At 67.1% G+C, this 108367-nt stretch carries 113 protein-coding genes (1 of these 113 cut by a window edge); 56 read left to right on the top strand and 57 right to left on the bottom strand.

The genetic code is table 11. From position 1 onward, the window contains the following. Window positions 1-95: 95 nt before the first annotated feature. Together dxs and AC1DS0_RS10685 are read left to right on the top strand one after the other, a co-directional pair. The gene (dxs, locus tag AC1DS0_RS10690; protein WP_476814322.1) at window positions 96-2006 is read left to right on the top strand and encodes a 1-deoxy-D-xylulose-5-phosphate synthase; all 1911 of its coding nucleotides are present in this window, start codon (window positions 96-98) and stop codon (window positions 2004-2006) included. Between the two features lie 3 nt (window positions 2007-2009). Continuing rightward, window positions 2010-2756, top strand: a complete 747-nt coding sequence (locus AC1DS0_RS10685) for a TlyA family RNA methyltransferase (protein ID WP_476814321.1) — start codon at window positions 2010-2012, stop codon at window positions 2754-2756. Here AC1DS0_RS10685 and AC1DS0_RS10680 read toward each other — a convergent pair. Beyond that, complete coding sequence (locus tag AC1DS0_RS10680) at window positions 2753-3238, bottom strand: hypothetical protein (protein WP_476814320.1); 486 nt, start codon at window positions 3236-3238, stop codon at window positions 2753-2755. The genes AC1DS0_RS10685 and AC1DS0_RS10680 overlap by 4 nt on opposite strands. 86 nt (window positions 3239-3324) lie before the next feature. On the opposite strand from AC1DS0_RS10680, the gene AC1DS0_RS10675 reads away from it, so the two are divergent. From AC1DS0_RS10675 to AC1DS0_RS10665, 3 genes are all read left to right on the top strand, one after another. Continuing rightward, window positions 3325-4083, top strand: coding sequence for an SOS response-associated peptidase (locus AC1DS0_RS10675; protein WP_476814319.1), 759 nt, complete (start codon window positions 3325-3327; stop codon window positions 4081-4083). 83 nt (window positions 4084-4166) lie between these two features. Continuing rightward, entirely contained in the window at window positions 4167-5753 is a 1587-nt protein-coding gene (locus AC1DS0_RS10670) for a gamma-glutamyltransferase family protein (protein WP_476814318.1), read from the top strand. Window positions 5754-5810: 57 nt separating this feature from the next. Then, window positions 5811-6953, top strand: coding sequence for an AGE family epimerase/isomerase (locus AC1DS0_RS10665; protein ID WP_476814317.1), 1143 nt, complete (start codon window positions 5811-5813; stop codon window positions 6951-6953). Here the strand turns inward: AC1DS0_RS10665 and AC1DS0_RS10660 are convergent. From AC1DS0_RS10660 to AC1DS0_RS10650, 3 genes are read right to left on the bottom strand one after another with little or no spacing between them, the layout of a single operon-like run. Beyond that, window positions 6950-7582 carry a DUF4166 domain-containing protein gene (locus AC1DS0_RS10660; protein WP_476814316.1) on the bottom strand — a complete coding sequence of 211 codons (633 nt, stop codon included), beginning with the start codon at window positions 7580-7582 and terminating at the stop codon, window positions 6950-6952. The two genes, AC1DS0_RS10665 and AC1DS0_RS10660, sit on opposite strands and share 4 nt — an antisense overlap. Window positions 7583-7585: 3 nt before the next feature. After that, window positions 7586-8992: an FAD-binding oxidoreductase gene (locus AC1DS0_RS10655; RefSeq protein WP_476814315.1), complete on the bottom strand. Its 1407-nt coding sequence runs from the start codon at window positions 8990-8992 to the stop codon at window positions 7586-7588. Between the two features lie 19 nt (window positions 8993-9011). Then, the gene (locus AC1DS0_RS10650) at window positions 9012-10253 is read right to left on the bottom strand and encodes a class I SAM-dependent RNA methyltransferase (protein WP_476814314.1); all 1242 of its coding nucleotides are present in this window, start codon (window positions 10251-10253) and stop codon (window positions 9012-9014) included. A gap of 96 nt (window positions 10254-10349) precedes the next feature. On the opposite strand from AC1DS0_RS10650, the gene AC1DS0_RS10645 reads away from it, so the two are divergent. Beyond that, entirely contained in the window at window positions 10350-11393 is a 1044-nt protein-coding gene (locus AC1DS0_RS10645) for a cysteine synthase A (RefSeq protein WP_476814313.1), read from the top strand. Between the two features lie 4 nt (window positions 11394-11397). Then, window positions 11398-11970, top strand: coding sequence for an ASCH domain-containing protein (locus tag AC1DS0_RS10640; RefSeq protein ID WP_476814312.1), 573 nt, complete (start codon window positions 11398-11400; stop codon window positions 11968-11970). A gap of 4 nt (window positions 11971-11974) precedes the next feature. Here the strand turns inward: AC1DS0_RS10640 and AC1DS0_RS10635 are convergent, their stop codons facing one another. From AC1DS0_RS10635 to AC1DS0_RS10610, 6 genes are all read right to left on the bottom strand, one after another. Then, window positions 11975-13342 (bottom strand): dicarboxylate/amino acid:cation symporter, encoded by a 1368-nt coding sequence (locus tag AC1DS0_RS10635; protein ID WP_476814311.1) that lies wholly within the window; start codon window positions 13340-13342, stop codon window positions 11975-11977. A gap of 186 nt (window positions 13343-13528) precedes the next feature. Continuing rightward, entirely contained in the window at window positions 13529-15307 is a 1779-nt protein-coding gene (locus tag AC1DS0_RS10630) for an SLC13 family permease (protein WP_476814310.1), read from the bottom strand. Window positions 15308-15346: 39 nt separating this feature from the next. Continuing rightward, window positions 15347-16336: a magnesium transporter CorA family protein gene (locus tag AC1DS0_RS10625; protein ID WP_476814309.1), complete on the bottom strand. Its 990-nt coding sequence runs from the start codon at window positions 16334-16336 to the stop codon at window positions 15347-15349. Window positions 16337-16439: 103 nt separating this feature from the next. Beyond that, window positions 16440-17378 (bottom strand): hypothetical protein, encoded by a 939-nt coding sequence (locus AC1DS0_RS10620; protein WP_476814308.1) that lies wholly within the window; start codon window positions 17376-17378, stop codon window positions 16440-16442. A gap of 158 nt (window positions 17379-17536) precedes the next feature. Continuing rightward, the gene (locus tag AC1DS0_RS10615) at window positions 17537-18397 is read right to left on the bottom strand and encodes an SDR family oxidoreductase (protein ID WP_476814307.1); all 861 of its coding nucleotides are present in this window, start codon (window positions 18395-18397) and stop codon (window positions 17537-17539) included. 14 nt (window positions 18398-18411) lie between these two features. After that, on the bottom strand, window positions 18412-19272 hold the full coding sequence (locus AC1DS0_RS10610) for an SDR family NAD(P)-dependent oxidoreductase (RefSeq protein ID WP_476814306.1): 861 nt from the start codon (window positions 19270-19272) through the stop codon (window positions 18412-18414). Between the two features lie 67 nt (window positions 19273-19339). On the opposite strand from AC1DS0_RS10610, the gene AC1DS0_RS10605 reads away from it, so the two are divergent. Continuing rightward, window positions 19340-20131 (top strand): class I SAM-dependent methyltransferase, encoded by a 792-nt coding sequence (locus tag AC1DS0_RS10605; RefSeq protein ID WP_476814305.1) that lies wholly within the window; start codon window positions 19340-19342, stop codon window positions 20129-20131. Between the two features lie 20 nt (window positions 20132-20151). Here the strand turns inward: AC1DS0_RS10605 and AC1DS0_RS10600 are convergent, their stop codons facing one another. Next, window positions 20152-21927: an acyl-CoA dehydrogenase gene (locus AC1DS0_RS10600; protein WP_476814304.1), complete on the bottom strand. Its 1776-nt coding sequence runs from the start codon at window positions 21925-21927 to the stop codon at window positions 20152-20154. A 167-nt stretch (window positions 21928-22094) separates the two neighbouring features. Between AC1DS0_RS10600 and AC1DS0_RS10595 the strand changes: the two genes are divergently transcribed. After that, window positions 22095-23069, top strand: a complete 975-nt coding sequence (locus tag AC1DS0_RS10595; RefSeq protein WP_476814303.1) for an L-threonylcarbamoyladenylate synthase — start codon at window positions 22095-22097, stop codon at window positions 23067-23069. Window positions 23070-23156: 87 nt separating this feature from the next. Then, window positions 23157-24059: a LysR family transcriptional regulator gene (locus tag AC1DS0_RS10590; protein WP_476814443.1), complete on the top strand. Its 903-nt coding sequence runs from the start codon at window positions 23157-23159 to the stop codon at window positions 24057-24059. Window positions 24060-24071: 12 nt separating this feature from the next. Here the strand turns inward: AC1DS0_RS10590 and AC1DS0_RS10585 are convergent, their stop codons facing one another. The 3 genes from AC1DS0_RS10585 to AC1DS0_RS10575 form a co-directional block, all read right to left on the bottom strand. Beyond that, window positions 24072-24725, bottom strand: a complete 654-nt coding sequence (locus tag AC1DS0_RS10585) for a hypothetical protein (RefSeq protein WP_476814302.1) — start codon at window positions 24723-24725, stop codon at window positions 24072-24074. Between the two features lie 77 nt (window positions 24726-24802). Further along, on the bottom strand, window positions 24803-25789 hold the full coding sequence (gene acuI, locus AC1DS0_RS10580; protein WP_476814301.1) for an acrylyl-CoA reductase (NADPH): 987 nt from the start codon (window positions 25787-25789) through the stop codon (window positions 24803-24805). A 223-nt stretch (window positions 25790-26012) separates the two neighbouring features. Next, window positions 26013-27248, bottom strand: coding sequence for an MFS transporter (locus AC1DS0_RS10575; protein WP_476814300.1), 1236 nt, complete (start codon window positions 27246-27248; stop codon window positions 26013-26015). Between the two features lie 183 nt (window positions 27249-27431). Between AC1DS0_RS10575 and AC1DS0_RS10570 the strand changes: the two genes are divergently transcribed. Together AC1DS0_RS10570 and AC1DS0_RS10565 are read left to right on the top strand one after the other, a co-directional pair. Then, on the top strand, window positions 27432-27785 hold the full coding sequence (locus AC1DS0_RS10570) for a VOC family protein (RefSeq protein ID WP_476814299.1): 354 nt from the start codon (window positions 27432-27434) through the stop codon (window positions 27783-27785). Between the two features lie 69 nt (window positions 27786-27854). After that, a complete protein-coding gene (locus AC1DS0_RS10565; protein ID WP_257791809.1) occupies window positions 27855-27989 on the top strand; it encodes a hypothetical protein in 135 nt (44 codons plus the stop codon). Between the two features lie 44 nt (window positions 27990-28033). Here the strand turns inward: AC1DS0_RS10565 and AC1DS0_RS10560 are convergent, their stop codons facing one another. The 6 genes from AC1DS0_RS10560 to AC1DS0_RS10535 all read right to left on the bottom strand — a co-directional run bounded on the left by AC1DS0_RS10560 (window position 28034) and on the right by AC1DS0_RS10535 (window position 33879). Further along, window positions 28034-28951: a dihydrodipicolinate synthase family protein gene (locus AC1DS0_RS10560; protein ID WP_476814298.1), complete on the bottom strand. Its 918-nt coding sequence runs from the start codon at window positions 28949-28951 to the stop codon at window positions 28034-28036. Between the two features lie 40 nt (window positions 28952-28991). Beyond that, window positions 28992-29525 (bottom strand): O-acetyl-ADP-ribose deacetylase, encoded by a 534-nt coding sequence (locus AC1DS0_RS10555; RefSeq protein WP_476814297.1) that lies wholly within the window; start codon window positions 29523-29525, stop codon window positions 28992-28994. Window positions 29526-29600: 75 nt separating this feature from the next. Next, window positions 29601-31118, bottom strand: a complete 1518-nt coding sequence (locus AC1DS0_RS10550; RefSeq protein ID WP_476814296.1) for a tripartite tricarboxylate transporter permease — start codon at window positions 31116-31118, stop codon at window positions 29601-29603. 22 nt (window positions 31119-31140) lie between these two features. Beyond that, window positions 31141-31629 carry a tripartite tricarboxylate transporter TctB family protein gene (locus tag AC1DS0_RS10545; RefSeq protein ID WP_476814295.1) on the bottom strand — a complete coding sequence of 163 codons (489 nt, stop codon included), beginning with the start codon at window positions 31627-31629 and terminating at the stop codon, window positions 31141-31143. Window positions 31630-31787: 158 nt separating this feature from the next. Further along, the gene (locus AC1DS0_RS10540; protein WP_476814294.1) at window positions 31788-32783 is read right to left on the bottom strand and encodes a Bug family tripartite tricarboxylate transporter substrate binding protein; all 996 of its coding nucleotides are present in this window, start codon (window positions 32781-32783) and stop codon (window positions 31788-31790) included. Window positions 32784-32844: 61 nt separating this feature from the next. Further along, window positions 32845-33879: a 4-hydroxythreonine-4-phosphate dehydrogenase PdxA gene (locus tag AC1DS0_RS10535; RefSeq protein ID WP_476814293.1), complete on the bottom strand. Its 1035-nt coding sequence runs from the start codon at window positions 33877-33879 to the stop codon at window positions 32845-32847. Window positions 33880-34122: 243 nt separating this feature from the next. Between AC1DS0_RS10535 and AC1DS0_RS10530 the strand changes: the two genes are divergently transcribed. Continuing rightward, window positions 34123-34809 carry a GntR family transcriptional regulator gene (locus AC1DS0_RS10530; protein ID WP_476814292.1) on the top strand — a complete coding sequence of 229 codons (687 nt, stop codon included), beginning with the start codon at window positions 34123-34125 and terminating at the stop codon, window positions 34807-34809. A gap of 24 nt (window positions 34810-34833) precedes the next feature. On the opposite strand, the gene AC1DS0_RS10525 is transcribed toward AC1DS0_RS10530, so the two are convergent. Both AC1DS0_RS10525 and AC1DS0_RS10520 read right to left on the bottom strand, forming a co-directional pair. Further along, window positions 34834-36066 carry an HlyD family secretion protein gene (locus tag AC1DS0_RS10525; RefSeq protein ID WP_476814291.1) on the bottom strand — a complete coding sequence of 411 codons (1233 nt, stop codon included), beginning with the start codon at window positions 36064-36066 and terminating at the stop codon, window positions 34834-34836. A 10-nt stretch (window positions 36067-36076) separates the two neighbouring features. Next, window positions 36077-36532 carry a hypothetical protein gene (locus AC1DS0_RS10520; protein ID WP_476814290.1) on the bottom strand — a complete coding sequence of 152 codons (456 nt, stop codon included), beginning with the start codon at window positions 36530-36532 and terminating at the stop codon, window positions 36077-36079. A gap of 152 nt (window positions 36533-36684) precedes the next feature. Between AC1DS0_RS10520 and AC1DS0_RS10515 the strand changes: the two genes are divergently transcribed. The 7 genes from AC1DS0_RS10515 to AC1DS0_RS10485 all read left to right on the top strand — a co-directional run bounded on the left by AC1DS0_RS10515 (window position 36685) and on the right by AC1DS0_RS10485 (window position 43281). Then, window positions 36685-37599 (top strand): LysR family transcriptional regulator, encoded by a 915-nt coding sequence (locus AC1DS0_RS10515; protein WP_476814289.1) that lies wholly within the window; start codon window positions 36685-36687, stop codon window positions 37597-37599. A 117-nt stretch (window positions 37600-37716) separates the two neighbouring features. Next, on the top strand, window positions 37717-38592 hold the full coding sequence (locus AC1DS0_RS10510; protein ID WP_476814288.1) for a shikimate dehydrogenase: 876 nt from the start codon (window positions 37717-37719) through the stop codon (window positions 38590-38592). 64 nt (window positions 38593-38656) lie between these two features. After that, complete coding sequence (locus AC1DS0_RS10505) at window positions 38657-39793, top strand: ABC transporter substrate-binding protein (protein ID WP_476814287.1); 1137 nt, start codon at window positions 38657-38659, stop codon at window positions 39791-39793. A 110-nt stretch (window positions 39794-39903) separates the two neighbouring features. Next, the gene (locus tag AC1DS0_RS10500; RefSeq protein WP_476814286.1) at window positions 39904-40782 is read left to right on the top strand and encodes a branched-chain amino acid ABC transporter permease; all 879 of its coding nucleotides are present in this window, start codon (window positions 39904-39906) and stop codon (window positions 40780-40782) included. After that, the gene (locus AC1DS0_RS10495; protein ID WP_476814285.1) at window positions 40779-41792 is read left to right on the top strand and encodes a branched-chain amino acid ABC transporter permease; all 1014 of its coding nucleotides are present in this window, start codon (window positions 40779-40781) and stop codon (window positions 41790-41792) included. The genes AC1DS0_RS10500 and AC1DS0_RS10495 overlap by 4 nt, the downstream gene beginning before the upstream one ends. Then, window positions 41789-42532, top strand: coding sequence for an ABC transporter ATP-binding protein (locus AC1DS0_RS10490; protein WP_476814284.1), 744 nt, complete (start codon window positions 41789-41791; stop codon window positions 42530-42532). Before AC1DS0_RS10495 ends, AC1DS0_RS10490 begins: the two co-directional genes overlap by 4 nt. Before the next feature lie 11 nt (window positions 42533-42543). Then, window positions 42544-43281, top strand: coding sequence for an ABC transporter ATP-binding protein (locus AC1DS0_RS10485; RefSeq protein WP_476814283.1), 738 nt, complete (start codon window positions 42544-42546; stop codon window positions 43279-43281). A gap of 76 nt (window positions 43282-43357) precedes the next feature. Here AC1DS0_RS10485 and AC1DS0_RS10480 read toward each other — a convergent pair whose 3' ends face one another. Next, window positions 43358-44347: an NADPH:quinone reductase gene (locus tag AC1DS0_RS10480; protein ID WP_476814282.1), complete on the bottom strand. Its 990-nt coding sequence runs from the start codon at window positions 44345-44347 to the stop codon at window positions 43358-43360. A gap of 89 nt (window positions 44348-44436) precedes the next feature. On the opposite strand from AC1DS0_RS10480, the gene AC1DS0_RS10475 reads away from it, so the two are divergent. After that, window positions 44437-44874: a winged helix-turn-helix transcriptional regulator gene (locus tag AC1DS0_RS10475; RefSeq protein ID WP_476814281.1), complete on the top strand. Its 438-nt coding sequence runs from the start codon at window positions 44437-44439 to the stop codon at window positions 44872-44874. Here the strand turns inward: AC1DS0_RS10475 and AC1DS0_RS10470 are convergent. Further along, on the bottom strand, window positions 44841-45827 hold the full coding sequence (locus AC1DS0_RS10470; protein WP_476814280.1) for an MBL fold metallo-hydrolase: 987 nt from the start codon (window positions 45825-45827) through the stop codon (window positions 44841-44843). The genes AC1DS0_RS10475 and AC1DS0_RS10470 overlap by 34 nt on opposite strands. Before the next feature lie 189 nt (window positions 45828-46016). Here AC1DS0_RS10470 and AC1DS0_RS10465 point away from each other — a divergent pair, with 189 nt between their 5' ends. Further along, entirely contained in the window at window positions 46017-46979 is a 963-nt protein-coding gene (locus AC1DS0_RS10465) for a LysR family transcriptional regulator (RefSeq protein ID WP_476814279.1), read from the top strand. A 72-nt stretch (window positions 46980-47051) separates the two neighbouring features. Next, window positions 47052-48176 carry a zinc-dependent alcohol dehydrogenase family protein gene (locus AC1DS0_RS10460; RefSeq protein ID WP_476814278.1) on the top strand — a complete coding sequence of 375 codons (1125 nt, stop codon included), beginning with the start codon at window positions 47052-47054 and terminating at the stop codon, window positions 48174-48176. A 12-nt stretch (window positions 48177-48188) separates the two neighbouring features. Here AC1DS0_RS10460 and AC1DS0_RS10455 read toward each other — a convergent pair whose 3' ends face one another. The 4 genes from AC1DS0_RS10455 to AC1DS0_RS10440 form a co-directional block, all read right to left on the bottom strand. Next, window positions 48189-49781 carry an L-aspartate oxidase gene (locus AC1DS0_RS10455; RefSeq protein ID WP_476814277.1) on the bottom strand — a complete coding sequence of 531 codons (1593 nt, stop codon included), beginning with the start codon at window positions 49779-49781 and terminating at the stop codon, window positions 48189-48191. Continuing rightward, window positions 49778-50761, bottom strand: a complete 984-nt coding sequence (gene nadA, locus AC1DS0_RS10450; RefSeq protein ID WP_476814276.1) for a quinolinate synthase NadA — start codon at window positions 50759-50761, stop codon at window positions 49778-49780. Before nadA ends, AC1DS0_RS10455 begins: the two co-directional genes overlap by 4 nt. Window positions 50762-50821: 60 nt before the next feature. Beyond that, window positions 50822-51760: an NUDIX hydrolase gene (locus AC1DS0_RS10445; protein WP_476814275.1), complete on the bottom strand. Its 939-nt coding sequence runs from the start codon at window positions 51758-51760 to the stop codon at window positions 50822-50824. 82 nt (window positions 51761-51842) lie between these two features. Further along, window positions 51843-53042 (bottom strand): MFS transporter, encoded by a 1200-nt coding sequence (locus tag AC1DS0_RS10440; protein ID WP_476814274.1) that lies wholly within the window; start codon window positions 53040-53042, stop codon window positions 51843-51845. A 48-nt stretch (window positions 53043-53090) separates the two neighbouring features. Here AC1DS0_RS10440 and AC1DS0_RS10435 point away from each other — a divergent pair, with 48 nt between their 5' ends. Continuing rightward, complete coding sequence (locus tag AC1DS0_RS10435) at window positions 53091-53636, top strand: Lrp/AsnC family transcriptional regulator (protein ID WP_476814273.1); 546 nt, start codon at window positions 53091-53093, stop codon at window positions 53634-53636. A gap of 3 nt (window positions 53637-53639) precedes the next feature. On the opposite strand, the gene AC1DS0_RS10430 is transcribed toward AC1DS0_RS10435, so the two are convergent. From AC1DS0_RS10430 to AC1DS0_RS10400, 7 genes are all read right to left on the bottom strand, one after another. Next, complete coding sequence (locus AC1DS0_RS10430; protein ID WP_476814272.1) at window positions 53640-54368, bottom strand: class I SAM-dependent methyltransferase; 729 nt, start codon at window positions 54366-54368, stop codon at window positions 53640-53642. A 107-nt stretch (window positions 54369-54475) separates the two neighbouring features. Continuing rightward, window positions 54476-55909 carry an aldehyde dehydrogenase family protein gene (locus AC1DS0_RS10425; RefSeq protein ID WP_476814271.1) on the bottom strand — a complete coding sequence of 478 codons (1434 nt, stop codon included), beginning with the start codon at window positions 55907-55909 and terminating at the stop codon, window positions 54476-54478. Window positions 55910-56107: 198 nt separating this feature from the next. Beyond that, the gene (locus AC1DS0_RS10420; RefSeq protein WP_476814270.1) at window positions 56108-56803 is read right to left on the bottom strand and encodes an ABC transporter ATP-binding protein; all 696 of its coding nucleotides are present in this window, start codon (window positions 56801-56803) and stop codon (window positions 56108-56110) included. Between the two features lie 3 nt (window positions 56804-56806). Then, window positions 56807-57556 (bottom strand): ABC transporter ATP-binding protein, encoded by a 750-nt coding sequence (locus AC1DS0_RS10415; RefSeq protein ID WP_476814269.1) that lies wholly within the window; start codon window positions 57554-57556, stop codon window positions 56807-56809. After that, complete coding sequence (locus AC1DS0_RS10410) at window positions 57553-58506, bottom strand: branched-chain amino acid ABC transporter permease (RefSeq protein WP_476814268.1); 954 nt, start codon at window positions 58504-58506, stop codon at window positions 57553-57555. Before AC1DS0_RS10410 ends, AC1DS0_RS10415 begins: the two co-directional genes overlap by 4 nt. Next, entirely contained in the window at window positions 58506-59411 is a 906-nt protein-coding gene (locus AC1DS0_RS10405) for a branched-chain amino acid ABC transporter permease (RefSeq protein ID WP_476814267.1), read from the bottom strand. The genes AC1DS0_RS10410 and AC1DS0_RS10405 overlap by 1 nt, the downstream gene beginning before the upstream one ends. A gap of 163 nt (window positions 59412-59574) precedes the next feature. Then, a complete protein-coding gene (locus AC1DS0_RS10400; RefSeq protein WP_476814266.1) occupies window positions 59575-60870 on the bottom strand; it encodes an ABC transporter substrate-binding protein in 1296 nt (431 codons plus the stop codon). A 224-nt stretch (window positions 60871-61094) separates the two neighbouring features. Here AC1DS0_RS10400 and AC1DS0_RS10395 point away from each other — a divergent pair, with 224 nt between their 5' ends. The 4 genes from AC1DS0_RS10395 to AC1DS0_RS10380 all read left to right on the top strand — a co-directional run bounded on the left by AC1DS0_RS10395 (window position 61095) and on the right by AC1DS0_RS10380 (window position 66391). Next, window positions 61095-62237 (top strand): CaiB/BaiF CoA transferase family protein, encoded by a 1143-nt coding sequence (locus AC1DS0_RS10395; RefSeq protein WP_476814265.1) that lies wholly within the window; start codon window positions 61095-61097, stop codon window positions 62235-62237. A gap of 7 nt (window positions 62238-62244) precedes the next feature. Next, a complete protein-coding gene (locus AC1DS0_RS10390) occupies window positions 62245-63402 on the top strand; it encodes an acyl-CoA dehydrogenase family protein (protein WP_476814264.1) in 1158 nt (385 codons plus the stop codon). 4 nt (window positions 63403-63406) lie between these two features. Next, entirely contained in the window at window positions 63407-64240 is an 834-nt protein-coding gene (locus AC1DS0_RS10385; protein WP_476814263.1) for an HTD2 family dehydratase, read from the top strand. Between the two features lie 195 nt (window positions 64241-64435). Next, complete coding sequence (locus tag AC1DS0_RS10380; RefSeq protein WP_476814262.1) at window positions 64436-66391, top strand: bifunctional 2',3'-cyclic-nucleotide 2'-phosphodiesterase/3'-nucleotidase; 1956 nt, start codon at window positions 64436-64438, stop codon at window positions 66389-66391. 228 nt (window positions 66392-66619) lie between these two features. Here AC1DS0_RS10380 and AC1DS0_RS10375 read toward each other — a convergent pair whose 3' ends face one another. Then, the gene (locus tag AC1DS0_RS10375) at window positions 66620-67384 is read right to left on the bottom strand and encodes an SH3 domain-containing protein (RefSeq protein ID WP_476814261.1); all 765 of its coding nucleotides are present in this window, start codon (window positions 67382-67384) and stop codon (window positions 66620-66622) included. Between the two features lie 241 nt (window positions 67385-67625). On the opposite strand from AC1DS0_RS10375, the gene AC1DS0_RS10370 reads away from it, so the two are divergent. The 3 genes from AC1DS0_RS10370 to AC1DS0_RS10360 all read left to right on the top strand — a co-directional run bounded on the left by AC1DS0_RS10370 (window position 67626) and on the right by AC1DS0_RS10360 (window position 70987). Then, window positions 67626-68546 (top strand): helix-turn-helix domain-containing protein, encoded by a 921-nt coding sequence (locus AC1DS0_RS10370; protein ID WP_476814260.1) that lies wholly within the window; start codon window positions 67626-67628, stop codon window positions 68544-68546. 87 nt (window positions 68547-68633) lie between these two features. Next, window positions 68634-70379: an ABC transporter ATP-binding protein gene (locus tag AC1DS0_RS10365; protein ID WP_476814259.1), complete on the top strand. Its 1746-nt coding sequence runs from the start codon at window positions 68634-68636 to the stop codon at window positions 70377-70379. Between the two features lie 59 nt (window positions 70380-70438). Next, entirely contained in the window at window positions 70439-70987 is a 549-nt protein-coding gene (locus AC1DS0_RS10360; protein WP_476814258.1) for a cytochrome b, read from the top strand. Window positions 70988-71062: 75 nt separating this feature from the next. Here the strand turns inward: AC1DS0_RS10360 and leuB are convergent, their stop codons facing one another. The 3 genes from leuB to AC1DS0_RS10345 form a co-directional block, all read right to left on the bottom strand. Beyond that, on the bottom strand, window positions 71063-72172 hold the full coding sequence (gene leuB, locus AC1DS0_RS10355) for a 3-isopropylmalate dehydrogenase (protein ID WP_476814257.1): 1110 nt from the start codon (window positions 72170-72172) through the stop codon (window positions 71063-71065). 99 nt (window positions 72173-72271) lie between these two features. After that, complete coding sequence (locus AC1DS0_RS10350; protein ID WP_476814256.1) at window positions 72272-72658, bottom strand: RidA family protein; 387 nt, start codon at window positions 72656-72658, stop codon at window positions 72272-72274. A gap of 186 nt (window positions 72659-72844) precedes the next feature. Further along, complete coding sequence (locus tag AC1DS0_RS10345) at window positions 72845-74026, bottom strand: lytic murein transglycosylase (RefSeq protein ID WP_476814255.1); 1182 nt, start codon at window positions 74024-74026, stop codon at window positions 72845-72847. A 145-nt stretch (window positions 74027-74171) separates the two neighbouring features. On the opposite strand from AC1DS0_RS10345, the gene AC1DS0_RS10340 reads away from it, so the two are divergent. Genes AC1DS0_RS10340 through AC1DS0_RS10325 form a run of 4 tightly spaced genes read left to right on the top strand, consistent with a single transcriptional unit; the run spans window position 74172 to window position 75928 of the window. Next, entirely contained in the window at window positions 74172-74432 is a 261-nt protein-coding gene (locus AC1DS0_RS10340; RefSeq protein WP_476814254.1) for a SemiSWEET family sugar transporter, read from the top strand. Window positions 74433-74470: 38 nt separating this feature from the next. Continuing rightward, entirely contained in the window at window positions 74471-74827 is a 357-nt protein-coding gene (locus AC1DS0_RS10335) for a DMT family protein (RefSeq protein WP_476814253.1), read from the top strand. A gap of 4 nt (window positions 74828-74831) precedes the next feature. Next, a complete protein-coding gene (locus tag AC1DS0_RS10330) occupies window positions 74832-75593 on the top strand; it encodes a class I SAM-dependent methyltransferase (RefSeq protein WP_476814252.1) in 762 nt (253 codons plus the stop codon). A gap of 32 nt (window positions 75594-75625) precedes the next feature. After that, window positions 75626-75928: a hypothetical protein gene (locus AC1DS0_RS10325; RefSeq protein WP_476814251.1), complete on the top strand. Its 303-nt coding sequence runs from the start codon at window positions 75626-75628 to the stop codon at window positions 75926-75928. 3 nt (window positions 75929-75931) lie between these two features. On the opposite strand, the gene AC1DS0_RS10320 is transcribed toward AC1DS0_RS10325, so the two are convergent. The 3 genes from AC1DS0_RS10320 to AC1DS0_RS10310 form a co-directional block, all read right to left on the bottom strand. Further along, window positions 75932-77050 (bottom strand): PQQ-dependent sugar dehydrogenase, encoded by a 1119-nt coding sequence (locus AC1DS0_RS10320; RefSeq protein WP_476814250.1) that lies wholly within the window; start codon window positions 77048-77050, stop codon window positions 75932-75934. Between the two features lie 85 nt (window positions 77051-77135). After that, the gene (locus AC1DS0_RS10315) at window positions 77136-78440 is read right to left on the bottom strand and encodes an NAD(P)H-dependent oxidoreductase (protein WP_476814249.1); all 1305 of its coding nucleotides are present in this window, start codon (window positions 78438-78440) and stop codon (window positions 77136-77138) included. Window positions 78441-78571: 131 nt separating this feature from the next. Beyond that, window positions 78572-79546 (bottom strand): Bug family tripartite tricarboxylate transporter substrate binding protein, encoded by a 975-nt coding sequence (locus tag AC1DS0_RS10310; RefSeq protein ID WP_476814248.1) that lies wholly within the window; start codon window positions 79544-79546, stop codon window positions 78572-78574. Between the two features lie 201 nt (window positions 79547-79747). On the opposite strand from AC1DS0_RS10310, the gene AC1DS0_RS10305 reads away from it, so the two are divergent. Beyond that, complete coding sequence (locus tag AC1DS0_RS10305) at window positions 79748-80728, top strand: hypothetical protein (protein WP_476814247.1); 981 nt, start codon at window positions 79748-79750, stop codon at window positions 80726-80728. A gap of 5 nt (window positions 80729-80733) precedes the next feature. Here the strand turns inward: AC1DS0_RS10305 and AC1DS0_RS10300 are convergent, their stop codons facing one another. Then, entirely contained in the window at window positions 80734-81213 is a 480-nt protein-coding gene (locus tag AC1DS0_RS10300) for a YaiI/YqxD family protein (RefSeq protein ID WP_476814246.1), read from the bottom strand. 126 nt (window positions 81214-81339) lie between these two features. On the opposite strand from AC1DS0_RS10300, the gene AC1DS0_RS10295 reads away from it, so the two are divergent. The 4 genes from AC1DS0_RS10295 to AC1DS0_RS10280 all read left to right on the top strand — a co-directional run bounded on the left by AC1DS0_RS10295 (window position 81340) and on the right by AC1DS0_RS10280 (window position 82358). Continuing rightward, window positions 81340-81525: a hypothetical protein gene (locus AC1DS0_RS10295; RefSeq protein WP_152017057.1), complete on the top strand. Its 186-nt coding sequence runs from the start codon at window positions 81340-81342 to the stop codon at window positions 81523-81525. A 10-nt stretch (window positions 81526-81535) separates the two neighbouring features. Continuing rightward, window positions 81536-81766 (top strand): hypothetical protein, encoded by a 231-nt coding sequence (locus AC1DS0_RS10290; RefSeq protein WP_476814245.1) that lies wholly within the window; start codon window positions 81536-81538, stop codon window positions 81764-81766. 4 nt (window positions 81767-81770) lie between these two features. Next, window positions 81771-82076 carry a hypothetical protein gene (locus AC1DS0_RS10285; RefSeq protein WP_476814244.1) on the top strand — a complete coding sequence of 102 codons (306 nt, stop codon included), beginning with the start codon at window positions 81771-81773 and terminating at the stop codon, window positions 82074-82076. Between the two features lie 147 nt (window positions 82077-82223). Continuing rightward, window positions 82224-82358 carry a hypothetical protein gene (locus AC1DS0_RS10280; protein WP_280179063.1) on the top strand — a complete coding sequence of 45 codons (135 nt, stop codon included), beginning with the start codon at window positions 82224-82226 and terminating at the stop codon, window positions 82356-82358. A gap of 208 nt (window positions 82359-82566) precedes the next feature. On the opposite strand, the gene AC1DS0_RS10275 is transcribed toward AC1DS0_RS10280, so the two are convergent. After that, complete coding sequence (locus AC1DS0_RS10275; protein ID WP_476814243.1) at window positions 82567-83382, bottom strand: transglutaminase-like domain-containing protein; 816 nt, start codon at window positions 83380-83382, stop codon at window positions 82567-82569. Between the two features lie 264 nt (window positions 83383-83646). On the opposite strand from AC1DS0_RS10275, the gene AC1DS0_RS10270 reads away from it, so the two are divergent. From AC1DS0_RS10270 to AC1DS0_RS10260, 3 genes are all read left to right on the top strand, one after another. Then, window positions 83647-84849, top strand: a complete 1203-nt coding sequence (locus tag AC1DS0_RS10270) for a pyridoxal phosphate-dependent aminotransferase (protein WP_476814242.1) — start codon at window positions 83647-83649, stop codon at window positions 84847-84849. 17 nt (window positions 84850-84866) lie between these two features. After that, window positions 84867-85466 (top strand): sugar O-acetyltransferase, encoded by a 600-nt coding sequence (locus AC1DS0_RS10265; RefSeq protein WP_476814241.1) that lies wholly within the window; start codon window positions 84867-84869, stop codon window positions 85464-85466. A gap of 65 nt (window positions 85467-85531) precedes the next feature. Further along, window positions 85532-85954, top strand: coding sequence for a rhodanese-like domain-containing protein (locus AC1DS0_RS10260; protein ID WP_476814240.1), 423 nt, complete (start codon window positions 85532-85534; stop codon window positions 85952-85954). A gap of 105 nt (window positions 85955-86059) precedes the next feature. Here the strand turns inward: AC1DS0_RS10260 and trmD are convergent, their stop codons facing one another. From trmD to ffh, 6 genes are all read right to left on the bottom strand, one after another. Then, the gene (gene trmD / locus AC1DS0_RS10255; protein WP_476814239.1) at window positions 86060-86779 is read right to left on the bottom strand and encodes a tRNA (guanosine(37)-N1)-methyltransferase TrmD; all 720 of its coding nucleotides are present in this window, start codon (window positions 86777-86779) and stop codon (window positions 86060-86062) included. 62 nt (window positions 86780-86841) lie between these two features. Next, the gene (gene catB / locus AC1DS0_RS10250; RefSeq protein WP_476814238.1) at window positions 86842-87477 is read right to left on the bottom strand and encodes a type B chloramphenicol O-acetyltransferase; all 636 of its coding nucleotides are present in this window, start codon (window positions 87475-87477) and stop codon (window positions 86842-86844) included. A 201-nt stretch (window positions 87478-87678) separates the two neighbouring features. Continuing rightward, window positions 87679-88350 (bottom strand): HAD family hydrolase, encoded by a 672-nt coding sequence (locus AC1DS0_RS10245; RefSeq protein ID WP_476814237.1) that lies wholly within the window; start codon window positions 88348-88350, stop codon window positions 87679-87681. Next, window positions 88340-88861 carry a ribosome maturation factor RimM gene (gene rimM / locus AC1DS0_RS10240; protein ID WP_476814236.1) on the bottom strand — a complete coding sequence of 174 codons (522 nt, stop codon included), beginning with the start codon at window positions 88859-88861 and terminating at the stop codon, window positions 88340-88342. Before rimM ends, AC1DS0_RS10245 begins: the two co-directional genes overlap by 11 nt. A gap of 166 nt (window positions 88862-89027) precedes the next feature. Then, the gene (gene rpsP, locus AC1DS0_RS10235) at window positions 89028-89381 is read right to left on the bottom strand and encodes a 30S ribosomal protein S16 (RefSeq protein WP_152017045.1); all 354 of its coding nucleotides are present in this window, start codon (window positions 89379-89381) and stop codon (window positions 89028-89030) included. Window positions 89382-89412: 31 nt separating this feature from the next. Next, complete coding sequence (gene ffh / locus AC1DS0_RS10230) at window positions 89413-90981, bottom strand: signal recognition particle protein (protein ID WP_476814235.1); 1569 nt, start codon at window positions 90979-90981, stop codon at window positions 89413-89415. A 270-nt stretch (window positions 90982-91251) separates the two neighbouring features. Here ffh and AC1DS0_RS10225 point away from each other — a divergent pair, with 270 nt between their 5' ends. Continuing rightward, window positions 91252-91665 carry a hypothetical protein gene (locus AC1DS0_RS10225; RefSeq protein WP_476814234.1) on the top strand — a complete coding sequence of 138 codons (414 nt, stop codon included), beginning with the start codon at window positions 91252-91254 and terminating at the stop codon, window positions 91663-91665. On the opposite strand, the gene AC1DS0_RS10220 is transcribed toward AC1DS0_RS10225, so the two are convergent. Continuing rightward, on the bottom strand, window positions 91662-92045 hold the full coding sequence (locus tag AC1DS0_RS10220) for a YybH family protein (protein ID WP_476814233.1): 384 nt from the start codon (window positions 92043-92045) through the stop codon (window positions 91662-91664). The genes AC1DS0_RS10225 and AC1DS0_RS10220 overlap by 4 nt on opposite strands. A 101-nt stretch (window positions 92046-92146) precedes the next feature. On the opposite strand from AC1DS0_RS10220, the gene AC1DS0_RS10215 reads away from it, so the two are divergent. The 5 genes from AC1DS0_RS10215 (at window position 92147) to AC1DS0_RS10195 (ending at window position 95676) form a co-directional block, all read left to right on the top strand. Beyond that, window positions 92147-92734, top strand: a complete 588-nt coding sequence (locus AC1DS0_RS10215) for a CAP domain-containing protein (RefSeq protein ID WP_476814232.1) — start codon at window positions 92147-92149, stop codon at window positions 92732-92734. 67 nt (window positions 92735-92801) lie between these two features. Beyond that, window positions 92802-93227: a hypothetical protein gene (locus AC1DS0_RS10210; RefSeq protein WP_476814231.1), complete on the top strand. Its 426-nt coding sequence runs from the start codon at window positions 92802-92804 to the stop codon at window positions 93225-93227. A 100-nt stretch (window positions 93228-93327) separates the two neighbouring features. Next, window positions 93328-93954: a LysE family translocator gene (locus AC1DS0_RS10205; RefSeq protein ID WP_476814230.1), complete on the top strand. Its 627-nt coding sequence runs from the start codon at window positions 93328-93330 to the stop codon at window positions 93952-93954. A 10-nt stretch (window positions 93955-93964) separates the two neighbouring features. After that, entirely contained in the window at window positions 93965-94564 is a 600-nt protein-coding gene (locus AC1DS0_RS10200) for a class I SAM-dependent methyltransferase (RefSeq protein ID WP_476814229.1), read from the top strand. Window positions 94565-94617: 53 nt separating this feature from the next. Continuing rightward, window positions 94618-95676, top strand: a complete 1059-nt coding sequence (locus tag AC1DS0_RS10195; RefSeq protein WP_476814228.1) for an MBL fold metallo-hydrolase — start codon at window positions 94618-94620, stop codon at window positions 95674-95676. A gap of 153 nt (window positions 95677-95829) precedes the next feature. On the opposite strand, the gene AC1DS0_RS10190 is transcribed toward AC1DS0_RS10195, so the two are convergent. Further along, window positions 95830-96696 carry a GyrI-like domain-containing protein gene (locus AC1DS0_RS10190; RefSeq protein WP_476814227.1) on the bottom strand — a complete coding sequence of 289 codons (867 nt, stop codon included), beginning with the start codon at window positions 96694-96696 and terminating at the stop codon, window positions 95830-95832. A 141-nt stretch (window positions 96697-96837) separates the two neighbouring features. Between AC1DS0_RS10190 and dapF the strand changes: the two genes are divergently transcribed. The 3 genes from dapF to AC1DS0_RS10175 all read left to right on the top strand — a co-directional run bounded on the left by dapF (window position 96838) and on the right by AC1DS0_RS10175 (window position 99639). Further along, the gene (dapF, locus tag AC1DS0_RS10185) at window positions 96838-97722 is read left to right on the top strand and encodes a diaminopimelate epimerase (RefSeq protein WP_476814226.1); all 885 of its coding nucleotides are present in this window, start codon (window positions 96838-96840) and stop codon (window positions 97720-97722) included. Continuing rightward, entirely contained in the window at window positions 97722-98996 is a 1275-nt protein-coding gene (gene mtaB, locus AC1DS0_RS10180; RefSeq protein WP_476814225.1) for a tRNA (N(6)-L-threonylcarbamoyladenosine(37)-C(2))-methylthiotransferase MtaB, read from the top strand. Before dapF ends, mtaB begins: the two co-directional genes overlap by 1 nt. 73 nt (window positions 98997-99069) lie before the next feature. Continuing rightward, a complete protein-coding gene (locus AC1DS0_RS10175; protein ID WP_476814224.1) occupies window positions 99070-99639 on the top strand; it encodes a hypothetical protein in 570 nt (189 codons plus the stop codon). Between the two features lie 87 nt (window positions 99640-99726). On the opposite strand, the gene AC1DS0_RS10170 is transcribed toward AC1DS0_RS10175, so the two are convergent. From AC1DS0_RS10170 to AC1DS0_RS10160, 3 genes are all read right to left on the bottom strand, one after another. Continuing rightward, window positions 99727-101445 (bottom strand): AMP-binding protein, encoded by a 1719-nt coding sequence (locus AC1DS0_RS10170; RefSeq protein ID WP_476814223.1) that lies wholly within the window; start codon window positions 101443-101445, stop codon window positions 99727-99729. Between the two features lie 360 nt (window positions 101446-101805). Continuing rightward, a complete protein-coding gene (locus AC1DS0_RS10165; protein ID WP_476814222.1) occupies window positions 101806-103884 on the bottom strand; it encodes an elongation factor G in 2079 nt (692 codons plus the stop codon). Between the two features lie 217 nt (window positions 103885-104101). Beyond that, window positions 104102-104446: a winged helix-turn-helix transcriptional regulator gene (locus AC1DS0_RS10160; RefSeq protein ID WP_476814221.1), complete on the bottom strand. Its 345-nt coding sequence runs from the start codon at window positions 104444-104446 to the stop codon at window positions 104102-104104. A gap of 90 nt (window positions 104447-104536) precedes the next feature. On the opposite strand from AC1DS0_RS10160, the gene AC1DS0_RS10155 reads away from it, so the two are divergent. Then, a complete protein-coding gene (locus AC1DS0_RS10155) occupies window positions 104537-105400 on the top strand; it encodes an NmrA family NAD(P)-binding protein (RefSeq protein ID WP_476814220.1) in 864 nt (287 codons plus the stop codon). Here AC1DS0_RS10155 and AC1DS0_RS10150 read toward each other — a convergent pair. Continuing rightward, window positions 105397-106185 (bottom strand): SDR family NAD(P)-dependent oxidoreductase, encoded by a 789-nt coding sequence (locus AC1DS0_RS10150; RefSeq protein ID WP_476814219.1) that lies wholly within the window; start codon window positions 106183-106185, stop codon window positions 105397-105399. The genes AC1DS0_RS10155 and AC1DS0_RS10150 overlap by 4 nt on opposite strands. 65 nt (window positions 106186-106250) lie before the next feature. Then, window positions 106251-106994 carry a sulfite exporter TauE/SafE family protein gene (locus AC1DS0_RS10145; RefSeq protein WP_476814218.1) on the bottom strand — a complete coding sequence of 248 codons (744 nt, stop codon included), beginning with the start codon at window positions 106992-106994 and terminating at the stop codon, window positions 106251-106253. 173 nt (window positions 106995-107167) lie between these two features. On the opposite strand from AC1DS0_RS10145, the gene rplS reads away from it, so the two are divergent. The 3 genes from rplS to AC1DS0_RS10130 all read left to right on the top strand — a co-directional run. Further along, window positions 107168-107560, top strand: a complete 393-nt coding sequence (gene rplS, locus AC1DS0_RS10140) for a 50S ribosomal protein L19 (RefSeq protein ID WP_110487983.1) — start codon at window positions 107168-107170, stop codon at window positions 107558-107560. A 177-nt stretch (window positions 107561-107737) separates the two neighbouring features. Then, a complete protein-coding gene (locus AC1DS0_RS10135; RefSeq protein ID WP_476814217.1) occupies window positions 107738-108196 on the top strand; it encodes a MarR family winged helix-turn-helix transcriptional regulator in 459 nt (152 codons plus the stop codon). Between the two features lie 59 nt (window positions 108197-108255). After that, window positions 108256-108367, top strand: partial view of an efflux MFS transporter permease gene (locus AC1DS0_RS10130; protein WP_476814216.1) — the 5' end (the start) only. Its footprint extends 1469 nt past the window's final position; 112 of the gene's 1581 nt are visible here — the first part of the coding sequence; its start codon is at window positions 108256-108258; its stop codon lies beyond the right edge, outside the window.

The raw sequence follows: 108367 nt of genomic DNA, 5'->3' as shown, positions 1-108367 counted from the left end.
CGCGGTGATCACGGGTGGAACTTCCAACTCTGGTTTGCCAGCGCGCCACGCAGGCTCTATTTCCAGATCGTCCCAGCGAAGGATCAGACAGCTTCGTGCCCCGTCCTGCTACGCCGCTCCTCGATACGGTTCACAATCCCGCCGACATGCGGGCTCTTGACGACGCCCAGTTGCGCCAGCTCGCCGACGAGCTTCGGGCCGAGACGATCGACGCCGTCTCGGTCACCGGCGGCCATCTCGGCGCCGGCCTCGGCGTGGTCGAGCTCACAGTCGCGCTGCACCATGTCTTCGATACGCCGCGCGACCGGTTGATCTGGGATGTCGGCCACCAGGCCTATCCGCACAAGATCCTGACCGGCCGCCGCGCCGAGATCCGCACCTTGCGCCAGCCGGGCGGGCTCTCCGGCTTCACCAAGCGCGCGGAGAGCGAATACGACCCGTTCGGCGCCGCCCATTCCTCGACCTCGATCTCGGCCGGGCTCGGCATGGCGGTCGGCCGCGATCTCGCGGGCGGGCGCAACAACGTCATCGCCGTGATCGGCGACGGCGCCATGTCGGCCGGCATGGCCTATGAGGCGATGAACAATGCAGGCGCCACCGGTTCGCGGCTGATCGTCATCCTCAACGACAACGACATGTCGATCGCCCCGCCGGTCGGGGCGATGTCGGCCTATCTCGCCCGTCTCGTCTCCGGCCGGACCTATCGCTCGCTGCGCGAGGTCGCCAAGTACCTGGCCGAGAGGCTGCCGCGCTTCTTCCACGAAAAGGCAAAGCGCACCGAAGAATATGCCCGTGGCTTCTGGACCGGCGGCACCCTCTTCGAGGAGCTCGGCTTCTACTATGTCGGCCCGATCGACGGGCACAATCTCGACCACCTCCTGCCCGTGCTGCGCAATGTCCGCGATGCGCAGACGGGGCCGATCCTCGTCCATGTCGTGACGCAGAAGGGCAAGGGCTATGCCCCGGCCGAGGCCAGCGCCGACAAATACCATGGCGTCGTCAAGTTCGATCCGGTCACCGGCCAGCAGGCCAAGGCGCCCGCGAACGCGCCGAGCTACACCAATGTCTTCGCCAATGCCCTGATCAAGGCCGCGCGCGAGGACGAGAAGATCGTCGCAGTGACCGCCGCCATGCCGTCGGGTACCGGGCTCGACGCCTTCGGCAAGGAATTCCCGGGCCGCACCTTCGATGTCGGCATTGCCGAGCAGCATGCGGTGACTTTCGCCGCGGGCCTCGCCACCGAGGGCTTCAAGCCGTTCTGCGCGATCTATTCCACCTTCCTGCAGCGCGCCTACGACCAGGTCGTGCACGACGTCGCCATCCAGAAGTTGCCGGTGCGCTTCGCGCTCGACCGAGCCGGGCTGGTCGGCGCCGATGGAGCCACTCATGCGGGAGCCTTCGACGTCGCCTATCTCGCCTGCCTGCCCGACATGGTGGTGATGGCAGCCGCCGACGAGGCCGAGCTCACCCATATGGTCGCGACCGCGGCCGCCTATGACGACGGGCCAATCGCCTTCCGCTATCCGCGCGGCGAAGGCGTCGGGGTCGAGATGCCGCAGCATGGCGTTCCGCTCGAGATCGGCAAGGGCCGGATCGTCAAACAGGGGACGCAGGTCGCCCTGCTCTCACTCGGCACGCGCCTCGCCGAATGCCTTTCCGCCGCCGAGCAGCTCGGCCAGCGCGGGCTTTCGACCACGGTCGCCGATGCCCGCTTCGCCAAGCCGCTCGACGAGGAGATGATCCTGCGTCTGGCCCGCGAGCACGAGGTGCTGGTCACGGTCGAGGAAGGCTCGGTCGGCGGCTTCGGCAGCCATGTCCTGCAATTGCTGGCGCGCGAGGGTGCACTCGACCGCGGCCTGAAGATCCGCAGCCTGGTGCTGCCCGACATCTTCCAGGACCACAACAAGCCCGAGGTGATGTACGCGCAGGCCGGGCTCGACGCCGCCGGGATCGTGCGCACCGTCGAAAAAGCGCTAGGTCCCGCCAGCGCCATCCGCCGCGCCTGACGCATGACCGCCGGCCTGCCGCGCCGGGTCCGCGCCGACCTGCTGCTGGTCGAGCGCGGCCTGTTCGAGAGCCGGGCGCGGGCGCAGGCCGCCATTGCCGCGAGCCTCGTCAGCGCCGACGGCGTCGTGCTGCGAAAAGCCTCGGAGACGGTTCCGGATACCGCGTCGATCGAGGCGCAGGCGGCGCATCCTTACGTCTCACGCGGCGGGGTGAAGCTCGCCGCGGCACTCGACGCCTTCGGCTTCGATCCGGCCGGGCTGACCTGCCTCGATGTCGGCGCCTCGACCGGCGGCTTCAGCGACGTGCTGCTCCGGCGCGGAGCAGCACATGTCTACGCCGTCGATGTCGGCCAGGCGCAATTGCACGAGAGCCTGCACGGCCATCCGCGCCTGACCAGCCTGGAGAGCCAGGATATCCGCACGCTCGATCCCGGCCTGTTCGCTGAGGCGCCGGCGCTCGCTGTGATCGATGTCAGCTTCATCTCGCTGAAGCTGGTGCTGCCGGCCGCGGCGACACTGCTCGCTCCGAAAGCGCGGCTAGTCGCGCTGGTGAAGCCGCAATTCGAGACAAAGCGTTCGGCGCTGAAGAAGGGCGTTTTGCGCGACGAAGCGCTGCAGCAGCTGATCTGCACGGAGATCGCGGACATGGCTGCTGGCCTTGGTTTCGCCATCGCGGGACTCATCCCCTCCCCGATCGAGGGCGGCGACGGCAACCGCGAATTCCTGCTCGGCGGCGAGCGAACGGCCTAGCTCGCCATCACGGCGTCGACATCGGCCTGCACCGCATTTGGATCGATATAGGCCGCCTCGCCCCGGCCATTGGCGTTGATGAAGGCGGTGGCGCGCGCGATCAGGCGGCGCAGCGACAGGCTGGCGACGTCGACGATCAGCCCCGGATCCTCCTCCACCGGCATCTCGTCGAGCAGCGCCGTCGCGGTATAGATCAGGCGGTCCATGGCGGTGCAGAGTGCGTCGAAGCTCTGGGCCTCACGCGGCTCAAGCCCGCGATAGGCCGCCATCGCCTCGCCGGCACAACGCAGCGGCGAGGTGGCGAAATGCTCGACATAGCCGACGGCGCGCCAGGCCTTGAGATCGCCGACGATCTCGCGGTCGACGGGCACCATCTCCAGCAGCATCAGCGCCTCGCTGTGCCGGTTGAGGTAGTCGGTCGAAAGCTGCGGAGCTGTCCAGTCCGCCGCGGTCGGTGATGTCTCGGTCGCGGAAGCAGACATGAAAGGCCCCGAAGCGCCGCGACTATGCTGTGCCAACCGCAAACAAAGTCTTGATCCGGTCACGATAAGACGGAAGACATCCGACGATGTGTGGTCGCTATGCCATTACCTTGCCGCCAGAGGCGATGCGCGAGGCCTTCGCCTATCGCGAGCAGCCGAACTTCCCGCCGCGCTACAATATCGCGCCGACGCAACCCGTGCCGGTGGTGCGTCTCGACGAGGGCCGGCGCCAGTTCATCCTGATGCGCTGGGGCTTCATCCCGGGCTGGGTCAAGGATCCCAAGGACTATCCTTTGGTCATCAATGTCCGCAGCGAGAGCGCCAGCGAGAAGCCGTCCTTCCGCGCCGCCCTCACCCGCAGGCGCTGCCTGATGCCGGCGGATGGATTCTACGAATGGCATCGTCTCGGCGAGGGCCGCCAGCAGGAGAACCGGCCCTATCTCTTCCGCAAGCCGGATCAGGGCTTCTTCGCCTTCGCGGCGCTGTGGGAGACCTGGCACAGCCCCGATGGCTCCGAAATCGACACAGTTGCGATCGTCACCGGCCCGGCGAACGGGCAGATGGCAGCGATCCACCACCGCTCACCGGTCGTTGTGCCGCCCGAGGCGTTTGATGCCTGGCTCGATCCCTCGGCGGAGCCTGCGACCGTGCAGACGCTGATGCGGCCGCCGCCGGACGACCTCTTCGAGATGTTTCGGCTCGGCGCAGGCGTGAACAAGGTCGCCAATGATGGCCCGGAGATCCAGGAGCCGTTCGATCCGGCTTTGGAACCGGCACCGCCGGCCAAGCCCGCCATGCGTTCCCGTCGGGGCGGCCCCGACGATGCACAGGGCAGCCTGTTCTAGCGCAGTCGACCGCGGCGCGCTTACTCTGGTCCCAAACGAGACCAACAGAGGGAACGCACGAGATGGATGGCCGCCGCCCGACAATGAGCTCTCTGCACGGCATGGTCGCCGCTGCCCACCCGCTGGCGGCGCAGGCCGGCGCGCGCATCCTCAGCCAGGGCGGCAACGTCTTCGACGCAGTCGGCGCCGTCGCGGCGGCGCTCAACGTGGTCGAGCCGTTCATGTCGAGCCTCGCCGGCATGGGTTCGGCGATCATGTGGGTCGCGGCCGAGAAGCGCGTACGGGTGCTCGATTTCGTGCCGCCCGTGCCGGAGAGCTTCCCGATCGAACGCTTCACGCAGCGTTCCGATCTCGAGCGCGGGGCGCTCGCCGTTGCACCGCCGGGCAACCTCGCCGGCTGGTGCGAGCTCAACCGCGCCTATGGACGGCTGTCGCTGGAGCAGATTTTCGCGCCGGCGATCGCACTCGCGCAGGACGGCTTCCCGGTCGCCGAGTTCGGCGTGATCGAGTTCAACGAGCAGGCGCCGCTGCTGCGCGAACGACCCGATCTCTACGAGAATTGGGCGCGCAATTACCTGCGCGACGGCGGGACGAGCGTCACGCTCGGGCAGATCCTGCGCCAGCCGGAGCTGGCGGCGACCCTGCGCGACATCGCCGCCAAGGGGCCGGACCATCTCTACCAGGGCGCACTTGGCGAGACGATCACCAACCATCTCAAGGCGCAGGGCGGCACGCTGACCATGGCCGATCTCGCCAAGGTCGCCCCACGATGGCGCGAGCCGCTCGCCGCCGCCTATCGCGGCCGGCAGGTGCATGTGCCGCCGCCGGCTTGCGAAGGCTTCCAGCTCCTTTTGACCCTGCGCATCCTCGACGGCTTCGACCTCGGCAAGCTCGAACGCAATGGCGCCGAGCATCTCGACATCGTCTACCGCGCCATCCGCCTCGCCGCTGGTGTCCGGATCGCCCACAACAATCCGAGACCCGAGAAGCTCGCCGAGATTCTATCCGACGCCTTCGTCGAGCGGCTGCAGGCTCGGGTCCGGGACGGCAAGCCGATCGATGGCCCGACCGAGCAATGGATGCCGCAGGCGCCGGCGGGCGAAGACCCCGGCCACACCACCTCGTTCTCGATCGCCGATCGCGAGGGCAATCTGATCTGCGTGACGCAGAGCATCGGCAGCCCTTTCGGCAGCGGCGTCGTGGTGCCGGGTACCGGGCTCTGCCTCAACAATTTCCTCTATTGGGCCGACGTCCAGCCCGGCAGCCCGAACCGCTCGCTGCCCGGCTCGGAACTGCCGATGTGCATGTCGCCGACGCTCTCGACCAAGGACGGTGCGCCAGTGCTCGCGCTCGGCACGCCCGGCAGCTACGGCATCATGCAGACGCAGGTTCAGGCCATGGTCCAGCATGTCGATTTCGGACTGCCGCTGCAGCATGCGATCGAGGCGCCGCGCGCCCGGCTCTGGGATGGCCGCGAAGTCGAGATTGAAGACCGCGTTCCCGCCGGGACGATCGCGGCACTGGCCGAACGCGGGCACGGCATTTTCGCAGCCGAAAGCAGCTGGACGATGCGCGTCGGCGGCATGCAGGCGGTGTCGCGCGATCCGGCGACAGGCCGGCTCACTGGCGCCTGCGATCCGCGCCGCGACGGCTATGTCACGACGCCCTGAACTGCCACAGCGCTGGATCGAGCACGCTTGGTTGGGGGCGCCAAGGATGGAAGCATTTTGAGCACAGCCGTAGATGATCTGCATGCCTGGCTTACGGGCACATTGCTGCCGGGCTGGATCGCCCGCGCCTTCGACCCGGCACGGCCCGGTTTCGTCGAATATCTCGGGCCGGATGGAACGCCCGAGGCCAGTGATCTGCGCACGACGCTGGTCACGGCCCGGCTGACCTATGTCTTCAGCCATGCGCACCTGCTGGGGGTCTCAGGGGCGCTTGCCGCCACGCGCCACGGCCTCGCCTTCCTGACCAGCGCCTGCCGGGGCGCCGATGGGCGTTTCGTCCATTCCTGCACAGAGCGTGGCGAGGTCGTCGACGGCAAGACCGACTTCTACGATCTCGCCTTCGTCCTGTTCGCGCTCGGCTGGTTCGCGAAGGCGACCGGCGAGATGGATGTGCTCGCAATCGCCGGCGAGGTGATGGATGTCCTCGATGGCGAGCTGGCCCATCCGGCCGGCGGCTTTCACGAGGATACGCTGGGCACCCGGCCGCGGCGGCAGAACCCGCATATGCATCTGCTCGAGGCCTGCCATGCCCTCGCGGCGGTGTCGCACGCCCCGCGCTGGCTGGCGACGGCCGACCGGCTCGTGCAGCTGATGCGGCAGCGGATGCTGGACAGCAATGGCACGCTCGGCGAATTCTTCAGCGAGGACTGGGCGGCCTTCCCGGGCCCGCGCGGGCTGATCCGGGAGCCCGGCCATCACTTCGAATGGACCTGGCTGCTCTATCACCACGAGCGGCTGACCGGTTCGAGCGAGGCTCGCGAGACGGCCCGCAAGCTCCATGCGTTCGGGCAACGTCAGGTCGACGCCCCCGCCAATTCATCGCGGCTCGTCCTGAACGAGGTAGACCCGACAGGGCGTGTGCTGAACGGCGCTGCGCTGCTCTGGCCGCAGACCGAATACCTTAAGGCGCTGGTCGCGCGGATCGAATTCGAGGGCGATGCCGATGCCGCAGCACGGCTCGACCGGCATCTACACCTGATGTTCCGGCACTTCGTCGATCGCGAGAGCGGGATCTGGGTCAACCAGCTCGACGACCAAGGGCGGCCGATCAGCGAGCGGGTGCCGGTCCGCGTGCTCTATCACCTCGTGCTGGCGCTCGCCGAAGTCTGCCGCGTCACCAAACGCGGCTCTACCTCCTAGGCGCTCCCGCCCACGCTCAGGTCCTCGTCCGGCAGCGCAAAGACACCGCTATAGCGAAACAGCTCGCCGAACAGCGGATGCTTCAGCGTCATCCGCATGCTGAACCTGCGCTCGTCGATCGGCCGCTCCTCGATATAGCCGGTGCCGAGAAGAAGACCGACGGACAGCGGTAGATCATAGCCGAAGAGCCGCCAGACATAGCCTTCGTCGCGGAAGACCAGCGCCCCCTCCTCAGCCGTCACCCTGAGGCGCATGCCGACGCCGAAGCGGACGAATTCGATGACCTGGCCCGGCCCCACCTGCTGCATATGCGAGCGGAAATGGAACGGCTTGCGTTCGGCGAAATGGAACACCCGGTTCCAGTGCAATGTCCCGTCGCCCGGCCGAGCGGTGTAGTGGACTTCGATCGGCACATCGCGGCCACGATAGGGTACCAGCGCCCCGACGATCCGGGCAAAGGGCAACAACACCTTGGCGAAGGCACTGTGCTCGACCTCGTGCATCGTCCCTTTGACGCAGATGTAATCGTCACTGAACGGGCGCAGGAAGTAGTGACGCCGAATGACCTCGCCGAGCCGGTGCCAATCGTCGCCGAGCACCTCCTGGAAGACCGGCCGGCGCTCGCTCATGCGCTACAGCACCGAGCCGGGATTGAGCATGCCCTTGGGGTCGAGCGCCGCCTTCACCGTCCGCATCAGGTCGAGCTCGACCGGATCCTTGACGCCCGGCAGCAGCGAGCGCTTGAGGCGGCCGATGCCATGCTCGGCCGAGATCGAGCCCTTGAGCTCGGTGACGATGGCGTGCACCGCCTCATTCATCGCGCCCCAGCCGGCGAGATAGGCGGCCTTGTCGGCGCCGACCGGCTGGCTAACGTTGAAATGGATGTTGCCGTCGCCGAGATGGCCGAAGGGCACCGGCCGGCAGCCCGGCACCAGCGCCTCGACCGCGGCGATGGCGCGCTTCAGAAATTCCGGCGTCGCCTGGATCGGCACGGAAACGTCGTGCTTGATCGAGCCGCCCTCATGGGTCTGCACCTCCGAGAGCATCTCGCGCAGCTTCCAGAGATCGGCGCGCTGGCCGAGCGAACCGGCGAGCACGGCATCGGTGACGAGCCCCTCCTCCAGCGCCTCGCCAAGGAAAGCTTCGACAGCGTCGGTGAGCCCAGTTTCGACCTGGGCCGAGACCTCCATCAGCACGTACCAGGGCGACGGCTCGGAGAGCGGATCACGGGCGCCGCTGGCATGGCGGACGACGAAATCGAGGCCGATGCGCGGCATGATCTCGAAGGTGGTGAGCGTGCCGCCGGCGCTGGCCTTGGCCTTGTTCAGCAAAGCGAGCGCGGCTTCCGGATCGGGCACGGCAAGGAAGGCGGTGGCGCGCGCCGCCGGCAGCGGGAAGAGCTTCAGCACGGCGGCGGTGATGATGCCGAGCGTACCCTCCGAGCCGATGAAGAGGTTCTTGAGGTCGTAGCCGGTGTTGTCCTTGCGGAGCTGGCGCAAGCCGTTCCAGACGCGGCCATCGGCGAGGACGACCTCGAGGCCAAGGCAGAGCTCGCGGGCATTGCCATAGGCGATCACAGCCGTGCCGCCGGCATTGGACGAGAGATTGCCGCCGACCGTGCAGGAGCCTTCCGAGGCGAGCGAGAGCGGGAAGAGCCGCCCAGCCGCCTCGGCCGCCTCCTGCGCCTTCTGCAGGATGACGCCGGCCTCGACGGTCATGGTGTCGCCGGCGGCGTCGACCGAACGGATCTTGTCGAGCCGCTGCAGCGACAGGATGATCTCCCTGCCCTCTCCGACCGGGACCTGGCCGCCGACCATGCCGGTATTGCCGCCTTGCGCCACCACCGTTGCGCCGGTCTCGCTCGCCCACTTCATCACGGCCGAAACCTCGGCAACGGAGCCCGGCCGCACCACGGCCTGCGCCTTGCCGTGGAAGAGGCCACGCGGCTCTTTGAGATAAGGCACCATCGCGTCGGCCTCGGTGATGACGTTCTTGGCGCCGACGATGCCGGCCAGAGCTTCGATAACGGACGCGCTCATCCTGCCTCCGGAAACCTGATCATTTGCGGCCGGCGCTCTTTCGGAAGACGCCGACGAGTTCGATATGGGCGGAATAGCGGAACTGATCGACCGGCGTCACGCGCTCAAGCGCATAGCCGCCTGCGACCAAAAGCGCCGCATCGCGGGCGAAGCTGCCGACATCGCAGGAGACGTAAGCCACCAGCGGTACCTTCGACGCCGCAAGCCGCTTGACCTGCGCCTCCGCGCCGGCACGCGGCGGATCGAGCACGACGGCGTCGAACGCGTTGAGTTCGTGCTCCAGCAGCGGGCGGCGGAAGAGGTCGCGCTGCTCGACCGCGACCGGCTTCAGCCCTTGCGTATGGTTGGCGGCCCGGCTCAGCGCCTGGATCGCGGCCTTGTCGCTCTCGAAGGCGCAAACCTGCGCCTTCTCGGCGAGCCGGACGCTGAACGGGCCGCAGCCGGCGAAGAGATCGGCGATGCGTTTCGCCTTCGGGATCGCTTCCAGCACCAGGCGTGACAGGGTCGCCTCCCCCTCCGCGGTCGCCTGCAGGAAGCCGCCGGGTCCCGGCGTCACTGCCGCCTTGCCCATCAACTGGAAGGGCGCGCGGCGCTCGACGATGACCTCGCCATGCATGGCGAGGCGCGCTAGATCGAGCCGCTCGGCCGCTTCGGTGAGTTGTCGGCGCAAGCTGTCACCGGCCGGGCCGTGGCCGCGAATGTCGACATCGAGCCCGGCCTGCGAGGCGGTGAGCTGGATATCGAGCGGCTTGTTCGAGGAGCGCAGGCGGTTGGCCAGGAGCTGCGCCACGGCGGGCGCCCGCGCCAGGCCAGGGGCCAGGACCGGGCAAGCCTCGACCTCGATCAGATCATGGGTGCGTGCCGCCATGAAGCCGACCCGCATGCCATCGTCCTCGCGGCGGGCATGGAAGGTGACGCGCCTGCGGCCGGCGCCATGGGCATCGACCATAGCAGCGACCTCGGTTTCGAGCCCGGCACGAGACAGCGCCGTCACCACCTGCTGGCGCTTCCATTCGGCATAGAGCCCATCGCCCATATGCTGTGCGGCGCAGCCACCACAGCGGGTGAAGAGCGGGCAGATTGCGGCGATGCGCGAGGCCGAAGGCGTCAGGATCTCGACCACCTGCGCACGGTCGCCATCGCGCACGGCCCGCACACTCTCGCCCGGCAAGGCGAAAGGCACGAAGACCGGGTCGCCCGCCGTCTCGGCGACGCCGTCGCCGCGCTGGCCGAGCCGCGCGATCGTGAGCGTTTCATTCATGGCGAGGGCGGACATTGGGATGCTGTACTCGTGACCTTGTTGCGGGTTTGGCCTATCAGGTGGCGAGCGACAGGGAAATGGCTGGAGTTGCCTGACATGACTATCCGCAACGGCGTCGTCGAAGCGATCGGCAACACACCCCTGATCAAATTGAAGCGCGCCTCGCAGGAAACCGGCTGCGAGATCCTCGGCAAGGCCGAGTTCATGAACCCCGGCCAGTCGGTCAAGGACCGCGCCGCGCTCGCCATCATCCGCGATGCCGAGAAGAGCGGCGCACTCCGGCCCGGCGGCGTCATCGTCGAGGGCACGGCCGGCAATACCGGCATCGGCCTGGCGCTGGTCGGCAATGCGCTGGGCTACCGCTCGGTGATCGTCATCCCGGAGACGCAGAGCCAGGAAAAGAAGGACATGCTGCGGCTCGCCGGCGCGACGCTGGTCGAGGTGCCGGCCGTTGGCTACGTCAATCCGAACAATTATGTGAAGGTCTCCGGCCGCCTCGCCGAGGAGCTGGCCAGAACCGAGCCGAACGGCGCGATCTGGGCGAACCAGTTCGACAATGTCGCCAATCGCCAGGGCCATATCGAGACCACCGGCCCGGAGATCTGGCAGCAGACCGATGGCAAGGTCGACGGCTTCGTCAGCGCCGTCGGCACCGGCGGGACGCTCGCCGGCGTCGCCATCGCGCTCAAGGGCTTCAATCCCAAGATCCGCATCGCTCTCGCCGACCCGATGGGCGCAGCGCTCTACGCCTATTACACCACCGGCGAGCTCAAGGCCGAGGGCTCCTCGATCACCGAGGGCATCGGCCAGGGTCGGATCACCGCGAACATCGAAGGCGCTCCGATCGACGTCGCCTTCCAGATCCCGGACGAGGAGGCGATCCCGCTCTGCTTCCAGCTGCTGGAGGAAGAGGGCCTCTGCCTCGGCGGTTCCTCCGGCATCAACGTCGCCGGCGCGATCCGGCTGGCGAAGGAGATGGGCCCCGGCCACACCATCGTGACCATCCTCTGCGACTACGGCACGCGCTATCAGTCGAAGCTGTTCAACCCGGAGTTCCTGCGCTCGAAGAACCTGCCGGTGCCCGGCTGGCTCGAACGCGATGGCGGGCTGAAGGACGTGCTGGCCAAGGTGATGGCCTGATCTCGTGCTACTCGACCGGCGCACGCTTCAGGGCATCGCCGAGGGCAGCATCACCATCGTACTGCGGCGCTGGCGCCGACCGAGCGTCAGGATCGGCGGCAGGCTGCTGACGGCGATCGGCCAGCTCGCCATCGACGCGGTCGAGCCCGTTTCCGAGGCTGAGATCGACGACGACGTAGCGAAGGCGGCCGGCTTTGGCTCACGCGAGGACGCGCTCGCTGCGTTGGCCGGCCGCGACGGCAACCTCTACCTCATCCGCCTTCGTCTCGCCGGCCCCGATCCGCGCGAAGCCTTGCGCGAAGCCGATGACCTGACGGACGCCGAAGCGGAACAGTTGGTCCAGCGCCTCGACCGGCTTGATGCGCACAAGGTCTGGACGCGCGCCACGCTGGAGCTGATCGCGGCGCATCCCGGGCGACGCGCCGCCGAACTCGCGACCCTGCTCGGGCGCGAGATGCTGCCGTTCAAGCAGGATGTGCGCAAGCTAGGGGCACTCGGCCTGACCGAGAGTCTCGAGGTGGGCTACAGGCTGTCGCCGCGTGGCGAAGCCCTGCTGGCGAAGCTTCTGCCGCGCTGACGCCTCAAGCCGTCTGCGCGCCGGCGTCGATCGCCTCGATATCACCGGCGCGATCGTACTGCGCCTGATCGAGCATGCCCTGCCGCTTGGCGACGATGGTCGGCACCAGCGCCTGGCCGGCGACGTTCACCGCGGTGCGGCCCATGTCGAGGATCGGATCGATCGCCAGAAGCAGGCCCACACCAGCGAGCGGCAGGCCAAGCGTCGACAATGTCAGCGTCAGCATCACCGTCGCGCCGGTGAGGCCGGCAGTCGCGGCCGAGCCGATCACCGAGACGAAGGCGATCAGCACATATTCCTGGATGCCGAGCGGGACGCCATAGAACTGCGCGACGAAGATTGCCGAGATCGCCGGATAGATCGCGGCGCAGCCATCCATCTTGGTGGTCGCGCCGAGCGGCACGGCGAAGGCCGCGTATTCGCGGGGCACGCCGAGGCTCTTTTCGGTCACCGCCTCGGTCACCGGCAAGGTGCCGACCGAGGAACGCGAGACGAAGGCGAGCTGGATCGCCGGCCAGGCGCCCGCGAAGAAGCGCAGCGGCGAGAGCCCGTGAATGATCAGCAGCACCGGGTAGACGATCAGCAGCACGATCGCGAGGCCGAGATAAATCGCGAAGGCGTACCAGGAGAGCTGCTGCAGGGTCTGCCAGCCATATTGCGCCACGGCGTTGCCGAGCAGACCGATGGTGCCGATCGGCGTCAGGCGGATCACCCACCACAGGATCTTGCGCGTGATCGCAAGCAGCGACTCGTTGAAGGCAAGGAAGCTGTTGGCGCGCTCGCCGACCTTCAGCGCCGCGACGCCGACGACGATCGAGATCACCAGCAGCTGCAGCACGTTGAAGCCGAGCCGGGTGGTGGCCGCGCCGCCTTCGATCCGGGTCGAAGCCTGCAAGCCGAGCACGTTGGCGGGGACGAGGCCCTTCAGGAAGTCGAGCCAGGAGCCGACCGAGCCAGGCGCCTTGGCGCTGGCGGCGAGCACGCCGGAATTGATGCCAGGCTGGATGATCAGGCCGAGCGCGATGCCGATCAGCACGGCGATGAAAGCGGTCAGCGCGAACCAGAGCAGGGTCTGCCAGACCAAAGCAGCCGCATTCGAAAGCTGCCTGAGATTGCTGATCGAGGCGACGATCGCCGTGAAGATCAGCGGCGGCACCAGCGCCTGCAGCAGCTGCACGAAGATCGAGCCGGTCGTCGCCAGCGTGGTGGTCAGCCCGTTCGGCTGCCCGGCCGCGTCAGGTCCGATATTGCGGGCGATCCAGCCGAGCACGAGGCCGATCACCATGGCCGCCAGGACCTGGAAACCGAAGCTGGCATAAAATGGCTTGGGGCCGGCGGTCGCCGCGCCGGCTCGGGACGTCACTGTGGTCATGGCAGGAACTCGTCAATCGCCGCAGCGCGGCTGAAGATATCTGCCCGTTTTATAGGCGCTGTCGCAGCTTGCGGGAAGCTGAAGACTGCCATTTTGAGCCGGCGCGGCAGCGTAAATATTCTACACTATAGGGCATGCCAGGAATTTTCTTCTCTTAAGCAGGTCAATCGCATGCGGGCACCCAAGTCAGCGCAGCGGCCAGACCCAGAGGATCAACGGCACGGCGAGCAGGATCACCAGCGCCGAGAGCGGTGCGCCCAACCTGGCATAGTCGCCGAAACGATAGCCGCCCGGCCCCATCACCAGCGTGTTGCACTGGTGGCCGATCGGGGTGAGGAAGTCGCAGGCTGCGCCAATGGCGACCGCCATCAGGAAGGCGTCGGGATTGTAGCCGAGCGTCTTGGCGAAGCCGGCGCCGATCGGCGCCATCACCAGCACCGTCGCGGCATTGTTGAGGAAGGGCGTCACCGCCATGGCCGCGACCAGCATCAGCCCGACCGCGCCCCAGCCGGGCAGACCAGCGCCGATTTGCGCCAGCAGGCCCGCGAAGACATCGGTCGCGCCGGTGACGCGCAGGCTGTCGCTGACCGGGATCAGCGCCGCCAGCATCACCAGGATCGGCGCTTCGACCGACTCATAGGCATCGCGCAGGGTCAAGGCGCGGGTCACCAGCAGGAGCACCGCGGCAGCGAAGAAGGCTATCGCCACCGGCAGCAGACCGAGCGCAACGACTGTCACCGTCGCAGCGACGATCGATCCGGTGACGAAGCGGCGCCGCGTGCTGCCGAGCGCGAGGCTGCGCGCCGCCAGCGGCAGCAGGCCGAGCTCGCGCAGGCGCTCGGGCAAAAGGTCCTCGTCACCCTGCAGCAGCACGACGTCGCCGGCACGCAGGCGGATGTCGCGCAGGCGCTCGGTGAAGCGCTCGCCGGCACGGCTGATGCCGAGCAGGTTGATGTGGAAGCGCGCATGCAGGTCGATCTCGGCGGCGCTGATGCCTTCGAGCAGCGAGCCCTGCGTGACGATCGCCTCGCCGGTGCGGGCCGGGTCGAGCGAGCCTTCGCGCTGCGTCGAGCGATGTTGGCCGACGAGCTCAAGCCCGCCTTCGGCGACGACGCGCTCCAGTGCCTTGGGCTCGCCGCGCAGCAGCAGGATGTCGCCGGCGCGCAGACTGGCATCGGGCAGCGGCGCACGGCGACGCTCGCCATCGCGCAGGATCGCGACGACCTCGACCTCGCCATCGCCCGGCTTCCTGAGATCGGCGATCGTCTTGCCGACGAGCGGCCCCTTCTCTGGCAGGCGCGCCTCGGTGACGTAGTCCTTGATATCAAGCGCCTGGTCGAGCGAGCGCGAGCCCTGACGATCCTTCGGCAGTAACCGATAGGCAACGCTGAGGAAGGCGCAGCCGGCGAGCGCGATGCCGATGCCGACCGGGGTGAAATCGAACATGGCAAAGGGCTCGCCGCCGAGCTCCTGCCTGACCCGCGCGACAATGACATTGGGCGAGGTGCCGACCAGCGTGACGATGCCGCCAAGCAGCGAGGCGAAGGCCATCGGCATCAGGAAGACCGAGGGCGATTTCCCGTCCTTGCGCGCGAGCTGATAGGCGATCGGCAGCATCATCGCGAGCGCGCCGATGTTCTTGATGATCGCCGACATGGCGGCGACGACGAAGACGAGGACAGCGACCTGCGCCTGCGTCGAGCGCAGTGAGGGGGAGATGCGGGCGAGCGCGGTCTCGACCAGCCCGGAGCGCGCCACCGCGGCGCTGACGATCAGGGCGCTGGCGACGATGATGACGATGTCGTCGGAGAAGCCCTTGAAGGCCTCCCTGGCCGGCACGACGCCGAGCGCGACGCCCGCCAGCAGGGCCAGGAGCGCGACCACATCATAGCGCAGCTTGCCCCAGACGAAGGCCACCATCATCGCAGCGACCAGGGAGCAAGACAGAATCTGCGGCAGCGTCATGATAGGCAAGCTATCCGAAGGTGCGCCGCCCCGGCACGGTCAAAGCCATTTTTTCCAGCGGAAGAACATGTAGGGCAGCACGGCGAAGAGAACCATCAGGCCGACTGCCATGGGATAGCCGAGCTGCCATTCCAACTCCGGCATGGTCTTGAAGTTCATGCCGTAGATCGAGGCGATCAGGGTCGGCGGCATCAGCGCCACCGAGACGACCGAGAACAGCTTGATGATCTTGTTCTGCTCGATGCTGACCAGGCCCAGCGTCGCGTCGAGCATGAATTGCAGCTTGTTCGACAGGGAGGTGGCGTGCTCCTCGATCGCCTGGACGTCGCGCAAGGCTGAGCGCCACTCCGGATTGAAGCCGCCTGCCGTCTTCTTGGTGCGCTTGAAGTTGGCCGAGAGGTAGAGCAGCACACGCTCGACCGAGACCATGCTCTCGCGCACATTCGAGATGATGTGCTCGTACTGGCCGATCTTGCGCACGACCGCCTGATAGGCGCGCCCATGTTCGACATGGGCGCTGTCGCCGTCGAATATCTGACGCGAACGCAGATCGATGCGGTCACCGACGCCGCGCAGCACCTCGGCGGCGCGGTCGACGATAGCCTCGATCAGCCCCTCGATCACGCCGGCCGGCTCGAGTTCGCAGCCGCCGGGCTTGGTGACACGGTTCAGGAAGATGTTGAAGGCGCCCGGCTCGTCATAGCGCACCGTCACGAGCGCCTTCTCGGTCAGGATGAAGGTGATGTCCGCGAGCTTGGGAACATTGGTCTCGGACTGGCAGATGACCCGGGCCGTCATGTAGTGCGCCCCGTCCTCGGCATAGATGATCTCGGACGGTTCGAGATCGTGCATCTCCTCCTTGGTCGGGATCGAGATACCGAGATGCTGCTCGACCCTGGCATCCTCGGCCGGAGTCGGATTGAGCAGATCGATCCAGATCGAGCCGGGTGGAATCTCCTCATCGGCGGCGAGGGTCCCATGCGCGAGCTTGTCACCGCTCGTCTGGCAGATGCCGTGGATCAGGAGCATGGCCGGTCATCCGGAATCAGGCGCAGCGACGCTGCGGATTTGTGCGCACCAACTCCAAACGCCCTGCAGTGTCAAACCGATGACGGGACCATCCGTCCCCGCTTCAGGCCGTCTCCTGGGAGCCAAGCCCCCAGCCGCGGCTGTCGATGGCCGTCGGAGGCCGAGCGAACACGTAGCGAAAATTCTTGCCGGCCTGCCAGCCGATTCCGTAGTTGCTCTTGGGTCCCGTGGTGAACTTCTTTTCGCCCGTGCTGTAGTGATGGGTCTCCGGGCCATCCTGCCCCCATTCGCACAATGTGACGATGGCGGTTCCAGCTGCGGGCCCACCCGGCACGAAGCCTTTTATGTCGTGGATCAGCGCAACGTGCTTGTGCTTGCCTTCCGGCTTCACGGTGACGACGACATCGCCCTGCCGAATCTGTTCGATCCGCATCCGGCGCGTCGGCTTGGTGGCATAGTAGTCGAGATCGAACGACGGATTGAGGCCGTAATAGTTGCCGACATAGGCATTGCAGTCGATCGTCATGAACCGCGTGACGTATTGGGCCACCGTGCTGCACGCGGCCGGGCGGCCTGCGAGATCCTTGCCGGTTCCGATCCGTCCCGCCACGATCGCCAGGCGGATCGTATCGACGATCTCATCGGGACTGCCCTTGCCGCAGAAGGCCCGGACCGTGCTCATCTTGTAGAAGCCTTCATAAGCCGAAAGCTTCTTGTAGTCGGCCTGCAGGAAAAACCGGGACGGCAACCGGGCCTTGCGCTTGCCGTCGATCGCCATGTGCACCGCCGGCGTGAAGAAGGCGTTGTGCTCGGTCTGGCATTCGACTCCGTTGTTCCGGTTCTCGTTCGTCCAGTTCGAGCCCCAGCGCGTGAGCGGGGCCTTCTCCGGCAGGCCGGAGAGCGGGTTCGTCACGCTGAAATAGGTGTAGCGATCGAGATAAGCCTTGGGATCCATGCGACCCTCCCCAAGGGATCGCGCTCGGAAAGCACGCCCCGAAACGGATCGAGCTGCCGGAGCAAGCCTGCCGTTCGCCGGCAGCATAACCCCACGGGGCTCCTGAGCGAAGCGGATTTGACCTTACGTCATGGCGGCTCGCAAAGCCATGATGCCGCCCGACCTCACCATTCCGGCCACAGCGAAGCGGAGCGCCGGCATGACGGGAAAGCAAGTGACAATCCGGTCAGGTTACCGGCAGCCTGCTAGACGCCGCCCTTCACACCCTGCGGCGGCTTGATCTCCTCGGGCACGAAGAAGTCCGGCATCAGCGGCACCGACGGATCGACCCGGTAGGGCGTGAAGTCGGTGACGCCCTCGCCCGCCATAAAGTTGTCGTCGATCAGGAAGTTGCCCGAGAAGCTGCGCGAGGGCTTGTTGAAGACCATGTAGGCGGCATCGGCCAGCATCTCCGGCGTGCGGCTCGCCTGCACCATCTTGTCGCCACCGAGCAGGTTCTTCACCGCCGCGGTCGCGACCGTGGTGCGCGGCCAGAGCGCGTTGACGGCGATGCCCTTCGGCGCGAGCTCGCCGGCAAGGCCGAGCACGCACATGCTCATGCCGTATTTCGCCATGGTGTAGGCGAGGTGAGGCGCAAACCAGTGCATCTTCATGTCGAGCGGCGGCGACAGCATCAGGATGTGCGGGTTCTCCGCCTTCTCCAGATGCGGGATCGCGTATTTCGAGACCATGAAGGTGCCGCGCGTGTTGATCTGGTGCATCAGATCGTAGCGCTTCATGTCGGTCATCTGGGTGTTGGTCAGCGAGATCGCGCTGGCATTGTTCACGACGATGTCGAGGCCGCCGAAGGTCTCGGCGGTCTTGGCGATCGCCTCGGCGACGCTCTGCTCGTCGCGAACGTCGACCATCAGCGGCAGGCACTTTCCGCCTGCCGCCTCGATCTCGGCGGCAGCGGTGTAGATCGTGCCCTCCAGCTTGGGATGCGGCTCGGCCGTCTTGGCGGCGATGGTGACATTGGCGCCGTCGCGGGCCGCCTTGATGGCGATGGCAAGCCCGATGCCGCGCGATCCGCCGGTGATGAAGAGCGTCTTGCCCTTGAGCGACATGCTGGTCTCCTCCCTCATTCGTTCTGCAAAATGAACCGGCCCGGCTGGCTGCCGTCCGCATCGGTGAAGCCATAGGCGCGCGCCAGATCGGCGACATGCAGCACCTGGCCGGCATGGCGGCCGACATCCGGATCGGCCATCAGCGCCGCGACCGCACGCCCGGCATAGAGCGGCGTCTCGGTGGTCTCGTCGGCCATGCCGGCGTCGCGCACCCGCTCGGTCAGGACATGGCCGGGCGACAGGCCGAACGCGGTGACGCCGTAGGGCTTCAGCTCCTGCGCCATCGCCAGCGTCAGCCGGTTCATCGCCGCCTTGGACAAGTCGTAGAAGACATCGCCGAGATAGCCGCCGGCAGTGTCGAAGCTCACCGTGACGATCAGCCCCTGCCGCATCTGCACCATGGCGGGTGCGACGGCACGCGCCAGCAGCAATTGCGCATAGACGCCACTCTCGAAGCTCTGGCCCAGCCGGGCGACCGGGCGGCGCCAGAATGGCGCGCCGAAGGCGGAGCCATCCGAATAGCGCTCGCCGTCATAGCCTTCATTGCCGCCCCAGACCGCATCGACGACGCAATCGAGCCGGCCGAAACGGCGTAAGCACCAGGCGACGAGCTGATCGACCTCGCGCTCATTGGTGTGGTCGCAGCGATAGGGCTCGCCGCGGCCGCCGGCAGCCTCGACCTCGCGGGCGGTGTCCTCGAAGGTTTCCGAGCGCTGGTCGGTGCGTGGCCCCGCCTCGCTGGAGCGGCCGGTGACGATCACGCTGGCGCCGGCCTGGCCGAGTGCCCGGGCGATGCCGCGCCCGAGCCCGCGCGAGGCGCCGGCGACGAGGCAGACCTTGCCAGCGAGCGGCTTCAACGGGCTGTCATCGGCCATGGCGATACCGCTGGCGTAATGCGAGCGGCTCCGCTAGAAGCCCCTCCCCCGAACGGCGAGGACGATCATGGAAGCGAGCGAAGTCGCGGCCTGCTGGGAGGCCAATGCCGAAACCTGGACCCGGCATGCGCGCGCCGGCTACGACCTCTACCGGGACGCCCAGAACACCCCGGCCTTCTTCGCCAACCTGCCCGACATCGACGGCCTCGATGGCCTCGACATCGGCTGCGGCGAAGGTTCGAACACCCGCAAGCTCGCTGAGGCCGGTGCGAGCATCACCGCGATCGACATCGCCCCGACCTTCATCCGCCACGCGCAGGAAGCCGAAGCTGCGAGCCCGCTCGGGATCGACTACCGCGTCGCCGACGGCATGGCCCTGCCCTTCGCCGACGCCTCCTTCGATTTCGCCACCGCCTTCATGTCGTTGATGGACATGCCGCACCAAGACCGCGTGCTCGCCGAGGCCAAGCGGGTGCTGAAGCCCAGCGGCTTCCTGCAGTTCTCGATCCTGCATCCCTGCTTCGCCGCGCCCGGCCGCAAGGTCATGCGCGACGAGGCCGGCACCGTGCTCGGCATCGAGGTCCGCGAGTATTTCCGCGTCAGCGACGGCGAGATCGAGAGCTGGCGCTTCGGCGCCGCGCCGGCCGAGGAGAAGGCCAAGGTCGAGCCGTTCCGGGTGCCGCGCTTCCACCGTACGCTGAGCGACTGGATCAACCTCCTGGTCGCCACCGGCTTCCGGATCGAGCACATGCACGAGCCGGGAGTGGATGCGCAGACGGCCAAGGCCGTGCCCTATCTCGCCGACACCTACATCGCACCGCTCTTCCTGCACATGCGCGTGAGGAAGCCGGTTCGATAGATGAGGCGCGGCGGATAGCATCACGCCGCGAAGACCGCAGCCGAATCCTCGACCGCGCCGGCGCCCTCGGTCACCGCGAGCTCCAGCGCGGTGGCTTCACCGACATGGTGCTCGGCATAGAAGCGGGCGGTGGCGAGCGCCGCGGCGCCCTGGTCTTCGCCCTGCAGTGCCAGCGCCTTCTTCGCCAGGCCGGTACCGCCCTGGGCGAGCGCGAACAGCTTGAGATAGGGCGTCGCGCCAGCAAGCGCGCTCGCCTGGTCGATGCCCATCGTCGCCAGCATCCACTCGGTCGCGCGCTCGAGCGAGTCGACGGCGGCGCCCAGCCGCGCCGCGCTGTGGCCGAAGCCCGGCGTATTGGCCTCGCGCACAGCAGCGACCACGCCACGCATCTCGCCGATCAGCGCCTTGACCGCATCGCCATTGGAGAGCGGCAGCTTGCGCAGAACCAGATCGATCGCCTGGATGCCGTTGGTGCCCTCGTAGATCGTGGCGATCCGGGCATCGCGCAGATGTTGGGCGGCGCCGGTCTCCTCGACATAGCCCATGCCGCCATGGATCTGGACGCCGGTCGATGCGACCTCGACGCCGATATCGGTGGCGTAGGCCTTGGCGATCGGTGTGATGATCGCCGCCCGCTCGGCTGCCGCCTTGCGCTTGGCCTCGTCGGGCTCGCGATGCGAGCGGTCGAGCAAGGCGGCCAGCAGCAGCGAGAGCGTGCGCGCAGCCTGCGTCTTGGCGCGCATCTCCATCAGCATGCGGCGGATATCGGGATGGACGATGATCGGGCTCATCGGCGCACCCTTGGGTGCATCGAGCGCGGTGCCCTGCTTGCGCTCCTGCGCGAAGGCGAGCGCCTGCTGATAGGCGCGCTCGGCAATGGCGACGCCCTGCACCGCGACGTTGAGGCGGGCATTGTTCATCATCGTGAACATGCAGGCGAGGCCGCGATTCTCCTCGCCGATCAGCCAGCCGATCGCGCCGCCCTCGTCGCCATAGCTCATCGCGCAGGTCGGCGAGGCATGGATGCCGAGCTTGTGCTCGACGCCGGTGCAGCGGACATCATTGCGCTTGCCGAGCGAGCCGTCGGCATTGACCAGGAATTTCGGCACGAGGAAGAGCGAGATGCCGCGCGTGCCGGGAGGGGCATCGGGCAGGCGGGCGAGGACGAGATGGACGATATTGTCCGTCATCTCGTGATCGCCATAGGTGATGAAGATCTTCTGGCCGCTGATGCGATAAGTGCCGTCGCCGGCGCGCTCGGCCTTGGAGCGCAGTGCGTTGAGGTCCGAGCCCGCCTGCGGCTCCGTCAGGTTCATCGTGCCCATCCACTCGCCGGAAACGAGCTTGGCGAGATAGGTCTCCTTCAGATAATCGGAGCCATGGGCGTGCAGCGCCTCGATCGCGCCGACGGTCAGTAGCGGGCCGAGCGCGAAGGCGAAGGCAGCCGAATTCCACATCTCCGTGCAAGCGGATTGAATCAGCGTTGGCAAAGCCTGACCGCCATAGGCCTCCGGCCCCGGCAGCGCATTCCAGCCGCCTTGCGCCCAGGCGTGATAGGCTTCCTTCCAGCCCGGCGGCGTGACGACGACGCCATCCTTGAGCCTGGAGCCATGCCGGTCGCCGATGATGTTCAGGGGAGCGAGGATATCGCCGGCGAACTTCGCGGCTTCCTCAAGCACCGCCTCGGTGACGCCATCCGCGAGTTCCGGTGCCAGCCCCTCGTCGATCAGGGCGTCGAGCCCGGCGACATGGCGCATCGTCGCCAGGATATCCTCGACCGGAGCACGGTACGACATCGCTTACCTCCCTCGGCGCCCGCGGATTCCAGTCGGGCATTCTGCTCGTTGCGTTTGACGGCGATGTTAGCGACGAACTATGCCCGCCGCCACGCGCAAGCCGGCGCAGGTTCACGCATGCCACGTCGGCATTGTTATAGTTTACATATGAACTTTCAAGAGCGACCGTGACAGGACCTCGCCAGACCCAACGCCTTTCCGCCGACGAGGCCGGCATCGCCGCCGCCGCAGAGCTGCTGCGCGCCGGCAAGCTGGTCGCGCTGCCGACCGAGACGGTCTATGGGCTCGCCGCCGACGCCAGCGACGACCGCGCCGTCGCCTCGATCTATGCCGCCAAGGAGCGCCCGAGCTTCAACCCGTTGATCTCGCATCTGCCGGATGTCGAGGCGGCCCGTCGGCAGGGCCTGTTCGATGCGCCGGCATTGGCGCTGGCGAAGGCATTCTGGCCGGGGCCGCTGACACTGGTTGTGCCCGCCTCCAGCGGCTGCACGATCTGCAGCCTCGCCCGTGCCGGGCTCGACAGCGTGGCGCTCCGGGTGCCGTCGCATCCGGTGGCGCGCGCCGTGCTGCAGGCGGCGGGCCGGCCGATCGCCGCGCCCTCGGCCAATCGCTCCGGCCGGGTCAGCCCGACGCAGGCCGAGCATGTCCTCGCCGATCTCGACGGCCGCATCGACGCCGTGCTCGACGCCGGGCCGACGGCGGTCGGGGTCGAGTCCAGCATCGTCGCCTGCCTTGGCGGCGCCCCGCGGCTGCTGCGTCCAGGCGGCGTGCCGCGCGCGGCGCTGGAAGCAGCGATCGGGCAAGCCCTCGTCATCGTCGAGGAAGGCGGCGCAGCGCCGACCGCTCCCGGGCTGCTCGCCTCGCATTATGCGCCCCGCGCCGCCGTCAGGCTGAATGCGGAGGCGCCACGACCGGGCGAAGCCTGGCTCGGCTTCGGACAGGAACCGAACGCCGCACTGCCTGCGCTCACCTTCAACCTGAGCCCAACCGGCGACCTGACCGAGGCCGCCGCCAATCTCTTCGCCGCGATGCGCCGGCTCGACGATCAGCGCCCGGCGACGATCGCCGTGGCTCCGATCCCGATGCACGGCCTCGGCGAAGCGATCAACGACCGGCTGCGCCGCGCCGCCGCTCCGCGCTGAGATCCGGCCGTACCGCCTGCAACCGCTTGCAATTCCGCAAGATCTGGCAATGCTGCGCGCGGAGTTGCCGGAGAGTGACCATTGTCGATGTCGAAGCTCGCCTGGGATGATTTCCGCCTGATCAAGGCGATCGCCGATGCCGGGGGGCTGACCGGAGCGGCCGCAGCGCTCAACGTCAATCATTCCACGGTGTTCCGCCGGCTCGGCCAGATCGAGGAGCAACTCGGCCACGCCCTCTTCGAGCGGCGCAAGACCGGCTATGTCGCGACCTCGGCGGGCGAGGAGATGACGACGCTGGCCTCGCGCATCGATGACGACGTCACCGCTTTCGGGCGCAGGCTGGCGGGGCGCGACCTCGCTCCTTCCGGCGACTTGCGGGTCACCACCACCGATACACTCTATCTGCATGTGCTGCTGCCGATCTTCGCAGCGTTCCGGGCGGCGCATCCGCTGATCCGGCTCGACGTCGTCATGGCCAGCCAGACGCTCAACCTCTCGCGTCGCGATGCCGACGTCGCCATCCGCGCCAGCGATTCACCGGGCGAGACGCTGGTCGGCCGCCGCCTCGCCAATCTGAACTGGGCCGTCTACGCCCACGCCGGCGCGCCGGCGACCGAGGCCGAGGCGCATGAGCCGAAGCTGCTGTTCCGGCGAGACTGGGTCGCGCTCGGCGACCCGCTCGGCTATGTCAAGGCCGCCCGCTACGTCCGCGACCATGTCCCGGCCGAGCGCATCGCGCTGCGTTCCTCGGCCGTTCTCGGGCTGACGGAAGCGGTCGAGCAGGGGATGGGCATCGGGCCCCTGCCCTGCTTCATCGCCGACCAGCGGCCGGGACTCGTGCGCCTGCTGCCACCGGACCCGGACTTTTCCACCGGGCTGTGGATCCTGACCCATCCCGACATCAGGCACGCGCCGCGCGTGCGCGCCTTCATGGATTTCGTTGGGGGAGAGCTGGCAAAGCGCAAGGCGCAGCTAGAGGGAGCGGGATAAGTAAGCCTCAGGCTATTTCTGAGCCAAGCCGCCTGTTACCTGCCGCTTAGGTTCGCCGGCGGCATTTTCTTGAGCGGATCCCCGGCCGATACTGCCTATATTAGAGAAAAACTGCGACGCCTGATTGCGAGCAAGTTTGATCCGTTCATCCTCAAAGCGTTTCAAAATCTCACGCATCTTCACCTCATCATCCGCTGTTACCAGTCGGGCCTCGGCGATAATTTCGCGCATCCGGAATCGCCCCATCTCGCGAAGCTCCCAGAGTTCTCGGATTTGGAACTGCGCCATCAAAGTCGTTACCAGCGCGGCAATCGCTGGCAGACTAGCTAAAAAAATCTTGTTACGGCCGCCTTCCCCATAGCCAATGGCGATAAGAAACGATGTCAACGCGGTCAAAATTAGTGCGGTAATCGAACCACCGATCCAAAGGTAATTCAGCATACTTTTTTGCCGATCGTACCAGCGCTCATCCTCTTTAAATTCTTGAATTAATTCGTATTTCCTACAATAGGCGTGCTCATATGGTGTCTTTGCGACGTCAGGTTTGCAGCCGGATTCCGGATTGAACGCAACCGTACGCTGCGGTTCCTGAGCAATAACAGCCTTGCTTTCCAACATCAGGCCAAGCAGCAACATCAGCAGCAGCCCGATTGCCGTCTTTCGCATTGTTACACCGAAAGGTATCGCCGCGCCTCATACGTGTATGACATATGTATAGCACCTGTGAAGCAAGAAACTCTGCGTCACCCCACCTCGACGACCACCCGGCCGCGGACCTTGCCGTCGAGCAGAGCGCGGCCGGTCTCGACGACGTCCTCCAGCGGGATGGTCGTCGTCATGGCCGCCAGCTTGCCGCGGTCGAGATCGCGCGCGAGACGGGCCCAGGCTTCGAGCCGGCGCGGCTTCGGGCACATCACCGAATCGATGCCGAGCAGGGCGACGCCGCGCAGGATGAAGGGCGCGACCGAGGCCGGCAGGTCCATGCCCTGCGCCAGGCCGCAGGCGGCGACCGCGCCGCCGTACTTGGTCATCGACAGCACATTGGCGAGCGTATGCGAGCCGACGGCGTCGACGCCGGCGATCCAGCGCTCCTTGCCGAGCGGGCGGCCGGAAGCGGAGAGTTCGTTCCGGTCGATGATCTCGGCGGCACCGAGGCCCTTGAGGTAATCCGCCTCCTCCGGCCGACCGGTCGAGGCGATCACATGCCAGCCGGCCTTGGCGAGCAGCGCGGTCGCGACCGAGCCGACGCCGCCGGCCGCGCCGGTGACGACGACGGGACCATCGGCGGGCTTCACGCCGTGGCGTTCCAGCGCAAGCAGGCTGAGCATGGCGGTGTAGCCGGCGGTGCCGATCGCCATCGCCTCGGCGGGGGTCATGCCGTCGGGCAGCGGCACCAGCCAGTCGCCCTTGACCCGGCTCTTCTGAGCATAGGCACCCAGATGCGTCTCGCCCGTGCCCCAGCCATTGAGGATGACGAGGTCGCCGGACTTGAAGTCGGGATGGCCGGAGGTCTCGACCCTCCCGGCGAAATCGATGCCGGGGATCATCGGCCAGCGGCGCACCACGGGGGCGCGGCCGGTGATGGCGAGGCCGTCCTTGTAGTTCAGCGTCGAATGGGTGACGCGGACGGTGACGTCGCCTTCCATCAGGTCCGCTTCGGCGAACTCGCCGAAGGCGATGCTGGTGCCGGCTTCGCCCTTATTGGCGATCAGGGCCTTGAAGGTCGACATGAACTCACTCCCGGGAAGGCAGCCCCTCAGCCCTCATCCTGAGGAGCGATCGTAGATCGCGTCTCGAAGGATGGTCCAGCTGGTTCCGGAACCTCCTGGAGCATCCTTCGAGACGCCGCTGCGCGGCTCCTCAGGATGAGGGCTGAGGATGGTTTCCGGCGAGCGGGCTCAGTTGAGCCCGCCCAGCCGCCGCCCGCAAGCGCGGCAACCGTGCAATCTTTGGTCAGGCCGGCTGCGGCACGGCGCGCGCCACCGGTTTCTCGACGATCGGCAGGTTGATCACGGCCGAGGCGAGACCGAGCGCGACCGAGAGCCACCAGACGATGGTGTAGGAGCCGAACTGCTCGTAGAGGATGCCGCCGAGCAACACGCCAAGGAAGCCGCCGACCTGATGCGAGAAGAAGGCAAAGCCGTAGAGCATCGCCATGTATTTGGTGCCGAACATCAGCATGACCAGCGCCGAGGTCGGCGGCACGGTCGAGAGCCAGAACACGCCGATGACGATGCCGAAAGCGATCGCGGTCATCGGGCTCGGCGGCAAGAGGATGAAGGCGGCGATCGCGACGGCGCGGCCGAGATAGATCCAGGCGAGCAGATGGCGCTTGGGCATGCGCGCCGTCAGCCAGCCGGATCCGAGCGAGCCGACCGCATTGGCGAGGCCGATCGCGGCCAGCGTCCAGCCGCCGACCCAGGCCGGCAGGCCGGTGTCCTTGAGATAGGCCGGCATGTGCACGGTGATGAAGGCGAGCTGGAAGCCGCAGGTGAAGAACCCCAGCACGAGCAGGACGTAAGAGCGGTGTTTGAAGGCCTCGGCCAGCGCCTGCGAAATGCTCTGGTTGGGGGCGGCGACGGCGCCGGGCGCTGCAGCAGGCTGCTTCGATCCCCGCATCGCCAGCATCACCGAGAGCGGCAGCACGGGCAGCAGGGTGAAGGCGAAGACGATCAGCGCCTGCTGCCAGCCCAGCGTCTCGATCAGGATGTTGCCGATCGGCGGAAAGAGGAACTGGCCGAAGGAACCGGCGGCGGTGCCGGCGCCGAAGGCGAGCGGCCGCCATTGCTCGGGCAGGAGCTTGCCGAAGGCGGCGAGGATCAGGTTGAACGAACAGGCTGAGAGACCGAAGCCGATCAGCACGCCGGCGCCGAGGTGCAGCTGCAGCGGCGTCGAGGCATAGGACATCGTCACCAGACCGGCGGCATAGAGCAACGCGCCGGCGCAGAGCACCCGCACCATGCCGAAGCGATCGGCGATCGCGCCGGCGAAGGGCGCGCCGAGGCCCCAGAGCAGGTTCTGGATCGCCAGCGCGAGGCTGAACGTGTCGCGCCCCCAGCCGTACTGGGAGATCATCGGGAGCTGGAACAGGCCGGCGCTGGCGCGCGGGCCGAAGCTGATCAGCGCGATCAGACAGCCGGCGGCGACAATGATCTCCGGCGCGTAGCCGCGCTTGGCGGTTGCGGTCATGACGGGCTCCGGAGCGAGAATCGTGTGTCTGCACGATAGGGTGTGCAGCCTGAGCATACCAACGCGATTCCGTTACGTTGCGCATCACAGGATTGCATGGAGATACGCCTCCGCTGCTGCCACGGGCTGGCCGCGTCCATGCGCCATAGGAGACCGAAACCGCCGATTGCAAGGAACCAGGCCATGACCGCAGCGAGCAACGACCGCCGTATCGACTATGTCGAATTCGTCGTCGCCGACATCCCGCGCGCCCGCGCCTTCTACGAGAAGGCCTTCGGCTGGACGATGACCGACTACGGCCCGGAATACTGCGCCTTCGCCGACGGCCGGCTGGAGGGCGGCTTCACCACCATCGGCACAGTGAAGCCCGGTGGCCCGCTTGTGATCCTCTACGCCGACGACCTCTCCATCGTGCAGAAGGGCATCGAGGCTGCGGGCGGCCGGATCGTCAAGCCGGCCTTCGATTTCCCCGGCGGCCGGCGCTTCCACTTCGCCGACCCGGATGGCTACGAGCTCGCGGTCTGGAGCAAGACCTGAACCACAGAATTCGCCGGCAAACAGCCGGTTTTCGTGCTAGGATCGCCTCCGCAATCGTGGAGGCGTCTTATGCGTGCCGTCATAGAGTTGCTGTCCGCCTACTCTTCCTGGCTGTCCCGGATGCTTCTGGTGACGCCGGAGTTCATCACCAAAGACCGCAGAGGCAACCTGCCGCCGCCATCCGGCGGCATCGGCGCCTATTGACGGTCGCTGCCCGCTTTTGACGGCGGGCAGCAAGAGCAGCTGGGCTATTTGCCCCAGCGCAAGGCGAGCGGATCGAGTTCGCGCGCGAGCTCGAGCAGACCTTCGCGCGTCTGCGGATGCAGCGGCGTCAGCGGGTGGCGCACGGCGTCCGACTTGATCACGCCGCCTTCCTTCATCACCGCCTTGGCCGAGCGCAGACCGCATTGGCGGTTCTCGTAGTTGATGATCGGCAGAACGCGGGCATAGAGCGCCGCCGCCTGCTTGCGATCGCCTGCCGCATGAGCCGCGAGGATCGGCTTGATCAGGTCGGGGATCATCGCCGAGGTCATCGTGCCGGTGGCGCCGGCATCCAGATCGGCCATCAGCGTGATCGCCTCCTCGCCGTCGAACGGGCCGACGATGGCGTCGCCGCCCGCCTCGATCAGCGAGCGCAGCTTGCCCGCCGTGCCCGGCACCTCGATCTTGAAGTAGCGGACGAGCGGCACCTCCTTGTTGAGCCTGATCATGAAAGGCACGGTCATGGTCACGCCCGAGAGCGGCGCGTCCTGCAGGATGATCGGGATGCCACAGGCGTCGGCCACGATCTTGAAGTGCTCGATCATGCCCTGCTCGTCGGCCTTGAGCAGCGCGCCGTGATAGGGCGGCATCATCATCAGCATCTTGGCGCCGGCGTCAGCCGCCGCCTTGGCGCGCTGCGCCGCGATGCGGGTCGAGAAATGCGAGGTGGTGACGCAGACCGGTACCCGGCCCGCGACCTGCTCGATCGAGAGCCGCATGACCTCGTCGCGCTCGGCGTCGGTCAGGAGGAACTGCTCGGAGAAATTGGCGAGGATGCAGATGCCGTCGACGCCCTGGTCGACCATCAGGTCCATGACCCGGCGATTGCCGTCATGGTCGAGATCGCCGTTCTCGTGGAAGATCGTCGGCGCGATCGGGATGATGCCCTTGTAGGGTTCGCTCATGGCTTGGCCTCGGCTGTTCGTGGCTGGAAGAGGGTGGGAGCTACTGCGCCTGCGGATGGCCGGCCTCGGCGAGTTCGTGTCGGTAGATCGCCAGATCCTCGGGCGAGAAGCAGCAGAAGATGACCTCGTCGAAGCCGGGCTTGGCCTTCTGTATCGCGGCCACCGTCGCCACGGCGATCTTCGCGGCGGCTGCGATCGGAAAGCTGTAGACGCCGGTGCTGATGCTCGGAAACGCGATGCTGCGCGCGCCTGCTGCAGCCGCGACCGCCAGAGAGCGGCGATAGCAGGAGGCGAGCAGTTCCGCCTCGCTCTGGCCGCCGCCCTGCCAGACTGGCCCAACCGTGTGGATGACGAAGCGCGCCGGCAGGCGATAGCCCTTCGTCAGCTTGGCATCGCCGGTCTGGCAGCCGCCCAGCCTGCGGCATTCCTGCAGGAGTTCCGGCCCCGCCGCACGATGGATCGCGCCGTCGACGCCACCACCGCCCAGCAACGCGTTGTTCGCAGCGTTGACGATCGCGTCGAGGGGAAGCGTCGTGATGTCGGCCTGGATGGCGCGCAGCCTTGCATCCGTCATCGGCGATCCGCCCTTGGCTCGGTTCTGGACGGGTCACCATAGCGTCGGCATCCGGGCTCCGGCAGTGCGTCTGGTTCAGGCCTTGGCCGCCCGCGCGGTCACGAGCTTGCGGATACCGCGCCTTGTCGAGCCGATGAGCGGGAAGAGCAGGAGCGCGAGGCCGATCGCCATCAGGCTCGCCACCAGGGCGTTCGACCAGAAGATCGAGAGCGAGCCCTGGCTGAAGATCATCGACTGGCGGAAGGCGTCCTCGGCCTTGTCGCCGATGACCATGGCCAGCACCAGGGGCGCGATCGGATAGTCGAGCTTCTTGAAGAGATAGCCGACGATGCCGAAGGCGAGCGCCAGCCAGATGTCGAACTCCTTGTTGCCGACGGTATAGGCGCCGATGAAGCAGACCACGACGATCACCGGGCCGATGATCGAGAACGGGATGCGCAGGATCGAGGCGAAGAGCGGGACGGTTGCTAGTACGACAATGACCGCGACGACGTTGCCGAGATACATCGAGGCGATCAGGCCCCAGACGAAGTCGGGCCGCTCGACGAAGAGCATCGGGCCGGGGTTGAGGCCCCAGATCATCAGCCCGCCCATCATCACCGCCGCGGTCGCGGAACCGGGAATGCCGAGCGCCAGCATCGGCAGCATGGCAGCGGAACCGGCGGCATGGTCGGCCGTCTCGGGCGAGATCACGCCCTCGGGCTCGCCCTTGCCGAACTTCTCCGGATTGCGCGAGGAGCGCTTGGCCATGGCGTAGCTCATGAAGGAGGCCGCGGTCGGGCCACCCGGGGTGATGCCCATCCAGATGCCGATGATGCTGGAGCGCAGCAGCGCCAGCCAGTAGCGCGGCAGCTTCAGAGCAGTGGCGAGCACGTCGCGGGGGCTGACCTTGGCCTTGACTCCATCGAAGCGCAGCCCCTCCTCCATGGTCTGCAGGAGCTCGCCGAGGCCGAACAGGCCAATCACCGCGATCAGGAAGCTGACGCCGGCGAGCAGCACGTCGAACTCATAGGTCAGGCGGACATTGCCGGAGACCGAGTCCATGCCGATCGAGGCGAAGGCGAAGCCCATCGCCATCGAGACGATCGTCTTCAGCGGCGAGGCGCCGCCGAGGCCGACGAAGCTGGCGAAGGTCATGAAATAAACGGCGAAATACTCCGGCGAGGAGAATTTCAGCGCAAAGCGCGCGACCCAGCCCGAGAGCAGCGTGATCAGGATGACGCCGGCCATGGCGCCGATGCCGGCCGAGAGGAAGGCGAAGGAGAGCGCTTCGGTCGCCCTGCCCTGCTTGGCCATCGGGTGGCCATCGAAGGTGGTGGCTACCGAAGAGGGTTCGCCGGGAATATTGAACAGGATCGAGGTGGTCGAGCCTCCAAAGAGCGCCCCCCAATAGAGCGAGGTCAACAGGATGATCGCCGAGACCGGATCCATGGTGAAGGTCAGCGGCAGCATCAGCGAGACGCCGTTCGGCGCGCCCAGGCCCGGCAGCACGCCGACGAGGATGCCGAGCAGCACGCCGGCCATCATCAGCATGATATGATGGGTCGTCAGCGCGACCTGGAAGCCGTGGAGGAGCGAGGCGAAGTTTTCCATGGAAACCGTCCGGCTCGCTGGTTCAGAGGCCGAGCATCGCTTCGACCGGCCCTTTGAGCAGGCCGACCTGGGCGAATTTCTCGAGGCCGAGATAGAAGAAGGCGGCGGTGCCGAAGGCCGTCGCGAGCGAAGGCAGCCAGCCATAGCGGCCCTGGAAGCGCATCGCGAAAACGAGATAGAGCAGCATCGCGACATACATGCCCAGCGTGACGCTCAGCACGACGAAGGCGAGCATCGGCAGGAAGAAGGAGAGCACGCGCTTGCCCTGCTCCTTGTCGAGGAAGGTCCCGGCGAGCGCAGCCGAGCCGCCCATGCGCCGGCCGATCGTCGTCACGATCGTGCCCGCGCTGGCGAGCGCGATCAGCAGGCCGCAATAGAACGGGAAGGCGCCGGGCTGCGGGCCGGATGAATCCCAGCCGAGACCGAATTCGCGGGCGCCGTTGACGATGATGAGGCCGAAGGCGAGCGTCGCCAGCGCTGTCGCGATCTCGGCCTGGAAACGGCTGATCATCGGCGCTCCTCCTCGATTTACAGGTGTTTCCAGATCCAGAACGGTCGTCCCGGGCGGAGCGAAGCGTAGACCCGGGACCCATTCCGGAACGGTTCAGGAATGGATCCCGGATCGGCGCCGCTTCGCGGCTTGTCCGGGATGACCGGAGATTGGCGAGATCAGTTGACGACCCAGCCCTCGCTCTTGAAGACCTTGGCGTTGGCGGCCTCGTCCTTGGCGACGAAGTCGGTGAGTTCCTTACCCTTCATGAAGCGGGCGGTCTGCGCGGTACGGGCGATGAACTCGGCCCATTCCGGGGTCTTGCTGACCTTCTCCATCACGTCGGCATAGAAGGCGACGGCGTCGGCCGGGACCTCGGCCGGCAGCCAGACGGTGCGCGGCATCTGGAAGGATTCGAGCGGCAAGCCGGCCTCCTTGCAGGTCGGGATGTCGCCCCAGCCCTTGCCGTCATGGACCGGGTCGCTCTTGGCGAGGCGAACCGGCGAGAAGACGCAGAGCGGCTTCACCTGGCCGGCCTTCCACTGGCCGATGTTCTCGTTGGGGTTGTTGGTGTTGGAATCGACATGGCCGCCGGCGAGCTGCGTCGCAGCCGCGCCGCCACCCTGGAAGGGTACGTAGATCCACTTGGCGCCGGTCGCCTCCTGGATCATCGCGGTCAGCGTCTGGTCGGTGTCCTTGGACTGGCTGCCGGCCATCTTCAGGCTGCCGGGCTTGGCCTTGGCCGCCTCGACATAGGCCTTGGCGTCGGCATAGGGCGCATCGCCCTTGACCCAGATCAGGAACTCGTCGAGCGCCAGTGCCGAGACCGGCGTCAGGTCGGAGAGCTTGTAGCCGAGCTTGGCGACATAGGGCAGCAGATAGGCGTTGTTGGTGCCGAAGACGACCTTGTGGGCGTCGCCCTTGCCGCCCTTGCCGTAGATATAGCCCTCGGCGCCGCTGCCGCCGCCCTTGTTGAGCACGACGATCGGCTGCTCGACCAGCTTGTGCTTGGTGATGATCGACTGGACGATGCGGGCGAAATTGTCGGTGCCGCCGCCGGGGCCCGAGGTCACCACGAACTCGATCGGCTTGGTCGGCTGCCAGGCTGCCGCCGGGGCCACCGCCGCGATGACGGAAGCGAGGGCGACGCCGGCCGCGATACAGAAACGTTTCATGCTGTCTCTCCCTGAATAGTCGTTGAAACGGAGCGGCTCTTTACGGCCGCTGGGCGATGGATCAGGCGGCCTTGCGCGCCGCCTTGCCCTCGCTCGCCATCTTGATCGCGAGCGACAATGCCGCGCGGGTGGCGCCGAGATTGGCGATACCCTTGCCGGCGATCTCATAGGCCGTGCCATGGGCCGGCGTGCAGATCGGGAACGGGAAGCCGCCGATCAGGGTGACACCGCGGTCGAAGCCCATCAGCTTCATCGCGATCTGGCCCTGGTCGTGATACATGGTCAACACGGCATCGAAATCGCCGTTCCTGGCGCGCAGGAAGACGGTGTCGGACGGGAACGGCCCCTCGACCACATAGCCCTTGGCCTTGGCCGTCTTCACCGCCGGCTCGATCGTCTCGATCTCGTCGCGGCCGAAATTGCCGCCGTCGCCGGCATGCGGGTTGATGCCGGCCACCGCGATGCGCGGCGGATTGAAGCCGGCGGCGCGCAGGTTCTTCTCGGCGAGGTCGAGCGCCCGCAGGATGCGTTCCTGGGTGATGTTCTGGGCGACCTCGGACAGCGGGATATGCGAGGTGACGCGGGCGTTCCAGAGCTTGTCCAGCACGTTGAACTCGCTGGCCGGCCCCTCGAACTCGATCGCGTCGCGCACGAAGCGGATCTCGTCGTCATAGCCGGGATAGGCGAAGCGCATCGCCGCCTTGTTGAAGGGGGTGAAGAACACCGCATCGGCCTTGCCGGACGCGGCGAGACGCAGCGCGCGGCGGAAATTGTCGGTCGCGGCCTTGCCGCCGGCGAGCGTCGCCTTGCCGCGCTGGAGATCGGCCGGATCATGGTTCTTGAGATCGACGAAGACCGGCTTGCCGGCGTCGGCCGGCAGGGCATCGCCCTCGCCGATGACGCGAAGATCAGGCGTGAGGCCGGCATCGGCGGCGCCGAGCTGGAACAGGCGATAGTCGCCGAAAACGATATAGCGGGCGGCCTTGCTCAGATCGGGCTCAGCCAGGATGCGGGCGGTGAGTTCGGGGCTGATGCCGGAGGGATCGCCCATCGCGACCGCGATCACCGGCAAGGAAGCCTGCGCCTTGATATCCATCTCGTCCTCCCGAGGCCGGCCACCGCCGGCTGCTTGGCCTCCGGCCTATCACGGGGGCCGCCGCGAGCGCAAGTATGCTGTATGCAGCATAACATTCCTGCACTACTCTACCGCGAGTCCGGCAGCCACCTCGCCTGTCCACAGGCCAGACCGCACCCGGTCGGGCGGCTGCCCTCGCAGCCGAACCGTCTCGTTGACAGCGCGGAAGCGCCATGCCGTACAGAAAGACAAAGGAGAGCCGCGATGACGAACGAGGCCGGCATGTCGAGCGAGGCGCAGGATACCTATCCGCGCATCACCCGCCGCACCTTGCACGAAGAGGTGCTCGAACGGCTGCGCGACATGATCATCGAGGGCAGGCTCGGCCCCGGGCAACGCATCAACGAAGGCGCCGTCGGGGCCCAGCTCGGCGTCTCGCGCACGCCCCTCCGGGAAGCCATCAAGACCTTGGCGAGCGAGGGGCTGGTCGAGATCCAGCCGGCCAAGGGCGCGATCGTCCGCAAATTCTCGGCGCACGACCTGCTGCAGATCCTCGAAGTGCTGAAGACACTGGAACAGCTCGGCGGCCGGATGACCTGCGCACAAGCAAGCGACGAGACCATCGCCGCGATCAAGGCGCTGCATGACGAGATGATGGAGCTTTATCGGACCCGCAACCGGCTCGACTATTTCAAGCTCAACCAGGCGATCCACAGCGCCATCGTCGCCGCCTCCGGCAACGACGTGCTGGTCGAGATGCACGGCACCCTGCAGGCCAGGATCAAGCGCCTGCGCTTCATCGGCAATGAGGGCCCGGAGAAATGGGCCGGCGCCGTGGCCGAGCACGAGGAGATGATCGTGGCGCTGCTGAAGCGCGACGGCGAAGCGCTCGCCGCCGTGATCGGCAAGCACATGGATTCGACGCTGGTGCGCGTACGCGACGTGCTGTGACGAGCGGGGCCGGCGCGACCCCGCTCAATGCCCGCTGAAGACCAGCGTCTTGATCGGCAGGACCAGCGCCTGGATGCGCAGCAGCATGGCGTGCACCACGCCGGTCGCGTCGACCGCGTGCAAGGCGATGCGCCGGAGCGTTCCGGTATCCTTGGCGGCGATGATGTCGTGGTTGTTGCTGTAAGCATTGGCGATGCAGCTCGACCCCGGTGTCACCCCGTCGAGCCCGCCCGGATAGAGCGGCTCCATATAGGTCAGGATCGTTCCCGGCCGCACGACCTGCTGGGCGTCGATCAACTGCTCGCCGCTACGGACCTGGCCGGCTGCGATGAAATCCTGCACGCCGGTCACTACCATCGGGATCACCGTCCAGGGCTTGGAGATGCAGGTGACCTCGGCGACCATGCCGACCTTCATCACCTGCGCCTCGATCTGGCCGAAACCGGCCTGCAGCCGCCCGCGGCCGGCCTCCTCCGGGATGATCGCGCCAGCCGGGCGCATGAACGGGTTGACGATATCACCGGGCCGCAGCGTGAACTGCTCGACATGCCCGTTGAAGCCGGCCCGCACCACTGTCTTGGCGAGTTCGACCTCGGCCTGCGCCAAAGCGGCCTCGGCGCTGGCACGCTCGGCCGGCAGCAAGGTCGAGATCTTGGTCTGGGCGGCCGCTTGCGATGCCGTCGTCGAGGCAACCGCGGCCTCGCGCCCGGCCGTGATGTTCTCGAGCCGCTCGATCTCGCGGGTCGCGACGATGTCGTCGTTGCGCCGCTTCAGTTCGCGCTTGGTCTGCAGTTCGTCGAGCGCCTGCTGCAGCGCGCTCTTCGCCTCCTGGATCTTGCCGTCGAAGGTGAGGATGTCGGCTTTCGCGACCACGAGCGCGGCATCGACCTCGGCGAGCTTGCGCCGCGCCGTCTCGACCGCCGCCCGCTGGCTGGTGCTGTCGAGCGTGAAGATCGGCGCGCCCTGCGCGACCTTGCCGCTGACGCCGACATGGACCTGCGCAACCCGGCCATTGATCTCCGGAATGATCGGGACGCTGCGGAAAAACACGGTCGCTGATGTCGTCGAGGGGTGATTGTAGAAGATCACCGTGATCAGCCCGACCGTCAGCATCACGCAGGTGACGATGCCCCAGCGCAATTCGAACCAGACGGAAAAGAGCGTGATCTCCTTGCCCAGCCGCCTGCCCTGGCCGTAGCGGCGATAGAGGTAGTCCGGGGCGATGGTGAAGAGGGCGCAGACGAGGAGCTCGAGCATCGCCGTCTCCTCAATGCTGGCCGGCCGGCGCGGCCGCTACGACCGGCGGAGGCGCTGGTCTGTCGTCCGGAGGGACGATCCCATGCTCCACATCGGACGCTGCCTCCCCGCCACGGCCGGGCGCGATGCCGGCGATCTTCTCAAGCGCGCCGGCCATCCGGCTGAACATGCCTGAGAAATCGGGGACGTCGATCAGGGCAAGCAGCAGGCCGATGACCCAGAACAGATGCACATGCGTGAACAAGGCGAGCAGCCCGAGCACGGCGACGATCTCGAACTGCAGCTTATGGGACTTGTGCGCGATGCGTTCAGGCAAGGTGTGCAGGCGCAGGAAGAGCAGGCCGACGCCGAGCACCGCTCCAATCAACAGGATCGCGGCGGCGACCGACAGATAATCCGTGCCGCCCGGATCGGTGATGAACGCCGGCAGGTGAGGCGGTGCCGCCGGATGAACCTGGTCGGCCATATCATCCCCCCGGACTGATTGACGACGTAGGGTCAGGTGACGATCAAACCGCGCCAGAGTCAATCAGCCCGGGCAGACTACGCATAGCGTCTTGACAGGCCGACGGCCCTCACCTCCGCTTGCGGGAAGAATCCGGCGAGGAACGGTCAGCCATGCTCACCCTGCGCCAGATCGAGGTGATCCGGGCGATCATGATCACCGGCACGATCGCCGGTGCGGCGAAGCTGCTCAACGTCTCCGCCCCCGGCATCAGCCGGCTGATGAAGCACACCGAGCGCTCGCTCCGGCTCAAGCTGTTCGAGCGCCGGCAGGGCCGCTATGTGCCGACGCCGGAGGCCAAGGACATCTTCGAGCAGATCAACGGCGTCTACCGCAAGGTCGACGACCTGCACTCGATGCTGGCGCGGATCGAGCGCGGCGGCGATGTCGAGTTCAAGCTCGGCTCGGTGCCGAGCATCTGCCATGTCATGGTGCCGCGCACCATCGAGCGCCTCAGGCGCAAGCATCCCGACCTGCGCATCGACATCAACATCCTGAAGATCGAGGAAGCGCTCGACTATCTCCTGCTCGGCAAGGGCGAGATCGTGGCGATGAGCTACAAGCTGGATCATCCCGGCCTCGACTTCATGCCTCTCGCCATGGGCGAGCTGCTCTGCATCGTGCCGCAGAACCATCCGCTCGCCGGCTACAGCAGCATCTCGGCCCGCGAGATCGTCCAGCACCAGCTGATCGGCATCGACCCGAACGACCCCTATGGCCGGATCATGAGCGAAATCTTCCAGCGCCAGGGCCTCCATTACGAGATGGCGATCAAGGCGCGGTTCGGCACCACCGTCTGCTCGCTGGTGCGGGCCGGGCTCGGCATCGCCATCATCGACCAGTTCACCGTCGCGCACGGCTCGATGCAGGGCATCGCCACGATCCCGATCGAGGAACCGACCCGCTTCCAGACCTATGTCGCGATGAAGAACGACAAGGCGCTCTCGCTCTATGCCGAGACTTTCGTGACATTGCTGCGCGAGGAGATGAACGCGGTCGTTTCGCCGCGGCTCGCCGCCGAAAGATAACATCAGGTTAGGCAGCAGCGACGAATTGGTTATCGCGTTACGGCTGCAAATCGGTTTAGCTGCAGGCTCATGCGCAAGCCCGCCGAGACGGGCCGTGACGGGGATGGAATACCGACCATGGTCATCGCTAGGAAGAGCAAGCGGGTGCTGCTCGGGCTGATCGGCTTCCCGATCGCGCATTCGGCGACGCCGACGACGCAGGAAGCCGCAGCGCGGGCGGCCGGGATCGAGGCGCATTACCATCTGATCGAGGCCGCGGGCGCCGGACGCGAGGACCTCGCCGCCATGCTCGACGGCATCCGCCAGCTCGGCTTCTCCGGCATCAACGTCACCTATCCCTACAAGGAAGCCGTGGTGCCGCTGCTCGACGGATTGTCCGAGCAGGCCGCCGCCATGGGCGCGGTCAACACGATCGTCGTCGACGATGGCCGCCTGATCGGCCACAACACCGATGCCTCGGGCTTCGCCACCGCCTATCGCCGGCTCGGCCGGCAGGATGGCGACAAGCCGGTCGCGATCATCGGCACCGGCGGCGTCGGCAAGGCGATCGCCTTCGCGCTCGCCGACTGCGGCGTCACTCGCCTGCGGCTCTGCGACGTCGATCGCAGCCGAGCCGAAGCGCTGGCCGGGCTTCTCGGCACGCGGGCGAGCGTCGAGATCGCCGCCAGCGCCGAAGAGGCGGCCGAGGGCGCCGCCGGCATCGTCAACGGCACCCCGATCGGCATGCTGCCGGACCGTGGCATCCCGATCGAACCGGGAGCGATCCTGCCTTCGCAATGGGTGGCGGACGCAGTCTATCACCCGCTCTGGACACCGCTGCTGAAAGCGGCGCAAAAAGCCGGCGCAACAGTGATGACCGGGCGCGAGCTCTCGATTCACCAGGCGGTCGATGCTTTCCGGCTCTTCACCGGCCTGGAAGCGTCGGAAGCGGTGATCGGCGCCGCCTTCGACTCCGTGACCGCGGCGGGCGAGACGACCGAGCACGCCGCATGAGCAAGACGACCCGGACAACACCGGGCGGGGATCAAGAAGCCTAAGACAAGTGGAGGAAACGAACATGAAGAAGCACTGGATCATCGCTGCCGCGCTCGGCATGGCCGTCAGCCTGCCGGCACTGGCGCAGGACAAGGTCAAGCTGGTCGACGTCGTCGAGCTCTCGGGCGCGGGCGCGACCGCCGGCACCAACTGGAAGAACGGCATCGACCTCGCCGTCGCCGACATCAACGCCAAGGGCGGCATCCTCGGCAAGCAGATCGAGATCGTCCACTACGACACCCAGACCAATCCGGGCAACACCCGCGCCGCCGTGCAGCGCGCCATCGACGAGGGCACCTATGCCGTGCTCGGCCCAGTCTTCTCCGGCCCGATCGGCGCCTCCATGCAGATCGCCCAGCGCGCCGAGATCGCCCAGCTCGTCGGCGGCGAAGCGGCCGGCCTGACCAAGCAGGGCAACCAATACCTGTTCCGCACTTCGCTCAGCCAGACCGCGGCGATGCCGAAGATCGCCAAATACCTGAAGGACACGGTCAAGGCCGGCTCCGTCGCCGTCGTCTGGGTCAACAACGACTTCGGCAAGGGCGGCCGCGACGCGATCATCCCCGAGCTCGAGAAGGCCGGCATCAAGCTCGCCGTCGACGTCGCCACCGAGCAGGGCCAGGCCGACTTCGCCGCCGATGCGATCAAGGTCAAGAACTCCAATGCCGACGCGATCTTCGTCTATCTGAACGAGGAAGAGAGCGCCCGCTTCCTGCGCGCTGCCAAGCAGCAGGGCATCACCAAGCCGATGGTCGGCGAGACCACGCTGCTCGGCGCCAAGGTGATCGAGCTCGCGGGCGATGCCGCCAACGGCGTCAAGGGCCATGTCGGCCTCTCGATCGATGCGCCGATCCCGGCCTTCCAGGAGTTCGGCAAGAAGTTCCAGGCCAAGTACAACTATGCCTCGGACCATAACGGCATGAAGGGCTACATGGCCGTCTACATGGTCAAATGGGCAACCGAGAAGCAGAAGAAGTTCGACAAGAAGGGCGTCGCCGACACGCTGCGCGGCGCGACCATCAAGACCTCGGACGAGCCGGGCATCCTGATCGAGACCATGATCGAGAAGAACGGCGACCTCGACCGCGAGAGCTTCCTCGCCGAGGTCAAGGACGGCAAGCAGGTGATCACGGCGACGCTGCCGAAGATCAACCCGTAACAGGCACGTCATTCTCGGGCAGCGCAGCGCGCCGACCCGAGAATCTCATCGTCCAGAGATGGTCGGGCCAAGCCCGACCATGACGCTCAACGAACCGAGCGAGCAAAGCCATGGCCGAATTCCTTGCCTATCTCATCGCCGGCATCGCCACGGGCGCGATCTATGCCCTCGCCGCGATCGGCTTCACGCTGGTCTGGCAGACTTCGCAGACGATCAACTTCGCCCAGGGCGAGTTCGTCATGCTGCCGGCGGTGCTGGTGCTGCTCGCGATCAAGCTGTTCGGCGCCCCGATCTGGCTGGGAGCGTTGATCGGCATCGCCGCCTTCATCCTGATCTTCGGCGTCGGCTTCAAGCTGACCATCGTCGATCCGATGATCCGGCACGGCGTGCTGCCGCTCGCCATCGCCACCATGGCGCTGTCGATCATCATGAAGGAAGGCGCCAAGGACGGCTTTTCGGCCGAGGCGCAGAAATTCCCCTCTTTCGTGCCGACCGAGACGATCTCGGTGTTCGGCGCGGCGATCTCGCTGCAGCATGTCGCGATCATCGCGGTCGCCTTTGGCGTGATCGGCCTGCTGCAATGGTTCGTCGGCGGCACCCGGCTCGGCCGCCAGATGCAGGCGACCGCGCAGAACCCGACGGTGGCGCGCATCCTCGGCATCCCCGTCGAGCGCATGGTGCTGCTGACCTTCGTGATCAACGCAGGCCTCGCCGTCGTCGCCTCGGTGCTGATCTCGCCGATCTATCTGGCGAAGTTCTCCAATGGCGAGGTGATCGGCCTGTTCGCCTTCATCGCGGCGATCGTCGGCGGCTTCAACCAGGTCCGCGGCGCCCTCGTCGGCGGGCTGATCGTCGGCATCGTCGACAGCATGGCCGCGGCGTATATCTCGACCTCCTACCGGCTCGCCGTGCCGCTGGTGCTGCTCGTCGTCGTCATCCTCGTCAAGCCGGAAGGCCTGATGGGCCGCAAAGAGGAGCGCCGGGTATGACTGCGCCCGCAACTCACAGTGCCGCCCCGGCGACGCGCCGCCTGCCCCTCCCCGGCTTCGTCGACGGCACGCTGCTGACGCTCGTTGCCGCGGCGGTGATCCTCTGGTTCGCTCCATCAGGCATGGGCCGCTACGGCACCTATGTGCTCTCGCTCTGGCTGGTGATGAGCGTCGCCGTGATGGGGCTCAACCTGACGCTCGGCTATGCCGGCCTGAAGTCGCTGGCGCAGGCCGCCTTCATGGGCATCGGCGCCTATGCGACGGCGCTGCTCACCAGCAAGGTCGGGCTCAACTGGTACGCCTCCTTCGCGGTCTCCGGCCTGCTGACCTTCGCGGTCGGGCTCGTGCTCGGCTTCCCGGCGCTGCGTGTGAAAGCGCATTACCTCGCCTTCGTGACGCTCGCCTTCTCGACGCTGATCTGGCTCGTCCTGCGCAATGAGCAATGGCTGACCGGCGGCGTCTTCGGCCTCTCCAACATCCCGCGGCCGAGCTTCTTCGGGCTCAAGCTCGATGGGGCACTCGCCTTCCACCGCTTCGTCGTCGTGGTGACCTTCCTGCTCGCGGTCGTGCTCTGGTGGATGATCCGCTCGCCCTGGGGCCGCGCCTTCACGGCGCTGCGTGAGAACCCGATCCGTGCCGCGAGCCTTGGCATCGACACCCGCATGTACACGTTGCTCGCCTTCGCGATCGGCTCCGCCTATGCGGGCTTCGCCGGCGCGCTCTATGCGCCGCTGGTCGAGTTCATCGACCCCTCGCCCTTCTCGCTGTCGCAGAGCTTCTTCCTGCTGCTGATGGTGGTCGCAGGCGGCGCCGGCTACCTGCTCGGGCCGTTCATCGGAGCGCTGCTCGGCGTCGTGCTGCCGGAATGGCTGCGCTTTGCCGGCTCGCTCTACCTGATCATTTTCGCGGCGATCGTCATGCTGCTGCTGATCGCCTGCCCGCAGGGCATGAGCGGCCTGCTCGAACGCGGCTGGGCCAAGCTCACGGGCAAGAAGGAGGGCGCGCGGTGAACCAGGTCCTCGAAGTCTCGAACCTCCACAAGGCCTTCGGCGGCATCAAGGCGGTGAACGGCGTCTCCTTCAAGGTCAATGAAGGCGAGATCCTCGGCATCATCGGCCCCAATGGCTGCGGCAAGTCGACCCTGTTCAACTGCATCCTCGGCCAGCTCGAGCCGACCGAGGGCGCGGTGAAGCTCGACGGACGCGACGTCACCAACATGCGCCCCTCCGAACTCAACCGGCTCGGCGTCAGCCGCACCTTCCAGCTGCTGCAGGTCTTCCCCGAACTCTCGGTGCGCGAGAACCTGATCCTTGCCGGCCAGGAGCATGAAGGCACCATGCTCTCGCGCTTCTTCGGCGCGCGCGATGCCGGGCTGACGGCGAAGGCCGAACAGATGATCGGCTTCTTCAAGCTCGGCCATCTCGCCGATGCCAAGGCGGGCGGGCTCTCCTATGGCCAGCAGAAGCTGCTCGACGCCGCCATGGCCTTCATGGCCGGCCCGCGCCTCGTCCTGCTCGACGAGCCGGCCGGCGGCGTCAACCTGACCATGCTCGGCGACCTCAAGGACCGCCTGCGCGCCATCAATGCCGAGCAGGGCGCGACCTTCGTGGTGATCGAGCACAACATGGATTTCGTGATGTCGCTGTGCTCGCGCGTCATCGTGCTGGCCGAGGGCAAAGTGTTGGCCGAGGGCACACCGGCCGAGGTCCGCGCCAATCCGGCGGTCATCGAAGCGTATCTCGGGCATTGAGGAGCGATGCCATGACCACCCCCATCCTCGAACTCGACGGCGTGGTCGGCGGCTACGGCGCCATGACCATCCTCAACGGCACGAGCTTCAAGGTGCCGCGCGCCGCGATCACCACGGTGATCGGCCCGAACGGCGCCGGCAAGTCGACCGTGTTCAAGGCGATCTTCGGCCTGCTCAAGGTGCGCGAGGGCCATATCCGGCTGGAAGGCCAGGAGATCACCAACTGGAACCAGCGCAAGCTGCTGGAGGCCGGCATCTGCTATGTGCCGCAGGGCCGCAACATCTTCCCCGAGCTCTCGGTGCGCCACAATATCGAGCTCGGTGCAGTCGCGGCCGGCAGCCAGATCACCGACATGCCCAAGCGGATCGAAGCGGCCCTCGACCGCTTCCCGTCGCTACGAGCGAAAGCCGACGTGCAAGCCTCGACCCTCTCCGGCGGCCAACAGAAGCAGCTCGAGATCGTGCGCGGCCTGCTGCTCGATCCCAAGCTGGTGCTGATCGACGAGCCCTCGATCGGGCTCTCGCCGATGCTGGTGCAGGAGACCTTCGACATCCTGAAGGAGCTGCGCGCCAAGGGCGTCACCATCCTGATGATCGAGCAGAACGCCCGCTCGGCGCTGGAAATCTCCGACGAAGGCCTAGTGCTGGAGCTCGGTCAGACTCGCATGCAGGGCCCGGCAGCAGACATTCTCGCCGACCCCCGCGTCGCCCAACTCTTCCTCGGCGGAGCGATGACGGAAGCGGCCTGAGGGCACCGCGTCACCAGCTCTGACCTGGCTTTTCCGAACAGCGGGCGAGACGGCCGTCACGCCCGCTGCTGATCGACTAGCTGGTGACCACGACCTTGCCGACCGCGCGGCCGCTTTCGAGCAGCTCATGCGCCTGCGCGATCTCGTCGAGCGGGAAGCGCGCAGCGATCTCGTGGCTGAGCCAGCCGCCTCGCAGCCCCTCCCCGATCGCAACCGCGGCCTCATCATGCGCGGCCGCATCCATGACATAGACCAGCACGAAGCGGATCGCGGCATCGAGCTGGAGCAGCGGCCAATAGGGCAGAACGGGCTCGGCAACCGCATCGGATGAATAGGTCGCGATCACGCCGCGTGGCGCCAGCACCTGCATGGTCAGGTCGAGATTAGCGCCGAAGGCGACCTCGACGACGCGGTCGACGCCACGCTCCTTACCGGTGAACTCGCGAATGCGCGCCGCGAGATCGTCATTGTGGCGATTGAGCACGAGATCGGCGCCCGCCGCCTTCGCCGAGCGGGCCTGCTCCTCGCGGCTGACGGTCGCGATCACCCGTGCGCCGCTTTGCTTGGCGAACTGGATGGCGTAGCGGCCGACCGCGCCGGCGCCGCCGGTGACGAGCACGACCTTGCCGGCGACCGGACCATCGGCGAGGACGCAGCGATGCGCCGTCATCGCCGGCACGCCGAGAGCAGCACCCTCATCGAAAGAGACACCGGCCGGAAGCGGCTGAACCTGACGCGCCGGCAGCGCGACATACTCGGCCGCGCCGCCGAAGGACCGGCCGAGCGAGGCTTCATAGAACCAGACCCGCTCGCCGATGCGGCTCTCCAGCTCGGGCGAGCCGGCGGCGACGACCTCACCGGCACCGTCCTGGTGCGGGATGATGAGCGGGAACGGCATCTGGTCGCGGCCGAGCCAGCCGGCGCGTCCCTTCCAGTCGGATGGGTTGATGCCGCTGGCGCGGACCCTGATCAACAGCTCACCCGGCCCCGGCTTGGGGTTTGGCTGCTCGCCGACTTCAAGGACCTCGTTCGCCGGTCCCTTGCGCTGATACCATGCTGCCTTCACTGCCGTGCTTCCTTGCGTGGTTGCGGAAGCAGGCAAGTGTCGTCATAGCTCATCTGGCACAAGTACGTACAAAGAGAACATGTACTATCATGGATGTAAGTGTCGTTGAGCCCATTCACGCCACAGGAACACGACCGCGCCGCGAGCCGGCGGCCCGCACGGGCTGCGGTGTCGAGGCGACCTTGTCGGTGATCGGCGGTGTCTGGAAGCCGGTGCTGCTGTTCCAGCTCCTGCGCGGCAAATTGCGCTTCAATGCGCTGTGCCGGCTGACGCCACGGGCGACACCGCGGATGATCACCCTGCAATTGCGCGAGCTGGAAGCGGACGGCGTGGTGCGCCGGATCGTCTATCCGGAAGTGCCGCCCAAGGTGGAATACGAATTGACCGAGTTCGGGCAATCGCTGGAGCCGGTGCTGCTCGCCATGCGCGCCTGGGGCCAGAGCTTCCAGGCGCGCATGGACGCTGCAGAGACTGAGCCTGGGGGAGGGTCAGCTCAGCCGCGCAGCATCTGCATCGCAGCGGGATAGTAGCGGAAGCCGTCGCCGGCCTTGGCGAGGTTGCCGAAGCCCGGCCAGGCGAAGTGATAGGACATCACCGGCGTCTTCTGCTCGGCCAGCATGGTGAGCAGCTTCACCCGCGACTGCACCGACATCTTCGGGTCCCAGTCATAGGCGAACTCGACGCGCGGGTTCTCGGTCAGCAGCACCGGGTGGTGGGTGAGATCGCCGAGGAAGGTGAACGACTTGCCGCCCGAGGAGACGTTGAAGATGGTGTGGCCGGGGCTATGGCCCGGCGCCGAGATCGCGGTAATCCCCGGCAGGAACTCCTGGCCGTCCTTGAAGAAGACGATGCGATCGCGCACCGGCCTCAAATTGGCGCGAGCGTGGTCGCCGAAGGCCTTGAACGGCGAGCCGAGCCGGGCATCGTCCAGCCAGTAATCATGGTCGACCTGGCTGATATAGATCTGCGCATTGGGGAAATGGGGCTTGCCCTCGGCCGAGCAGATGCCGCCGGTATGGTCGATATGGGCATGGCTGCAGACGATCGCGTCGATCGAGGCCGGGTCGATGCCAGCTTCCTGCATGCTCTTGAGCAATCGTCCGGTCGTCGGGCCGAAGGCCTTGGAGAAGCCCATGCCGGTATCGAACATCACCAGCCGATCGCCGAAATTGACGATCGGGATGTTCTGCTCGAGCACCACATTGTCCTTGGCCAGGAAATTCGTCTCGAGCAGGCCGTAGACCTGCTCCTTCGGCAAACCGAGGAAGCTGGAGCCGGGATCGCCGAGCGGCAGCGGCCCATCGGACACCACTGTGACCTCGGCCTGGCCAAGCGCGAAGCGATAGTAATAGGGCACCTGGCTGTTCGCGAGCGGGGCCTTGGCAAAGGCACCGCCAGGCAGAGCCGCTCCGGCGGCGAGCGCGGCCGCACCGGACAGGAAACCGCGGCGGCTGGTGGACGGGATGAGCAGGTTCGACATGGCGTTCCTCCGGGTGGAAAGGGAGCGGCGTCGGGCGCCGTCTTCTTCGCCGGGCGGCCTTGCGTTGCGTCAGGCCTTGCCGGAAGGAAAGGATGCACGCCTGCGGAGTGGACGGCCAATAAGGCTTCGCTCTAGTCTGCATAAGCGAAAGCTCGCGCTCGCGAGCCAATGAAGGGGAACGGTACGACGATGGATCTGCGCCAGTTGCGCTATTTCACGGCCATCGTCGAACAGGGCTCATTCTCCAAGGCGGCGCTCAAGCTCCGGGTGGCGCAGCCAGCGCTGAGCCAGCATCTGCGCCATATGGAGGACGAGCTCGGCGTCGCCCTGCTGCATCGCGGCACGCGCGGCGTGCAACCGACCGAGGCGGGCGAGCGCCTGCTCGCCAAGGCCCGCATCATCCTCGCCGAGTTCGCCGAACTGCGCGACAGCGTCCGCGGCGAGCAGGCGGCCCCGGCCGGCGAGGTCCGTATCGGCCTGCCCGGTACGGTCAGCGAGCAGTTCAGCGTGCCCTTGATCGAGGCGACGCAGGAGCGCTTTCCGGATGTGCGCATCCGCATCGCCGAGGCGATGAGCGGCTTCGTGCTCGACTGGCTGCGCAAGGGCGAGGTCGACCTTGCGGTGATCTACTCGACCTCGGACCTGAAGGGGCTCGGCATCCACCATATCCTGACCGAGGAGCTCTGCCTGTTCGGCGTGCCGGCACTGACGGCGCTGAAGACCGCGCCAGGACAGGCGGTGACGTTGACCGAGGCGGCCGGGCTCGACCTGATCCTGCCCGGGCCGGGCCATGGCCTGCGCGATCAGATCGACGAGGCTGCGGCGGGCATCAATGCCACCGTCCATGCCGCGGTCGAGATCGAATCCTATGCGCAGATCAAGCGCCTGGCCGAGCGCGGCCTCGGCTATGGCATCCTGCCGCGCATGGCGGTCAGGGCGCAGGAGAAGGCCGGCACCTTCCACACCTGGCCGCTGGAAGAACCCTCGCTCTATCGCAAGGTCTACCTCGCTTATTCGACCGAGCGGCCGATGACGGCCGCTGCCCGCGCCATCGGCCAGCTCTCCTGGGAGATCCTGCGCGGCCTCGTCGCCGACGAGCGCTGGACCGCGACGCTCGGCGACGAGACCGATCCGCCCGCCTTATACGGCTGATCGGGATTTCGTCTTTGACAGGCGGCGCAGCGGGCCGAACACTGCCCGCAGATCAGCTCACGAGGATACGCCTTGAAGACCCGCGCCGCCGTGCTGCACGCCAGCCCCGTCACCGCGCCTTATGCGCAGTCAAAGCCGCTCCGGATCGAGGAGGTCGAGCTCGCGCCGCCGGCAATGGGCGAGGTGCTCGTCAGGGTCCGGGCTGCGGGCCTGTGCCATTCCGACCTCTCGGTGATCGACGGCAACCGGCCGCGTCCGGTGCCGATGGTGCTCGGCCATGAGGCGGCCGGCGAGGTCGAGGAGGTCGGCCCCGGCGTCACCGATCTCAAGAGGGGTGACCGCGTCATCATGGTCTTCGTGCCCTCCTGCGGCCATTGCGCGCCATGCAGCGAAGGGAGGCCTGCTTTGTGCGAGCCTGGCAACGCTGCGAACGGCGTGGGCGAACTGATGGCTGGCGGGCGCCGGCTCTCGCAGAACGGCAAGCCGGTGCACCACCATGTCGGCGTCTCCGCCTTCGCCGAGCACACGGTGATGTCGCGCTATTCCCTTGTGAAGATCGAGGCCGACATCCCGCATGAGATCGCGGCACTGTTCGGCTGCGCCGTGCTGACCGGTGTCGGTGCCGCCGTGAACACCGCCAAGGTCCGCGCCGGCGAAACGGCAGCCGTCGTCGGACTCGGCGGCGTCGGCCTCTCGGCCCTGCTCGGTGCCGTCGCCTGCGGCGCCTCGCGCGTCATCGCCGTCGACCTCTCCGACGAGAAGCTCAGGATCGCCCGCGAGCTCGGCGCGACCGACACCTTCAATGCCGGCGCGCCCGATGTGGTCGAGGCGATCCGCGCCGCCACGAAGGGTGGCGTCGACCACGGGCTCGAAATGGCCGGCTCGGTGAAGGCGCTGGAGCTCGCCTACCAGATCACGCGGCGCGGCGGCACGACGACGACGGCAGGCCTCGCCAATCCCGCCCACACGATGTCATTGGCGCCGGTCAGGCTCGTCGGCGAGGAGCGGACGCTGAAGGGCTCCTATGTCGGCTCCTGCATCCCGGTGCGCGACATTCCCCGCTTCATCGACCTGTACCAACGCGGCCGGCTGCCGGTCGACAAGCTCTGGACGAGCTCGAGCCCGCTCGAAGGCATCAATGAAGGCTTCGACGCCCTGAACGAAGGCCGGACGATCCGGCACGTCATCCAGATGTGAGGGCTGGCCGCCTCAACTGGAGCCAAGCGCAGCCTCCAACGAGCGTTCGCGCGGCATCTCGACCGGCCGTGGCGGTGAAGCAGTGATGCTGTGGGCCTGCTCGAGGGCTTCGTCGAGCGAGAGAACTGACCGCCGGCGCGTCGCGGGGGCTTGCGGGAAGTCCGTGCGGTAGTGCGCTCCGACGCTGTCTTCGCGTCGCAGCGCCGCGATCGCCATCATCAGGCCGACGAGCGCCGGGTCGGCCGCAGCCGTCGGGCCGGCTGCGAGCGGCAACAGATGGCGAACCCCGATTTCGAGCCCGACCCGATCGCGCAGAACGCCGAGCGCATCGCCCAGAATGGCGCGTACCGGCATGGCATCCGCTAGTGGCATCGGAGCCATCGCCAGCTCGTTCGCGCGGCGTTCTGGCCTTGCCGGCACGCCGCTGAGACTTTGTGCAACCCAAGCGGCGCAAACGACGGCTTCAGTCAGAGAGTTGCTGGCGAGCCGGTTGGCGCCGTGCAGCCCGGTGCAGGCGGCCTCGCCGCAGACCCAGAGTCCGGCGACAGAGGAACGCCCCTCGCCGTCCACGGCGATGCCGCCCATGTGATAATGCGCAGCCGGCCGGACCGGGATCGGTTGCGTCGCCGGGTCGGTTCCCGCGGCCCGGCAGGCGGCGGCGATCGTCGGGAAACGCCTCGGGAAGTTTGCTCCGAGTGCCGAGCGACCATCGAGAAAGACGCGATGGCCGGCCTGCAGATGCGCCCAGACCCGGCGCGCGACGACGTCACGCGGGGCGAGCTCAGCGCCGGGGGCGTCCGCCATGAAGCGCGCGCCGCTTTCGTCGATCAGCGTCGCGCCCTCGCCGCGCACCGCCTCGCTGATCAGCGGCATCGGCCGCACCGGGCCGTCGAGGACTGTCGGGTGAAACTGGACGAACTCCATGTCGGCCAGCATCGCCCCTGCCCGCGCCGCCAGCGCCAGCCCCTGCCCGCAGGATGTCAGCGGGTTTGAACTGTGCGGAAAGAGACCGCCCACTCCGCCGGTAGCGATGACCACGCGGCTCGTCTCGAATACGACCGCGCGGCCAGTGCCATCGCGAGCCAGCACGCCGGCTACCTCGCCATCGGCGAGCAGCAGGGCCTGCGCCGTGACGCCTTCGAGGATCGTGATCGACGGCGTCCGCCGCGCCGCCTCGACCAGCGCCCGGATCAGCTCGCGACCGGTGCCGTCGCCGGCGGCGTGAACGATACGACGGCGCTGATGCGCAGCTTCCAGCCCAAGCCGCAATGTCCCGTCCGGCGCCCGGTCGAACACGGCGCCGTGGCGCATCAGCGCCTCGATCGCAGCCGGAGCGGCCCTCGTCACCCGCTCGGCAATGTCGGGGGCGCAGAGCCCATCGCCGGTGGCGAGCGTGTCGGCGAGATGCAGATTCGGACTGTCGTCAGTGCCGAGGCTCGCCGCCAGGCCGCCCTGCGCCCAGCCGCTCGACGACTGCGTGCCAAGGCTGGCCGCGGAGAGCAGCAGGACCGGCTCGGGCGCCAGATGCAGCGCGGTCATCAGCCCGGCCAAGCCGGCGCCGATGATCACCGGCCTGCCATTCAGGCGCTGGATCTCAGGCATCATACCGCCAGCATGCGCTCGACAGCCCGTCGCGCGCCTTCCGCCGTCGCCGGATCGAGCGTCACCGCATGGCGCATCTCCTCCAGCGCCCGGCGGATGTTCGGGAGCGTGATCCGCTTCATGTGCGGGCAGAGATTGCAGGGGCGGATGAAGTCGACATCGGGATGCAGGACGGCGACATTGTCGCTCATCGAGCATTCCGTCATCAGCACGACGCGCGCCGGCTTATTGGCCGCGACATAGTCCGCCATCGCCGCGGTCGAGCCGGCGAAATCGGAAACGGCGACGACATCCGGCGGGCATTCCGGATGCGCTAGGACGACGACTCCCGGATGAGCCTCCCGCAATTCTGCGATGTCGCCCGCCGTGAAGCGCTCGTGCACCTCGCAATGGCCCTTCCAGGCGATGATCTCGACCCTGGTCTCGGCCGCGACATTGCGGGCGAGATATTCGTCCGGCAACATGATGACGCGATCGCAGCCGAGGGATTCGACCACTGCCTTGGCGTTGCCCGAGGTGCAGCAGATGTCGGACTCCGCCTTCACCGCGGCCGAGGTGTTGACATAGGTGACGATCGGCACGCCCGGATAGCGCGCCCGCATCAATCGGACATCCGCCGCCGTGATCGAATCCGCCAGCGAGCAGCCGGCCTCAAGATCCGGGATCAGCACGGTCTTGTCCGGATTGAGCAGCTTGGCGGTCTCGGCCATGAAGTGGACGCCGGCCAGCACGATCACATCGGCATCGACCGTCATCGCCTTGCGCGCCAAAGCAAGGCTGTCGCCGACGATATCCGCGACGCAATGGAAGATCTCCGGCGTCTGGTAGTTATGCGCCAGGATGACGGCGTTGCGCTTACGCTTGAGCTCGAGAATCGCCTCGACATCCCCGGCGAAGACCGGCCATTCGGCGGCGGGGATCACCCGGCGCACGCGTTCGTAGAGGTCCTCGGTTCGTGCCCGAGCGGTGGAAAATGTGACCATTCTTCTTATACTCCATGTGAGCATAAATCCAGCATATGCTTACTCTGAGTATAAGGTCTGTCAAGCCCTCATCAGTGGCAACTTGGTGCCGCCGGCCGCCCGTTCGGCCAGGACGGCATGGCGGAAGCGAAAGAGCTTCGCGGGCCGTCCGCCGGTGTCGGACGTGGTGACGCCGGTCTCCTCGACCAGCTCCTGCTGCTCGATCAGCCTGCGGAAATTCTGCTTGTGCACGAGCCGGCCGGCCAAGGCTTCGACGGCGCGCTGGATCTGAAGCAGCGTGAAGGACGGCTGCATCAGCTCGAAGACGACCGGCCGATATTTGATCTTCGCCCGCAGCCGGGCGATGCCCGTCGCCAGGATGCGGCGATGATCGCCGGTCATCGCTTTGCCCGGGATGCGTGCCGTACCGGACGGCTCGCCGGGGTCTCTCACCCGCTCCGGCACCAGGGCCGCCTCATAGAGCAGCTCGTAGCGCTGCAGGACGAGCTCCTCGTTCCAGACCGCCCCATCGAGCCCGAACGCGAATGCGCAGCGACGCCAGCGTTCCTCCGACAGCAGCGCGGTGCCGCCGGCCTTTGCCCAATCACGCAATCGCGGCAGGAGATGCTCGGCGATGACGGCGGGCGGGCCGTCGCGGTGGTCCTCCCAGGGGAAATAGTCGTACCAGTTGCGCCAGCCGACCTCGCCCCGCGCCTCGCGCGTCAGGCCGAGATAGCTGATCGAGATCCCGCGCTGGGAGGTGCCCGCCGCGCCCCGGTCGCGATCCGCGAAGGTGTAGAGCTGCTCGACATAGCCGAGAGGGTGATGCGTCTGTTCCTCGACCCAGATGCGCAGCCCCGTCTGCATGGAACGGTGCGCGTCCTCGAAAGGCCCGGACGGCAAGGCGTCGCCGCTCTGGACGGTCAGGACCGACGGGGAGCCGTTCACGACCGCGACGAGAACGGCGATCAGATCGACCGTGATGGCGCCAGCCGGGCTGGCAATCGTCGTTTCGGGCACCCGATTCCCCTGTTTCGGGAGCCCTTATGCCATTGTCATGGCGTGCGCGCACGCCCACTCCCGCGGGGTCGACGTGGTGCTATCAATGCCCCTGGGGCGCCGGGCTCGTTTCCGGCCCGCTGCGGGGAGCGAGGATCGCGGCAAGGGCCGCCACCAGCATCAGCGCAACCGCGAGCCCCGCAAGCGCCGAGAAGCCGGCACTCGCATAGAGCGGCCCGAAGCCCGTCGTCCCGGCGAAGAGCGCGAGATAGGTCACGCCGCTGTTGAGGCCCATGATCGCACCGCGGCGGCCGGGATCGAGCGAAGCCAGCCGGAGGATCAGCACGTTCAGCGCCGCGTGATTGGCCATGCCCCAGCAGAAGACGACCGCGAGCAGCGTGGGATAGGAGACTGAGGCCACCGTCATCGCCAGATAGACAGCACCGACCAGCGTGAAGAATAGCGGCAGCAGGCGAGCTGGGCCGAGGCGGTCGATCCAGCGGTCGAGAAAAGTCGTCGCGCCGAAGCCGAGGCCATAGCAGAGCGCCAGCAGGCCACTGGCGCTGACCGGCAGGCCGAGCCCGCGGTGCAGATGGTCGCCGACATAGGCGTAGACGCCATAGAACGAAGCCATGAATGCGGCGCAGGCGAGCAGCAGCGGCGCGATGCCTGGGACACGCAGGGCCGAAAGCGGCGACGGCGCGGCGCGCCCGGTCGGGTTGCCGCCGGCGGTCAGCCTGGTGGTCCCCGCCATGGCGGCGAGCCCGGCGACAACGACGATGGCGTAGACCATGCGCCAGCCCAGGAAATCGGCGATCACCGCCGAGAGCGAGACGCCAGCGACCATGCTGAGCGTCCAGCCGAACAGGACGACACCGAGGGTGTCACTCTCGCGGCCGGCAGGCGCCGCCAGCGCGGCGAGCGTGTAGATCGATGGCAATGCGAGGCCGGCTGCGATCCCCGCCAGCAATTGCGCGCCGACGAAAGCCGGCAGGACGGGAGCCGCTCCGCTCGCTGCGAGCGCGGCGAGGAAAGCGAGCAACGCATAGCGTAGCACCCGGCCCGCGCCGAAGCGGTCGATCAGCCCGGCGAGCAGCAGAGCGCTCGCCGCCGTGCCGATGCCGAAGGCGGCCGAGGCCGTCATCACCGCAGGCACGCCGCTGGCAAAGCTCTCCGCCACGCTGGGCGCGATCGGCCCCAGCGCGAGCGAATTCGCGCCGACCAGTCCGATGCACAGGCAGAGCGCATAGGCCGCGGCGGGGATGCGAGGCAGATTGGCAGCGGTTTGATTTTCATTCGTCATTTTGACAGAATGGCCGAATGAAATTCAGGTTCAATCGAGGAATCTCGAATGCTCGAAAAAACAGATGGCGTTCGGCGTAGCCGTGGATCGGAGCGCGAACTCGATGCGATGGACCGAAAGCTGTTAGGCGTTCTGGTCGAGGATGCGACGATCAGCTACGCCGATCTCGGCGAGCGCGTCGGCCTCTCGCCGCCAGCGGCGCATGAGCGGGTCAAGCGGTTGCGGCGCTCGGGCGCGATCAAGCGGGTCGCAGCGCTGATCGACCCGGAGGCGACCGGCAAGACATTGCTCGCCTTCGTCCATGTCGACACTACTGGCTGGGGCAAGACGACGACGCTGCTGGCGATCGAGGCCCATCCCGAGGTCGAGGAGATCCATTCGGTCGCTGGCGACACCTGCATGATGCTCAAGGTGCGCACCGAAAGCACGCATGCGCTCGAAGGCCTGCTGGCGAAGATCTACGACGTGCCCGGCGTCACCGCGACCCGCAGCTATGTCGTGCTCTCGACCTATCTGGAGCGGCCCGTCCAGCCGGGCATCACCGGCGAATGGCCGGGGCGGGTCAAGGATCCGCGTGGCGTCGGCAGCACCTGAGCCTCAGCCGAACATCTCAGAGTTGCCTGACGGCCTAGCCGCGAACGGCACCTTGAGATGGTGCAATAGCAGCGGCTGGTGCAGAACATAGCCGCCCTTCTCATGATCCGAGAGCGCCTCGAAGCGGGCGAGCAGCTTGCCGCGCGCCGCCTGCGCCCGCTCCTCGCGCGAAGGGTCGATCGCCACGGCGCGCGCCATGAAGGCCTCGGCATCGGGAAACGCCTCGATCCGGTCGTACTCGACCTGCCTGATCTCGCTGACGATGCCGCGGCGCCTCGCCCTGACAATCGCATCCTGTGCCGCCTGCCGGACCTCGGTCTCGTCCTCGATCAGCCGCAGCGTGTCGAAGAACGAGCCTTCCGACAGCGATTCCACGACGATCACGCTACCACCCTTGCCGACAACGCGAGCAGCCTCCTCCAGCGCCAGCAGCATGTCCGGCACCGGAACATGGTGCAGGCTGTTGAGGAAGATCGCGGCATGCATGCTGGCGTCGCCCCAGGGCAGAAGCTGGGCGCAGCCCTGCTTCAGCGCGGCCTTGGGCACGAGCGCCTGCGCAACCTCCAGCATAGCCTCGTCAGGATCGAGTCCGGCGACGCTGGCTCCACGCTCTCCCAGCGCCTGCAGCAGGTTGCCCCGCCCGCAGCCGATGTCGAGGATGCGCCGGCCCTGCAGCGGCGCAAGCAACTTCTCCAGGATATCGACGGTATCGCCAGCCGGACGCATGCCCATGACAAATGAATGCTTGCGCCCGCAATGGAGCGCAAGACCTGTTCTCGTACGATCCCAAGCTACTCCTTACGGATGAACAACCAGGCCGCGATCTTACCTGTTCCGCCTCACCCGTGCTTGTGCACGATCGTCTTGGCCACGGCGAACTCCTCCAACGCCATGAAGCCCTTCTCGCGACCATGACCGCTCTTGCCGGTGCCGCCGAAGGGCAGCTCGATGCCGCCGCCGGCGCCATAGCCGTTGATGAAGACCTGGCCAGCGCGAACGCGCTTGGCGACGCGCTGCTGGCGGCCGCCATTATTGGTCCAGACGCCGGCGACGAGGCCGTAAGGCGTGGAGTTGGCGAGCTTCACAGCGTCCTCCTCGTCGTCGAAAGAGAAGGCGGCGAGGACGGGCCCGAAGACTTCCTCCTGCTCCAGCCGGTTGCCGCGCGGCACCTGGCCAAACAGGGTCGGCGTCACATAGAAGCCGCCATTGGGCACGCCGTGGGCAATCGCGCCCTCGGCAAGCACCGGGATGCCCTGCTCGCGCGCCTGATCGACGAAGCTCTGCACCCGGCCGCGCTGCTTGGCGTTGATCACCGGGCCGCAATCGAGGTCCATCTCGGGCGTGCCGGCGCGCAGCTTGGAAAACTGCTTGGCGACCGCGCCGACAAAGTCATCATAGATGGTCTTCTGCACCAGCACGCGGCTGCCGGCCGAGCAGGTCTGCCCGGTGTTCTGGACGATCGCCTTGCAGACGATCGGCACGGCCGCATCGAAATCGGCATCGTCGAAGACGATCTGGGGCGACTTGCCGCCGAGCTCGAGCGTGCAGGTGATGAAGTTGTCGGCGCAGGCCTTCTGGATGATCTGGCCGACCTGGGGCGAGCCGGTGAAGGAGATGAAGCCGACGCCGGGATTGCGGCAGAGCGCCTCGCCCGCCTCATGGCCGCGGCCGGTGACGATGTTGATCGCGCCATCCGGGAAACCGACTTCCGTAGCGAGCTCGGCGAGGCGCAGCGCCGTCTGGCAGGCGTCCTCGGCCGGCTTCAGCACCACCGCATTGCCCATGGCGAGCGAGGCGGTCAGCGAACGGCCGAACATCTGCGCCGGATAGTTCCAGGGCAGGATATGGCCGGTGACGCCATAAGGCTCGTGCACGACACTGACATTGTAGCCGTTGAGGAATGGGATGATGTGGCCGTGGACCTTGTCGGCCGCGCCGCCATAGAACTCGAAATAGCGGATTGTCGCGTCGATATCGGCGCGCGCCTGCGCCATCGGCTTGCCGGTGTCCTGCGCCTCGATCCGCGCCAGCTCATCGAAATGGTCCTGGACCTTCAGCGCGAGCCTGGAGATCAGCCGGCCCCGCTCGGCCGCGGTCAATTTGCCCCAGGCGCCCTCATAGGCGGCGCGGGCGGCCCGCACCGCATCGTCGATATCCTCGGCAGTGCCGCAGGCGATGCGGGTGAACTCCTCGCCGGTCGCCGGCGCGAGCACAGCCATGGTCTCGCCGGTGCGCCCGGCGACATGCCGGCCGTTGATGAAGTGCTGGGTCATGTAGCCGTCCTTCCAAATCCTTCGAAGCGAACCTCGACCTGTCCTCTCCCCCCTTGTGGGGGAGAGATAGAGAGGGGGGTAGTCAGCCGCACGGCCGGGCGCCTTGCATCCGCCGCACGGAAAATCATGTCAGGCAGCGGGTTGCATACCCTCCCTCCCAACCCTCCCCCACAAGGGGGGAGGGCTTGCCCGCACCTTTCAATGCAGCCCGGCCGCGGCGAGCGAGCTTTGCGCCAGCACGGTCTCGCTGACCTCGCCGCGCTCGATCGCATAGGCCCTGCCTGCAAAGTTGCGCAGCAGACTGGGGTTGGATTCGGTGATCAGCAAGGCGATGTCGGGATGGCTGTCGCGCAGGGCGCGCAGGGCGGCTGCATAGCGGTTGGCCAGCACCGGGGCGAGGCCCTGGAAAGGTTCGTCGAGCAGGATGACGCGGCTGCCGACCATCAGGGCGCGAGCGAGCGCCGCCATCTTGCCCTGCCCGCCGGAGAGTCCCGCCGCCGAGCGCTGGCGCAGCTCGGCGAGCTCGGGCAGCACGGCATAGATGCGCTCCAAACGGCGGGCGATCTCGGCCTCACCAAGCTTCATCACCTCGGCCGGCAGGCGGATATTCTCCTCGATGGTGAAGGTCGAGAACAGCCTGCGATCCTCCGGCGCATAGCCGATGCCGAGGCGCGGCCGCTCATGCGCCTTCACCGTATCGAGCGGCTTGCCGTCGAAACTGATCGCGCCGCCGGTGACTTTCATGAAGCCCATGATGGCGCGGAGCAGGCTGGTCTTGCCGGCACCGTTGCGGCCGATCAGGGCGACGGTCGCGCCCTCCTCCAGCGACAGCGTGGCCCGGCGCAGCACCTGCACGCCTTCGATCTCGGCCGAGAGCTCCCTGATTTCCAGCATGAGCTACACCCCCACCCCGATGACGGTCTCGCGCACCTCTGGATGGCTGAGGATCTCCTCCGGCGTGCCCTGATGCGCGATGCGCCCGCCGGCCCAGACCGCGACGCGGTTGGCGTAGCGCGCAACCACGTCCATGTCGTGCTCGACGAAGACCGCCGTGGTGGCGCGGGCATCGAGCACGCGGGTCAGCGTATCCATCACCTGGAATTTCTCGGTCGAGGACACCCCGCTGGTCGGCTCGTCCATGAAGATCAGCCTGGGTTCGAGCGCGAGCGCGACGGCAATGTCGATCAGCTTGCGCATGCCCTCCGGCAATTCGCGGACGATGCGGTTACCGGTCTCCTTCAGGCCGACCAGGTCGAGCAGCGCCCACATCTCCTCGGCTTTGGGGTGGCGCTGCATGGCTAGGAAGGGCGACCAGGAACCCTCGCGTGCGGAGAGCGCCAGCAGCAGGTTCTCGATCACGGTGTTATCGAGGAAGAGCTGCGGGATCTGGAAGGAGCGGCCGATGCCGAGGCGGGTGATCGCCTGCGGCGAGAGTCGCGTCACATCCTGCCCATTGAAGACGACGCGGCCGGATTGCGGCTTGAGATAGCCGGTGCAGAGATTGATGAAGGTGGTCTTGCCGGCGCCGTTCGGGCCGATGATGGCGATGCGCTCGTTCGCCGCGACCTTGAGCGAGGCGCCGTTCGCGGCCTGCACGCCGCCGAAGCGCAGATGCAGGTCGTCCGCCTCGAGGATGACGCCGCTCATCGCCCGCCCTCCTCACGCTGCGGCTTGCCGCCTTTGCCCGCGACGATGCCGTAGAGCCCCGCCGGCGCGAAGAAGATGATCACCAGCAACATGACGCCGAGCACGGCATGCCAGGTCTCGGGCGCGTAGACCGCGGCATAGCCGCGGATGATCTGGAACATCAGCGCGCCAAGGAAGGGCCCGGCGACGCCGCCGATGCCGCCCAAGATCGCGATGAAGACGAACTCGCCGGAACGCACCCAATAGGCCAGTTCCGGCGTCACATGGCCGGAGACCAGTGCGATGATCGCGCCGCCCAGTCCTGCCAGCAGGCCGGAGAGCAGATAGGCGCCATAGAGCACCTTGCGCGGGGAGACACCGAGATATTCGAGCCGCGTCTCGTTCGACTTGATCGCCTCCAGCGCCTTGCCGCCGGGCGAAAGCAGATAGCGGGCGACGAAGAGCGCAGCGAGGATGCAGAGCACCAGCGTGACGTAGAAGGTCGCGAGCTCGAACTGCTCGCGGCCGAACTCGATGCCGGCGAAGGTCGGCCGCGGCACGCGCTTCCCGTCGGCGCCGCCGGTGATTGAGAACAGCTTCTCCAGCAGCGAGAAGAACACCATGGATATGGCGAGGTTGAGCATGCCGAAGAAGATCGCCCGGTAGCGCACGACGAAGAGGCCGACGATCGCCGCGAGCAGGCCCGACGCCGCCATGCCGACAGGGATCAGGATCAGCGCCTCATGGCCGACCTTGGCCGCGGCCAGGAAGGCGACGGCATAAGCGCTGAACGCGAAGAACAGCCCGTGGCCGAAGGAGACCTGGCCGGCGCGCAGCAGGACCATGATGCCAAGCGCCGCGAGGCCCTCGCAGAGCGCGACGGTCAGGATCACCGTCGACCAGGGCGAGAACAGCGGAAAGGCGGCGAGCGCCGCGATCAGCGCCAGGCCGAAGACGAGCTGGCGCGTCATCATACCTTCCTCGTCTGCACGGTCGAGAACAGGCCCTGGGGGCGGACCAGCAGCACGAGCATCATGATGAGATAGGGGATCAGCACGTCGAACTCCGGCGCGAAATAGACCGCGGCCGAACGGCCGAGACCAATCAGCAGCGCCGCCACCGCCGCGCCCTCGATCCGGCCGAGCCCGGCGGTCGCAGCGACGGCGAAGGAAAGGACGAGCGTGCCGGCTCCGATGCCAGGAGTCAGCGAGGTAGTGGCCGAGGCGAGCGCCCCGCCGAGCGCCGCCAGCGAGGCGCCGATGATGAAGGTGATCAGGTAGACCCGCGCTGCATCGATGCCCATGGCGGTCGCGGCTTCGCGGTCCTGCGTCACCGCGACGATCGCGCGGCCGAAGCTGGTGCGACGCAGGAAGAAACGCAGGCCGAGCAGCACCGCGAGCGCAACCAGCGGCATCAGGATCAGCTGGTAGGTGGTGTAGAAGATGCCGAAGACCTCGACCGTGCCGAGCCAGTTCATCGGTGCGTTGGCGAAATAGGGCTGCACGCCGAAGACGACCTTCTGCGCGTCCTCGAGGATCATGAAGACGGCGAAGGTGACGATCAGCTGCAGCACCTCCTCCTTGCCATAGACGCGGCGCAGCAGCGCGATCTCGACCAGCCCGCCGACGAGGACGCCGACCAGCGCGGCCGCGATCAGCAAAGTCGGGAAGGCGAGCCAGGTCGGCAGGCCGGCCGCGCCGAGCGCGAGCACACCAGCCGCCGCGACATAGGCGCCGATCGCATAGAACGAGCCATGGGCGACATTGACGATGCCGAGCACGCCAAAAATCAGCGACAGCCCGACCGCGACCAGGAAGATCAGCGAGCCATAGGCCAGGCCGTCGAGCGCGGCGAGGAGAAGCATTTCAGGAGGCATGCGGTCCGTTCTTCAGGTTTTTAGTTGAGCGCCCGCTCTCCGCACAGGTCGTCCCGGGCGACCGAAGGGAGACCCGGGACCCATTCCGGAACGGTTCAGGAATGGATCCCGGATCAGCGCCGCTGCGCGGCCTGTCCGGGATGACGGCGTGGATGCAAGGAGACTACTTCGCGTAGTCGAAGGTCTCGATCGACTTGTCGGTGACGAGGTCGGGCTTCACCTTGGCGAACCAGTCGAGCGACTTCTCGCCGAGCGGCGTGGTCACCAACTTGCCGGGATAGAGCGCCATCTTGTCATAGACGGCGAAGGGATAGTCCGGCACGCGCTTGGTCGTGCCGAGCAGCTGGTCCTCCAGCCCCTGATGATCCCCGCGGATGGTGATCGTGCCAGTCAGCGACTTGAATTCCAGCCCCTCGAAGGCGGCGATCACCTCCTCCTTGCTCGGCCATTTGCCGCCGGCGCCGGCCTTCTCATAGGCCTTCACCAGCCCGGTCAGAGCCTGCTGCATGTGGAAGGTCGGGTAGATCGGATAGACGCCGGTCTTGTCCTTGTACGCCTTGACGAAGGACTGCATCTCCGGCGTGTCCTTGTGCTTGGGATGCCGCCAGTAATGGTCGCCGCGCGAGCCGACGATCACGCCTTCCGGCAGGACATTGCCGAGGCGCTCCAGCGAGCTTTCGGCCAGCGGCAGCACGAAGGTCGACTGCTTCAGCAGGCCGCGCGCTGCCGCCTGCTGGACGAAGGTATCGAGATCGCCACCCCAGGAGGTCGAAATCACGACATCGGGCCGCAGCGCCGACAGCCTTGTAATCTCGGTCGAGAAATCCGGCGCGCCGAACTTCGGGAAGAGCTCGGCGACGACCTTGACGTCGGGCTTCAGCGCCTTGAGGCCGGCCTGCAGCAGAGCCCAGGATTCACGGCCCCAGGCATAGTCCTGGTTGACCACCGCGACGCTCTTGAAGTCGGGCTTGACCTTCATCAGGTAGAGCAGCGTCGCCATCATCTCGGCGCCGGCATGAGCCTGCGTCCGGACCGAATACTTCCACTTGCCGTCCTCGAAGATGGTCTGCGTGCCGCAATCCCACATCACGTTGACGACCTTGAGGTCCTCGGCGACGGGTGCGAGCGCATTGCAGGAACCGGACGAGATCGCGCCCAGCATCACCTGTGCGCCCTGCTCCTGCACAACGCGGCGATATTCGGACAGCAGCTGGTTGGTGCCGGCGCCCTCGTCGACATAGACCGGCTTCAGCGGCACGCCGAGCACGCCGCCCTTGGCGTTGATCTCCGCTATCAGGAGGTCAGCGGCATTGCGGCCGGGCACGCCGAAGACCGAAGCCGGCCCCGACAGGAAGGTGGCGATACCGACCACCAGCTCCTTCGGCTTGTCCTGCGCCAGAGCCGAACTTGCGAGCAGCGTGCCTGCCAGCGCGGCCAGCGCCAGTTTCATCGTCTTCATGAGCATCCTCCCTGAACCTCGCATGACATCGGGCGCTCTTGAGCGGCGCCTCGTCCGGCGAAAAGGGGCGCATAGAGCCAGCAGTCGGACAAGAAGGATAAAGCGATGAAGGCCATAGGGTTTTTCTATGGAGCAGGCGCTATGGCAGCCATCGCGAAACGCTATTTGACTTCATCAGGCCGACGACGATCTCTCGCGCGGAACGGAAGGTGCGCGACTGACTGATGACCAATGCTCTCGATGGAATCCTGGTGGTGGCTCTGGAGCAGGCGGTGGCCGCTCCGCTGGCGAGCTGCCGGCTCGCCGATGCCGGCGCCCGCGTCATCAAGCTGGAGCGCGAGGAAGGCGATTTCTCGCGCGGCTATGACGACTATGCCGGGGGCCTCTCCTCCTATTTCGTCTGGATCAACCGCGGCAAGGAATCCTGCCGGGTCGACCTCAAGGACCCGAAAGACCTTGCCTTGGTCGAGGCGATGCTGGCTGAAGCCGACGTCTTCATCCAGAACTTCGCGCCCGGCGCCACCGACCGGTTAGGCATCGGCAGCGAGGCGTTGCGCCAGCGACACCGCAAGCTGATCACCTGCGACATCTCCGGCTATGCGCCCGGCACGCCGCACTACACCAAGAAGGCCTATGACCTGCTGATCCAGGCGGAAGCCGGCCTTGCCGCCGTCACCGGCAGCCCTGACTCAGGCCCGACGCGGATCGGCATCTCGATCGCCGACATCGCCACCGGCAACGCGGCCTATGCCGCGATCCTGGAAGCCTTGATCCGGCGCGGGCGCACCGGCGAGGGCTCGCGCATCCAGCTCTCGCTGTTCGACACCATCGCCGACCTGATGAACGTGCCCTATCTGACGCGGCGCTATGGCGGGATCGAGCCGCCACGGCTCGGCCTCGCCCACCCCTCGATCGCGCCCTATGGCGTCTTCCGCCTCGCCGATGCCGAGGTGCTGATCTCGATCCAGAGCGAGCGCGAATGGCAGATTTTGGCCCGCGACGTGCTCGGCGATGGCCGCCTGCTCGAAGATCCACGCTTTTCCAGCAATGTGCTGCGCGTGCGCAATCGCCCTGCCCTCGATGCCGCGATCCAGGCGATCCTGATCACTCGCTCCTACGCCGAGACGGCGGCCGGGCTCGATGCGGCCCGCATCGCCTACGGCACGGTCTCGACGATGGCCGACCTGATCGACCATCCGGCCGCGACCGCCCTGCCCGTCCCGACTCCGAACGGCCCCATCGACGTGCTGGCACCGCCGGTGCTGGTCGACGGCCAGCGCGTGCCGATGCGGGCGCCACCTGGCCTCGGCGAACATGATGAAGCGTTGCGCCGCGAATTCGCGGCAAAGGCGGCGCGATCAGCCTGAGATGAGCATGACGACAGCCAACGATCACACCGACATCCGCGAGGCAGTCGCGAAGCTCTGCGCCGACTTCCCCGGCGAGTACTGGCGCAAGCTCGACCGCGAGATGGCCTATCCGGCCGAGTTCGTCACGGCGCTCACCGAAAGCGGCTTCCTCTCGGCGCTGATCCCGGAAGAGTATGGCGGGGCGGGCCTGACCCTCTCGGCCGCGGCGGCGATCATGGAGGAGATCCAGCGCCAGGGCTGCAATGGCGGCGCCTGCCATGCCCAGATGTATGTGATGGGCACGGTGCTGCGTCATGGCAGCGCCGAGCAGAAGCAGCGCTATCTGCCCGGGATCGCCTCAGGCGAATTGCGCCTGCAGGCCTTCGGCGTCACCGAGCCGACCAGCGGCACCGACACCACCGCGCTCAGGACGACGGCTCGACGCGAGGGCGATCATTACATCGTCAACGGCCAGAAGATCTGGACCAGCCGGGCGGCACAGTCGGACCTGATGCTGCTGCTCGCCCGCACCACGCCGCGCGACCAGGTGCAAAAGCGCACCGACGGACTCTCGGTCTTCATCCTCGACATGCGCGAGGCGCTGCAGGCCGGCCTCACCATCCGGCCGATCCGCACGATGATGAACCACGCCACCACCGAGGTCTTCTTCGACAATGTGAGGGTGCCGGCGGCCAACCTCGTCGGCGAGGAGGGCAAGGGCTTCCGCTATATCCTCTCCGGCATGAACGCCGAGCGCATCCTGATCGCGGCTGAGTGCGTCGGCGACGCCAAATGGTTCATCGACAAGGCCTCGACCTACGCCAAGGAACGCCAAGTCTTCGGCCGGCCGATCGGCCAGAACCAGGGCATCCAGTTCCCGATCGCGAGGGCCTACGCCAACATGCGCGCGGCCGAACTGATGGTGCGCGAGGCGATCTCCCTCTACGAGGCCGGCGCCAATCCGGGCGCCGAGGCCAACATGGCCAAGATGCTGGCGGCCGACGCCTCCTTCGAAGCGGCCAATGCCTGCATCCAGACCCATGGTGGCTTCGGCTTCGCCGAGGAATACGACATCGAGCGCAAGTTCCGGGAGACGCGCCTCTACCAGGTCGCGCCGATCTCGACGAACCTGATCCTGTCCTATCTCGCCGAGCATGTCCTCGGCATGCCACGCAGCTATTAAGCCTATGAACATCGACCATCTGCAATCCTGGATCGGCCGCTCGGAAGAGGCGTCCGACCTGATCACGCCGCGGCTCGTCGCCAGCTATGAGGCGACGTTCTCTCCTCACCTGGCGCCATACCCGCAAGGCGAGGCGCCGCTCGCCCTGCATTGGTGCCTCGCGCCGCCGATCTCGCCGATGGCGGCGCTCGGACCGGACGGGCACGCAGCCAAGGGCAAATTCCTGCCGCCGGTCCCCTTGCCACGGCGGATGTGGGCGGGCGGCCGGATCGAGATCATCACGCCCCTACGAACCGGTGACGAAGTCACCCGCCGATCGGCAATCAGCGACGTCTCCTACAAGGACGGCCGCACCGGTCCGCTCTGCTTCGTCGCGGTCGACCATGAGCTCGTCACGGCTCGTGGCGTCGCGCTGCGCGAGCGGCACAACATCGTCTATCGCGAGGCGACCCAGCCAAGCTCCGAGCCGCCAGCTGCGGCTGCCGAGCCGCGCCCGGCCGACCTGGCCTGGACGGTCGAGGCAGACCCGGTGCTGCTGTTCCGCTATTCGGCGCTCACCTTCAACGGCCACCGCATTCATTACGACCAGCCTTATGTCACCGGCGTCGAGGGCTATGCCGGGCTCATCGTGCACGGGCCAATCCAGGCGACGCTGATCATGAACATCATCGCTACCCTCTCCGGCGGCGAGCCGATCCGGCTCGACTATCGCGGGCTCGCGCCGCTGATCGCCGGCGAAGCGTTCCAGGTGAAGGCGAAGCGGCTCCCGGATGGCGCCATCGCCGCCTGGACCGAGGGCGCCGACGGGCGGGTGCGAATGGAAGGGGTGAGCCGGTAGCACTCGCGTCGTTCTCGGACGGAGCGGAGCGCAGATCCGAGAATCTCATGACAAGAAGGCGCTGATTGGAGCCTCCTTCGGCTTGAGATGCTCGGGTCAAGCCCGAGCATGACGGCTGCACCCCCATCTTCCCCGGTGTCACGGTCCTGCCATGGTGCTAGCGTCTCTCGCTGCACCTCGCTTCAGGAGCCGACGATGGACCGCGCCCCCCGTTTCAGCCGCCGTGACACGCTCAAGGCCGGGGCCGCCATCGCCGCGGCGGGAGCGCTGGCCACGCCGTTGGCAGCGCAGGCCCCAGCCAAGCTCAAGCTCCGGCTGCTGGAGACCAGCGACCTTCATGTCAACGTCGTGCCTTACGACTACTTCCGCGACGCGCCCGACGACACTGTCGGCCTCGCCAAGACCGCGAACCTGATCAAGGCGGCCCAGGCGGAGGCCAGGAACAGTCTGCTCTTCGACAATGGCGACTTCCTGCAGGGCTCTTCGCTCGGCGATTTCGTCGCCTACAAGAAGGGGCTGAAGGCCGGCGAGACCCATCCGATGATCGCCGCGATGAACGCCCTGCCCTATCAGTGCGGGACGCTCGGCAATCACGAGTTCAACTACGGGCTCGACTTCCTCGAGCACGGCCTCGCCCGCGCCGAGTTCCCGATCGTCTGCGCCAATGTCGACCGGGTCGGCGGCGGCACGCTGATCGAGCCCTGGCGCATCTTCGAGCAGAGCTTCGAGGACGAGGCCGGGACGAGGCATGTCCTCAACATCGCGGTGATCGGCTTCGTGCCGCCGCAGATCATGCAGTGGGACAAGGGCAATCTCGACCGCAAGGTGACGGCGACCGACATCGTCGACGCCGCGCAGAAATACCTGCCGGAGATCGCGCTCGCCCATCCCGACCTGACCATCGCCCTCTGCCATTCGGGCATCGCCGGCGGCGAGCGCAAGGGCGGCGAGGAGAATGCGGCATTGCATCTCGCCAAGCTCGACGGCATCGACGTCGTGCTGACCGGCCACCAGCACCTCGTTTTCCCCGGCGGCAAGGCCTTCGACGGTATTCCGGGCGTCGACAACAAGAAGGGCTCGCTGCACGGCAAGCCGGCCTGCCAGCCCGGCTTCTGGGGCTCGCATGTCGGCATCGTCGACCTCGAGCTGGAGAAGCGCGACGGGCGCTGGCGCATCGCCGACTTCAAGGTCGATCCCAAGCCGATCTACGAGCGCACGCCCGACCGCAAGATCGTGCCGAAGGCGGAGGTGGATGCGGCCGTGCTCGCCACCGTCAAGGCCGACCACGAGGCGACCCTGACCTATATGCGCGAGCCGGTCGGCACCACGAGCGCCCCGATCAACAGCTATTTCGCCCTCGTCGCCGACGACCCGTCGGTGCAGATCGTGGCGGAGGCGCAGATCGCCTATGCCAAGCCGCTGATGGCGCAGACGCCGCACAAGGACCTGCCTGTCCTCTCGGCCGCGGCGCCGTTCAAGTCGGGCGGGCGCGCCGGGCCGGCCTTCTTCACCGACATTCCGGCCGGGCCGATCGCGATCAAGAACGTCGCCGACATCTATCTCTACCCGAACACGGTGCAGATCGTGAAAGTCACCGGCGCGCAGATCCGCGAATGGCTGGAGCGCTCGGCCGGCATCTTCAACCATATCGACGTGGCGAAATCCGAGGAGCAGCCGCTGATCAATCCCGGCTTCCCGGCCTTCAATTTCGACGTGATCGACGGCGTCAGCTACCAGATCGATGTGACGCAGGCCTCGCGCTATGACGGCGACGGCAAGCTGGCGGCGCCGGACGCCCATCGCATCATCGATCTCGCCTACCAGGGCAAGCCTATCGACGAAAAAGCCGAGTTCATCGTCGTCACCAACAACTACCGCGCCTCCGGCGGCGGCAATTTCCCGGGCACCAAGACGACGGTGGTGCTGGAGGCGCCCGACCTCAACCGCGACGTGATCGTGCGCTTCATCATCGAGAAGAAGACGATCAACCCGGCTGCCGACAACAACTGGTCGCTGAAGCCGCTACCGGCGAACGTCAACGTCACCTTCCCGACCGCGCCGGCGGCGGTGAGTAAGAAGCCGGAGACGCTGAAGGCGCAGCCGGTCGGCGATGCCGGCGAGGGTTTCGTGAAATACCGGCTGGGCGGCTAACCGCCGCTTCCGGCGTTTCAGAAGCGGGCGTTTCCTTGGAGATGCGCCAATCGAGGGCGGCTTCCGCTACCGGCGCCTTGCGCTCGACGAGCGGCAAAGACCTGTGCCGCTCGCGCCGGGATCGACGTCAGGGGTGCAGAAGCCACGGCAGCGCAGATGAACCGGGCGAAGGCGCCCCTTCGCAAGCAGCATGGAACATCGCCGCCAAGGGACCGGACCGTCCCGACATCAACCGGACCCGCAGCGGTTGGAAAAGAGAATCTGGCGCCGCCCGTCGCGCTCGAAGGTCTTCACGACATAGCCGGTGAGGCCGGACCAGCGCATACGACACCATTCTGCTCCATCGCCCTGTCGCGCGCAGGAATCGGCGGCGACGCAGGTGTTGAGAGGGATCAGCGCCAGCAGCGGCGCGCCGAGCGAGGGGAATTGGCGCAGATTGGCGGGATAGACGATCCTGACCGTCGCGGTCTGTCCCGGTGCGAGCCGCGGCGCTGCAAGGTCCCTGGACTCCGCGCAGCGCTGCGACTGCCCGTAATAGACGGAGCATCCCGAAGAGAACGGTGCGGATCCGAATGACGGCTGAACCGTTTCGTAGCCGGGTTGCATCCCGAAGGCGGTCAGCCGGATTGGACGCCCGGCCTCGTCGGTTCCGAACAACCCTCCCCGCCCGAAGCGCAGCATGATGAGCGGCCGGTCGGAGATGTCGTTCAGCGAAATGCCGCCGCGCCGTGCCTGCCAGCGCGACACGCTGACGAGGGCCGAGCCGCAGCCGCGAGGATTGGCGCGATACGCCCCCATGATGCTGCCCGGCCCCGTCAGCTCGATGCTGCAGCTCTGCCGGCTCCCGAAGGCGTCCGCAACCTGCACGGACCAGGTGCCGGCGAAGGAACCGCCCCGCCCCGATTGAGCCAAGACGGGATGAGAGGCGAGGATAAGCGCCAGGCCGGCAGCGGCAGCGACGAGCGCATGTCGCGCAAACCGGGCGAAGAGCATTGCAGACAAGCGGCTTGGGCTGGGCACTCGCCCTCCTCCGGCAGATTCCGGTTCCACTGTGAATTGCCGGCACAAGGAACTGTTAGGCGTAGTGTCTCGTACCGGCTTGTCCGGTCGTCTCGGGCAGGCCAATCTCGCTAGGATTCGTTGATTCTGCCGCGGATACCCGGCTGATCGGTTTCAAGCCGGCGCGTCTCAGGCAGCACGCACGACCAACCTCGATCCAGGACTCAAAGCTGAGATGATGGAGATTTCGACCAGCGGGCTCGAGCGGGAAGACCCGCTCGGTTTCTGGTCGCAGACCGTGCTCAAGCGCATGGCGGTCGACAGGCGCGACGAAGCGGCTACGCCTTTTCATGCGCGGCTGAGGCGGGCTGCCGGCGAGGCGGGAGAGTTCTGGGACCATTTCTCGACGCAGGTGCGTGTCGAGCGCTCGCAGCATCGCTGCCGCGCCGACAATGGCGATGAGATCTATGTCGGTCTTGTCCTGGACGGCCGGTCCGAGGTGAGTTTCGACGATCATCGCCTGCTGCTGCGGGCAGGTGACGTCTATGTCAGCGATTTCGCCCGGCCGATCCGGGCGAACTGGCTGGAGCACCGGGAGCTCGGCGTGGTGTTCCAGCGAAGCGCCGGCCGCCAGAGCGTCGGGCGCCTGGCGCAGGGCGGCGCGGTCAAGCTCCTGATCTCCCATCTGCGCGCCCTCGCAACCGAGATGAATGCGCTGTCTGCCGACGAGCGGAGCGCTGCCGTCGACATCGCCGTCCGGTTCGCGCGCCTCGCTCTTGCCGGCGACGCTGCCCGGACGATGGAGTGCGACCGGCCATCGCTTCTGGCCGCGACCCGCCAGTTGATCGCGCAGCGCCATGCCGACCCGGAGCTGACCGTCGAATCCCTGGCGACCGCATTGGGCTGCTCCCGCGCCTCGCTCTATCGTGCCTTCGAGCACGAGCCGGCGGGCGTTGCTGCGACGATCTGGGCCGCGCGGCTGCAACATGCCGGCGATCTCCTGCTGGCGGAGCCCGCGACGGCGATCGGCTCGGTCGCATTCAGGTCGGGTTTCCTCGATCAGGCCAATTTCAACCGGATGTTCCGGCGCGAGTTCGGCATGGCGCCCGGAGAATTCCGGGAAGCGGCGAGGAACAGGCAAGTCAGCGCCCGCTGAACTGCCGGGAGACCGGCGTCGCGACCGCCCCTGCCCCGCCCGCAGCTCATGGCCCGCCGCCGCGCCGCGTGCTAAAGCCCGCACGCCATGCTCGCCCGCTTCTTCGCCTATTATCGCCCGCATCGCGGGCTCTTCCTGCTCGACTTCGGCTGCGCCGTCGTGTCCGGCCTGCTCGAGCTCGGCTTTCCCATCGCGGTGAAGCTGTTCGTCGACCAGCTACTGCCGAGCGGGAACTGGAGCCTGATCGTGCTGGCCTCGCTCGGCCTGCTGGCGATCTATCTGATCAATGCCGGCCTGATGGTGGTGGTGACCTATTGGGGCCACATGCTCGGCATCAACATCGAGACCGAGATGCGCCGCAAGGCGTTCGACCACCTGCAGAAGCTCTCCTTCGGCTGGTTCGACAACCAGAAGACCGGCCATCTCGTCGGGCGCCTGACCAAGGACCTGGAAGAGATCGGCGAGGTCGCCCATCACGGGCCGGAGGACCTGTTCATCGCGGTGATGACCTTCATCGGCGCCTTCGTGCTGATGCTGACGGTTCATCCGCAGCTCGCGCTGATCACCGCGACGATCGTGCCGCTGATCGCCTGGCTGACCAGCCGCTACGGCCGGCGGATGACGGCGAACTGGCAAAAACTGTTCGGCAGCGTCGGCTCGTTCAACGCAAGGATCGAGGAGAATGTCGGCGGCATCCGCGTCGTCCAGGCCTTCGCCAACGAGGAGCATGAGCGCAGCCTGTTCGCGCAGGACAACCAGCGCTATCGCCGCACCAAGCTCGACGCCTACCGGCTGATGGCGGCCTCGACCTCGCTCTCCTATTTCGGCATGCGCCTGACCCAGATGGCGGTGATGATCGCGGGCGCCTATTACGTGCTGATCGGCGACCTCAGCGCCGGCGGCTTCGTCGGCTTCCTGCTGCTGGTGACGGTGTTCTTCCGGCCGATCGAGAAGATCAACTCGGTGATCGAGACCTATCCGAAGGGGATCGCCGGCTTCCGGCGCTACACCGACTTCCTCGATACGCGGCCTGATATCGCCGACCTACCGGGCGCCATCGCAGTCTCCGATCTCAAGGGCGATATCGCCTATGAGGACGTCAGCTTCGGCTACACACCCGACCGTACGATCCTCAGGGGTATCGACCTTGCGATCCGCGCCGGCGAGACCATCGCCTTCGTCGGTCCGTCAGGAGCCGGCAAGACGACGATCTGCTCGCTGCTGCCGCGCTTCTACGACGTCGAAGGCGGCAAGATCAGCATCGACGGCATCGATATCCGCCAGATGACATTGGCCTCACTGCGTGGCCAGATCGGCATCGTCCAGCAGGACGTCTTCCTGTTCGCCGGCACGCTCCGCGAGAACATCGCCTATGGCAAGCTGACAGCGAGCGAGGACGAGATCATCGAGGCCGCCAGGCGCGCCCGGCTCGACGAGATGATCGCGCGTTTACCTGATGGCCTCGACACCGTGATCGGCGAGCGCGGCGTCAAGCTCTCGGGCGGGCAGAAGCAGCGCCTCGCCATCGCCCGGATGTTCCTGAAGAACCCGCCGATCCTGATCCTGGACGAAGCGACCTCGGCGCTCGACACCGAGACCGAGCGCGCGATCCAGGCTTCACTCGCCGAACTGTCCAGGGGCCGGACCACGCTGGTGATCGCCCATCGCCTTGCGACGATCCAGGACGCCGACCGCATCATCGTCATCGACGAGAGCGGCGTCGCCGAGCAGGGCCGACATCAGGAGCTGGTGCAGCGACCGGGCATCTACCGGCGCCTGCACGAGGCGCAGTACGGCGGCCAGGTGCAGCCGACACAGATGGACAAAGTTTAACTTTTGCAGCGCAGCATCGGCATCTAGATTAGAAGCATTCTAATCAGAGGCACTGTACCATGTCAGCTTCAGCCATTCCCGCCGCCGCAGCCCGCTATGACCGGGTAGCGAGGGCACTGCACTGGTCGGTCGCCGCCTTGATCCTCGCCACCTTCGCCCTCGGCCTGACCGTCGACGACTTTCCGAAGAGCTGGAAATATGCGGTAACCGAGCTGCATAAGGTGATCGGCGTCGCGATCCTGCTGCTCGTGCTGCTCCGCGTCGCCTGGCGCCTCAGCCATCCGGTCGCTCCGGCGGCCGAACTCTCCGTCGGCATGCGCCGAGCGGGCGGGGCGGGTCATGCCGCGCTCTACCTGCTGATGCTCGCGGTCCCGGCAGTCGGCCTCGCCTACTCGCTGCTACGCGGACAGGGGCTCGATCTCGGCTTCGCGGCGTTTCCGCCGCTGATGGAAGCCGCAGCGCGGACAGTCAGCCGCCCCGTCAAGGAAGTGCACGAGCTCGCCGCCTATGCGCTGGTCGGCTTCGCCGGCCTGCATGCACTCGCCGCGCTCTGGCACCATCTCGTGCTGCGCGACTCGGTCTTGCGCCGGATGCTGCCGGGCCACTGACGGCAACCGGCAGCGGAGCGCCGCCGGCCAGATGCCGCCACCAAGCGGCATCCCAAGCCGGCGATCCTGCTTCGATCAGCCGCGCGCTTCGAGCGCCTTGACGATGGCGTCGCCCATCTCGGTGGTCGAGACGGCGTTGGCGCCGGGCGCGGCGATGTCCTTGGTGCGGGTGCCGGCGCCGAGCACGTCGGCAATCGCGCCTTCAAGCCGGTCGGCCGCCTCGCCGGCGCCAAACGAATAGCGCAGCGCCATGGCGAAGGAGCCGATCATCGCGATCGGATTGGCGAGGCCCTTGCCGGCGATGTCGGGCGCCGAGCCGTGCACGGGCTCGTAAAGCGCCTTGCGCTTGCCGGTCGCCTTGTCCTCGGCGCCGAGCGAGGCGGAGGGCAGCATGCCGAGCGAACCGGTCAGCATCGCCGCAACGTCGGAGAGGATGTCTCCGAAGAGGTTGTCGCAGACGATGACGTCGTATTGCTTGGGCCAGCGCACCAGCTGCATGGCGCAGTTGTCGGCGAGGACATGCTCGAGCTCGACGTCCTTGTAGCTCTTGGCATGCAGCGCGGTGACCGTCTGCTTCCAGAGCACGCCGGTCTTCATGACATTGTGCTTCTCGGCCGAGGAGACCTTGTTGCGGCGGGTGCGCGCCAGCTCGAAAGCGACGGCGCAGATGCGCTCGATCTCGCCGGTCGTATAGAGCTGGGTATCGACGCCGCGCTTGGAGCCATCCTCAAGGGTGACGATCTCCTTGGGCTCGCCGAAATAGACGCCGCCGGTGAGCTCGCGCACGATCAGGATGTCGAGGCCTTCGACGACCTCCGGCTTCAGCGACGAGGCCGAGGCCAGCGCCGGATAGCAGATCGCCGGACGCAGATTGGCGAACAGGCCGAGATCCTTGCGCAGGCGCAGCAGGCCAGCCTCGGGACGATGCTGGTACGGCACATCGGCCCATTTCGGGCCGCCGACCGCGCCGAAGAGCACGGCATCGGCCTCCTGGGCGAGCTTCATGTCGCCTTCCGAGATCGCCGCCTTGTGCGTGTCGTAGGCGATGCCGCCGACGAGGCCGCGCTCGAGCGAGAACGAGCCGAGGCCCTGCTTCTCGAACCAGGAGACGATCTTCTCGACCTGCCCCATCACCTCGGGGCCGATGCCGTCGCCGGGGAGCAGCAGGAGCTTGTGGTTCGCCATCGATTGAGCCTCGCGCAACAGAAATGCGCTGGCTGCTTAGGGGCGCGCTGCGATGGGCGCAAGGCCGGGATTGCAGCCCTGCCCCGCTGCGACGGACACTCAGGACGATGTCAGCCGCGCCGTGACCTCGATCTCGACCTTCATCTCAGGCTTGAGCAGGCCGGCGACGATGTACATTCCCCCTGCCGGCCGGATCTCACGAAAGACCTCGCCGCAAACGGCGAGCACCGGCTCGCAATAGCTCCGGTCGATGACGAAATACTGCGCCCGCACCACCTGCGCGAGGCTGGAGCCGGCTTCGGTGAGCACCGCCTCCAGCGTGCGGAAGATGTTGCGCGCCTGTTCGGCGGCGTCCTCCGGCAGCGTCATCGTGGCGTAGTCGTAGCCGGTGGTGCCGGAAACGAAGACAAGATCGCCGTCGACGACGGCGCGCGAATAGCCGAAGGCGCGCTCGAAGGGCGAGCCGGTGGAGATGAGACGGCGCATTGCTTCTCCGGATGAAACACTGGTCATCCCGGGCGACCGAAGGGAGACCCGGGATCCATGCCGGAGCATTTCCGATGGAGGTTCAGGCATGGATCCCGGATCGGCGCCGCTCACGCGGCTTGTCCGGGATGACCGAACCTTTCATGCAAGAGAGCAGCAGAGGCCACCCGTTTTCTGGAACCGCGGCTAGACCCGCCCGCCCTTCAGCGCGCGCAGGACCTTCTCGCCCGGACGACCGGTCTGCGGCATGCCGATCTTGGCCTCGATCTCCTTGATCGCCGCCCGCGTCAGCGCGCCAACGGCACCGTCGGGCTCGCCGACATTGTAGCCGCGCTGGGTCAGCAGGCGCTGCAATTCGCGGCGCTGCTCGCGCGAGAGCGGCAGGTCGTCGGTCGGCCAGTCGCCCTGCACGCCCGGCCGGCCGCGCAGGCGGTCGGAGAGCAGCGAGATCGCGAGGGCATAGGAATCCGCGCCATTGTAGCTGTAGGCGGCGTCGTAATTCTTGAAGACCAGGAAAGCCGGGCCGTTGCGGCCGGCCGGCATCAGGAGACCGGCATTGCCGGAGCCGGAGAGAGCCGAGCCGTCGAACTTGACGATGCCGCGCGCCGCCCAGGACGAGACCGGCTGCTTGGGATTGCGTCCGGTCGGGCCGGAGTATCCACCCGGCACGCGGACCTCATAGCCCCAGGTCGCGCCGGTGACCCAGCCCGCCTTGGCCATGAAGTTTGCGGTCGAATGCAGCGCGTCGGGGATGGAATCGACGAGATCGCGCCGGCCATCGCCGTCGCCATCGACGGCGAGCCGCAGATAGGTCGAGGGGATGAACTGGGTGTGGCCGAAGGCGCCGGCCCAGGAGCCGAACAGCCGCTCGGGGCGGACATCGCCACGCTGGATGATCTGCAGGGTGGCGATCAGTTCGCCCTTGAAGAAAGCGTTGCGGCGCGGCGCCAGGCAGGCACCGGTCGAAAGCGCCTGGACCAGCGGCATCTTGCCCCTCGCCTTGCCGAAATCGCTTTCCACGCCCCAGACCGCCGCGATGGTATGGCGATCGACACCGAAGCGCTGTTCGGCGGCGGCGAGGGTCGAGGCGTGCTGGCGCATCATCGAGCGCCCTTCCGCGACCTTCTCGTCGTCGACCAGCGTGCCGAGATAATCCCAGATCGGGGTCTTGAACTCGGGCTGGTTGTTCATCGCCTCGATCACCTTCATGTCGGGCGTGACGCCGTCCATGGCGCGATCGAAGGTGGCGCCGGAAACGCCTTTGGCCGCAGCCGCCGAACGCAACCCGGCGACGCAGGAATCGAAATCGGCCCGGGCCGCGGTCGCGGCTACGAGGACGAGAGGCAAGGCCAGGATCAATGCGCGCATGGGTCCACCGAATCGCAGGATTGGCGCGAATCTAGGGCGCTGCGGTTAACGGAGGTTAACCATGCGACGCCTGCCGAGCGCGGAACGCCGAAACCGGCTATGTCTGATCGATCTCGACTCCCGCGCGAATCGTCGACAGGCCCGCATGTCCACCGCCGCCATCGAAGCGCTCGGCTTCTGTGCCGCCCTGCTGACCACTTTCTGCTGGCTGCCGCAGGCCTGGCAGACGATCAAGACGCGCGACACCAGCGGCATCTCGCTGTGGACGCAGGCACTGTTCGCGACCGGCATCGTGTTCTGGCTGATCTATGGCGTGCTGATCGCCTCCTGGCCGCTGATCGGCGCCAATACGGTCACGCTGGCGCTCGTCCTGGTTATCCTGACGATGAAGTTGCGCTACGGCTGACCCTCCGTCCCGCCCACCACACGATCCCGGATTCCACCATGCCATCTCTCAGCACCGCCCATCTCCTGCCGATCGGCATGCTGATCGGCTCGAACGTCTTCATGACCTTCGCCTGGTACGGCCACCTCTCCTACAAGAGCACGGCGATCTGGCTGGCGATCCTGGCGAGCTGGATGATCGCCCTGCCGGAATACATGCTCGCCGTCCCGGCCAACCGCATCGGCTCCGCCGTCTATTCGGCAGCCGAGCTGAAGACGATGCAGGAGGTGATCACGCTCTGCGTCTTCGCCGGTTTCTCGGTGTTCTGGCTGAAGGAGCAGCTGACCTGGAACCATGCGATCGGCTTTGCCCTGATCGCAGCCGGCGCCTTCTTCATCTTCCACGCCAAGGGCTGACGCGATGGCGCCGATCCCGCACTCCGGTCATCCTGCCGTCGAGGCCTATCTCGCCGAGGGCTATGATCGCGTCGTCGGCATGTCCTCGCGCTTCGCGGCGACGATCTGCGCACGGCTGCTGCGGCTGCAGACCGAGAACGGTGTCAGCGGACCGATCGCCGAGATCGGCGCCTTCGAAGGCCGCTTCTTCATCGCGCTGGCCCATGCGCTCGAACCCGGTGAGATCGCGCTGGGCATCGACATCTTCGAATGGCCGAACCCGCAGGTGAAGGACCGGTTCGAAGCGAACTGCCTGAAGCACGGTATCGCGCCTGAGCGCCGGGTCACCATCAAGGCCGATGCCGGCGCGATGTCGCCGGCCGAACTGATCGGCCATGCAAGCGGCGACAAGCTGCGCTTCATCCATATCGACGGCGAGCATTCGCGTGCGGCGCTCACCAAGGACCTCACGCTCGCCACCGCCTGCCTCGCCGTGGGCGGCCTGATCGTACTCGACGACATGCTGCATCCCGGCTACCCGACGCTGATGGTCGCGGTTCAGGCGTATCTTGCGGCCAATCCCGACATCGTTCCGCTGTGCATCATCGACCGGGAGACCATTGTCGGCGCGACCAAGTTCGTGCTTTGCCAGCGCGACTGGTTCGAGCGTTATCAGGCGGTCATGCTGACGATCTTCAAGGAGCAGATCTGGCCGCTGGGAGCCGACTTCGAGCCACATTGGTGCCTCGTTCTGTCGCTCGATACGCGGCTCGCCGAGATCACCTGATTCTGCCCGGACTCTCCCGAAGGACGCCTGCCTTGCTCAAGCCGATGACGCTCGCCCTTTGCGCTGCCGCTCTGTCGAGTGCAGCTCTTGCCGGACCGACCTGCTCGCCGAGCGACGAGCGCGCCCGCATCCTCGCCTCGGCTTCGACCGGCAATCTGCATCGTGACTGGAAGGGCGGAAACCGGGTCGGCTATGGCTGGTCGCTGCAGGTCGACCGCAGCGTGCGCGATGCGGCCGGTACCGAGTACTTTGTCGGCGACCTCTACGACACGAACGGGCATCTTGCGACCCGCAAGGTCTTCGTCGTCGAGCGCGAATGGGATTGCGGGCCGTGAGGTTCAGCGCGCCGGCCTGACCCGCAGCACCCTCCCGTTCGAATCGTCGCTGAGCAGATAGAGGAAACCGTCCGCCCCCTGCCGAACATCGCGGATGCGCTCGCCGAGATTGGTCAGCAGGCGCTCCTCCCCGGTGACCTTCTCGCCATCGGTCGAAAGACGCGCCAGCAGCTGGCCGGCGAGCGCGCCGACGAAGAGCGAGTTCTTCCAGGCCGGCCATTTATCGCCGGTGTAGAAGGCCGCGCCTGAGGGCGCGATCGACGGATCCCAGTAGAACAGCGGCTGCTCCATGCCGGGCTTTGAGGTGCCCTCGCCGATCTTCACACCGGAATAGTCGATGCCGTAAGTGATGACCGGCCAGCCATAGTTGAGACCGGCCTTGGGCGTGTTGATCTCGTCGCCGCCGCGTGCGCCATGCTCGGCCGTCCAGAGCTGGCCCGTCTGCGGGTTGAGAGCGGCGCCCTGTACGTTCCGGTGGCCGATCGACCAGATTTCCGGCGCCCAGCCCGGCTTCTTCGGATTGCCCTCGGCAGCACCGCCTTCGGGCTTGATGCGCAGCACCTTGCCGAGATGGTTCTCCGGGTTCTGCGCCTGGTCGCGCTGGCTGTAGCGGTCGCCGACAGTGACGAAGAGCGCGCCTGTCCGGTCGAAGACCAGCCGCGAGCCGAAATGCATGTTGCTGGCGATGGTCGGCATCTGCCGGAAGATCACGCTGAGACCCTCAAGCGCGTTGCCATTGGCGCTCAGCCGGGCGCGGGCGACGCTGGTGCCGTTGCCGTTGGCGCGCGGCTCGGCGAAGGAGAGATAGAGATAGCGGTTCTGGGCGAAGTTCGGATCGAGCACGACATCGAGCAGGCCGCCCTGCCCGCGCGCCACGACATTGGGCACGCCCGAGATCGGCGGCGAAAGCTTGCCGTCGCTGCCGACCAGCCGCAGGCGGCCGGGGCGTTCCGTGACCAGCATGCGCCCGTCCGGAAGGAAAGCGAGGCCCCAAGGATTCTCCAGCCCGCTCGCGACCGTCTCCACGACGAGTTCGCCGGCGCTCGACGGATAGCGCTGCTGGGCTGTCGCGGGCGCTGCCGCGAGGGCCAGGGCAAGGACGGCAGCCAGAACGGGACGCATCGACATCTCCTGATGATGGGTCGTCCGGACAAGCGACATCAGCCGTGCCGATCCGGGAGCGACCCGTTCAAAGAGAATGCACGATTCAGCCGCTGGTTGCTTCGAGCTCACGCCGAAGTGAGACGATCTGCGAGGTTTCATCCAGCGCGACATCGGCGCTGGTGACGACCGAGCCGGCGGCAACGTCGCGCTTCAATGTCACGCCGTGCGCCAGCCCGATCGGCAGCGCCTTCGCCGCGCGGCTGGCGGCAGCCGGCATCAGTCTGCCGTAGACGGTGTAGCCGCCCTCGCCATCCAGCATCTCGCCGGCCTTGAGGTCGCGCTTGGCGGTCGCGACCGCATCGCCGCGCCAGCTCCTGGTCGTGCCGGTCGGCTCACCGCGCAGCGCCGCGTTCAGCACTGAGAGCGAGAGTTCGAGCCCGATCAAATGGAAGGGCTTGTACATCGCCGCGTAGAGGCCCGTGGAATCGGTCGGCAAGCCGTACTGCTTGAAGCAAGCGGCGGCATAAGGGTTCGGCGCCTTCAGCACGACATAGACGCCCCAGCGCAGGTCGCGGAAGACCGGCCGCCCATCGCGCTCCAGCGAGGAGACAACCTCGACCATGCCGTCATGCTCGAGCTGTCCGCCAACCGCCTTCGGCCGCAGGACATAGGCGAGATCATCGACACCGCAGGGCGGAAAGGACAGCCCGGCGGCCGGGACATCGAGGCCGCTGGCATTGGCGATCGCCGCCATCTCGATCGCCGACTTGGTGCCATCGAGGAAGGAGTTGAACATTTGCGGGTTCATGCCGGCGGCCTTCGCCGCCTCCGGTGTCAGACCGTAATGGCTCCAGACCTCGTCAGGCGTGACGCGATGATAGGCCGGCAGGTATTTGGTGCCTTTGCCGGCGGCCGCGATGGTGAAACCGGTGGCTCTGGCCCAGTCGACCATCTCGGCGACGAGCGCCGACTGGTCGCCATAAGCCATCGAATAGACCACACCCGCCGCTCTCGCCTTCGCGGCCAGCACCGGGCCGACCAGCACATCAGCCTCGACATTGACCATCACGACATGCCGCCCGGCCGCGATCGCGGCGAGCGCATGGCGGGCCCCGGCAGCCGGGTGCCCTGTCGCCTCGATCACCACCTCGACGCCGTCCATCTCCGCGGCGGTGACGCCGCTATCGACGAAGCGGGTGGCGGCGATGCGGGCTTCGTCCCAGCCGACGGTGCGGCAAGCCTGGCGCGCCCGCTCGGGGTCGAGATCGGCGATCGCCGCAACCTCCAGCCCCTCGATATGCGGCACCTGAGCCAGGAACATCGAGCCGAACTTGCCGGCGCCGATCAAAACGCAGCGGACGGGGCGGCCTGCCTCAGCGCGGGCGGCGAGCTTGGGCATCAGGTTCATGGGCTGGCTCCGGCAGATTAGGTCGTCATGGTCCGCCTTGAGCCGACCATCTCAGGACGAGAAGGCGCCCTGACGTTTCCGAGATTCTCGGATCTGCGCTTCGCTACGTCCGAGAATGACGCACGTCAGGCTCACTCCGGCTTGACGCCGGCTTCCTTGATGATCTTCTCCCAGGTCGCGATTTCCTGCTGGTGATAGGGCCGGAACGCCGCGGGATCACGGACCTTGAGGGTAAAGCCGAGCTTGAGGATCTGCTCGGCAATCGCCGGCTTGGCGAGCGAGGCCAGCACGGCCTTGGACAGCGTGTCCAGGACAGGCGCCGGCGTCGCGGCGGGGGCGAAGAAGGCGGCCCAGCTGTCGGCGTCGGCATCGGTCACGCCCTGCTCGCGCAAAGTCGGGATATCCTTGGCGCGCGGATTGCGCTCCGGGCTCGCCAGCGCAATCGCCCTGAGCGTGCCGGCATTGATCTGCTCCAGCACGGACGGCAGCGTCGAATTGGCGATGTCGATCCGCCCTCCGATGATCTCCTGCACCAGCGGCGCCGCGCCCCTGAATGGCACATGCGTCATCTTGATGCCGGTGCGCTGCATGAACAGCTCCATGGCGAGATGCGAGCCGGAGCCGACGCCGGTCGAGCCGTAATTGAGCTTGCCCGGATCGGCCTTGGCGAGCGCGATCAGCTCCTTGATGTTTTTCGCCGGCAGGTCGTTGCGGACGACGAAAGCGTGCTCGAAAGCGCCGACACCGGCGACCGGCGCGAAATCCTTGACGGCGTCGTAGCCGGGGTCCTTCAGCAGGAACATGTTGTTCCCATGCGTCTGGTTGTTGCCGAAGATGAAGGTGTGGCCGTCGGCAGCGCCATGCGCGACGGCGCGGGTGCCGACCGCACCCGAGGCGCCGGCGCGATTGTCGACGAGGACGTTCTGGCCGATCGAGGTCGAGAGATCCTGGGCGACGAAGCGCGCGATCGCATCAGTCGGCCCGCCCGCCGGGTATGGCACGACCAAGGTGATCGGCTTCGACGGATAGCTCTGCGCCCGCACGATGGCCGGAGCGAAGATGGCGCCGGCAACGAGGCCGAGCGTGGAACGGCGGGTCAGCGACATGGGTTTCCTCCCGGGCGCCCCATTGGAAGACGGGCTTTTGCGGCAGGATTAGGGGCAACATCCCATTTCGTCCAGCCGCCCGCCGCTTGCCATACGTTCAGCTTGGCGGTGCTGCGCCGCTGCTGCTACGTTGGCGCGGATAGCCGTGCCTAGAGCGAGACTTTGTCCGCTCCAATCTGCTCCCAAAGCGCAGGTGACCAAATGGCGATCCGGCCCTTCATCCTCGAGCCGAACTACGACTCGTTCTTCGACCGCGCGCGAACAGGCCAAGCTGCGCAGCTTCGCATCCGGTTGAAAGTGACGCTCATTCCCCTCGATCCCTCCACGGCGTGGGCGCGAAGCTCCCATACCGCCAAAACGCCGGGATCGCGCCCGGGGCCGCTTCCCCCGTCTCATCTGGCCGCGAGCGAGGCCGACTTCAAACGCGGCAGTGTCGTCGACGCCAGTGGCCAGCCCGTCCCCTGCCGCAGCTGGCTCGCCAGCGAATGGCAGGATTTCACCCGGCGCTTCAAAAACATCGTCGAGACCGTCTGGAACAACCAGATGGTGTTCCTCCCGACCGAAAGCGGAGACAGCCTGAGCGACGCCGACTTCTGGCAACTGATCGGCAATCCAAAGGTGCCGGCGCATGTCGCCGGCGTGCTCGAAATCGATCTGCAGCCTGCCGGTGCGGATAGCCATGCCCTCATCGAGGTCGCGCATCTGGCCAATCCGGGCGCGACCTTCCGGGACCGGATGACCCGCATCACCGACGAAAGCGTCCAGTACGGAGAGCATAACTTCACGGCGGGCCGGGCACGCGGGATCGGTGGAAAGACCGGCCAGTTCGCTGCCGCGCACGAGGTCGGCCACTGGCTCCGCGATCCCGGATCGAAAGTGTTCGACCACATTGACCGGTCCTATGCGCTCACCCTCCCCAGAGCCCAGCAGGACAATGCGCAATATGGCCGGACGCTCGGGCGATACTATTCGATCATGGGGGGCGGGACCGTCGTGACGGATCATGACGCCACGCCGTGGATTTCGCGCCTACGCCGGCAGACGCCGATGAAGCTCGGTTGGATGTATGTGCACAGGATCGATTTCCGCCGCAGCCTGAACGAGGTGTCTGCGCGCCAGAAGCAGCTGCTGCTGGCCGCTGGCTTCCTGCCCAAGCTCCTGCAGCCGGGGCAAACTCCCTAGCGGGGCTAGGCCGAGAAGCCCGCGCGCTTCAGGCGCTGCACCGCGACGTCCAGCGCCTGCAGGAAGGTGGAGCGATCCTTCTGCGAGAACGGCTTGGGACCGCCGCTGACGCTGCCCATGGCGCGCAGGTCCTCCATCATGTCGCGCGTCGCCAGCGCCATGCCGATCGAGGCCTCGGTGAAGGGCTTGCCGGTCGGGCCGATCACGTCGGCGCCGGCCTTGATGCAGCGGTCGGCGAGCGGAATGTCGGCGGTGATGACGATCGCGCCGCGACCGGCCCGTTCGGCGATCCAGTCATCGGCCGCATCGAAGTTGCCGGGCACCACGACGCGCTCGATCCAGGGCTCGCGCGGCACCTGCATGAAGCTGTTGGCGACGACGAAGACCTTGAGCCGGTGCCGCTCGGCGACGCGATAGATCTCCGGCTTCACCGGACAGGCGTCGGCGTCGATATAGATCACGATGGTGTTGGCGGGAGCGTCCATGGCGCCGGCATCGCAGCCGAGCGGGCCCCACGCAAGCCCTTATGCCGGCCTTATGCGCGCGAGCACCTTCCGCATGGCGGCCTTATCGGGGGCGGACCTACATCATCGGCATCGATGGAGGTCGATATGTCGATGAACAACGCCTTGTTCCGCACCAGCCAGCAGCGTCGCGCCCGCGCCGTCTATGACAGCGTCGCCAGCCGCCGCCCGGTCGTTGGAATCCTCTGTGCCGAGATGGTCGCGCTTGCCGTGTTCGCACTGGCCGCCGCCGCCTTCATCGGCCTGCGCGCCTGGTTCGCCTTGCCGAACTGAGGACGCCACCATGGGACAATTCAAGCCGCTGCAGCCGCTCACCGGCGAGAGCCATCTCTTCCTGGTCGGCCAGTCGAGCCACGGCTTCTGGGTCGCGCGCGATCTAGAAGGCAGCAGCGAGGGCATCTTCCGCAACCAGAAGGAGGCGGTGCGCTTCGCCCTCTCCGAGGGCGGCCACCTCAATGCCGTTCTGATCTCCCCCAACGGAGTCGAGCCCAGCTATGGCATGGGCATCCATTGAGGGCATGCCCAGTGCCGACAAGGCGAGCCGCGACCTCGACAGGGCGCTGCTCGCCATCTTCCTCGAAGCCGCCGGCGCGCTGATCGATCAGCTCGTCACCGCCGGCATCACCGATCCCGCCGACATCGCGCGCCGCCTCAACCGACGCGGCTTTCCCTGTTTCGGCCGGCCGCGCTGGGGCGCAAGCACTGTCACCATGGTGCAGCGCCGATGGGCGCTCCGGCACGCTGGGGATGGGGCGCTGCCGCGCCAAGAAAGCGCGTGCTCTCCATCCGACTCTGTCCTACGCTCCGCAGCTGCTTCGGCTTGATGGCCCGGTTTCCGCGAGCCGGCCGTGGCAGTCGGAAGCCGGCCGCCATGACCTAAGCTCGCAGCCGTCCCGACCAGCGCAGCCCAGGTTCAAGCCCCTTCGATTCGAAGTGGCGATGCCTGTCATTCCGACCGAAGGAGACGAGACATGGCAAAAGGCGAGCAGCGCAGCAATCGCGAGGCCAAGAAGCCCAAGAAGGACAAGCCGAAGGCGAGCGCGACCCCTCCGGCGGGCTTCGCTTCGGCCGTCGCCAAGGCAGCGGCGACACCGAAGAAAAAATGATCCGCTTCCGCACGATCGACCCCACCCAGCCCGAGAAGCCGGCACCGCAGCCGGCTCCCGTGCAAGCTGTCGCGGCCGTACAGGCAGAACCAGTGCCGGAGGGCGCCCCTCCGGCAACCCGCAAGGGCCTGGTCCGCAAGACGCCGCTGCGCGCGAAGAAGGCCAAGACTGCCCCACTCCTCGACAGATAGGTCCTGGCCAATCGGCCTCAGGTTGCCTCGGCGACCTCGTCCGTCCAGACCCTGAAGCCGGTCAGCGTGTTCGGTCCGAAGGTGGTGGCGATCGCGACATCGGCAGCATCGCGTCCGCGTGCGATCAGCACCCGGCCGATGCGCGGGACATTGTTGCGCGGATCGAACATCTGCCAGCCGCCATCCAGGAAGGCCTCGAATGAGGCGGCGAAATCGCCCGGCGGCCAGGGTGGCGGCGTGCCGACATCGCCGAGATAGCAGGTGCAGTAGCGCGCCGGGATGTTCATCGCCCGGCAGAAGGCGATGGCGAGATGGGCGTAGTCGCGGCAGACGCCGCGCCCTTCGCGATAGGCTTCGGAGGCGCTGCGGGTGACGCTGGCGTCCATATAGTCGAAGGCGATGCGCCGGTTGACGAAGTCGCAGATCGCCTGCACTCGCGCCGCGCCCGGCGGCGTATGACCGAAAAGCTCCCAGGCGAGATCGAGCAAGCGATCGCTGTCGCAGAACCGGCTGGCGAGCAGGAAGACCAGGCACTCTTCCGGCAAGCGCTCCACCGGCACCTGTCCGGCCTTGCGGTCGAACGCCTCCGGCAGGCCGCTATCGCTGATCACCGCATCGGCGGAAATGCGTATCGTGCCCTGTGGCGCCACCAGCCGGCTGCACCAGTTGCCGAAGCCGTCGCGATAGGCGGTGACCGGCGTCGGAGGCTGGATGCGCATGTGATCCGGCGCCGAGAGATCGGAGACCCGGCTGAAATGCACGTGCAGCATCAAGATCATCGGGGTCGGCTGCGGAAAGTCGTAGTCGAGCTCGTAGCCGATCCGGAGTTTCATGCATGAGCCTTCTGCGCGTCGGCGCGCTGTATTCTTTTGGCTCCCCAGCTTGCTCTACCAAGCACGTTTCGGGCCAAGGCGATATGGTCGTGGGCGTCTGCCGGAGATTGGCCGTTTTCGCCCCCGGATTATGGGCACGCCCCGCTGCCATTCCTATCGTTTCTGGCCGATATCAAGCAGACTCGCTTGCAGTGCCCGCCCCGGGGGCCTAAACCACGCCCCGCGCCCGCGATGGGCGCCATTGCCCTCCCGGAGATCTGGATCATGGCTTTCCTTGCCGACGCCCTGAAGCGCGTGAAGCCGTCTGCGACCATTACCATCACGCAGAAGGCGCGCGATCTGAAAGCGCAGGGCAAGGACGTGATCTCGCTCTCCGTCGGCGAGCCCGATTTCGACACGCCAGACAATATCAAGGAAGCGGCGATCGCCGCCATCCGCCGCGGCGAGACGAAGTACACGCCGGTCCCCGGCATCCCGCAGCTGCGCGAGGCGATCACCCGCAAGCTGAAGCGCGAGAACGGCCTCGACTACAAGGCCTCGCAGACCATCGTCGGCACCGGCGGCAAGCACGTCATCTACAACGCCCTGCTCGCCACGCTGAACCCGGGCGACGAGGTGATCTGCGTCGCGCCGTACTGGGTCAGCTATCCCGAGATGGTCGCACTCTGCGGGGGTACGCCGACCTTCTGCGAAGCCACCATCCAGAACAACTTCAAGCTCCAGCCGGCCGATCTGGAAGCCGCGATCACGCCGAAGACCAAGTGGCTGATCCTGAACTCGCCCTCGAACCCGTCGGGCGCCGCCTATACCCATGCCGAGATGAAGGCGCTGACCGACGTGCTGATGCGCCATCCGCATGTCTGGGTGCTGACCGACGACATGTACGAGCACCTTGTCTATGGCGACTTCAAATTCGTCACCCCGGCGCAGGTCGAGCCCGGCCTCTACGAGCGCACGCTGACCATGAACGGTGTCTCCAAGGCCTATGCCATGACCGGCTGGCGCATCGGCTACGCCGCCGGCCCGCAGCAGCTGATCAACGCCATGGACCTCGTCCAGGGCCAGCAGACCTCGGGCACCTCGGCGATCTCGCAATGGGCCGCGGTCGAGGCACTCGACGGCACGCAGGAGCACCTGCCGGTGTTCAAGAAGGCGTTCGAGCGCCGGCGCGACCTCGTCGTCTCGATGCTGAACCAGACCCGCGGCCTGAAGTGCCCGACGCCGGAAGGCGCCTTCTACGTCTATCCCGACTGCTCGGGGCTGATCGGCAAGACGCTGCCGAATGGCAAGACAATCGAGACCGACGAGGACCTGGTCATGGGCCTGCTGGAGAACGAGGCCGTCGCCGCCGTGCACGGCACTGCCTTCGGCCTCGGCCCGAACTTCCGGATCTCCTACGCGACCTCGGACGAGAAGCTGGAAGAGGCCTGCCGCCGCATCCAGCGCTTCTGCGCCGAGCTGCGCTGAGACGAGCACGGGGCGCGATGACTCTCGAGGAGCAGCGCGCCCTGATGCTGTCGGGGCGCATGTATGACGACCTCACGCCCGAGCTGATCGCAGCCCGGGCACGGGCGGTCGGTCTGACCGACGCCTACAACCGTAGCTTTGGCCAGCCGCAGGCGGAGCGCGAGGCACTGTTGCGCGCCTTCCTGCGCGATGTCGGCCCCGGCGCCTATTTCGAGCCGAATTTCCGCTGCGAGCTCGGTTTCAACATCAGCATCGGCCGCAATTTCTACGCCAATTTCGACTGCGTCATGCTGGACGGCGCCGAGATCACCATTGGCGACCATGTCCTGCTCGGGCCACGCGTCGGCATCTATACGGCGAACCACGCCTTCGACCCGGCCGAGCGGGTGGCGGGCGGCTGCTATGTCAGGCCCGTGACGATCGGTAACCGCGTCTGGGTCGGCGGCGGCGTCCAGATCACGCAGGGCGTCAGCATCGGCGACGATACGATCATCGGCGCCGGCAGCGTCGTGACCCGCGACATTCCGGCCGGAGTGATCGCAGCCGGCGTGCCCTGCAAGGTGCTGCGCGAGATCACCGAGGCGGACAGGACCGGGTTTCGCTCGACGCGCCCTTGATCAGGCGCAGCCGTTTCCAAGCTTCGTGAATTGCGGCCGGCCGCACCTTTGGGTAACGCTCCGGCATGAACCGCCGTGCGCTCCTGCTGTTCGCCGCCTTCTGCTCGCTATCGGCCCGCGCCGTGGCTCAGCAGGCACTGCCCTCGCTCTCGGTGCGCGAGGCGCATGACGCCGCCAAGGCCGGCAAGCTCATCCTCGTCGACATCCGCACGCCAGAGGAATGGACCGATACCGGCGTGCCGGAGGGCGCAATCAAGCTCGACATGACCGGCAGCGCCTTCGAGGTCAGGCTGGCCGCGCTGAAGCTCGACCATCCCGGCAAGCCGATCGCGCTGATCTGCCGGACCGGCAACCGCACCTCGACCTTGCAGAAGACGCTCGCGGCACGCGGCTGGAAGGAGCTGGTCGATGTCCGTGGCGGCCTGCTCGGCAATCCCAAAGACAAGGGCTGGCTGGCGGAAGGCCTGCCGGTGACGAGCTATCCCTGACGCGCCTCCTTCTCCCCTCGGGGGAGAAGGTCCCGGCAGGGGGATGAGGGCCGTCTGACTGGGTGAGACGAGAAAGGGCCGCTTGCGCGGCCCTTCCCTCATCCGTCAGCGCTTCGCGCTGCCACCTTCTCCCCCGAGGGGAGAAGGATTCAAGAGATCCGGCCGCCTCTCGCGCGTGATCTGCTCCGCCTGCTCGCGCCGCCAACGGGCGATGCGGGCATGGTCGCCGGAGAGCAGCGCCTCGGGCAGGCCCCTGCCCTCCCATTCGCGCGGGCGGGTGTAATGCGGGTATTCGAGCAGGCCGTTCTCGAAGCTCTCCTCCGTGCCGGAGGCTTCCTTGCCCATCACGCCGGGGATCAGGCGGACGCAGGCGTCGAGCAGCACCATCCCCGCCATCTCGCCGCCGGAGAGGATGTAGTCGCCGACCGAGACCTCGGTCAGCCCCCGCCCCTCGATCACCCGCTCGTCCACGCCCTCGAAGCGACCGCAGACGATGACGACGCCGCCGCCGGCGACGTAGTCGCGGACCATGCGCTGGCTGAGCGGCCGCCCGCGCGGCGACATCAAGAGGCGCGGCCGGGTATCGTCGGCCGGAACCGCGGCGTCGATCGCCGCCGCCAGCACGTCGCAGCGCAAGACCATGCCGGCGCCGCCGCCGGCCGGGGTGTCGTCGACATTGCGATGCCGGCCGATGCCGTGCTCGCGAATCTGGTGCGTCTCCAGCGACCAGAGGCCGGTGCGCAAGCCCTCGCCCGCCAGCGAAGCGCCGAGCGGGCCAGGAAACATCTCGGGATAGAGAGTCAGGATCGAGGCGCGGAAAGTCATGGCCTCTGCTGGCATGAAATGGCGGCCGCGTCACCAGCCGAGCGCGGCCGCCAACAACAGCCTCAGGCCTGCCGGACGCGCTCACTCCAGTAGGCATGCAACCCTTCGATATCGCCGCTGGTCAGGAGCGGCATCGTATCGCGCAATTGCGCCTCGCTCCAGTCCCACCAGGCCAGTTCGAGCAGCAGTGCGATCCGCGCTTCATCGAAGCGCCAGCGGATCAGCTTGCCCGGGTTGCCGCCGACGATGGCATAGGGCTCGACATCGCGGGTGACGAGCGCCCGCGTCCCGATCACCGCGCCATGGCCGATCGTGATGCCGGGCATGATAATGGCTTCCGAGCCGATCCAGACATCGTTGCCGACGACGGTATCGCCAGCCCGCAAATAGCCGTCGCGCGCGCCGGCGAAATGCGGCTCGTCCGGAACATAGTGGAACGGGAAGGTGCTGACCCAGTCGTTCCGATGGCCCTGGTTGCCGGCCATGATGAAGGCTGCCCCGGAGCCGATCGAGCAGAAGCTGCCGACGACCAGCTTGTCGGCACCCTCATGCGGCAGCAGGAAGCGGGCGCAATCGTCGAAGCTGTGGCCGTGATAGTAGCCGGAATAGTAGCTGTAGCGTCCGACGACGATGTTGGGATGGCGCACCTGCTGGGTGAGCGGGATGCCCTTGAAGGGGCTCTCGAAGAAGTTGGTCATGTTCAGCTCGCAATGGCTGGCGCTCTCAGGGAGCCGCCGGCCGAAAGACACAGGAAAACGCGGGCGATCGGCCTTGCCGACCCCCGTCCGGTCTTGCGTTCCTCGCCTCAGACGAGGGGGAACGCGATGGAGCTGGTACAGTGAGCCTGCTTCATGGAGTGGACAGCCTAAACGGGCGCGCTACGAGCAGCAATCGCCCGGTCAGGAGAAGGTGAGCGCCGGATTGCCGTTCAGTGCTGCATAGTCGTCGACGCGGGCGATGACGTTGTCGAAGGCGGCGAAAGCCTCGGCCGGCAGCATGGTCAGCACCGCGACGGCGCGCATGCCGGCGCGGCGAGCCGCCTCGACGCCGTTCGGCGCATCCTCGAAGACGATGCAGTCAACCGGGGCGACGCCCATGCGCTCGGCTGCAGCCAGGAACATGTCGGGATGCGGCTTGCCGGGGAAGCCCTGGCTCGGCGAGACGATGGTGGCGAAGCGCTGGCGCAGGGAAAGCGTATCGAGGATCAGGGCGATGTTCGGCGGGGCGGCGGCGGTGCCGACCGCCATCGGGACCTCGTGATCGCGCGCCCGGTCGAGCAGGTCGATCAGTCCGCCAAGCGGCTTGACCAGTGGGCCGTAGGTCTCGCGATAGAGCCCTTCCTTCTCCTCGGCGAGCCGATCGAGCTCGGCCGCGTCGGCACCGGGGAAATGCGGGCCGATGATGTCGGAGATCGCCATGCCGGCGGTGCGGGCCGAGAAGGTCGCGCGCTCGAAGGGCAGGCCGTGCTTGCGGTACCACGTCTCCCAGGCATCGTCATGGTAGCGCATATTGTCGACGATGGTGCCGTCCATGTCGAAGATCAGGCCCTTGGCCGGCGTCTCAGGCAGCATCGTCATCCTCGAACAGACCGGCCGGAGGCAGGGCCTCGATGCGCTTGGCCGCGATGTCGATGCGTGGCGCATAGGCCTTGGTGAAGGGCATCAGCACCGAGCGGCCATCCGGAGTCTCGATGTCGATGAGGTCGCCGGCGCCGTAATTGGCGACGGCGGTGACAGTGCCGAGCACGGCTCCATCGGGGCCGATGACGCTGCAGCCGACGAGATCGGCCTGCAGGAACTCGTCCTCGTCCTCAGGCGCCGGCAGCCGCGAGCGCTCGATATGGAGCTTCACGCCATTCAGGAGCTCGGCTCCCTCACGGCTGGTCACGCCCTTGAGCCGGGCGACGACCACTTCCTTGGCGGGCCTGATATCGGCGATCTCGAAGCGCCGGCCCTTCTCGTCGACGAGTGGGCCGTATTCGGCGAGCGCCAGCGGATCGGCGGTGAAGGTCTTGATCCGGACCTCGCCGCGCACGCCATGCGGCGCGCCGACGATGCCGAGCAGGACGAGTTCGTCGCTCATCGATGGCTCTTCCGGAACAGACCGTCAGACCGCAAGGCCGCGACACCTCTCCAGTTCGTCATGCTCGCCCTTGTGGCGGGCATCCACGTCTTGAACTCCGCATTGCATCGGGAAAGACGTGGATGGTCGGGACAAGCCCGACCATGACGGGAGAGGCTCACGCAGCTCACTCAGCCGCAGGAGCGGCGGCCTTCTCGGCCTTCTTCTCAGCGCGCTCCTTGGCCTTGTCGCCGGGAACAGCCTTGTTCGGGTTGTTGCGGGCCGGGCGCTTGGACACGCCGGCAGCGTCGAGGAAGCGCAGGACGCGATCGGTCGGCTGGGCGCCCTTGGCGAGCCAGGCCTTGGCCTTCTCGAGGTCGAGCACGACGCGCTCCGGCGAATCCTTCGCCTTCATCGGGTCATAGGCGCCGATCTTCTCGATGAAGCGGCCATCGCGCGGCGAGCGGGCGTCGGCGACGACGATGCGGTAGTACGGGCGCTTCTTGGCGCCACCACGGGTCAAGCGGATCTTCAGGGACATTGCTCTTCTTCCTTTGGTTCGAGCGGTAGAATTACTTCTTCTTGAACGGGTTGTTGCCGAGGCCAGGCATGCCGCCGAGACCGGGCAATTTCGGCATCATGCCGGCGGGCGGGGTGACGCCCTTGGGCAGACCGGGGAAGCCGCCCGGAGGCAGCGAAGGCAGGCCGCCACCGGCGCCGAGCTGCTTCTGCAGTTCAGCGAGCTGGGCGGGATCCATCTTCGAGGGGTCGGGCATGCCGGCCGGCATGCCGCCGCCACCAAGCCCGAACATGCTGCCGAGCTTGCCGAGCATGCCGCCCTTCTGGCGGGACATCTGCTTCATCATGTCCGCCATCTGGCGATGCATCTTGAGCAGCTTGTTGATCGCTTCCGGCGACGTGCCGGAGCCGGCAGCGATGCGCTTCTTGCGGCTGTTCTTGAGCAGATCGGGATTCCTGCGCTCGGCCGATGTCATCGAGTTGATGATCGCGATCTGCCGGGCGATGACCTTGTCGTCCATCTTCGAGCTGGCGATCTGGTTCTTCATCTGCGCCATGCCGGGCAGCATGCCCATCAGCCCGCCGAGGCCGCCCATCTTCTCCATCTGCTGGAGTTGGGTGCGCAGGTCGCCGAGATCGAAATTGCCCTTGGCAAGGCGCTGCGCCAGTTCCTGCGCCTTGTCGGCATCGACCGTGGCAGCCGCCTTCTCGACCAGGCCGACGATGTCGCCCATGCCGAGGATGCGGTTGGCGACGCGCGAGGGATGGAAATCCTCGAGCGCATCGGTCTTTTCGCCGGTGCCGACGAGCTTGATCGGCTTGCCGGTGACGGCGCGCATCGAGAGCGCCGCGCCGCCGCGGCCGTCGCCGTCCATGCGGGTCAAGACGATGCCGGTGAGGCCGACGCGGCCGTCGAAGGCCCGCGCCGTGTTGACCGCGTCCTGGCCGGTCAGCGCGTCGGCGACGAGCAGGACTTCATGCGGATTGGTCGCCGACTTGACCTCGGCGACCTCAGCCATCAGCGCTTCGTCGAGGGTGACGCGGCCGGCGGTGTCGAGCATGACGACGTCGTAGCCGCCGAGCTTGCCGGCCTCGATGGCGCGGCGAGCGATCTGCACGGCCGACTGGCCGGCGACGATCGGCAGCGTCTCGACGCCGACCTGCTTGCCGAGGATGGCGAGCTGCTCCATCGCGGCCGGGCGGCGCGTATCGAGCGAGGCCATCAGGACCTTCTTCTTGTCCCGATCGGTCAGGCGCCTGGCGATCTTGGCGGTCGAGGTCGTCTTGCCCGAACCTTGCAGACCCACCATCAGGATCGGCACCGGCGGCACCGCGTCGAAGGTGATGCCCTCGCCCTCGCCGCCGAGCGTGTCGATCAAAACGTCGTTGACGATCTTGATGACCTGCTGGCCGGGCGTGACCGACTTCAGCACCTCGGCGCCGACGGCGCGCTCGCGGACCTTGTCCGTGAAGCTGCGGACGACCTCGAGCGCGACGTCGGCCTCGAGCAGCGCCCGGCGCACCTCGCGCAGCGCGGCGTTGACGTCGTCCTCGGTCAGCGCGCCCCTGCGGGTCAGGCCCGAGAGGATGCCGGAAAGTCTATCGCTCAGCGTGCCGAACATGCGGCGAGTGCCCTATCCTTGTCTGCCGACGTCAACCGCGAAATCCTACATTGCCGCCAAACGGTTTCGCGCCCGAGGGCGCAGACGCGCTGTCGGGCGTTGACCTCCGGGCTCATGAAAGCCGCTGGGCGGCCCGGTCGGCGGATGTGGTTTCGGCGATGTCGGCGAAACGAATGCGCGCGTTAAAGCGGACAAATGCGGCGAAAGTCAAGCTGAAGCGCGCAACATGCGGCTGCGCCAGCCGCGCGCGATCCTCATCACGGAGATGACATGAAGCTTCCGGTTCTCGCCGCCGCGCTGTTCGCGCTCGGCCTCACCCAGGCGCAGGCCCAGTCCTGCGAAGGCAATTTCTCCGTGGTCGGCACGCCGATGCTGACCGGTCTGACCTACAAGACCTGGGACATCGTAGCGAAGCGCGCGCCGGCTCGGGTGCTGAAGGACCTCGGCGCCGCCGTCTCGGCCGAAGGCTTCGCCGACATGCGCATCGAGAATGCGACCAGCTCCGTCGTCGCCATCCAGGAGACCTCCGGCTCGGGCCGGCCGCAAACCCTGCGCATCACCGCCCGCAAGAGCGGCAGTGGCACGCGGGTCGATGCCGTCTTCGTCGTCCAGCAGGGCCAGGTCGCGCCCGAAGCTTACGTCCGCGACGCGCTCTGCCGCGTGATATCCGGCGCGCAGGGTTAGTCCTGCGTCGTCAGCAGATTGGCGTCGCGGGAGAGCCGCCAGCGCCCGTCGGCTTCCTTGCGCAGGATCGTCAGCGTGTAGCCTGAGCGGCGGGTGGCCTTGCCGTCCGCCGCGGTCGCGGTCATCTCGATCCGGTTGCGCAGATAGGCGATGTCGCCGAGCACTTCGAGCTCGCGGATGTCGCTGCGGCCCTCGATCGTCGTGGCCCCCAGCCCCTTCAGCGCGGCGGCGAAAGCCTCCTTGCCGAAGGGCTCGGCGCCTGGGACCATGAAGACGACATCGTCGCTCATCAGGTCGAGCACAGTCGCGGTATCGCCCGCCTTGGTCGCGCTCATCCAGGTGTCGACAAGGTCGCGGATCGCCTGTTCGTCATCGCTCATGGGTTTCCTCCCGGCTGGGGCTGCGGTAATCGCGCCGCATTCCTCGCCTAGGTCCGGCCCTGCTTCGTCGGCGTGGCGCAGCAAAAGCCGAGATCGACAAGATGACAAGACATGTGGGCGCAGCCCTCCTGACCGCGCTGCTTCTGGCCGGCTGCGCCGGAGCGCAGCGCGAAACGACGGCGCCGAACCCGCGCAAGATCGAGCGCCTCGCCGCGGTGAGGGCCGATCCGGCCGAAGCAGTGCGCATCCTCAACGCCTATCGCGCCGGCAAGGGCCTCGGCCCGGTCCGGCTTGATTCGACACTGACCACGATGGCCCAGCGCCAATCCGACGCGATGGCGGCCAGCGACGACCTCTCGCATAGCGCTGCCGGCAGCTTCAGTTCCCGGGTCAACGGTGCCGGCCTCGACACGGTGCGGGCCGCGGAGAATCTCGGGGCCGGTTACTACTCGACGCAGGAAGCCTTCGACGGCTGGAAGAAATCGTCCGGCCACGAGGCCAATCTCTCCATGCCGCAGGCGACGCGCATCGGCCTTGCCCTCGCAAAGAACCCGCAGACCCGCTACGGCGCCTGGTGGACGCTGGTGCTGGCGGGCGACCCCGAGAAGCGGCAGGAGATGTCCGCGGGGCCGCTCGTGCCGGCGCGCGGCGGCGGGACGACGACCTTCCGCTGGGGCGCGCCGCTCTAAACCGGCCCAGACATCGACAAATGCGCGGCGCCGTCGGCGCCGCCGATTCGAGATGGGATTGAGAACGATGAAGACGAATATTGCCTGCGCCGGCATCACTGCGCTGCTGCTGACGCTCTCCGGCGCAGGCGGCGCCCTCGCCCAGAGTTGCGAGAAGACCTTCGCGGCCGGCGGCGAGCCCTTCCTGACCGGCATCAACTATCGCGCCTCCGGCATCGTCAAGGCCGCACCGGCGAAAGCGCTCAACGGCCTCAAGCGCGGCATGGCCGCGGAAGGCTTTTCGAACGTCACGGTCGATCAGGAAGAAGGGACAGTGACGGGCTTCAAGGACGGCGCCGGTTCGGGTCGGCTGCAGCGCCTTCAGGGAACCGCGCGCAAGGCCGGCAACGGGAGCATCGTCGAGATCTTCTATCAGCTCCAGTCCGGTCAGGTCTCGGACGAAGCCTTCATCCGCACCGCCTTCTGCCGAATCATCAACGGTGCCGGCCGCTGAGCCGGCGGGCGATGGCGGCGCACCGAGCGCCGCCATATTTTCTGCTTTACAAGCACCTCGTCCTGGTGATGGCTCTGGTCTTTATCGGAGCCTCCTCATCATGACCTTCGAAGCCTGGGCCGCCTTCGCCGCCGCCACCGCCGTCCTCCTCGTCATCCCCGGGCCGACCATCCTCCTGGTGATCTCCTATGCGCTCGGCCAGGGCTGGCGCACCGCGCTGCCGATGGCGGTCGGCGTCGCCTTGGGCGATTTCACCGCGATGACCCTGTCCATGCTCGGTGTCGGCGCGCTGCTGGCGACGTCGGCTGCCATCTTCACCGCGCTGAAATGGGCCGGCGCGGCCTATCTGATCTATCTCGGCGTCAAGCTCTTCCGGGCCGGCGGCAGCCTCGATGCCGAACCGCGCCGGGACGCGAGCTCGGCGCTGAAGATGCTCGGCCATGCCTGGCTGGTGACGGCGCTGAACCCGAAGAGCATCACCTTCTTCGTCGCCTTCCTGCCGCAGTTCCTCGACCCGAAGGCCGACTTCTGGACGCAGATGCTGATCTTCGAGGCGACCTTCATCACCCTCGCCTTCGCCAACGCCTTCGGCTACGCGCTCATCGCCTCGCGCGCCCGCACGCTCGTCGGCAATCCCCGTGCGATCGGCCTGTTCAACAAGGCCGGCGGCACATTGCTGATCGGCGCCGGCATCGCCACCGTCGCGGTGCGCTCGGGCAGCAACTAAGGGATCACGCATGAGCGGACGCGACGCGGGCACGCTCGGCTTCTACGCAGCCGAAGCCGAGGTCTATGCCGGGCGCGCCCGCGAACTCGGCGAGGCGCGGTTGCGACGCTTCGCCGAGCTCATACCGACAGGCGGCCAAGTGCTCGAACTCGGCTGCGGCGGCGGGCAGGACAGCGAAGCCCTGCTCGGGCTCGGCCTCGACGTCACGCCGACCGACGGCTCGCCCGAGCTCGCCGCACAGGCGCAAAAACGCCTGCGCCGGCCGGTCTCGGTCCTGCTGTTCGAAGACCTCGTGGCGGAGGCGGCCTTCGAAGGCGTCTGGGCCAATGCCTGCCTGCTGCATGTGCCGCGGCCGGCCCTGCCCGGTATCGTCGCGAGAATCCATCGCGCCTTGCGGCCGGGCGGCGCCTTCTATGCCAGCTACAAGGCCGGCGAGGCGGAAGGCCGCGACCGCTTCGGCCGCTACTACAACTATCCGGACGCCGCGTGGCTGCGCACGGCCTATGGCGAGGACGGCTGGAGCCGCATCGATATCGAGGAGGATCTGGGCGGCGGCTACGACCAGGAGCCGACACCCTGGCTGCACGCGACGGCGATCAAGTTGTCTTGAAACGGACGGCGCGGTCTTGACGCTGCGCGATACGCGCACGACCTGACTATGCCATGACACGCCGCAAGCTCCTGCGCCTTCTCGGCATCCCCGCCCTTCTCGGCTCCTCCGGCTTCGCCTGGGCCTCCTATGCGCGCTCGCGCAATCCCTATTACCAGGGCCCGGTCAGCGACCATTTCGACGGCCTGATCTTCAGCGACGGCCGGCCGATCACCAAGGGTTTGACCGATGTGCTGCGCTGGCAGTTCTCGAAACGCGAGCGCGAGGTCTTCCCGCCGCTGTATGAAGCGCCGCCGCAGGACAAGCCGCCCGCGCGTGTCGAAGGCTTGCGCGTCGTCCATCTCGGCCACGCCTCCTTCCTCTACCAGGTCGCCGGGCTCAACATCCTGATCGACCCGGTCTTTTCCGAACGCGCCAGCCCGTTCTCCTTCTTCGGGCCCAAGCGCGTGAACGCCCCCGGTGTCGCCTTCGCCGACCTGCCAACGATCGACGTCGTGCTGGTGACGCACAACCATTACGACCACCTCGACGTCGAGACGCTGGCGCAGGTCCATGCCCGCGACAATCCGCGCATGATCCTGCCACTCGGCAACGATGTGATCGTCAAGGCGCGCGAGGCGAGCGTTCGGGCCGAGGCGCATGACTGGGGTACGCGGCTCGAATTGTCGGACAAGGTCGCGACCACGCTGGTGCCGAGCTATCACTGGTCGGCGCGCGGCGCCTTCGACCGGCGCATGGCGCTGTGGTGTTCGTTCGTGATCGAGACGCCGGCCGGCAAGCTCTTCCATATCGGCGATACCGGCTATCATGATGGCTCGCTCTATGAGCGGCTCGGCAGGGAGCACGGCCCGTTCCGGCTGGCGGCGCTGCCGATCGGCGCCTATGAGCCGCGCTGGTTCATGAGCGACAACCACATGAATCCGGAAGAAGCGGTCGCGGTGATGCGCTCGCTGCGCGCCGAGCAGGCGCTCGGCCACCACTGGGGCACCTTCCAGCTTACCGACGAAGGCGTCACCCGCCCGCCCGAGGCGCTCACGATCGCGCTGGAAAAGGCTGGATTGCCCGAGGAGCGCTTCCGGCCGATGCGGCCGGGGCTGGTGTGGGAGGCGTGACGTCCTGACTCGACTCGGTCGTCCCGGGCGACCGGAGGGAGACCCGGGACCCATTCCGGAACCTTTATCGGTGAGGCTCAGGCATGGATCCCGGATCGGCGCGGCTATCGCCGCTTGTCCGGGATGACCACGTCGTTATTCGAGACCTATGCCTTACTTCGGCTGGACGTAGACGTTGATCTCGAGGTTCGGATCGCCGGCGTCCTTGAGATCGCTGACATACTCCTCGAGGAAAGCGTCCTTCACGACGATGTTCTTGGCCTCGAGATAGGCCGTGATCGTCTCATAGGTCGAATCGATGTCGTCATAGGGCGCGGTATGAACGAAGCGCAGGGCGCGGCCGACCGGTGACTGCGCATTGCGCACTCCGTTCGCCAGCGGCGCGGCTGCCGCCTTGTCGACCGGCAGCATCGCCTCGAACTTGAAGCCGTTGTCGTCGGTCTCGACGAACAGGCTGAGCGGCCGGCCCGCGACCTTGAGCCCGGCCTTGTCGGCCTCCGCCCGCAGGAGCGCGATCGTCTCCCCCAGCTTCTGGAAGCCCTGGTCCCAGCTCGCCTGCCCGGCGAATAGCAATACGGGCCTGGCCGTCAGCTGGACCTCGTCGACATCGGAGGGGTCGCCCTTCTTGCCGGCGAGCGTCGCATTCGAGTCGGGCATCCCGGTCTGCTGTTGCTGCACAGGCGGGGCCGGCTGTGGGCTGGGCAGGGTCGGCGGCGGCTGGACGGGTTGCGGCTCTGCCGGCGCCTGGGGAGCCGGCTGCACCGGCTGCGGCGTCACGGGTGATTGAAGCGCCGGCGGCGGCTGCACCGGCTGCGGTTCGGCCTGAGCCGGCTGGCTGCCTTGGCTCTGGGTCGGCGCCTGCTGGGCCGGCTGGGCATTCTGCGCCGGCGTCGCGGTCCCCGGCGGCGCGGCGAGCGGCGTGCTCTCCACGGCGGTCGGCGGCGCCACGCGTGTCTGCGCAGCGGCCGGATAGGCAAAGGCGAGCGCAAGAAGGAGCGCGCTGAATCTCGACTGCCGCATACCCGAATATCCCGAGCTGACACGACCGATTCGCGCCGCGCCGCAAACTACGATGATCCCGTTACGGCAGAAAGATCGCGAAGGGTGGCATTTTTTCGGCATCGCGCTCATATACCGCCAGCATCATGGACTTGTGACGATATGAACGCCCTCGCCAATCGCCGGTTCCTCAAGATGAACGGGCTCGGCAACGAGATCACCGTACTCGATCTGCGCGGAACGAAGCATATCGTTTCCGAGACCGAGGCTCGCGCCATCGCGAGCCAGGAGAGCACCCGCTTCGACCAGTTGATGGTCCTGCACGACGCCAAGGCGGCGGGAATCGACGCCTATGTCCGCATCTACAACACCGACGGCTCCGAGGCCGGCGCCTGTGGCAACGGCACGCGCTGCGTCGCCTGGGCGATGACCGCCGACCCTCAGATAGGCCAGGCCGGCCGCGACGGGCTCCTGCTGCAGACCAAGGCCGGGCTGCTGCCGGTGGCGCGTCTGTCGGAGGCCGTCTTCACCGTCGACATGGGGGCGCCGCGCCTGGCCTGGGACGAGATCCCGCTGGCCGAGCCCTTCGAGGACACCAGCCGTTTCGAACTGCAGATCGGGCCGATCGACGATCCGATCCTGCACACGCCCTGCGGCGTCAGCATGGGCAACCCGCACGCGGTGTTCTTCGTCGACGATCCCTATCGCTTCAATCTCGAGCAGATCGGCCCGCTGCTGGAGAACCACCCGATCTTCCCGGATCGCGCCAATATCGGCCTCGCCGCCGTCAAGGCGCCGGACCATATCGTGCTGCGGGTCTGGGAGCGCGGCGCCGGCATCACCCGGGCCTGCGGCTCGGGCGCCTGCGCGGCGCTGGTCGCGGCCGTGCGCCGCGAGCTCTCCGAGCGCAAGGCGACCGTCAGCCTGCCCGGCGGCGACCTCGTCATCGAATGGCGCGAGAGCGACGGCCATGTGCTGATGACCGGCCCGGCCGCGCTCGACTGGGACGGCGTGCTGGAGCCCGGGCTCTTCGCCGCCGTCGCGTGATGGGCGTCGAGCTCGTCACCTTCGGCTGCCGGCTGAACCTCGTCGAGAGCGAGACGGTCGAGCGGCAGGCACGCGCCGCCGGTCTCTCTGACGTAGCAGTAATCAACAGTTGCGCGGTGACCGCGGAAGCCGTGCGTCAGGCTGGCCAGGCGATCCGCCGGCTCGCCCGCGAGAAGCCGGAGCGCCCGATCGTAGTCACCGGCTGCGCCGCGCAGATCGAGCCCGCGCGCTTCGCCGCCATGCCGGAGGTGGCGCGGGTGCTGGGGAATGCCGAGAAGCTCGACGCGGCAAGCTGGCGGGCACTCGCGAGCTCGAACAGCCTGCGGGCCGGCCCACCGGCAGATGTGACGAGCAAGATCGTGGTCGGCGACATCATGCAGGCGCGCGACGCCTCTCCGCAGCGCACGCAGGCGCTCGGCCAGCATACGCGCGGCTTTCTGCAGGTGCAGAACGGCTGCGACCATCGCTGCACCTTCTGCGTCATCCCGCTCGGGCGCGGCAATGCCCGCTCGGCTGACGTCGCCGAGGTCGTCTTACAGGCGCGCCGCCTCGTCGCGGAGGGCGCGAGCGAGATCGTGCTGACCGGCGTCGATCTCACGAGCTATGGCCGGGAGCGGCCGGACGGACCGACGCTCGGCGCTCTCGTCGGCGCGATCCTCGCAGCGCTGCCCGAGCTGAAGCGTCTGCGCCTGTCCTCGCTCGACGCTGTCGAGGTCGACGACGAGCTGCGCGATCTTATTGCCGACGAGCCGCGGTTGATGCCGCATCTGCACCTGTCGCTGCAATCGGGCGACGACCTCGTGCTGAAGCGGATGAAGCGCCGCCACAGCCGCACCGAGGCGATCAGCTTCTGCAAGGAGTTGCGCGCCCTGCGCCCCGACATCGTCTTCGGCGCCGATCTGATCGCGGGCTTCCCGACCGAAGACGCGGCGATGTTCTCGCGCACGCTCGCGCTGATCGAAGAGTGTGGCCTATCCTATGTCCACGGCTTCCCGTTCTCGGCCCGGCCCGGCACGCCGGCGGCGCGCATGCCGCAGGTCGCCAGCGGCGAGATCAAGGAGCGCGCGGCCCGCCTGCGGGAGGCCGCGGAGGCTGCCCATGGGCGGCATCTTTCCGCCCGCGTTGGCCAGCCGCTCTCGGTCCTGACCGAGCGCGGCGATACCGGCCGAGCCGAGGATTTCACGCTGGTGCGCTTCGGCCACAGCGTCGCGCCCGGTCAGATCCTGGCGGTGACCAGCCATGCCCGGAGCGGCAAATCATTGCTCGCTGCTTGACCGGGGCCCCCTCCCCGGCCATAGCCGGCAGCGCTTCATCCGTCTCGCTGCCGTCGCAATCGGGAACTAGCCCGTGACCATGACCAGATCGCTTCGCCTGTCGGCCGCCCTCGCCGCCCTCCTGTTCGCCGGCAGCGCCGCTGCGCAGTCCTATGGCGATTCCGTGAGCGGTCTCTCGGTTTCGCCGCCGGCCGGCTTCAAGGCCGAGGCCGGCCGGCCGCATCCGCAGTTCGACGTAACGATCGACATCAGCTCGAAGACCGGCACGCCCAAGGCGGTGAACAGCACCGGCCAGCTCTGCACGCTCGGCTTCAAGCCCGCGGCGCAGAACGCCAAGCTGACGCGCGACATCATCAACGAGCAGATGACCAGGCCGGAGTGGCAGCAGCTCTATCGCGAGATGTTCGAGACGATCGGCACCGTGTCCGACCTCAAGCTGTTCGAGCACCAGGGCTTCACCGGCGTCGAACTGATCGTGACACCCAAGGCCGGGCCGAATGCGCAGAATGTCCGCATGTTCACCTCGACCCTGGAGACGGCCAAGGGCCGCACCGCACTGATCTGCGCCACCGACCCGGCTAGCCTCGCCGCGGCCCTGCCGCAGTTCCAGGCGCTGCGCGCGACGATCCACGCGCCGGAATAGGAGCCTTTCGGCCTCCCGAAGTCCTCATCCTTCGAGACGGCCGCTTACGCGACCTCCTCAGGATGAGAGCTGCGAAACCGAAACCACTCAGCCCTTCTGCGCGGCGATCTCCTCGCGCAACGCCCGGCGCAGTACTTTTCCGACATTGGTCTTCGGCAGCGCCTCGCGGAAGATGATCTGCTTGGGGACCTTGTAGCCGGTCAGGTTCTCCTTGCAGAAGGCACGCAGCTCCTCGGCGGTGACGGCCGCATCGCGCTTGACCACGAAGGCGGTCACCGCCTCGCCGGAATGCTCGTCCGGCAGACCGATGACGGCCGATTCGAGCACGCCGGGATGCTTGGCGAGCACGTCCTCGACCTCGTTCGGGTAGACGTTGAAGCCGGAGACCAGGACCATGTCCTTCATCCGGTCGACGACCCTGATCTGCCCGTCCGGCAGGAAGACGCCGACGTCGCCGGAGCGGAAATAGCCGTCCGCCGTCATCACCTTGGCGGTCTCGTCCGGCCGGTTCCAGTAGCCGGCCATCACCTGCGGCCCGCGGATGCAGATCTCGCCGGCTTCTCCGGCAGGCACGTCGTTGCCCTCGGCGTCGCGGATGGCGAAGTCGGTCGAGGGCAGCGGGTAGCCGATCGTGCCGGTGAACTCGGTGATGTCGGTGCGGTTGACCGAGGCGACGGGCGAGGTCTCCGACAGGCCGTAGCCCTCGATGATCGGCCGGCCAGTGACCTCCTTCCAGCGCTTGGCGACGGCGGCCTGGGTCGCCATGCCGCCGGCGATGGCGAAGCTGAGCTCCGAGAAGTTCACGTCCTTGATCTCGGGATGGCTGGCGAGCGCGTTGTAGAGCGTGTTGACGCCGGAGAAGAGTGTGAACCGGCTCGCCTTCAGAATCTTGATGAAGCCAGCGATGTCGCGCGGATTGGCGATCAGCAGCCCCTTGGCGCCGATGCGCAGCATGAACATGCAGCAGCAGGTTAGGGCGAAGATGTGGTAGAGCGGCAGTGCCGTGACCATGACGTGCTGATAGTCGCTGCGGCCATGCGGCGCCTCGAGCTGCCAGCCGAGCCAGAGCGCACATTGCGCGACATTGGAGGCGACGTTGTGGTGCGTCAGCGTCGCGCCCTTGGAGACGCCGGTCGTGCCGCCGGTATACTGCAGAAAGGCGACGTCCCCGGGCGAGACCGTGACCGGGCTCATCGTCCCCGGCTGGGCGAAGATGGTCTTGAGTGGCACCGCGCCCGGCAGGTTGTAGGGCTTGACCACCTTCTTGATCTTGCGGGCGACGAAATTGACGATCGTCCCCTTGAACCCCATCAGGTCGCCGGCGGTGGCGATGAGGACCGCGTCGAGCTTGAGGTTGGGCCGCGCCTCCTCGACGACATGGGCGAAGTTCTCGATCACCACCAGCGCGCGCGCTTCGGCGTCGTTGACCTGATGCGCCAGCTCGCGGGCGGTGTAGAGCGGGTTGACGTTGACGACGGTGAAGCCGCCGATCAGCGCGCCGAAGATCGTCGCCGGATAGGCGAGGATGTTCGGCATCATCAGCGCGATGCGGTCGCCCTTCTTGAAGCCCTGCGCCTGCAGCCAGGCGGCGAAGGCGCGCGCGGCGCGCCCGACCTCGGCGAAGGTGATCGACTTGCCGAAGCTCTCGAAGGCCTCGCGATCGGCATAGGTCTCGCAGGCATTGCGGATCAGGTCGGCAAGCGTGCCGACACCGGCTTCGTCGATCACCGGCGGCACGGCCGGCGGATAATGCGCCAGCCAGGGGCGCGCATCCGATGTCGCCTGAGCCGCGGAAAGAACCGTCATCCCCATCCTCCCCTTTGCGGTCCGCCCTGTTGCCGGGCCTGGATGCCGCGTGGCGGACGCCCGGCTGCCCGCCGGCCACGATCCGCACCTTCTGATTGTCCTGCGCTACACTGCGCAAGCCTAGCGGCGGGCGCAAGCACCCGCCGCTAGAAAGTTTACATATAAACCTTCTTACTGCAACAGGGTGAATGCAGCGCTCGACGAGCCAGCAAGCCAGGCGCCACCGCGAGGCCGGGGCAGAGCCCGGTCAGGCTGGAATGGCCTGGCCGGGGGAATCGCCCTCATCTTTTAGTTCGTAGACTTTAGTCTATATTCTTCTACTCCAACCAACTTGCGGCGCTGGCTGGCTGGAAAAGGGCTTTAGCGCGCCTGAGCCATCGCCTGCGCCGCGACCACCGCGTCGGCCGACTTGCCGGCGAGCTCGGCGAGATGGTCGAAGCGGGCGCTGAAGGAACCGACGCCAGCCGTCGCCGAGCGCAATTCGACGATCAGCCCTGCCATCTCCGCCTCCGGCATCAGCGCGTTGATCTGGTCCCAGCCGCGCCAGCCGGGCCGCGCATCATAGCCGAGGATCTGGCCGCGCCTGGCCGAGACGATCGCCGAGGCCCGCGACATCGCGTCCGAAGGGATCACGATCTCGACCGCCAGGATCGGCTCGAGCAGCACGGGCCTGGCCTGCGGGCAGGCTTCTGTCATCGCGAGCCGGGCCGCCTGGCGGAAGGCCATGTCGGAGGAATCGACCGTGTGGTAGGAGCCGTCGGTCAGCGTCACCTCGATATCGACCAGCGGGAAGCCGAGCGGGCCGCGCTGGCAGTAATCGCGCATGCCGGCCTCAACCGAGGAGATGTACTGCTTCGGCACGACGCCGCCGGTGATCCGGTCGACGAAGCGGATGCCCTCGCCACGCGGCAGCGGCGCGATCTCCAGCACGACATCGCCGAACTGACCATGGCCGCCGCTCTGCTTGCGATGCCGGCCGCGGGCGCTCGCCTTGCCGCGCATGGTCTCGCGATAGCCGATCTGCGTCGCGCCGCTGTCGACATTGACACCATAACGCCCGGCGAGCCGTTCAAGCGCGACGCGCAGGTGCATTTCGCCCTGGCCGGAGAGACGCATCTCACCGAACTCCGGACGATGCTCGAGGGCGAGCGCCGGATCCTCCTCGATCAGCTTGGCGAGGCCGGTGGTGAGCCTGACATCGTCCTTGCGATCCTTGACGCCAACCGAGAGCGCATGGACCGGCTCGGGCGGCGCGACGGCGCTGACGACATCGGGCCGGACCTTGCCGACCGCGACCGCATCGCCGGTGCGCACGCCTTCCAGCCGCGCGAAGGCGACGGTCTCGCCCTCCTCCGCCGCCGGGCGGCGCTGCTGCTCGGTGCCCTTGAGTTCGAGCACGCTGGCGATGCGGGCCTCGACGCCACCGGACGAGGTGATCACGTCGCCTTCGGCCATCCGGCCGCGCAGCACGCGCGCCAGCGAAAGCTTGCCGCCCTGGCCGGACTGCCAGGTCTTCATGACCAGCGCGAGCGGCGCGCCACTGTCGACCACCCCGGTGCGGCCGCGCGTCACCTCCAGGGACGGCGCCTCGTGCCTCAGCGCCTTGAGCAGGCGGGTGACACCGTTGCCGCGCTCGGCCGCGCCGATCAGCACCGGCACGACATGGCGCTGCTTGAGCTCGCGGGCGAGGTCGTCGAAGATAAGGTCGCGCGGCGGCTCGATGTCGCCGAGCAGGCCTTCCATCAACTCGTCGTCATAGTCGGCGAGCTTCTCCAGCATCGAGAAGCGGGCGTCGCGCTCGCGCTCGATCTCTTCAGGCGCCAGCGGAACGACCTCGCTCGGCGCGTGCTCGCGATAGATGAAGGCCCGCTCCAGCGCGAGATCGATGAAGCCCACGGCGATGCCGCCCTGCCAGATCGGGATCTGCCGCAGCAGCAGAGGCGTGCGCGAGGCGCGCTGCAGCAATCCGAGCGTCTCGCGCACGCGCCGGGAGGCGGAATCGATCTTGTTGAGAAAGAGGAAGCGCGGAATGTCGGCCTCTTCGAGCTCGCGCAGCACAAGCTCCAGCGCCGGCGCCTTGCGATCATCGGCCTCGCAGACGACCACTGCAGCGTCGACCGCCGGCAGGACGTGGCGCATCTCCTGGAGGAATTCGACGGAGCCGGGGCAATCGATGAAGGTGTAGCGCTCGCCCATGAAGTCGACGCTGGCGACATTGGGCTCGGTGCTCATCTGGTGAGAGCGTGCCTCGGGTGAGGCATCGCCGACGCTGTTCCTGGTCTTGACCGAGCCGGCGCGCGAAACGGCTCCGCAACGCTCCAGTATGCTCTCGAACAGGCTGGTCTTGCCGCTCTGGAAGGGACCGACGATCGCGATGCATCGCGGCCCCCTGCCTCTGACGCCGGACGGGTTTCCTCCAGTGCTGGCGGTCGCAGCCATGTCGTCCTCCTTCGGTTCGGGCCACGCACGGACGATGGCGCCTTGAAGGCTTCTCGTCCGGGGCGGCGGTTGACCGGCGGGAACGGGAATGGAGCGCCCACGCCGGAAAGGCGGCGGTCGCACAGGCCCGACAGGGTCGGGCGGCCGTCGAAGAGGGATGTCGGAGGGCAGGTTCGCGCCGTTCCGGGGGCGGCGCAAGCGGAATGTTGCCGCTGGCTCAGGCCGGCTCCGAGCGGCGCGCGCCATGCGCCTGCCCCCACAGCGTCATCGCCTCGAAGATCGGCGCCAGCGCCCAGCCCTGGGCGGTCAGCGCATATTCGACCTTGGGCGGTACCGTCTCCTGCACGCTGCGCGAGATGATGCCGTCCTCCTCCAGCGCCCGCAGCTGCAAGGTCATCATGCGCTGAGTCACATGCGGCAGCAGCCGGCGCAGCGCGTTGAAGCGGCGTGGTCCCCGCGTCAGCTGGAACAGGATCAGCGCCTTCCACTTGCCGCCGATCAGGTCGATCGTCGCCTCCACCGGGCACCAGACATAGGGGATGTCCTTGAGCGAGGGGCGCATCGGCCGCTCCAATCTAGTATAAAAATTGTGCGTACTTACGCCTTCGATACTGCCCTGTTACCTCGTCTCCATCAACCGATGGAGGACACGATGCTTGCGATCCTGGGAGCGACGGGACAGACGGGCGGCGCGGCTTTGGCGGCTGCCCTTGCAGCAGGGCAGACGGTCAGGGCGATCGTCCGCGAGCCGAGCCGCGCCACCGCGCTGGCCGACAAAGGGGCCGTTCTGGCCAAGGCCGATCTCGACGATGTCGAGGCGCTGGCGGCCGCCTTTGCCGGCACTGAGGCGGCTTATGTCCTCAACCCGGTGCCACACGCCGCCGAGGACGTTTTCGCTGCGGCAGCAAGGAACGGTGCCGCGATCGCCGAGGCGATCCGCCGCTCCGGGGTGCCGCATGTAGTAGCATTGTCGTCGAGCGGGGCGCACCGCACGGAAGGCACCGGCATCGTCAGGGCGCTGCACGATTTCGAGCAGGCCCTGCGCGGCTCAGCGCCGTCGCTGACCTTCATCCGCGCGACCGAGTTCATGGAGAACTGGGGCAGCGTCCTTGGTGTCGCGGCCGAGCACGGCATCCTGCCGAGCATGCGCCAGCCGCTCGACTCTGCCGGCGAGACGGTCTCCGCGATCGATGTCGGCCGGCAGGCAGCCGTCGAGCTTGCCCGCCCGCATGCCGGCGAGCGCATCGTCAACCTGAAGGGCCCGGCTGAGTATTCGCCGGAGGACGCTGCGCGAGCGCTTGGCGAACTGCTCGGCAAGCCGGTCATGGCGGTCCCGACGCCGCGCGAGGAGTGGGAACCCGGGCTCGTCGCCGCCGGGCTGAGCGCGAGCCATGCGCGCGAGCTGGCGGGCCTCTACGACGCGATGAACGCCGGCCGCGCCGCCTTCGAGGACATCGGCGAGACGCGCCGCGGCGACGTCACGCTGAAGCAGGCGCTGGCCGGGCTGCTGGGCTAGCGATTGCGCCGCTGACCACGCAGCGTCGGCAGGCCGATGCCGACCGCGTCGAAGCCGCCATCGACGGCCAGCACCTGGCCGGTGATGTAGCTCGCTTTGTCGCTGCACAGGAAAAAGATCGCCTCGGCGAGCTCTTCTTCCGCGCCATAGCGGGCGAGCGGGATGGCGTCGTGATAGTCGGCGCGGATCTCTGGCGAATGCACAGCCTTGGCCATCGCCGTCTCGACCGGGCCAGGTGCGACGGCGTTGACGCGAATGCCGAGGCCGGCGAGCTCGGCCGCCTGCTGCTTGGTGAGATGGGCGAGAGCTGCCTTGCTGGTTCCGTAGGCGACGCGCAGCGTCGAGGCGCGCAAACCCGAGATCGAGGTGATGTTGACGATGGCGCCGCCGCCATTGTCCGCCATCACCGGTGCGGCCGCCTGCGTCGTCAGGAAGGGGCCATCGAGATTGACGGCGAGGACACGCTGCCACTCGGCATAGGTCGTCTCGAGCAGCGGCTTGAACACGGCGGTGCCGGCATTGTTGACGAGGGCATCGAGCCGGCCGAAGCGTTCGACCACCGCATCGACAGCCTCCGCGACCTGCCCTGGCACAGAAACATCGCAGCCGATCGACATCGTCGCCGTCGGCGCATCGAGCTCGGCCATCGCCTTGGCGAGTTCCGGCTCGTCGATATCGAGGAGAGCGACGCGCCAATTGTCGGCGAGGAAGCGCTTGGCCGTTGCGAGCCCGATCCCGCGCGCGGCCCCGGTGACGAGGGCGGTCTTGATCGAACTCTCGGACATGATGCTGCTCCGCAATCTCAATGCTGGTATCCTGCATACAGCCCGGCGCGCCCCGCCGGAAGCGTTCAGCGAAACGCCGCCAGCAGCAGGAACAGGCCGGAGAGCAGCAGCATCCCGTCGAGCAGGAGCTGGAAGCTGCGCTCGTCCATGCGCCGGACCAGCGCCTTGCCGATGAAGGCGCCGAGCATCAGCGAGGAGCCGACGATGACGCCCTTGGCGAAGATCGCAAGCGGCATCGCGCCGAAGCTGCGGAAGGTCCCGACCTTGGTCAGATAGATGAAGAGCGAGGTGGCGGCCTCCGTCGAGAGCAGCGCGCCCTTGCTCAGGCCATAAGCTGCGAAGGCGGGAACGCTGAGCGGCCCGGTCGAGAGCACGAGGCCTGTCAGGAAGCCTATCGCCGCCCCGGCCAAAGCGAGCTGCCAGAGGCCGAGCCTGATCTGGCGCGCCGCGAGCCAATGCCGCCCGGGAACCATCAGCAGGAAGAACAGGCCGAGGCCGATATCGATCGCGGCCGCCGGCAATTGCAGCAGCGTGCGTGCGCCGAGCATCGCCGCCGGGATGCCGGGCAATGCATAGGCGAGGAAGGCGCGCCAATCGACCTCGCGCCACCAGGCCGCAAGCCGCGCCAGATTCGCCATCACCGCGGCCACCGCCATGATCGGCACCGCCTGCTTCGGCCCAAACGACCAGACCAGCACCGGCAGCAGCATGATCGAGGAACCGGTCCCGACCACGCCGCCGACGGTGCCGGCGATCAATCCGACCGCCAGGGTGAACAGCGAGGCATAGGACAGAATCTCGGCCGGCATGCTGAATCTCGTGGCCTTGCCGGCGACATTGCGCAAGATGAGCGGGAACTGGCCCGGTGCGACCGTCGCAGCGTCTCGACAAAGCCGCCGCCCTGCTGTATGGCCACGCCCTCAACTTAAAACAGCGAGCCGAAAGCCCGCGCATCCGCGCGAACACGGCCATGGAGAGAACCATGAACATCATCGAGCAGATCGACCAGGAGCAGATCGCCAAGCTCGCCGACGGCAAGGAAATCCCGCATTTCCAGCCCGGCGACACCGTGCAGGTCAACGTCAAGGTCAAGGAAGGCGAGCGCAGCCGCGTCCAGGCCTATGAAGGCGTCTGCATCGCCCGCAATGGCGGCGGGCTGAACCAGAGCTTCACCGTCCGCAAGATTTCCTATGGCGAGGGCGTCGAGCGCGTCTTCCCGCTGTATTCGCCGAACCTCGACTCGATCAAGGTCGTCCGCAAGGGCAAGGTTCGCCGCGCCAAGCTGTATTACCTGCGCGATCGCCGCGGCAAGTCGGCCCGTATCGCCGAGCGCGTCGATGCCAAGCCGGCCAAGGGCGAGAGCAAGGGCAAGTAAGCCGCTCTTCCTTTTTGAGGTTTCAGGAACGCGGCCTTCGGGCCGCGTTTTTTGTTGCCTGCGCCTACGCAAGCTGCCGCACAATTCATTCCCAGAACGCATATCGAAGGCACGAATCGGAATTTGCAATGCGTCATGCACATTGCTATGTCAGCATATCATTAGCAAGCTATTCATATGGACGCTATGAACTCTCCGGAGCTTCAGGCCACCTTCACCGCCGAACTGGCTTCGGCCAACCGCAAGCTCAGGGCGCTGGTCGACGAGCGCGCCCGCGACATGGGGCTGACGCTGTCGCGGGCCCGTCTCCTGATGCAGCTTGCCAAGGCCGATGGGCCGATCCAGTCCGATCTCGCCGGACTGCTCGACATCGAGCAGCCGACATTGGTGCGCCTGCTCGACGGGCTCGAACGCACCGGCATGATCGAGCGCCGCGCCGTCGATGGCGACCGGCGCGCCCGGCGGGTCTTCCTGACCGAGGCTGCGCGCGCGCAGGCCGAGGATATCCTTGCCTTCCTGACCGATTTGCGCGCCGATGTCCTGGACGGGATAGACAAAGAGGAGCTGGAAATCGCCCTGCGTGTCCTCTCCCGAATGTCGCGGAACATCGTCGCGAATCGCGGGGCGGCTGGATGAACGCGCCCTCCTCTCCCGCTCCGCAAACTGCATCACCGCCGCCAGCCGCGGCGGCGAGCATGAGCCGGGCGCGGGCGCTCGCCTACATGCTGGCTGCGACGATGCTGGCGATGACGCAGCAGGTCGGCGCCAATCTCGTCACGACCAATGTCTACCAGATCCAGGGCGAGC

The sequence above is a fragment of the Allobosea sp. P4_H5 genome (assembly GCF_056400825.1).
Note: the sequence above shows the minus strand (reverse complement) of the source record. Positions and strands in the feature narration are given on the sequence as shown.

Bases quoted from the DNA above. Each gene is read 5' to 3' on its own strand.
- AC1DS0_RS10685 (WP_476814321.1), top strand. From the start codon at position 2,010: ATGACCGCCGGCCTGCCGCGCCGGGTCCGCGCCGACCTGCTGCTGGTC.
- AC1DS0_RS10680 (WP_476814320.1), bottom strand. From the start codon at position 3,238: ATGTCTGCTTCCGCGACCGAGACATCACCGACCGCGGCGGACTGGACA.
- AC1DS0_RS10675 (WP_476814319.1), top strand. From the start codon at position 3,325: ATGTGTGGTCGCTATGCCATTACCTTGCCGCCAGAGGCGATGCGCGAG.
- AC1DS0_RS10670 (WP_476814318.1), top strand. From the start codon at position 4,167: ATGAGCTCTCTGCACGGCATGGTCGCCGCTGCCCACCCGCTGGCGGCG.
- AC1DS0_RS10660 (WP_476814316.1), bottom strand. From the start codon at position 7,582: ATGAGCGAGCGCCGGCCGGTCTTCCAGGAGGTGCTCGGCGACGATTGG.
- AC1DS0_RS10655 (WP_476814315.1), bottom strand. From the start codon at position 8,992: ATGAGCGCGTCCGTTATCGAAGCTCTGGCCGGCATCGTCGGCGCCAAG.
- AC1DS0_RS10650 (WP_476814314.1), bottom strand. From the start codon at position 10,253: ATGAATGAAACGCTCACGATCGCGCGGCTCGGCCAGCGCGGCGACGGC.
- AC1DS0_RS10645 (WP_476814313.1), top strand. From the start codon at position 10,350: ATGACTATCCGCAACGGCGTCGTCGAAGCGATCGGCAACACACCCCTG.
- AC1DS0_RS10635 (WP_476814311.1), bottom strand. From the start codon at position 13,342: ATGACCACAGTGACGTCCCGAGCCGGCGCGGCGACCGCCGGCCCCAAG.
- AC1DS0_RS10630 (WP_476814310.1), bottom strand. From the start codon at position 15,307: ATGACGCTGCCGCAGATTCTGTCTTGCTCCCTGGTCGCTGCGATGATG.
- AC1DS0_RS10625 (WP_476814309.1), bottom strand. From the start codon at position 16,336: ATGCTCCTGATCCACGGCATCTGCCAGACGAGCGGTGACAAGCTCGCG.
- AC1DS0_RS10620 (WP_476814308.1), bottom strand. From the start codon at position 17,378: ATGCTGCCGGCGAACGGCAGGCTTGCTCCGGCAGCTCGATCCGTTTCG.
- AC1DS0_RS10615 (WP_476814307.1), bottom strand. From the start codon at position 18,397: ATGTCGCTCAAGGGCAAGACGCTCTTCATCACCGGCGGATCGCGCGGC.
- AC1DS0_RS10610 (WP_476814306.1), bottom strand. From the start codon at position 19,272: ATGGCCGATGACAGCCCGTTGAAGCCGCTCGCTGGCAAGGTCTGCCTC.
- AC1DS0_RS10605 (WP_476814305.1), top strand. From the start codon at position 19,340: ATGGAAGCGAGCGAAGTCGCGGCCTGCTGGGAGGCCAATGCCGAAACC.
- AC1DS0_RS10600 (WP_476814304.1), bottom strand. From the start codon at position 21,927: ATGTCGTACCGTGCTCCGGTCGAGGATATCCTGGCGACGATGCGCCAT.
- AC1DS0_RS10590 (WP_476814443.1), top strand. From the start codon at position 23,157: ATGTCGAAGCTCGCCTGGGATGATTTCCGCCTGATCAAGGCGATCGCC.
- AC1DS0_RS10585 (WP_476814302.1), bottom strand. From the start codon at position 24,725: ATGCGAAAGACGGCAATCGGGCTGCTGCTGATGTTGCTGCTTGGCCTG.
- acuI (WP_476814301.1), bottom strand. From the start codon at position 25,789: ATGTCGACCTTCAAGGCCCTGATCGCCAATAAGGGCGAAGCCGGCACC.
- AC1DS0_RS10575 (WP_476814300.1), bottom strand. From the start codon at position 27,248: ATGACCGCAACCGCCAAGCGCGGCTACGCGCCGGAGATCATTGTCGCC.
- AC1DS0_RS10570 (WP_476814299.1), top strand. From the start codon at position 27,432: ATGACCGCAGCGAGCAACGACCGCCGTATCGACTATGTCGAATTCGTC.
- AC1DS0_RS10565 (WP_257791809.1), top strand. From the start codon at position 27,855: ATGCGTGCCGTCATAGAGTTGCTGTCCGCCTACTCTTCCTGGCTGTCC.
- AC1DS0_RS10560 (WP_476814298.1), bottom strand. From the start codon at position 28,951: ATGAGCGAACCCTACAAGGGCATCATCCCGATCGCGCCGACGATCTTC.
- AC1DS0_RS10555 (WP_476814297.1), bottom strand. From the start codon at position 29,525: ATGACGGATGCAAGGCTGCGCGCCATCCAGGCCGACATCACGACGCTT.
- AC1DS0_RS10550 (WP_476814296.1), bottom strand. From the start codon at position 31,118: ATGGAAAACTTCGCCTCGCTCCTCCACGGCTTCCAGGTCGCGCTGACG.
- AC1DS0_RS10545 (WP_476814295.1), bottom strand. From the start codon at position 31,629: ATGATCAGCCGTTTCCAGGCCGAGATCGCGACAGCGCTGGCGACGCTC.
- AC1DS0_RS10540 (WP_476814294.1), bottom strand. From the start codon at position 32,783: ATGAAACGTTTCTGTATCGCGGCCGGCGTCGCCCTCGCTTCCGTCATC.
- AC1DS0_RS10535 (WP_476814293.1), bottom strand. From the start codon at position 33,879: ATGGATATCAAGGCGCAGGCTTCCTTGCCGGTGATCGCGGTCGCGATG.
- AC1DS0_RS10530 (WP_476814292.1), top strand. From the start codon at position 34,123: ATGACGAACGAGGCCGGCATGTCGAGCGAGGCGCAGGATACCTATCCG.
- AC1DS0_RS10525 (WP_476814291.1), bottom strand. From the start codon at position 36,066: ATGCTCGAGCTCCTCGTCTGCGCCCTCTTCACCATCGCCCCGGACTAC.
- AC1DS0_RS10520 (WP_476814290.1), bottom strand. From the start codon at position 36,532: ATGGCCGACCAGGTTCATCCGGCGGCACCGCCTCACCTGCCGGCGTTC.
- AC1DS0_RS10515 (WP_476814289.1), top strand. From the start codon at position 36,685: ATGCTCACCCTGCGCCAGATCGAGGTGATCCGGGCGATCATGATCACC.
- AC1DS0_RS10510 (WP_476814288.1), top strand. From the start codon at position 37,717: ATGGTCATCGCTAGGAAGAGCAAGCGGGTGCTGCTCGGGCTGATCGGC.
- AC1DS0_RS10505 (WP_476814287.1), top strand. From the start codon at position 38,657: ATGAAGAAGCACTGGATCATCGCTGCCGCGCTCGGCATGGCCGTCAGC.
- AC1DS0_RS10500 (WP_476814286.1), top strand. From the start codon at position 39,904: ATGGCCGAATTCCTTGCCTATCTCATCGCCGGCATCGCCACGGGCGCG.
- AC1DS0_RS10495 (WP_476814285.1), top strand. From the start codon at position 40,779: ATGACTGCGCCCGCAACTCACAGTGCCGCCCCGGCGACGCGCCGCCTG.
- AC1DS0_RS10485 (WP_476814283.1), top strand. From the start codon at position 42,544: ATGACCACCCCCATCCTCGAACTCGACGGCGTGGTCGGCGGCTACGGC.
- AC1DS0_RS10475 (WP_476814281.1), top strand. From the start codon at position 44,437: ATGGATGTAAGTGTCGTTGAGCCCATTCACGCCACAGGAACACGACCG.
- AC1DS0_RS10470 (WP_476814280.1), bottom strand. From the start codon at position 45,827: ATGTCGAACCTGCTCATCCCGTCCACCAGCCGCCGCGGTTTCCTGTCC.
- AC1DS0_RS10465 (WP_476814279.1), top strand. From the start codon at position 46,017: ATGGATCTGCGCCAGTTGCGCTATTTCACGGCCATCGTCGAACAGGGC.
- AC1DS0_RS10455 (WP_476814277.1), bottom strand. From the start codon at position 49,781: ATGATGCCTGAGATCCAGCGCCTGAATGGCAGGCCGGTGATCATCGGC.
- nadA (WP_476814276.1), bottom strand. From the start codon at position 50,761: ATGGTCACATTTTCCACCGCTCGGGCACGAACCGAGGACCTCTACGAA.
- AC1DS0_RS10440 (WP_476814274.1), bottom strand. From the start codon at position 53,042: ATGACGAATGAAAATCAAACCGCTGCCAATCTGCCTCGCATCCCCGCC.
- AC1DS0_RS10435 (WP_476814273.1), top strand. From the start codon at position 53,091: ATGCTCGAAAAAACAGATGGCGTTCGGCGTAGCCGTGGATCGGAGCGC.
- AC1DS0_RS10430 (WP_476814272.1), bottom strand. From the start codon at position 54,368: ATGGGCATGCGTCCGGCTGGCGATACCGTCGATATCCTGGAGAAGTTG.
- AC1DS0_RS10425 (WP_476814271.1), bottom strand. From the start codon at position 55,909: ATGACCCAGCACTTCATCAACGGCCGGCATGTCGCCGGGCGCACCGGC.
- AC1DS0_RS10420 (WP_476814270.1), bottom strand. From the start codon at position 56,803: ATGCTGGAAATCAGGGAGCTCTCGGCCGAGATCGAAGGCGTGCAGGTG.
- AC1DS0_RS10415 (WP_476814269.1), bottom strand. From the start codon at position 57,556: ATGAGCGGCGTCATCCTCGAGGCGGACGACCTGCATCTGCGCTTCGGC.
- AC1DS0_RS10410 (WP_476814268.1), bottom strand. From the start codon at position 58,506: ATGACGCGCCAGCTCGTCTTCGGCCTGGCGCTGATCGCGGCGCTCGCC.
- AC1DS0_RS10405 (WP_476814267.1), bottom strand. From the start codon at position 59,411: ATGCCTCCTGAAATGCTTCTCCTCGCCGCGCTCGACGGCCTGGCCTAT.
- AC1DS0_RS10400 (WP_476814266.1), bottom strand. From the start codon at position 60,870: ATGAAGACGATGAAACTGGCGCTGGCCGCGCTGGCAGGCACGCTGCTC.
- AC1DS0_RS10395 (WP_476814265.1), top strand. From the start codon at position 61,095: ATGACCAATGCTCTCGATGGAATCCTGGTGGTGGCTCTGGAGCAGGCG.
- AC1DS0_RS10390 (WP_476814264.1), top strand. From the start codon at position 62,245: ATGACGACAGCCAACGATCACACCGACATCCGCGAGGCAGTCGCGAAG.
- AC1DS0_RS10385 (WP_476814263.1), top strand. From the start codon at position 63,407: ATGAACATCGACCATCTGCAATCCTGGATCGGCCGCTCGGAAGAGGCG.
- AC1DS0_RS10380 (WP_476814262.1), top strand. From the start codon at position 64,436: ATGGACCGCGCCCCCCGTTTCAGCCGCCGTGACACGCTCAAGGCCGGG.
- AC1DS0_RS10375 (WP_476814261.1), bottom strand. From the start codon at position 67,384: ATGCTCTTCGCCCGGTTTGCGCGACATGCGCTCGTCGCTGCCGCTGCC.
- AC1DS0_RS10370 (WP_476814260.1), top strand. From the start codon at position 67,626: ATGATGGAGATTTCGACCAGCGGGCTCGAGCGGGAAGACCCGCTCGGT.
- AC1DS0_RS10365 (WP_476814259.1), top strand. From the start codon at position 68,634: ATGCTCGCCCGCTTCTTCGCCTATTATCGCCCGCATCGCGGGCTCTTC.
- AC1DS0_RS10360 (WP_476814258.1), top strand. From the start codon at position 70,439: ATGTCAGCTTCAGCCATTCCCGCCGCCGCAGCCCGCTATGACCGGGTA.
- leuB (WP_476814257.1), bottom strand. From the start codon at position 72,172: ATGGCGAACCACAAGCTCCTGCTGCTCCCCGGCGACGGCATCGGCCCC.
- AC1DS0_RS10350 (WP_476814256.1), bottom strand. From the start codon at position 72,658: ATGCGCCGTCTCATCTCCACCGGCTCGCCCTTCGAGCGCGCCTTCGGC.
- AC1DS0_RS10345 (WP_476814255.1), bottom strand. From the start codon at position 74,026: ATGCGCGCATTGATCCTGGCCTTGCCTCTCGTCCTCGTAGCCGCGACC.
- AC1DS0_RS10340 (WP_476814254.1), top strand. From the start codon at position 74,172: ATGTCCACCGCCGCCATCGAAGCGCTCGGCTTCTGTGCCGCCCTGCTG.
- AC1DS0_RS10335 (WP_476814253.1), top strand. From the start codon at position 74,471: ATGCCATCTCTCAGCACCGCCCATCTCCTGCCGATCGGCATGCTGATC.
- AC1DS0_RS10330 (WP_476814252.1), top strand. From the start codon at position 74,832: ATGGCGCCGATCCCGCACTCCGGTCATCCTGCCGTCGAGGCCTATCTC.
- AC1DS0_RS10320 (WP_476814250.1), bottom strand. From the start codon at position 77,050: ATGCGTCCCGTTCTGGCTGCCGTCCTTGCCCTGGCCCTCGCGGCAGCG.
- AC1DS0_RS10315 (WP_476814249.1), bottom strand. From the start codon at position 78,440: ATGAACCTGATGCCCAAGCTCGCCGCCCGCGCTGAGGCAGGCCGCCCC.
- AC1DS0_RS10310 (WP_476814248.1), bottom strand. From the start codon at position 79,546: ATGTCGCTGACCCGCCGTTCCACGCTCGGCCTCGTTGCCGGCGCCATC.
- AC1DS0_RS10305 (WP_476814247.1), top strand. From the start codon at position 79,748: ATGGCGATCCGGCCCTTCATCCTCGAGCCGAACTACGACTCGTTCTTC.
- AC1DS0_RS10300 (WP_476814246.1), bottom strand. From the start codon at position 81,213: ATGGACGCTCCCGCCAACACCATCGTGATCTATATCGACGCCGACGCC.
- AC1DS0_RS10295 (WP_152017057.1), top strand. From the start codon at position 81,340: ATGTCGATGAACAACGCCTTGTTCCGCACCAGCCAGCAGCGTCGCGCC.
- AC1DS0_RS10290 (WP_476814245.1), top strand. From the start codon at position 81,536: ATGGGACAATTCAAGCCGCTGCAGCCGCTCACCGGCGAGAGCCATCTC.
- AC1DS0_RS10285 (WP_476814244.1), top strand. From the start codon at position 81,771: ATGCCCAGTGCCGACAAGGCGAGCCGCGACCTCGACAGGGCGCTGCTC.
- AC1DS0_RS10280 (WP_280179063.1), top strand. From the start codon at position 82,224: ATGGCAAAAGGCGAGCAGCGCAGCAATCGCGAGGCCAAGAAGCCCAAG.
- AC1DS0_RS10275 (WP_476814243.1), bottom strand. From the start codon at position 83,382: ATGAAACTCCGGATCGGCTACGAGCTCGACTACGACTTTCCGCAGCCG.
- AC1DS0_RS10270 (WP_476814242.1), top strand. From the start codon at position 83,647: ATGGCTTTCCTTGCCGACGCCCTGAAGCGCGTGAAGCCGTCTGCGACC.
- AC1DS0_RS10265 (WP_476814241.1), top strand. From the start codon at position 84,867: ATGACTCTCGAGGAGCAGCGCGCCCTGATGCTGTCGGGGCGCATGTAT.
- AC1DS0_RS10260 (WP_476814240.1), top strand. From the start codon at position 85,532: ATGAACCGCCGTGCGCTCCTGCTGTTCGCCGCCTTCTGCTCGCTATCG.
- trmD (WP_476814239.1), bottom strand. From the start codon at position 86,779: ATGACTTTCCGCGCCTCGATCCTGACTCTCTATCCCGAGATGTTTCCT.
- catB (WP_476814238.1), bottom strand. From the start codon at position 87,477: ATGACCAACTTCTTCGAGAGCCCCTTCAAGGGCATCCCGCTCACCCAG.
- AC1DS0_RS10245 (WP_476814237.1), bottom strand. From the start codon at position 88,350: ATGCTGCCTGAGACGCCGGCCAAGGGCCTGATCTTCGACATGGACGGC.
- rimM (WP_476814236.1), bottom strand. From the start codon at position 88,861: ATGAGCGACGAACTCGTCCTGCTCGGCATCGTCGGCGCGCCGCATGGC.
- rpsP (WP_152017045.1), bottom strand. From the start codon at position 89,381: ATGTCCCTGAAGATCCGCTTGACCCGTGGTGGCGCCAAGAAGCGCCCG.
- ffh (WP_476814235.1), bottom strand. From the start codon at position 90,981: ATGTTCGGCACGCTGAGCGATAGACTTTCCGGCATCCTCTCGGGCCTG.
- AC1DS0_RS10225 (WP_476814234.1), top strand. From the start codon at position 91,252: ATGAAGCTTCCGGTTCTCGCCGCCGCGCTGTTCGCGCTCGGCCTCACC.
- AC1DS0_RS10220 (WP_476814233.1), bottom strand. From the start codon at position 92,045: ATGAGCGATGACGAACAGGCGATCCGCGACCTTGTCGACACCTGGATG.
- AC1DS0_RS10215 (WP_476814232.1), top strand. From the start codon at position 92,147: ATGACAAGACATGTGGGCGCAGCCCTCCTGACCGCGCTGCTTCTGGCC.
- AC1DS0_RS10210 (WP_476814231.1), top strand. From the start codon at position 92,802: ATGAAGACGAATATTGCCTGCGCCGGCATCACTGCGCTGCTGCTGACG.
- AC1DS0_RS10205 (WP_476814230.1), top strand. From the start codon at position 93,328: ATGACCTTCGAAGCCTGGGCCGCCTTCGCCGCCGCCACCGCCGTCCTC.
- AC1DS0_RS10200 (WP_476814229.1), top strand. From the start codon at position 93,965: ATGAGCGGACGCGACGCGGGCACGCTCGGCTTCTACGCAGCCGAAGCC.
- AC1DS0_RS10195 (WP_476814228.1), top strand. From the start codon at position 94,618: ATGACACGCCGCAAGCTCCTGCGCCTTCTCGGCATCCCCGCCCTTCTC.
- AC1DS0_RS10190 (WP_476814227.1), bottom strand. From the start codon at position 96,696: ATGCGGCAGTCGAGATTCAGCGCGCTCCTTCTTGCGCTCGCCTTTGCC.
- dapF (WP_476814226.1), top strand. From the start codon at position 96,838: ATGAACGCCCTCGCCAATCGCCGGTTCCTCAAGATGAACGGGCTCGGC.
- mtaB (WP_476814225.1), top strand. From the start codon at position 97,722: ATGGGCGTCGAGCTCGTCACCTTCGGCTGCCGGCTGAACCTCGTCGAG.
- AC1DS0_RS10170 (WP_476814223.1), bottom strand. From the start codon at position 101,445: ATGACGGTTCTTTCCGCGGCTCAGGCGACATCGGATGCGCGCCCCTGG.
- AC1DS0_RS10165 (WP_476814222.1), bottom strand. From the start codon at position 103,884: ATGGCTGCGACCGCCAGCACTGGAGGAAACCCGTCCGGCGTCAGAGGC.
- AC1DS0_RS10160 (WP_476814221.1), bottom strand. From the start codon at position 104,446: ATGCGCCCCTCGCTCAAGGACATCCCCTATGTCTGGTGCCCGGTGGAG.
- AC1DS0_RS10155 (WP_476814220.1), top strand. From the start codon at position 104,537: ATGCTTGCGATCCTGGGAGCGACGGGACAGACGGGCGGCGCGGCTTTG.
- AC1DS0_RS10150 (WP_476814219.1), bottom strand. From the start codon at position 106,185: ATGTCCGAGAGTTCGATCAAGACCGCCCTCGTCACCGGGGCCGCGCGC.
- AC1DS0_RS10145 (WP_476814218.1), bottom strand. From the start codon at position 106,994: ATGCCGGCCGAGATTCTGTCCTATGCCTCGCTGTTCACCCTGGCGGTC.
- rplS (WP_110487983.1), top strand. From the start codon at position 107,168: ATGAACATCATCGAGCAGATCGACCAGGAGCAGATCGCCAAGCTCGCC.
- AC1DS0_RS10135 (WP_476814217.1), top strand. From the start codon at position 107,738: ATGGACGCTATGAACTCTCCGGAGCTTCAGGCCACCTTCACCGCCGAA.